Raw genomic sequence first — 115,343 nt, 5'->3', positions numbered from 1 at the left:
AACTGGCCCACGAACGCATCGCCGAAAGCGTGGCGTTCAGCCGCGTGATCATCGACACCGCACCTACTGGGTTATGCGTGGTGCGACGCAGCGATGGCAAGGTATTGATCGAAAACCAGCGCGCCCAGCAATGGCCGGGCACCTCACGCCTGGTGCAGGCCATGGCCGGTAAGCACGATGGCGCCGAGAGCGGTGAGACGCACTTGGAGATCGAGGGCCGGCACCTGCAGATCGGCTTTGTGTCGACCCGTTATCAGGCTCAAGACGTACGCCTGTATGCATTCAACGATATCACCCGGCACATCGAAGACGCCCAGGCCCTGGAAGAGGCACGTCATGCCGCCGATGCGGCCAGCGAGGCCAAGACGCTGTTCCTGGCAACCATGAGCCATGAGATCCGCACGCCGCTGTATGGCGTGCTCGGCACCCTCGAATTGCTCGGCCTGACCGACCTCGACCCGCACCAAAAAACCTACCTGCACACCATCCAGCGTTCGTCCGCCACACTGTTCCAACTGATCAGTGATGTGTTGGATGTCTCGAAGATCGAGTCCGGGCAAATGGCGATAGAAGCCGTGGATTTCTGTCCGCTGGACATGCTCGAAGATACCTTGCACACCTACGCCGCCTTCGCCCGGCGCAAGGGGTTGCAGCTTTACAGTTGCATCGACCCGCAGTTGCCGAACTGCCTGATGGGCGACCCGATGCGCATCCGCCAGGTCCTCAATAACCTGGTGAGCAACGCCATCAAGTTCACCGACTTTGGGTGCGTGGTGATTCGTGCCAGGGTGGTGGGCAGCGACGCCAATAATGTCGACCTGGAATGGCAAGTCACCGATTCCGGCGTGGGCATTGCCGAGGCGCAGCAGGCCAAGCTCTTCGATCTGTTCTACCAGGCACCGGACACCGCCAGCGAAGGCGGCACCGGGCTGGGCCTGCCGATCTGCCGATGGCTGGCGCAGATGATGGACGGCGAAATCCGCGTGGTCAGCGAGCCCGGACTGGGCAGCAGCTTTACCCTGAAAATGCGCTTGCCACTGTGTTGTGGCGCACTGACCAACCTGCCGCTGATCGAACCCAGCCCGACGCCGGTGTACGTGCAGGCACCGGTACGCGAACTGGCGCAGGCAATGAGTGACTGGCTCAACCGCTTGGGCATCACCGCCGCCCGGGCCGCGCCCCCCCAGGACAAAGACAGTCACCACGCGGTACTGGTAGATCTGTTACCTGGCGAGCCCCCCAAGCCATGGGCCGGCCAACGTGTGCTCTGCCTGCCCGGTGCGCACAGTCCGCCGCTGCACACGGCGCAAGGCTGGGTGGTGGATATGCACGACATACGCACCATCGCCGCCACCGTATCACTGGCGCAGCACGGCAGGCACGAGCAACCCACGGCGACCCGGCCACAAAGCGCCGGGCGGCTGGAGCTGCGCATCCTGGTGGCCGAGGACAACCCGGTCAACCAGGCGATCATCAAGGAGCAACTGGAGGCGCTCGGTTGCTCGGTGAGCCTGGCTGCCAACGGTGAACAGGCGTTGCAGTTATGGCAACCGGAGGCCTTCGACCTGGTGCTGACCGACGTGAATATGCCGTTGATGAATGGCTATGAACTGGCCAGGACCTTGCGTGAGCATGATCCACAGTTGCCGATTGTCGGCGTGACCGCCAATGCAATGCGCGAGGAAGGCGTACGTTGCCTGGCAGTGGGCATGAACGCCTGGATCGTCAAGCCCTTGAGCCTGCAGACCCTGCGCGACCAGTTGATCAAACTGTGCAAGATCAAGTCGCCGGTTGAGCCTGACGCCCAGGTATTCGACGACCGCGTGCAACTGTCGGACAAGATGCGCCCGCTGTTCATCAGCAGCGTGCAGCAGGATGTGCAGCGCATCGGCGTGGCACTGGTCCAGCGTGATGCCCGCGGCCTCGGCCAATTGCTGCACTCGATCGCTGGGGCCCTGGGCGCAGTGCAGGCGCTCAGCCTGGCCCAGGCCTGCATCGAACTGGAAAGCGCACTTAACCGGGGCAGCCTCGACACAACGCTTGAGCTCAAGGTGAAGACTGTGATGCAGCGTCTGTCGGCCGTTCTGGAGACTCTCCAGCCCGGGCACTCTTCACTCACTTGAACTGGCACTACGGACGGCCCTTTATGAAAAAATTCAACGTGGTAATCGCAGACGATCACCCGATCGTGTTGCTTGGCGTTCGCGAACTGGTAGAGCGTGACATACGTTTTCAAGTCGTCGGCGAGGCCGTGTGTTCGGCCGGCCTGATCGAGCTGTTGCAGCATCAAGGCGCTGACATCGTGATTACTGACTACAACATGCCAGGCGACTCGCCTTATGGCGATGGCCTGAAGCTGGTGGAGTACCTGAAACGACACTTCCCGCAGGTACAGATCCTGATCCTGACCATGATCTCCAACCACCTGATCCTCACCCGCCTGCAAGAGCTGGGCGTGGTCGGCATCATCCAGAAAAGCCAGTTGCATACCGAGATTCAACTGGCACTCAAGGCGATCGCCCAGGACAGCGACTATCGCAGCCTGGAGCCGCCAAAGACCTCGGTAATAGAGACCCTCACGGCAATTGACGAGCGCTTTACCAGTTTGTCGCCCAAAGAGTTCGAGATCCTGCGCCTGTTTATTTCCGGCATGAGCGTGAGTGACATTGCGCGCCGCCAGAACCGAAGTTCAAAGACCATCAGCGCACAAAAGATATCGGCCATGCGCAAACTTGAAGTCAGCAGCGACCAGGACCTACTTGCTTATTGCCTGGAACGTAACATCTTCAACTAACGCATAACTTGCAAGCCATTCCTGGACAATGGCTTTGCCCTTTATTTTCAAGCCTTTCACCGCTGCAACAGCACAAATAACCTGCCCACCCCAGCGCTTATAAGAATCGTCTTATTCGCTCCCGCCGCCTCGTCGCCTACTCTTTGCTCGCAGTTCAACAACAGCAAACTTTTCAACTAACACTTACGGACATCATCATGAAGAAGTTTTCCCTGGCTGTGATCGCCTCGGCCATTATCGCCGCTTCCGGCAGTGCATTTGCCGTGGATCCTGCTCCTACGCCAACCCTGGGCGGCAGCGGCAAAATCACCTTCACCGGCGTGATCAACAACGACGCGTGCTCGGTGGACGGCGCCAACTCCGACCGCACCATTTCGGTGGACATGGGCAACGTTTCGATCAAGGACATGGGCACCGCGGAAAACCCAACCGCAGGTCGTGTGACCGCCAAAGACTTCAACCTGAACGTCAACTGCAATCAGGGCACCAAGGTCGCCATGATCTTTGACGCCAACAACGGCGGTTCGGGCCTGGTCACCGGCAAAAAAGTACTGGCCCTGAACCCGGGTTCGGCCACTGCACAAAACGTCGGTATTGCCCTGCTCGACAGCAAGGGCGGTCTGATTGACCTCAGCTCGCCAAGCACCGCACGTATTGAAAGCACCATGCACGGTGCTGGCACTGAAGGCGGCGACGCCACCCTGAGCTTCGCGGCCGCCTACGTCACTACCGCAGCGGCGGGTTCGTCGACCGCCGGTCGCGGTGACGCCACCCTGCCGTTCATCCTGCAATACGAATAATTCGGCGCCCCGGGCACCGAACGCGCGAGGCCTTGCGGCCTCGCCATTGTCTTCTGATTACACCGGATAACCGTCATGCCGCCTCGTTCTATCGCCGCATGTCTGGGGCTGCTGGGCTTGCTCATGGCTACCCAGGCCGCCGCCAGCATTTCATTGAATGCCACCCGTATCGTGTTTGACGGTGACCACAAGGAAGCCAACATTACCGTGCGTAATGGTAACCAGGATGTATTGATTCAATCCTGGGTCGACATGAACGACGCCAGCGCCAGCCGCGCGCCGTTTGCCGTCACCCCGCCACTGGCACGGGTATTCGCCAAGGAACAACAACTGCTGCGCATTCTGTATGAAGGCACCGGCATGCCCACGGACCGCGAGTCGGTGGTGTGGCTCAATGTGCAGGAAATCCCCAAGGCCAGCGAGGCCGAGAACACCTTGCAGTTGGCCATCCGCCAACGCATCAAGATTTTCTACCGCCCTGCCGGTCTTACCGGCAGCGCGCTGCAAGCCCCTGCGCAGCTTGAATGGACGCTGGCCAAACACGGCAGCCAAACCCTGTTGCAGGTGAAAAACCCGACGTTGTACCACGTGTCCATGGCCGACATCAAAGTGCAGGCGGTCTTGGCCAGCGACTCCACCATGATTGCGCCCGGCGAGCAAAAACAGTTTGCGCTCAGTGCTCCAGTTGCCAGTGGGCCGGTGCAGTTGTCGTTTTCCAGCATCAATGACTACGGCGCGCAGAATCACTACAGCACGCCACTGACCAGCGGCACTGCGCTACCGGCGCATGCGACTGAATCGCGCCTCAACCCCTAAGCACTTTCGCTAACCCACAGGCTCACTTCGCGTGCGTGTTTGCGTGCCCGGCTGTCCGTCAATCAGGGATGTCATAGGTCTTCGCATGTCTTTTCTTTCCAGCAACAGGCCCGCACGTGGCGTACTGAAGTTGAAGACGCTGTCGCTGGCGATTACTGCCAGCTTGCCCAGCCTGGCCATGGCCGATGACGCTGCGCAAACCTTCAACACCACCTTCCTGCAAGGCTCGCAGTCGCCGGTGGACCTGCAGCAATTGCTCTCGGCCAACAGCGTGCTGCCGGGCAATTACCGCGTCGATTTGTACAGCAACGAAGTGCTGGTGGGCCGGCGTGATATCGACTTCAAGCGCAACCCTAAAAACGGCCGCGTCGAAGCCTGCCTGACCCTCGACCTGCTCAAGCAACTGGGTATCGACCTGCACCGATTGCAGGCCGAGGGCAAACTTGACCCGCAGCAGCCGCAGGACTGCTACGCCCTTGCCGACATGATCGAAGACGCCAGCGTGCGCTACGACAGCAGCCGTCTGCGCCTGCTCGCGAGTATTCCGCAGGTAGCGATGCAGCGCGGCCTGCGCGGGTATGTCGACCCACAGTTGTGGGACGACGGTGTGTCCGCCGCCTTCATCAACTACCAGCTCAACAGCAGCCGCACCGCCGGCGACTACAAGACCCGCATCGCCAATAACCTGGGCCTGCGCAACGGCATCAACCTGGGGGCCTGGCGCCTGCGCAACGAGTCGAACCTGAGCGGCGGCACCGATCGCTCGAACACCTTTACCAGCAACCGCACTTACTTGCAGCATGACGTCACCGCGATCAAGGGCCAGTTCAGCGCCGGTGAGATTTTCTCCGACACCGACCTGTTCGACAGCGTGCGCTATCGCGGGGTCAAGCTCGCCTCGGATGATGGCATGCGCGCCGACAGCGAGCGCGGCTATGCACCCGTAATCCGTGGAGTGGCGCAGACCAACGCGACGGTGGAAATCCGCCAGAACGACTACATCCTCTATACCGCCAACGTCGCGCCGGGGCCATTCGAGATCAACGATATCTACCCCAGCGGCTCCAACGGTGACCTGCAAATCACCGTGATCGAAGCCGACGGTACGCGGCGGGTGACGATGCAGGCTTTCTCCAGCCTGCCGATCATGGTGCGCGAAGGCCAGGTGAAATACAGCGTCTCGGCGGGCACGTTCAAAAGCAATGCCGATGGCCTGGCCTCCCCGCGCTTTCTCAGCGGTACGCTGGCCTATGGCTTGACCAGCAACCTCAGTGGGATTGTCGGTGTGCAAGCCAGTGAGGACTACAGCGCGCTGTCGATCGGCGCCGGCAGGAACACTGCCTTCGGTGCGTTCTCCCTGGATACCACCCACTCGTCCAGCAAGGCTCAGGGGCGTACGTCCCAGGGCAGCAGCGTGCGCGCCTTGTACGCCAAGACCTTTGCCGGCACCGATACCAACTTCACCCTGGCCGCCTACCGTTACTCTACCGAGGGCTATCGCACCCTCACCGACCATGTGGAAGACAGCAGCGAAGACCTGCGCGTACGCACCGGTCACTCGAAAACCCGCACCGACCTGACCATCAACCAGAGCCTCGGGCGCAACAGCGAATTTGGCAGCCTGTATGTGAACGCCAGCGACCAACGCTACTGGAATCGCGGCGGTTCCCAGAGCTTTTCCGCGGGCTACACCGGCAACTGGGGCGATCTGAGCTACAACCTTGGCGTGACGCGCACCAAGCAGATCGTCACCTGGGGCGAGCCGAGCAGCGACACGCAGGTGAACCTGTCGGTGTCTTTCCCGCTGGGCAGTCAGGCCCGCGCGCCACGGGCGTTTGTCACCACCAGCCACCAACGCGGTGACACCACCACCCAAGCGGGCATCAATGGCTACGTGGCCGACACCAGCGACACTTTCTATTCGGTGCAGGCCGGCCACAGTGACACCAGCGGCGACTCAGGCTCGGTGAACATCAACAGTCGCACCGCCGTGGCAGACGTCAGCCTCGGTTACAGCCAGGGCCAGGGCTACAACTCACAAAACTTCAACCTCGCAGGCTCCGTGGTGGCTCATGCGGGTGGCGTCAACCTGGGGCAGACGGTCAGCGAGACCTTCGCCCTGGCCGAAATACCAGGCGTCTCTGGGGCCAAGATCAGCAGCTACAGCGGGGTGGAAACCGGTTACAACGGCTATGCGGTGGTGCCCACTGCGCAACCCTACCGGGTCAACTGGATCAGCCTGGACACTCGCGATCTGGGTGGCGACGTGGAAATCACCAACGCCACCCAGCAACTGGTGCCGCGCCGCGGCGCCATCGTGGTGGCGCATTACAGTGGCACTACCGGACGGCGGGTGTTGTTTGAGTTGTTTGATGCACAGCATCAACCGCTGTCGTTTGGTGCCTCACTGGAAGACGCCAATGGCAAGCAGTTGGCGATTGCAGATCCCAATGGTAATGCCCTGGCGCTGGTGGAAGAGGATCAGGGCACGCTGATCATCAAGTGGGGTGAGCAGCATTGTCGTGCCGCCTATACATTGCCACCGCAGAACAAGGCGCTGAACTACGAGCGCCAGGCACTGGTGTGTACGCCTTGATTGTGCGGGTGATTGCGCTACTGTGCTGGCCACGCGCCTACCCTCTGCGAGATTTGCCCATGCGTAACCTATTCCTTGCCAGTGCCTGCCTGTTGACCACCGCCCTGGCAGGCTGCCAGCAAACACCCCCGGCCAACGACCAACTCGATGCAGTGCTCTGGACCCAGACGTCCATCGAACACGAGCTGATCTACCGCCAGCTCTTCGCCAACGCTACCCGCCAACTCGATATAGCGCTGGCCGACCCCAACTGGGACGCACTGCCTTTGCCTGCGCGCAAGCTGACCGGTCTGCCGCCGGGGGTGATCGTGGATATCGACGAGACCCTGTTGGACAACGTGCCGCTCAACGCTCGCGACATCATCAACAATCAGGTCTATTCCTACGATCGCTGGAATACCTGGGTCGAGCAGGCCAAGGCTCAGGCGCTGCCGGGTTCCGTGGCGTTCCTGCAAGCGGCCAGGCAAAAAGGGATCAAGGTGTATTACCTCACCAACCGTGAACACAGCCAGGTCGCGGCCACCGCTGAAAACCTGCGTTTGCGCGGCTTTCCGATTGAGAGCGACGCACAGATCCTGGCGGCCAGCACCCCCACCGGCCACTGCGAAAGCGCGGGCTACGGCAAGCAGTGCCGCCGCCAGTGGGTCGCCAGCCATGCCCGCGTGCTGTTGATGGCCGGAGACTCGCTGGGAGATTTCGTGCAAGCCGAACACAACACCCTGGATGCGCAGCGCAAGGCCGTCGAACCCTATGTGAACTGGCTAGGCCAGCGTTGGTTTCTGCTGCCCAACCCGAGCTACGGCAACTGGTATAGCGCGCCGTATGGTGACGATGAGAGCTTGCCGTTTGCGCACAAACGCAGGCTCAAGCAGGGGGCGTTGCTGTTGCAGGAATAGGGTGAAGCCCTGCCATGATGATCGTTCCCACGCAGAGCGTACTCACACCGCCCTGGCCGCAATCGCCTCCACCTCCACCAACGCCCCCGGCAACGGCAGCGCCACTACTTGCAACGCGGTGCGCGCCGGTTTGTTCGGCTGTTCGGGCGTGCCAAAGAACTGGGTATAACCGCGCTGCAACCCGGCAAAATCCAGTTTGCCATCGGTCTCTTCGGCGCCGACCAAAAACACCCGTAACTGCACGATGTCGCCCAGGTCCAGGTCTTGTTGACGCAGGATCTGACGCAGTTTGTTGAACACTGAAACGCTCTGCACTTCAGTGTCGCCATACACCCCAGGTACCTTCGGGTCGGCGGGGTCCGGTAGCGTGCCGCTGACAAACACCAGGCTGGCCGAGGCCGGCACGGTGACGGTTTGCGAGATGGGGAATTCGCCGACGCTGGTGCGTTGGATGCTGTCGCTCATGGTGAGGCTCCTCAGGATGCGGCCAACGCCGCGAGTTGGTGTTGTTGGGTGATGCGCTCGGCCAGTTGTGCGACCACATGGCGCGCCGAGTTGGCTGCCGATTCCTGCCAGATGCCTACGCCGCTTTGCACCAGGCCGTCGCCGGCGAAGTACACCCGGCCATGGGGCTGTTCAAGCAAGGCGTGGGCCTGGGCGGGGAAGTGTTCGCGTTGCAACCACGGGCCTTCGCTGTAGGGGATCTGCTCCCAGGAAACCGCCAGTGGATGGCGCAAATGCCTGGCATAACCTGGATGCAACAGCTCCACGGCTTGCCGGGAAGCAGCGTACTGCTGATCGAGGGGTTGGGCGCCAAACACGTCGGCACCTTCGCCGGTCACGTAACCGGCCACCAGCACGCCTTCGCGGGTGTTGAGGTCGTTGCTGGGGTACCACAGCAGGCGCGCCGGATGCTCGATCCACGACAAGCCGCCGTAGGTACGGTAGTCGGTCTCCCAAAAGCGCGGGGATTGCCAGGCCACCTTGGTCGCCTGGTCGCTGCGGGTGCTGAGCAAGGCCGCCTTGACCGGCGCGCTGAAGTCGGTATCGAGCTTGGCCAGCAGGGGCAGCGGCACGGTGGAGACCAAAAAGTCGCCACGCACCACCTGATCACGGCCACTGCGCTGGTCGTGGTAGGTCACCGCCACGCCGTCCTCCAACTGGCGGATCTGCCGCACCTGGGCGCCCAGTTGCACCTGCTCTTGCACGCGTCGGTAGAAGGCCTCGGTGATACGGTCCATGCCGCCCACCGGCTGGAACATGGTGGCCGAAAATTCCGGGAACTCGGTGTGCAGTAAAGCCCCCCACAGTTCCGGGTTCAGCAAGCGCTCCAACGTCAACGGGCTGCGGCGGGCGGGCAAGGCGCCAGGGTGAGCGGCGGATTCAAGGTGCCCCGAACGCAGGGTGCCCTCAAAGGCCAGCTCCTGGGACAGGTCACCATAGACCTGCAAAAAAGCCAGCAGGCGCGTGCGCTCTTCGCCACTCAGTACATCGTCAAGAGCATCGCGTTGCACCGCCTTGGCCAACAAGCCGGATAAATGCCCACGCGTATCGTTGAGCGCCTGGCCGACACTGAACGCCGCCTGGCTCAGGTCCGGTCGCACCTGGGCACCATGACTGCTGTTGACCAGCACTTCCAACGGCACGCCAAGCTCACTGCAATAGTCGAGGATCGTGCGGTGCTGGCTGGGAATGCGTGCCGGCCCGGCGTTGAAATACTGGCCTGGGTCAAACCCCACCGTCTGCGAGCGACCGTCCTTATAGTCCAGGCGGTCGCCGTTACGCAGGGTCCAGGTGCGGCCACCCACGCGCTCACGGGCCTCCAGCACCTGCACGCTGAAGCCCGCGCGCGTCAACTCCAGCGCAGTGACCAACCCGGCAATCCCGGCGCCCAGCACCAGTACACGGGTACCCTGCCCCAGGCCGTCCTTGAGTTTCAGCGGTTGCGGTCGGCGGTGTGACGATGGGCCCAGCCCCAACACCGCCAGTGCATCCTTGACCGCTTTCTCACCGCCCACCGCTGCGATACTCGACAGCGCTTCACGTCGTGTCAGTCCCATGTCTGTGCCTCCTTAATCCGGCAGCCCGGGCGGGTTGATCAGCGACTGGTCGACCCGTTCCACATCCAGGCCCCAACGTTGCAGCACCTGTGCGTATTGCCCCCCGGCAATCGCGCCTTGCAGGGCGGTGTGAATCGGTTTGACCAGGCCGTTGTCCTTGCGCGTGGTCACCGCGATATCCGCCTGCAGCGGCCAGCCACCGTTGACGGTGCCGACGCGTTTGATGCCCCCAGTGATCGCCGCCGAATAGGCATACACCGAGTTCGGCCCGAACAGTGCGTCACTGCGTCCCGATTGCACCGCCAGTTGCGCCGCAGCCTGGTCGTCGAAGTACTGCAACAGCGCAGGTTTGAGGCCGGCTTTCTCATTGGCCTCGTTCCAGGCCAGCAGGACTTTTTCCTGATTGGTGCCAGAGCCGACAATGATTTTCAGCCCGGCAATGTCCGCCGCCTGCTTGATCTCAGTGATCGTGCTGGTGCTCTTGACGTAAAACCCGAGCACATCCTGGCGGTAGGTGGCGAAGTCGAAACGCTTTTTGCGCGCCTCGGTCACGGTGACGTTGCTGATCACCGCGTCGTATTTGCCCGAGCTGACGCCCAGGGGCCAGTCTTCCCAGCTGGTCTGAACCACATTGAGTTGCAGGCCAAGGCTGTCGGCCACCAATTGGGCGGTGTCGGCCTCGCTGCCGATGGTGGTCTTGTCGTCACTGGCCAGCAGCGCCAGCGGTGGCCCGGCTACGCCTGACACGGCCACGGTGAACTTGCCCGGCTGGGCGAACTTGAAGCCCGGCGGGATCTGCGCGATGGCGGCTTCATTGCGTGGCGCATGGATGCGCGGGCGGTCGGGGCTGAGGTCCACCGGTTGCACGGCGAATGCGCTGTGGGCCGTGGCCCCGGCAATTGCCAACAGGGCGACACGGGCAGTAGTGATAAACATGGGCAGTCACTCCTTGAACTAAAGCACTTTGCCGAGAAAGGCCTGGGTGCGGGGATGTCGGGGTTGGCGAAAAACCTGTTCAGGCGGGCCTTCTTCGATCAGTTGACCGTCGCAGAGGAACACCACGTGGTCGGCCACTTCGCGGGCAAAGCCGATCTCATGGGTGACGATCACCAGGGTCACGCCCAGTTGGGTCAAGCCCTTGATCACGTCCAGCACCTCGCCCACCAGTTCCGGGTCGAGGGCTGAGGTGGGCTCGTCGAACAGCAGCACTTTGGGGTCGAGCGCCAAGGCCCGGGCGATGGCGACGCGTTGCTGTTGGCCACCGGAGAGCTGGCGCGGGTAGGCGTCGGCCTTATCCGCCAGGCCGACCTTGGCGAGTAATTCATCGGACTTGTCACGGGCCTCCGCCCGGCCCCAGCGCTTGTGCGCCAGGGGCGCTTCGGCGATGTTTTCCCAGGCGGTGAGGTGGGGAAACAGGTTGAAGTTCTGGAACACGAAGCCCACGTCGATGCGGCGCTTGAGGATCTCGCGTTCGGTGAGTTCAAACAGCAGGTCGCCTTTGCGCCGATAACCGACGTATTCACCGTCGATGGTGATATGCCCGCTGTCGATCTTCTCCAAGTGGTTGATGGTGCGCAGCAAGGTGGACTTGCCCGAGCCGGACGGCCCGAGGATCACCGTGACCTTGCCAGGGTCAATGCTCAGGTCGATGTGATCGAGTACCTGCTGGTTGCCAAAGCGCTTGCCCACGCCCTGGATTTGAATGCGCCCGGCGCGTGCTTCAGGCATGGGCCTTCTCCTTGAACCAGCGGCGCACGCGCTGCAGCGGCGTGGGTGGCAGCACCCGCGCGGTGCCCCGGGCGAAGTGGCGCTCGACGTAGTACTGGGCGCTGGTGAGCGCGGTGGTGATGATCAGGTACCAGACCGTGGCGACGATGAGCAACGGGATCACCGCCTGGGTGCGGTTGTAGATGACCTGCACGGTGTAGAACAGCTCGGGCAAGGCCAGCACGTAGACAATCGAGGTGCCCTTGACCAGGCCGATGATTTCGTTGAACCCCGACGGCAAGATCGAGCGCAGCGCCTGGGGCAAAATGATCCGGAAGATGCGTCGAGAGGCCGGCAACCCCAAGGCCGCCGCGGCTTCATGCTGGCCGGCATCCACGCCGATCAGCCCACCGCGAATGATCTCCGCCGCGTAGGCCGCCTGCATCAGGCTCAAGCCCAGGACGGCCACGGTAAATTGGCTGAGCACATCCACCGTCGACCACTCGACGAACACCAGGTCGGTGAACGGCACGCCTAGCACGATGTGGTCGTACAGGTAGGCAAAGTTGTAGAGGATGATCAGCACCAGCAGGGCCGGCATCGAGCGGAAGAACCAGATATAGCCCCAGGCCAACGCCGCCAGCAACGGCGAACCCGACAGCCGCGCCAGGGCCAGCGCGGTGCCCAGCAGGATGCTGAACACTGTGCTCAGCAGCGTCAGCAGCAACGTCTGGCCCAGCCCGCGCAGCACCGAGGGCGAAAAAAACCACTGGCCGAACACCCCCCATTCCCAGCGCGGGTTGGTGGCCAGGGAGTGCACAATGCCGAGTAATACCAGCGCGGCGAAAATCGACCCGGCCCAGCGCCAGGGGTGCCGGGCCGGCACCACGCGCAACGCCTTGATCGGCGTGGCGGCACGGCGCTTGCGCAGCGGTTGGGCGCTGACTTCATCCAGCAGGTCATAGGGTTTGGCAACAATGGGCATGTTCTTTTCCTCGCAGGCCTCAGAAGGCGTAAGTCAGCCGGGTGTAGTAATACCCGCCGGTAAAACCGTAGGGCGAATAGGTGCCGTAGCTGGCGACCATGGTGCTGCTCGGCACCCCTTGTTTCTTGGGATAGAGGTCGAACAGGTTCTTGGCGCCGATGGCGATGTTCAGGTCTTTGGTAAGGCTGTAACCAAGGTCGAGGTCGGTGATCCAGCGGGCGTTGTAGACCCGGTCCAGGTCACGATTGGCCGATGAGTTCACTTCCTTGTACGAGCCGTAGCGGGTCAGGGCCAGGTTGAGATTGAAGCGTTCGATGCGCCAGTCACCGCCCAGGATCAGCTTGGTGTTGGGTTGCACGCCGGTGATCAGGTTGCGTGCCTGGCGGTCCATCAGGTCGTAGGAGGTGCCGAGGATGTCGGTGGATGCCCTGTAGTTGAGGATTTTGGTCTGGTTCCAGTTGAACGCGGCGGTCCACTTCAGCGCGCCGAACGCGCCCAGGTCCTGGTTGTAGCTGCTGACCAGATCCAGGCCTTTGGTGCGAGTGTCGGCGCCGTTGATAAAGTACTGGCCCCCAGAGGTGGAGTTGATACCGTTGTTCTGCAAGACCTGGGTGACTTGCGGGCCCAGCAAGGTGCCGGTAAGGGTGATGCGGTCACGCAGGTTGATCACGTAGGCATCGGCGGTGAAGCTCAGGCGGTCGGTAGGTGTGAGCGTGAAACCGAGGCTGAAGTTGGTAGAGCGCTCGGGCTTGAGCTCCTGCGCGCCTAGTGCCTGGGCCGCCGCCGAACCCACCGGCAGCACGCCATAGTTGATCGACTGATACACCCCATCGACGACGCCATAGGTGGTGGAGCGCGCACTGAACAGACTGTTGGCCAGGGACGGCGCACGAAAGCCATTGCTCACCGTGGCGCGCACCGCGAACTGCGGGGTGAAGTCGTAGCGGGTGGTCAGCTTGCCGCTGCGGGTGGCACCCACGCCCTCGTTGTAATGCTCATAACGCACCGCTGTGCCGACGTACCAGTTAGGCAAGGGGTTGAACCCCACGTCCACATAACCGGCCAGGCTGTTGCGCGAGGCGCTGCTTTCTTCGTCCGGTGAAATACCATTGGTGACCTGCGCCCCGGACGATGCGCAGTTACCTGGCGCCACGCAGTAACCGCCATTGGCATAGGACGCGTAATCGCCGGCTTGCACCTCGTAGGTGTCGCGCCGATGTTCGAAGCCGTAGGACAGGTCCAAGGGTTTTTGCAGTCCGATGTCGAAGCCACGCTTGAAGTCCAGGTTGGTGGTCAGCTCGGTGGAAATCCAGGTGCCGGAGGTGAAGCTGTTCGGCGTGGCTTGGCCCAGGGAAGGGTTCTGGTTGTGGGTGGTGCCCTGCTCCGCTTCGTTGCGCCCGTAGGTGGTAGACAAGTCCCAGTCCCACTCACCCACAGTGCCCTTGCCACCGAACGCCGCCTGGAAGTCGTCCTCGTCGATGTACCAGATGGGGGTGTACCCGGCCGGGTAACCGTTGGGCCCGCTAGTGATGGTGTTGGTGATGGTCGGCAGGCGGAAGTTCTGCCCCTGCTCGGCCTTGCGTCGCGAGTAGGTGGTGAAGGAGTAGAGGCTGAGGCTGTCGTCGATCGGCAACTCGGCGTTGTAGCCCAGGGTCAGCAGGTTGGTCTTGGGTGTGCCGTAGCCGCCATAGGTGGACTTGCCCGCCAGGCCATAGGCTTGCTCATAGGTGTAGCCGTTGGCGCTGGCCTTGTTGTCATCGTTCTGGCTGCGCGCATCCAGGGCCAGTTGCACGATGCCGCCGTTGCCGATTTCGAAGCCCTTGTTGAGGCTTTGCTGCACGGTCTGTTTCTTGCCGTCGTAGCCAAGGCCGGCGTTGGTCACCGAGGTACCGCGGGTGTCGGCCTTGAGGATCACGTTGATCACCCCGGCGATGGCGTCGGACCCATATTGGGCAGCCGCGCCATCGCGCAGCACTTCGACATGGTCGATGGCGCTGATGGGTATCAGGTCCAGGTCAGCCGGCGCCGCGCCGGTGTTGATGCCGTTGATATTCAAGGTGGCACTGGTGTGGCGGCGCTTGCCGTTGACCAGCACCAACACTTCGGCGGCGCTCAAGCCCCGCAGGTTCGGTGCCCGGGCAATGCCGCTGGCGTCCCAACCGGTTTTTTCCGGCAGGGTCAGCGACGGGATCACCGCGCTCAACGCCTCCATCAACCCGGGCTTGCCGGTGTTTTGCAATTGCCGGGCGCTGACCACGTCAATCGGCACCGGGCTGCTGGTGACCGTGCGCTGCTCGGCGCCACGGTTGCCGGTCACAACGACCGTAGACAAAGTGCTGTCTTCCTGGGCCTGTGAAGCTGCGGCGAACAGCGACAGGGTCAGGGCAGCAGTAGGTTGCAGAATGTGCTTCATATCCATTCCCAGCTTTTTCCAAATCGCAAAGTCGAGCAGGCACGCGCCGGGCGCGGCGGAGCCGATGTTCAAAGGGGCGATACGGCGTGGGCTAGGTGTGGGGTAAGCGAGGGGTTTGAAGTGGCAACATACGTTGAGCTCCCGTCCAACGACTCTGCGGCGGCGGGAGGATTACCCGGTCAGGCGCGCAGAATCTGAATCACGCTGGGTACCATCCGAGGTCAGGGGTAGGCTGTTGGGATCAAACATAACGGAATGGATTTTAAAAATATAATGCTATTTGGGCATAAGCTAATATTCTCTACTTTCATTATTTTTAAAAATAATTATTCATAAAAATGATTTTTCATATGAGCGCGCAAAACGCTCAAAATGTAGGAGGGGGCGTACTACCGATGACAGTGGACCAGCCAAAATGCATTTACTGACACGCCCCCCCCCGCAACGGTAACTACGATGCGAAGCGAGCCGCTCTTGATCTGCTCTTGATCTTGATCTCAGGCGCCCCGTTAAACCACGCTGGCCGAACGCAGGCTTGAATTCGTGGCTAACCCGGCAGGACGCCGGGTTAGCCGCCCCGCGCCATGGATGGCGCGTGGCGGCGGCCCACGGATTCAAGACTGTGTTCGGGCACACCGAGCCTAAGCGAGGTGCCGAGTGGTGGGGCAAGAGCGTTTTGCTTACTTTTGCGCTTCTCAAAAGTGAGCCGCCGTCAGGGCGGAACCCCAAGTGGCCGTTACCGCAGCAATGGATTGTGGGGTGTCAGGTAGAGAAGTGTCGGCTGATAGGCCGCCATCGCAGGCAAGCCAGCTCCCACAATTGGATTGTGGGGGGTCAGGTAGGGAAGTGCCGGCTGGCACGCCGTCATCGCAGGCAAGCCAGCTCCCACAATTGGATTGTGGGGGGTCAGGTAGGGAAGTGCCGGCTGGCACGCCGTCATCGCAGGCAAGCCAGCTCCCACAGTTTGATTGCGGGGTGTCAGGTTGATAGGCGTCGGCTAGTAGGCCGCCATCGCAGGCAAGCCAGCTCCCACATTTTTGATTGCGGGGTATCAGGCCACCATCGGGAGCGAGACCCCTCCCACATTGGTACTCGGTACAGCCCGGATCACTGAGCCGGTCGCAACAGCTGCATCTGCTGGCGATAATCATCCGTCACCTGCCGCGCCTGACTGCTACTGGTAATCACCCTCGGCGTAATCAGCACAATCAGCTCCGTGCGGTCCTTGGACTTGCCGGTATTGCCAAACAACCAGCGCAACCCCGGAATCATCCCCAGGTACGGCACGGCGCTGACACTCTCAGTGTTGTCCTGCTTGATCAACCCACCGAGCAACACTGTCTGCCCACTCTGCACCGCCACCTGGGTCGACACCGAACGCGTGGAGATGCGTGGGTTCACCGGCGTCTCACTGCTCCCCGTCGGGTTCTGGGCATCACTGACCTGTTGCTGGATATCCATGTACACCAGCCCGCCCGGATTGATGCGCGGCACCACATCCAGAATCACCCCCGTCTGCACATATTCGACGCTGCTCAAGGTGGTGTCGGCGTCGCCGGTATTGACGGTGGTCTGGCTGATGGGAATGTTGTCCCCCACCTGGATCTGCGCCGGCTGGTTGTTCATCACCACCAGCGATGGCGCCGACAGCACCTGGGTGCGCCCGTTGGTTTCCAGGGCGTGCAGGGCCACTTGCAGGTTGGAACTGACGAAGGAATAGAACAAGGAGTCTGCCGCGCCCAGCCCTGCCCCGCCACCGCCCAGGGCGCCTTGGCTGCCGGAGGCGTTGGCCACCGTGGTGCTGGTGGAATTACCGGCCAGGCGGCCCAGGTACCACTGCACGCCCAGGTCCAGTTCGCCGGTGAGCTTGACCTCCAGGATGCGAGTTTCGATCTGCACTTGCAGCGGTGGGTTGTCGAGGCGTTTGATCGCCGCTTCGATCTCTTTCCATTGCGCCGGGCGGGTGCGCACCAGCAGTTGGTTGCTGCTCTTTTGCGCGGTGATGCGCGTGCCGGCTTCGAGGTCGCTCGTGGGCGATGCCGGGGTGTTTTCGGCAGGCTCGGCTTCAGGCTCTTCGGCTGCGGGCACGGGCGCGTTGGCCTGCAAACCGGCACTGGTGGACGAGGACAAGGTGGTGGTACGCAAGCCCGGCGCGACCTTCGCCGGGGCGTCATCCTTGATCGCGCCATTACCGTAGATCTGCCGCAGGTACTTGGCCAGATCAGCGGCCTTCATATTGCGCACGTCGTACACATACATCTGCGGCTCGTTGCCGCCGCCCTCGTCGATGGTGCGGATCCAGTCGCCCACTTCGCTGAGGTACTGGGGCTGGGAAGAAATCGCCACCACCGAGTTGGTGCGCTCCACCGGCAAGAACCGCAGCATGCCGGCCAGGGGTGTGCCACTGTCCGCGCCGAACATGGCTTGCAGCTCGGGCATCAGCTCGGCCACCGAGGCGCGTTGCAGGCCGAACACCGCCACCGACATGCCCTTGAGCCAGTCCACATCGAAGGTGTCGATGGTGTCCTGGTAGTTGGCCAGTTCTTCAGGCGTGCCGGCCAGGCTCAGGACATTGCGTGCCGGGTCCACCAACAAAAAAGCGTTTTCACGGGCGAAGGGTTTGAGCAGTTTCTGCATCTCGGTGGCCGAGATATAGCGCAGTGAAAACAGACGTGCCGAGAGGCCGCTGGCCGGTTGCTCCACGCGCATCTGCGGCACCAACTTGCCCGCCACTGCCTGGTTGGCCGGCAGGATCACATAGCGGTTGCCCTGTTTGATCATGGCGTTGTCGGTCCAGGACAGCAGGGTTTCGAGAATCGACAGCGCCTGCTGTTTGTCCACGGGTTTGGAAGTGGAGAAGCTGACAGTACCTTTCACGCCCTCGGCGATGCTGTAGTTCTCGTGCAGCAGGTCGCCCATCACGCTGTTGATCACGGCCTCGATGGGCTGGCCGGCGAAGTTGAACACGATGTCGCCGCCCTGCTCCGGCACGTTTACAGGCGCCTTGGGCTGCCGCACGAACGCTTGATTGCCGCGAATCAACTGGCGCTGCGGCGGGGCCTGGGTGGCAGGTGGGGGGCTTTCGACCACAGGCGACTGAAGCGGCGGGCGTTGTGCGCCGGTGCCCTGCAGGGCCTCGTGCAGCAGGTCGTCGTCCGGGTCGAGGGTGTCGGGCAAAGAGCCACAGCCGCCTAGGGAGACGGCGGTAGCCAGGCAAAACAGCGAAGTGCGCATATCGATCAAGGGAGAGACTCGCGGGGATGTGAGATCAGGGGTAGCCGCTTACCGTAGAGGCTCAGGGTTTGGGTGCGCCCGCCCAAGGCAAAACGGGCGTATTGCGGGGTCAGGTGTTCCAGGCGCCAGCCGTTGGGCAACGCCTGGCCCAAGCGCACCGTGAGCGTCGGGCCACCGGCTTGCTTGAGCATGGCCATTTGCAGGTTGCCGGTGATCATGATGCCGCTGAGGGTCAGGTTGGCCAGGCTTGCCACCTGGGTTTTACCCACCTCCCGGTCTGGGCGGCGATCCGGGCTGAACAGCGGCTCTTGCCAGATGCCGGCAAGGTCTTGCAACGCCGGCGTGGGAGCGGCCTGCAGCTGGAACGAGGGTGGCGCGTGCACCGGCGCATCGGGTAACCACCGCGGGGCATCGCCGATGCTGCTGAGGATCATCGCCATCAACAGCCCCAAGAGCCCGGCCACGCCGAGCCAGCCCCATTCAAGAGGACGCAAGGGGCCGATCATGGTGCCACCCGCGCCGGTTGCAGGTAGCCGCGCACCAGCAGTTGCACCGCCAGCTTGCCTGCCCCGCCATTGGCCGGCGCCTGTTTGTCGCGACGAATATGCAACTCATCGACGAACAAAAAAGGCGGCTGATATTCCAGCCCATGCAGGATTGCGGTCAGCGGTTCGATGGCGCAATTGAGCGTGAGGCTGACCTTGACCTGACGATAGGGCTCGCTGTCGTCCTGTTCGGGCGTGATCGGCTTGCGCTGGGTGAGGTTGCAGCCGCCGCCGAGGTTGCCGTGGCTGTTGATCAGGTCGGCAAGACGCTGCATCAGGTCGGCGGCGACCACGTCCGGGTCGTCCCCCGGCAACAGGCTGGCGCTGCTGGCCGGGTCTTGCTGTGCTTGCGCCAGCTGTTCGCGCAAGGCATCGCCCTGGCGTATGACGCTGGCATAGCGCTGCTGCTGTTCACGCAACTGTTCGGCCTGTTCGCCCATGGCCCGCAGTGGCCCGGCGAACCAGCTGTCGATCAACAGCCAATAGGCCGCGCCGAGCACCAAAGCCAGGGTCAACAAGGCGGCGCCGCGGCGTTCACGGGGTGTGAGGGGTCGGCGCATCGGCGGCCTCCTGGCGTAAGTGGGCACGCAAGGCAAACTGGTCTTTGCCGGTGCGTGCGTCGGGTTGGATCACCCCCTCGAACTGTGCGTTGTCCAAGCGCTGGCAGCCTTTGATGCGGCTGATCAGGCCACTGGCCTTGGCGCTCTGGCCGGAGAAACTCACCTCGCCGTCCTTGACGTCCAATTGGTCGAGCCAGGTATCGGCGGGCAGGCAACGGGTCAAGTCATTCAGCAGCGCGGCCAGGGGCGGTTGCGCCCGTTTACGCTGGGACAGGTACTGCGCCGCACCACGGGTGTTGAGCAGTTGCTGGCGCAGGGCGTGCACCTGGGCGACCTCGGCTTTTTGCTGTTGGACAGTGGCGTGCATGTTGTCGAGTACGCGCTGGCGGTCGTTGAGCCACAGCAGCATCGCCGCGATCAGCAACGCGCCACACAACCACGGCAGGCTGCGCTGCAATTGCTTGCCGGCAGAACGCGAGCGCGAGCGCAACGGCGCGGGCAGCAGATCAATGCCCAGGCCCGCTACATCCACGCGGTGCGGGTACAGGCCGAGGGCGGCGCAGTCGGTGAGGATTTGGTCCAGGCGCTCGCGCAGGATCGCCACCACCCTCACCTCAAGATGGCTAGGCGTGCGCCGCTCCTGACGGGCGACGAAGTAGAGCTGCTCGGCGTCAAACGGGGTGTAGCGGTCCAGTTCATAGCCAACCACCTCCATGAGGTTGCGTGCAGCGGCCAGAGGCAGTTGCACGCTTTGCTGCAACACGGCGTCGGTGGCAAGCATCAGCACCTGGCGCACATTGCCTGGCACCACCGGCGCCGTCAGCGGCCAGTGATGAATGTGCTCAGGCGGTTCCTGGAACGCCAGCCACTTCGGCACACAGCCGCGTAACTCCGTAAGCCACAGGCGCCAGCCTTGTTGCAGCAGGCTGCCGCGCCAATAGCGGGCAATCGGTTCGAGTTGAATCATTCTTGCCACCGCACTACCCGGTAGGGCTGTGCGCTGTCCTCCGCAGGGCTCAATAAAAGGGTCAGTCGCAGGCGTGCCTGATAGCCGCCGGGGCGCTCGGCGCGGCTGTCGATTTCCACCACCTGGCCGGGGTCGACGCCCTCGGCGTCCTGGCGTGGCAGGTTCAACGCCTTGCGCATCAGGGGACTTGCGAATGCCGGAGCAGGCCGGTCGAGGTCGCTCCACAAGGTGATTTCTGGCAGCAATTGGCTGTAGAGCGCCTGGGTCATACCGGGGAGTTGACGCACCTCCTCCAGCACCCGAAACGGCGCCAGGCCCTGATGGCGGCGAGTCTCAAGGGCCTTGGCCAACTGCTGGGCCTGGGCCGCTGTAGCGCCGCAGGCCAGGGCCAGGCGCGTGAGGTCTTGGAAAGCGGCGTTGACCAGGTACAGCTTGCCGCGCTCACTGCGCACACTGACCTGCAAGCGCGCATCGTCGAAGGTCAGCGCAATAGAACGCCCGTCCGCCACCCACTGCCCTTGCGCCATGACCTGAGCGATGCCGGCCTGGGCGGCCAACAGTGTCTGGGTGTGCTGGCGCAGCCACAGCGCCTGGCGACTTTGCAGTTGCACCCACCCGGCCAGGCCACCCAGCAATACGCTGAGCAAGGCCAGCACCCACAGCACCAGCAACAGGGCCGCGCCGCGTTGGCGCTTCATTCTTCGCTGCTCGCGCTGGACAGGTTCAGGCGCAGCGCAACCACCTGGGTAACCCACGGCACCGGCCCGTCGACGGTGGCATCGATACGCACCGCGGTGGGCAGGCGCCGGAGCCAGGGCCACGGGCTCAACCAGTCGGTGGGCTGGCCCAGTGGCGAGACACCGCGATAACTGAATTTCAGCGCCTCGACATTATGCAAAAGCACCTGCGGCTCATCGCGTTGCGCGTTGGCGTGGGAGGCCCTCTGTGAAAAAGCCACCTGCAGGTCCTGCCCGACCCGTTGCAGGGTAAAGCGCTGGATACCGCCGCCCAGCACACCGGGCAAGGTCGCCACAAACTGCAGCCGCTCCGGCGTGCCGATCAAGAAACCCTCGGCCTGGCTGTCGTCGTCAGTGAGCTTTAACGGCAGCGCCTCGCTGATCGAGGTGCGCAAAAACTGTTGGGCGGCGCGCATTTCATCCAGGCTGGCGGTGTAGGCCTGGGCCTTGGCCACCGCTCGATTGGCCCCCAGCAACGCTGCGCTCACCAGCAGCAACAACACCGACAGCAAGCTGAGCACCACGAGCACTTCCAGCAACGTGAAGCCCTGCTCACGGCGCTTCACAGGCGCGCCTTCAAGGTGCTGAAGTGCGCCTGATGCACGCCTTCACGCACGTTCAGGTCCACACGAAACAGGTGCGGCTGTTGGCGGGTGCTGGTCAGTTGCCAATGGATGCCGTCGAGTTGGCCTTGGCGGGTTCCTTCAATCAGCGGGCCGGCAGCTTCCTGGTCCAGCAGCGTAAGCGCGGCATGGGTGAGGCGGTCGCTGTGGGCCACCTGGGACAACGAACGCGCGCTCTGGCCGAAGGCAACCAGCAACACGCTGCTGCACACCGCCATCAACGTCAGGGCGGCGAGCATTTCCAGCAAGGTGAAACCGGCCTGGTGCTTCATGGCAGCGCCTTGGATTGCACACTGCCGGTGAGCCAGCCGATGTCGATGCGCCAACGCCGGCTACCGTTGGCCAGCAGCAGGTTACCGCCGGTGGAACTGCCGTCGGGATAGAACACCACGGCGGCCCCGGCCTGCTCGGCACTGTGCAAGGTCACCTGCACCTGCGCCGGCCACTGCTGTGACGCACGCCCTGGCGCCTGGAACGTGCGGCCCTGGAGGTCAAATTGAGTGTGCGCCGCCTGGCCGCTGACGATCGCGCTCGCGCGCGTAGCGCGCAGGGCCTCGACCATCTGCGCGACCACCCGCCGCTCCTTGGCCACCTGCAACCCTTGTCGTACACCCAGCCCCAACACCCCCGCCGCAATGCCGATCAATAGAATGACCACCAGCATCTCCAGCAGGGTAAAGCCTCGCTGGGCCATGGGCGGGTTATTCCCAGTTGCCCAGGTCGGCACTGTAGCCCTCGCCGCCGGGTTGGCCGTCCTGGCCGTAGAAGATCAGGTCGAAGGCGCCGTGCTCACCGGGGAAGCGATAGCCGAACCCATGGCCGAACGGGTCTTTCAACTCCGAAGGTTTGGCGTAGGGGCCGGCCCAGTTGGATGCACTGGCTGGCTTGTCGAGCAGCTGTTGCAGGTTGATGGGCGGCGCGCCCACGTCCAGGGCGTAGCTGTCGATCTTCATGCTCAAACTGGCCAGTTGCGCCTTGCCCGCGCCGTACTTGCCCTTGTCCACATTGCCACCGACCTGGCGCACCACAATGGTCGCGACAATGCCCAGCAGCACGATCACCGCCAGCATTTCCAAGAGGGTGAAGCCGCCTTGGCGGTGTCGGGTTTTCATCGGTTCTGCTCCTTGAAAGTTCATATATGGCTGGTGAGGCTCATCAGCGGCAGCATGATCGCGAGCATGATCACTGCCACCAGTACCGCCATGACCACGGTGAGGGTCGGCACCATTGCCGCGAGCAAGCGTTCGATGGCGCGCTTGGCCTCGACGTCGAAGATGTCGGCGACCTTGAGCAGCATGCTGTCCAGTTCACCGGCCTGTTCACCGACTTCGATCATGTGCAGTGCCAACTCAGGTAGCAGCGGCTGGCGACCGAACGCATCGGCCAGGGTGCCGCCGCCCTTGACCCGTTGCGCCGCCAGCGCCACTTGCGCCTGGAGCGCACGGTTGCTGCAAACCTGCCGGGCGATCACCAGCGCGGGCAGCAGCGCCACGCCATTGCTGAGCAACGTGCCGAGGGTGCGGGCCAGGCGGGCGGCTTGCACCCGTTGCAACAGCGGGCCGATCACGCGGATGCCCAGCAGGTGACGGTCGTAACGCTCACGACGCAGGGGGTCGCGCAGGCGCGCCGCCAGGACCCATCCACTGATCGACAACCCGGCCAGCACCACCAGGCCATAGGCGCCGAGGAACTCGCCGAGCGCCAGGATCACCTGGGTGATCAATGGAATCGGTACGCCCAGGTCCTGGAAAATCGGCACGAATTGCGGCACCACATAAGCCAGTAACAACGCCAGGGAACCCAGTACACCCACCACCAGGAACGCCGGGTAGATCAGCGCATTGATCACCTCGCCGCGCAGTAACTGGCTGCGCTCCAGGTAGTCGCTGAGCTGGCGCAGGGTGCCCTCCAACGCTCCGCCGGCTTCACCGGCGCGCACCATGCTCAGGTACAGCGGGGAAAACGTGCCGCCCTCCTCCTCCAGCGCCGCCGACAGCGGTTTGCCGGCCTTGACCAGATCGCGGATGCGCTCGATCAAGGCCCGCACCTGAGGATGGCGGGCTTGCTTGAGCAACAGGTTTAAAGCGCGTTCGAGGGGCTGGCCGGCGCCCAATAACGTGGCCAATTGCTGGGTGAAACTCACCAGCGCTGCGCCCTTCAACTGCCCGCGTGCCTGGCGCAACAAGGGGCTGCTGGCCGTTTCGATGTGCAGCAGCAACCAGCCACGCTGATGCAAGACGGCGACAGCGGCCGCCTGGTCAATGGCTTGCAGCGTGCCGCTCTGGGCCACGCCCTGGCTGTCCAACGCACGGAACTTGAATAGGCTCACACCTCATCTCCACGGGTGACGCGCAACACTTCTTCCAGGGACGTGACACCGGCCAGGGCCTGGCGCAAACCGTCTTCATACAAGGTGCGCAAACCGGCACGGCGGGCGGCGTGTTCGAGGCTGGCGGCGTCGGCGCGGCCCATCAGCAGGCCCCGCAACTCATCGTTCATTACCAACAATTCAGTGAGGGCGCTGCGACCGTGATAATCGCCGCGGTAAAGCAGGATCGGGCGCTGCTCGGTCAGGCGATCCAGGCCGTGCTCCTGGATCAATTCCGGCGGGGCCTGGAAGGCCACGCGCGTGGCAGGGTCCAGGCGCCGCACCAGGCGCTGGGCGAGGATACCGCTGACCGTGGAGGCAATCAGGTAGCTTTCCACGCCCATGTCCAGCAAGCGCGTGATGCTCGCTGCGGCGCTGTTGGTGTGCAGGGTCGAGAGCACCAAGTGACCCGTGAGGGAGGACTGCACGGCGATACGGCAGGTTTCCAGGTCGCGGATTTCGCCGATCATGATCACGTCCGGGTCCTGGCGCACGATGGCGCGCAGCGCTCCGGCAAAGTCCAGGCCGATGGCCGGCTTGACCTGGATCTGGTTGATGCCTTCAAGCTGGTATTCCACCGGGTCTTCCACGGTGATGATCTTGCGCTCGGCGGTGTTGAGCTGCGACAACGCGGTATAGAGCGTGGTGGTTTTGCCCGAGCCCGTAGGCCCGGTGACCAACAGGATGCCGTGGGGCCGCGCCAACAGGTCCAGAAAGGCCGCCAGGCGTGGGCCATCGAAGCCCAGGCTGGGGAAGTCGAACTGCACGGTTTGCCGGTCCAACAGGCGCATCACCACCGACTCGCCAAAGCTGGTGGGCACCGTGGACACCCGCAGATCCAGCGCCTTGCCCTGGATGCGCAGCATGATGCGCCCGTCCTGGGGCAGGCGCCGTTCGGCAATGTCCAGGCGCGCCATGATCTTCACCCGCGAGATCACCGCCGCCGACGAACTGGCAGGCGGCGCTTCAGCGTCGTGCAGCACGCCGTCGATGCGGTAGCGCACCTTGAGTTGGTTTTCGAAGGGTTCGATATGGATATCCGAAGCGCGCTGTTCCACCGCGCGCTGCAAGATCAGGTTGACCAGGCGAATCACTGGCGCTTCGGAGGCCATGTCCTTGAGGTGTTCGATGTCCTCCAGGGCGCCGCCCTGCTCATCAAGGTTTTCGATCAGGCTGCCCATGGCGGAACGGCCCTGGCCGTAATAGCGCTCGATGAGTGTGTCGACTTCAGTCCGCGAACCGATGGCCAGCCACACCGGCACCTCACAGGCATACGCCAGGGTCTGGAACGGGTATAACTGCGCGGGGTTGGCGGCCATTACGCGCAACCCGCCCTGATGCCACCCCATGGGCACAACCTGGTAGTGACGCATGAAGCGCTCGGTGAGCACGGGAAGCGGGTCAAGCAACGGCGGCGCGGCGTCGGCCAACAGCAAGGGGGCGTCCAGCAAATCGGCCCAGGCGCGAGCCAACTCGACTTCGGACACCAAGCCCAGGCGCGTGAGTAAACCGAGCAGGTCGCCAGGCTCAGTGGATAAACGCTGGGCGCGTTCCAGATCAGCGGTTTTGAGCCCGGCGTGCTGCATCAACCACGCGCACACTTGGTCGGTGTGCGGGATCTGCATTTTGCAAGCATCGATGGGCGCTGACGACATCATTGAGGAATATCTAACGTTGCGAAAAGTATGGCTATTTAGAACTACCGAACAATGCCATTAGTTCGCCATAGCCCAGGCAGGCGTTAGCCGGGTGTATCGACTGGAAGTTATAGCCCTAGTTCCGGATGAGGGGGTAATTAAATACAAAACATTGCCAAATGCACTGATTTAGAGCGTTAGCAGCCAATAGCCACTAGTTGCACTTAGCCATAACGAAGGGCTGTTCAGGTGCTCTCTCTTTCAATTAACTGACAGTGCAAAAGATTCAAGCGCTTAACTTCCTCATCGGTGGCTAATACGCCCAGACTTTGCAGGACGCGTGTGGCAGCGAGTACCCCGATCTTCAACGCGGGTGGCTGTAGAGTGCTGAGGCTGGGCAGCAACATGGGGGCAAACGGGTAGTCGCCAAATCCCAATATGGCGCAGTCCTGGGGGATGCTAAGCCCGGCGCGTTGAGCGGCCAGCAAACCGCCGGCGGCGAGGTTGTCATTGGCGAAGAAAATTGCGTCGGGCGAGACCGCCTGCCCCATCAGCGCTTCCATGGCCTGCTTGCCGGCGTCGAAGGGGGCGCGGTCGGCGTCCGGCACAAAGACCCAGGGCTGCACACCCAGCTCGGCGAGGGTCGCGGTAAACCCATCGCGGCGCTCCAACGCGCTGAAGTCGCCTACTGCGCTGTTCTGTACGAAGGCGATGCGCCGATAGCCCTTGCCGTGCAAGTAGCGCGCGGCGCTGACGCCCACTTCATAATGGGAAAAACCCACTTGCAACGGCGCGCGTTCCGGCACGTAGTCCCAGGTTTCGACGATCGGTATATCTGCCTCGGCGATCATCTTCTCGGTGCCAGGGCTGTGAAAGCGGCTGGTCAGCACCAGCGCTGCCGGCGACCAACCGAGAAAGGCACGCACCGCGCTTTCTTCCTGCTCGACGCTGAAATAGCTGGAGGCCAGCAACAGCTGGTAGCCGTGACGACTGAGAGTGTCGCTGAAGCCCTGCAGCGTATTGGCAAAAATCGGCCCCGAGATATTCGGAATCACCATCGCAACGATTTTGCCTCGCGCGGAGGCCAATCCACCGGCCACCAGATTCGGCACATACCCCAACTGCGCAACTACCTCGGCGATACGTTCACGGCGCTCGGGCGAAACCTGTTCAGGTTGGTTGAAGTAACGCGACACGGTAATGGCCGACACCCCGGCCTGGCGCGCCACGGTGTTGAGGGTGACGCGGCCGGCGCCCCGGCGCTTGCGCGGTTTGTGTTCGTCCACGGCACAATCCTCAAAAAGGAATATAAAACTAATTTTTTAGTATTTGACGCTCTAAACGGTCGCCTTCAATAATCCAGATGTTAGCGCTAACAAAGCGCACTGTCTGCTACTCGCTCGAGCGAATGCCCAAGACATTTTCATAGGCGCTGACGGTCGCAGAACCGCAGCGGACCAGGGTATTTTTTCGAGCGGGCACAGCATGCATAACTTTCCACGGCACACCCAATTGTTGCTTCTGGCTGGCCTCTGCGCCCTGCCCGTCTGCGGCGCTGTTGCGGCTGACCAACAGGAACCCACGCTTCAATCCGTGACAGTCACCGCCACCCGCCGCAAAGAATCGCTGCAAAAAGTCCCGGTGGCCGTCTCGGTGCTCGATGGCGAGCAACTGGAGCGTGACAATCGCAACGGGGTGGCGAGCATCGCGCAGCAGGTGCCATCGCTGAACTTTCGCACCGGCGCTTCGAACAAGGACACCTCATTGTTCGTGCGCGGCGTGGGCACCATTTCAACCTCGCCGGGCGTTGAGCCAACGGTGGCTACGGTGATCGATGGCGTGGTCTATGCACGCCCCGGCCAGGCCACACTCGACCTGTTGGATTTGGAGCGCATCGAAGTGCTGCGTGGCCCGCAAGGCACGCTGTTTGGCAAGAACGCGTCGGCCGGTGTGCTGAATATCACCAGTAAGGCGCCGACCGCCCAGACCCACGGCTTTATCGACCAGTCGTTCTACAGCGGTAATGAAAGCCGCACGCGCTTCGGCATCGGCGGCAGCCTGGTGCCGGAGGTGCTCAAGGGTTCGGTCAGCACCTTGTTCGGCAGCTACGACGGTAACGTCGACAACCGCCACAACGGTCAAGAGGTCAACGGCTACAACCACAAGGGCATTCGCGGCAAGCTGGAATTCACACCCAACGATGACGTGACACTGACCCTGATCGCCGACTACATGCAATCCCACGATGACGCGCCCAATGGCGTGGTCAGCAAATCCCTGAGCCCGGCGTTCAGCAATGCCTTGAGGCCGGTGCGCGCCTCAAGTGACAACCGCGATATCAACACCGATACCCGCAGCCATGTGGAAGATACCAACAAGGGTTTGTCGGCGCAGTTGGACTGGAACCTGGGCGACTATACGTTGACCTCGATCACCGCCTGGCGTGGCTGGGACAACACTCAATATCAGGATGGCGACCGCCTGGGCACGGTCACCGCGGCGTTCCCCGGTACCGCCGACAAAGGCGACCTGGCGTTCGACCAGTACTCCCAGGAGCTGCGCCTGGCATCGCCCAAAGGTGAGTTTCTGGAGTACGTCGGCGGCCTGTTCTACATGCATGGCAAGGATGAAGAAACCTATCAGCGCACCCTCACCACCACGACGCGGGTCGATCGAGGCATTGCCGACTACAGCACCACCAGCGACAGCTACGCGGCGTTCGGCGAGACCACGCTCAACTTCACCTCGCGCTTTCGCGGCATCGCCGGGTTGCGTTACACCCATGACGACTTGAAGTACGACCATCGCCGCGTGTCCAGCTCTGCCACTACCGTCAGCGGCATTCAACCGGCGACGTCGAGTTCTGGTTCGGTAGACGAGGATGGTTGGTCCGGTCGCCTGGGTGTGCAGTACGACATCAGCGACACCGTGACCAGCTACCTCACCTACTCGCGTGGCTACAAAGGCCCGGCCTATAACGTGTTCTTCAACATGCAGCCGCGCGACACCGACGCGCTCAAGCCAGAGACCTCCAATACCTGGGAAGCCGGAATCAAGGCCACGGCCTGGAACAACCGCCTGACCACCAACCTGGCGGTGTTCCACAGTGACTACGACAACTACCAGGCCAACTTTTTCGACACCGTCGCCGGCCAAGTCGTGACGCGCCTGATTAACGCCGGCACCGTCAGCACCGAAGGCGTCGAGCTCGATTACGCCCTGCAAGCCACCCAGCAACTCAAGCTTTCCGGTGCCCTGGCCTACACCCGGGCGCGCATCGATCAGTTCGCGTGCCCGCCGGGCGCGGCGGCGACCTGCAACGTCAATGGCAAGCCACTGCCCTTCAGCCCGGACTGGAAAAGCTACGTGCGCGCCGACTACAGCATCCCCTTGGATAACGGCCTGGATATCGAACTGGGCACTGACTACAGCTGGCAGAGCGAAGTGCAGTACGACATCAGCCAGAACCTGGACACCAAACAAGGCGCCTACGGCATCTGGAACGCCAGCGTGGCCCTGGCTGACTACACCAACGGCTGGCGCGTGGCGCTATTGGCGAAGAACCTCGCCGACAAATCCTACTCCCCCCTGCTGGCCAGCGGCGGCAATTACATCTACCGCGCCGTGCCTCGTGACGATGAGCGTTACTTCGGCGTGCAACTGCGCAAGGATTTCTAGCATGAGCCGTCAACTCAAACTCGGCGCCTTCCTAATGGCTACCGGGCACCACGTGGCCGCCTGGCGCCACCCCGACGTACCGGCGAACGCTGGCCTGGACTTCGCCCACTACAAGCATTTGGCACAGATGGCGGAAGCGGCGAAGTTCGACGCCCTGTTCGTGGCCGACAGCATTGCCGCCGCCACCGGCGAGGTCGCCAGCCACATGGCGCGCTCGGATCATTTCGAGCCGCTCACCCTGCTCTCGGCCCTCAGTGCCGTGACCGAGCATATCGGCCTGATCGCCACCGCCACCACCAGCTATAACGAGCCGTACCACGTGGCGCGCAAATTCGCCTCCCTGGATCACCTCTCCGGCGGCCGCGCAGGCTGGAACCTGGTGACCTCGGACAACGCGGCCGAGGCGCTGAATTTCGGTCGCGACGAACACCTGGGGCATGCCGAACGCTACAGCCGCGCACGGGAATTTCATCAGGTAGTGACGGGGCTGTGGGACAGCTGGGACGACGACGCCTTCGTACGCGACAAGGCCAGCGGGCGCTATTACGAGCCAAGTAAACGCCATGTACTGGACCATGTGGGCGAACACTTCCAGGTCAAAGGCCCCCTGAACGTGGCGCGCTCGCCCCAGGGCCAGCCGGTGATCGTGCAGGCCGGCTCCTCGGAAACCGGCCGTGAACTGGCCGCGCAGACCGCCGAAGTGGTGTTTACCGCGCAGACCTCATTGGCCGACGCGCAGGCCTTCTACAGTGACCTCAAAGCTCGCCTGGGCCAATACGGGCGCGAGGCCGACGCGCTGAAAATCATGCCGGGCGTGTTTGTGGTGGTGGGGCAAACCGAAGCCTTGGCCCAGGCCAAATTCGAAGCGTTCCAGGCGTTGGTCGAACCCGAGGTGGGTGTGGCGTTGCTGGGGCGCATGCTGGGTAATTTCGACCTGTCCGGCTACCCGCTGGACGGGCCGCTGCCCGAGCTGCCCTTGACCGACAGCGGACAGCGCAGCCGCCAGCAACTGCTGAGTGAACTGGCCCAACGCGAACAACTGACGCTGGCGCAACTGGGCAGACGCATTGCCGGTGGACGCGGTCATTACAGTGTGATCGGCACGCCGCTGCAGATCGCCGATGAGCTGCAGCGCTGGTTTGAAGAAGGTGCGGCGGATGGCTTCAATATATTGGTACCGCACCTGCCGGGAGGGCTGGAGGATTTTGCCCGCTGGGTGGTTCCCGAACTGCAGCGGCGCGGCCTGTTTCGCAACGAATACACCGGCACTACACTGCGTGAAAACCTCGGGTTGGCGCGCCCGGTCAGCCGTTACAAGACGGCTCAATTATGAAGAACATGGTCCGCGCGCCGAGCAAAGGTGGCCTGAGCGATTACTGTTTTGTCGCCAACACGAACCGGTGCACGAGCCCACCAAACACGCCACCGAGCAAAGGCACCACCCAGAACACCCACAACTGGGCCATCGCCCAATCGCCTTGAAACAGTGCCACGCCCGTACTGCGCGCCGGGTTAACCGATGTATTGCTCACCGGAATACTGATCAGGTGAATCAAGACCAGCGCAAACCCGATGGCCAGCGGCGCAAAACCGGCCGGCGCCTTTTTATCGGTAACACCCAGGATGATCAGCAGGAAAAACGCCGTGAGTACAAACTCGGTGACCACCACTGACAGAAACGAGAAGCCACCCGGAGAGTGCTCGCCATAACCATTGGTGGCAAAACCCGCCGACACATCAAACCCGGCCTTGCCGCTGGCGATCAGGTACAACACCCCGGCCGCTGCAATCGCACCCAGAACCTGAGTGAGGATGTAGGGCACCACGTCCTTGCCATCAATACGCCCCGCGGCGAGCAAACCCAGAGTGACCGCCGGATTGAAATGACCGCCGGAAATGTGGCCGACGGCGTAGGCGATGGTTAATACGGTTAAGCCAAATGCCAAGGCCACGCCTACAAAGCCGATGCCCAGCTCAGGGAAGGCGGCAGCCAGAACAGCACTGCCGCAACCACCCAGGACCAGCCAGAATGTGCCGAAGAACTCGGCGGCTAGACGTTTTGTCATGAGGGAACTCCTTGAAGTAAGGTCAAAGAGTCGGAGCGTAACAACGGGGTACCGACGTTGGATGTGGGAAATTTCCTTGGCGCATTTTACTCAGGAAATGTGTGATTCAGCTCGTTGGCGAGTCGGACCTGGTTCTGCGTGAGGGCATAGCTTCCTGCTGGAGAAGGCTAACGCTAAAAGCCTAGCGCCAGATGCACAAAGCCCGGCGTTCGGCCGGGCTTTTAAGGGTTACTCAAAACTTGGCGTCAGACGTTTGATTCCTGACAGAGTCACCACCGGAGAGTGAGCCTTTGATTTTTGCCGCGCGCGCAACCACCTCACGCTGGGAAGCGCTTGCCTTGTGAAGCACCTCCCGGAAAACCTCACGCTTGGTGTCATATGAGGCTTTATTGAAGAAATCCGCCAGTAGGCTGGAGTCTTCGATGTTGGTTTTACGCATGACGATCTGCCTCAGCCAGTAGCTCAATGAGCTGCTGGCAATCATATGCCAGTTTGCACCGGCCTCGATAGTTCAGCGATCAAGCTCTGTAAATGCGAGCATGCTCTGAACTTTAGGGGAACACTTGCCACCCCATAACAAAAAAGACCAGAATTAAGACCTATATAGGAGTCCTATCTATGCAAAATATTCTGGCTGACGTGGCGGTGAGCGTTTCCGAACTCAAGAAAAACCCATCATCCGTCTTGAGCGGCGCCAATGGCCAGCCCGTGGCGGTACTGAACCACAACCGCGTTATGGGCTACATGGTTCCGGCAAATGTCTACGAAGCGATGGTAGAGCGCTTGGACGAGCTGGAACTGATTCACTTGGTCAAGGCTCGGCTCGACGCCAACGAAACACCCGTTCGAGTATCTCTCGACGATCTGATTGGCGAGGCGGAGGCAGATATAGCCAATGGGCGCTGATTACGAGGTTGAATGGGATCCGAAGGCGCTCAAAGAACTGCGAAAACTCGACGGCACGCTACGTCTCCAGTTTCTGAAAAAGCTTCAGGAGCGGCAGGCCGGACCGCGAGTGCCAAGTGATGCGCTTCACGGTATGAAAGATTGTTACAAGATCAAATTGCGTGGCGCCGGCTATCGGCTTGTATACCGCGTTGAGGATGAGCGGATTGTCATCTTGGTTCTGGCCGTCGGAAAACGCGAACGCAGCTCAGTCTACGAGCAGGCAGCGAAACGGTAGATACATGCGAGGAGGACGGCTCGCTAGCGGGCTTTGTCTTCAAGCCAGGTTGCGCTGGAAACTTATTGGTAACCGATCTATCGCCTTTCGGTGCTCAAGGATCTTAATGACGGTGTACTCGGCCTTGAACTGCTCACCGGCCAAGGATTGAACCCTGCGCAGTTTCACCTTCAAAATTTTGCCTTTTTTGAGCTAGTAAAGAAGGTGTGAATGAGAGCGGCGGACAACCGAGGAGAACCGCAAGGCTTTTTTGGGCCACAAGAACGGCAGCATCACCAGCCACTATTCTACGCCGGAGCTGCAGCATCTGATTGAGGCTGCGAACAAAGTGTCAGCATCTGACTCTCGCGGGCCACCGCTGACCCTCTTGAGGAGGAAGTCGGGATGATTCCCCGCAAAAGTCCCTACGCATGAAAAAGCCGAACGGGTTAGAGTTCGGCTAAGTCATTGAAAAATATGGTCGGGACGGAGTGATTCGAACACTCGACCCCTAGCACCCCATGCAGGGGACACAAGTTTCGTAAAGCATTGATTTAAATAGAATATACACCATTTAAGACTCCGCAAAACACGCTCTTTTTTGTGCTTATGCAAACGGAAATACGTGGCTCGCAGCGGTGGTTTTGCGCACGTAAGATCGAGGCAGCGCTCCCCTCCATCACCTCCACCCATCACAAACCCCAAATTGCTCACGATTCGTAAAACACACCGTATTTATGGACTAGAACATCACTAATATTTTCATTGAAATAAAACTTTGGGTGTGACCGGAAGCAGCATTCTTTACGTCCTCGATCGAGGCATTCACAATACGTCGAGGAGTAACACCGTAGATCCCTTGTATGTCCCAGCGATGGTTGGCGACTTGGTTAGTTCGCCATCAATGCGTACACGTGGGTCGGTCCCGGTTACGTTGAGCACGTCCTTCCCGCTTGCTTGGAACTTCAGTTGGACCTCGCCCACTCCACCTACCTTCACCAACCCGCCGCTGGGGATTGTTAGCTTGAGAGAGGCCTCTGAATCGCAGTGGATGGACACGTCAGCTGAGTCCTTCAATTTTGTCCCTACCTGCCCCTGCATCCGTATTTCAGTGGTGGTACTTGTGCAAGATACGGGTAGAGGCACGCTTACGATATTAGAAGACGCGAACGAAAAGAGCACGCTCCCGTTAGTTTTGCATTTGGTCCCCCATACTCTCATTGGCAGCCCTAGAAGCGGGGTGAGGTCGATCGTTTTCCCTATGAACCCCCTCGCGGTAGCGGCGGCTTCGTACGCCGTAGAGCACGGTGGGTTTAGGGGGGCGCCGCACAGGGGGCGTGGGGAGTACCCGTCGGCCCAGCAAGTTGCCCATTGTTGCCCGGACCCCATGTCGATGGCGGAGTAGGCGGGTGACGATGAACCAAAGTCCGCTCTCCGGAATTCTTGTGGTGTTACGATCAGGTCCGTGATGATCGCGTAGCGAACCCCCCCTTCGGTCCGTTCGGACACGTACAGTGTCGCCCCCACCCCGGTCTGTATGGCGCCTACCGAGAGTACGAGTACTAGTGTGGCGGCGTAGGATCGTAGTTTTACATTCATGGTGAGTCCTTTTTTTTCATTTTTTTCCGGCGGTACGTATACACATCCCGATCGGTGCGGTTTGGGTCGTCATCCCTTCCTTTGAGGGCCGTATGGAACTTACGCCAACGCGGGCGGATAAATCATCCCAGCATCTGCATTGCCCAAATGTTCCACCGTGCCTCATACGCTTGCACCCGCACGGCGGTTTCTGTCGCTGACAGTCCCCTTCGTCGGGCTTGCTCGTAAAGCCGCAACCGTTGTGCACAATGGTTTTCTAACGCGCGAGGCGCAATGGAGGTCCCTGCGGGCGTGAACCATACGCCCAGCCAGTCGAAACCATGCTCAATCCTCCCCAGTTGAGTTTTGTCCGGATGCGCTTCAAAGCCACCCAGGTTAAAAAACTCATGCAGTTGTTTTACGCAGCGTCGCAGTTGCCAACGCGTGCGTGTGAGCAGCACAAAATCGTCCATGTAACGTGCATAAAAGATGCCCTCAAGAAGAGCAAAATGGCAATCCACGTGGTACAGCAGCGCGGCCCCCATCAACGGACTGAGCGCACAACCCCGACATATCCCATGAGTAGGCGTGAAGATATCCCCGCCGTCCTCGACGCAGTAATACACGTACTGCTCGACAAGGTCGTTGAGTACTGGGTCCTCAATGTGCTGTCGCGCAAGACTGAGCAATTGCTCTTTACGGATATGGCGGTAATAACCCCGAATATCCGTGCGATAGACGAACGGAAATCGCCTCGAAGCTAGTGCTCTCCAAACCTCACTCACCGACTGTTTTCCCCCACCCCGCCCTTTGATATGAGCGCAGCGCTCATGCATCGGCAACCGGTTTTCCACCTGCAGTGCAACCCATTTCAGCACCAGGGCGTCTTGAGCGCACCACTGTACCCAGCGACGATCGCTGCGTTGATGTACCTGCATCGGCTGCAGGCGATAGTTACCGCGACACACCTGTCGATACAAGGCCTCACCTTGCTGCAGCCAATGAAAGCGCAAGTGCCACACGTCCGCATTTGGAGGTGCATGTCGGCGTCGTTTGCCCAGCCAGATATACGCCGCCAACCAATCACTTTCAGCCTTACTCATATTCCAGACTAAAGGTTGCGATGGCGCTGAATGGCCCGCGTTCAATGGTCTTGTTGGCTATTGCCGCCGGTTCGCCCTGTACAAATGCCAGCATCGTCAGGGTGTTGCTTCCGTTAACCAACCGGACGCCTTCACCTGGCTTATTCAGTGGCAGTTTCTGGCCGCCCAGGGTTTCCATGCCTAGAGCAATACCCTTCGTCTGAGCGCCACCATCAATCGCCAGAAAACCGGTCAGACGCGGGTTTTCAATGCCGCTGAAGGTCACCTTGACCGTTTTACCCAGGCCCGCATCGCACTCCATCAGGCGAATATCAAACGGCTGGCCGCGGGTGCGCTGGTGCGTATACAGGTCTTTGTCTGTCAGCGTGCCAAAGTCCAGTGTCACGCTCTCGGCCCCTGGCGCAATCACGCAAGGTTCTGCGACTAGGGCACCGTGTAGCCGAACATTCTCAGCCTGTGCCGTCTCGTTCAGCATCAACGCCAGTAGCAGCGCAAACAGATACCTATTGCGCGAGCTCATTGGTACACCGCCCGCAGAGTAGCAGTCGCTTCAAACGGACCCTCCATAAGCGTTGCGCCCGCTCGTTTGACCGGCACAGCCGACAGAATAGGCGGGGTTGTGAGCCGGATGGGGATCGGCTTATTCAATTCAAAAGGTACGCCGTTTTGCTTGATCTGGATCGCCAAGTCAGCAACGTCACTGGTCACAGCAGCGGTGTCGTAATCCGCAGGGGTACCAATAATTTCCAGCGTCATGTCCCAGGTATTGGCAGTTGGGTCGCAGGTGATTTGATAATTCATCACTTGCTGATAGTTCACACCATCCACCTTTTTTACACCCACCCGGTTACCAAAATTCACATCCACCTGGCCGCCGTCGTTGATAGTACAAGGCGGTGGCTCAATCAGGGTGCCGCGGAGTATCAGGTTATTTGACTCCCAGCCCGAGGCGTTCTCGATGCCACTTACCAGTAACAGTACCAAGCTTGCATAAAGCTTCATCACTCTGTACTTGTTCATCGGTACTCCACCTTCATGATCCCCCCGGCGGTGAAGGCTCCGCCATTAAGTGTGGCGCCGGAACGTTTGACCGGCACTGCGTAAATCCGTGGCCAATTCGGATAGGTGAAATCCTTGGAGCTGTTGATCGGCAACCGGGCCCCATCAGCTAATAGAGCAATGCCGAAATTGCTGATACTGGTCGTCAATACATCGCTGTCAAACGACGCCCCCATGCCTTCTATCCGGATACTCATCGCACCGGGAGAACCTGCAGGGCACTGCACCGTGTAAGGCACCTGCATTTTTTTGTAGCTGCCGTCTACGAGTTTGGTCTGCACGTCGTTGCCGAAGTTAACTTCAATCATATTATTGTTATTTACCTTGCACGGCTCAGCAGTGAGGATCACCGTCACATTGATGGTACTCGATGAAGTCGCCGTAACCGGTTGAGTGGTAGCTCCCAGTACGACTAGAGCAACACACATGGCATGTCGCGCATATCGGCGTGACGTTCCGGTAGCCAAACTGTTCCCGGTACTCATAGTATTTTGGCTCCTATATAAGTCATGACACCATTGCAACGGTGGTCAGTTTGGCTTGACGGGCTTGGCCTTGCAGCTATCACCGCTGCACGTGAACTGCAGTTGCGGGCGGCCTCCGTAGTCATTGACATAGGTCAGCACGGGCGTCGGGCCCAAAACGGATATGTCTAGGTTCAGCGCTTCTTTACTCTTGGGCGCCACCATAATTGGCTCAAACCCCTCGGCGCCGGCGCTGCCGGGTTTACTGCCAGCGTCGACTATCGTCACGTAATACGGCGTCGGGTTATTCACTTGGTATTTGTCGCCCTGCTTGCTTAGCGTCAGTTGTTCCTCCCAAGGCACCATCCCTATCGTTGCGCCAAGCGCTTTGGGCCGATAAAACAGCTTGATGCGTGTCTGCAATGCCAACTGCAAGGTGTTGGGTTTATCGCTCTTTGGAGGGATTTCACGCATGTTGAAATAGAACAGCGTCTCGCGGTCCTGTACTAATAAATTGGCAGCCGGCAGGGCCTGTATCTTGATCTGACTTTTGGCCCCGGGTTCCAGACGCTGCAAGGGAGGGAGAACAGTCAGAGGGCTGGTAATCTTATTGCCCTTCTCATCTTCCACCCAGCCCTGCGCCAGGTAAGGCGAGGTTTTGTTTTCATTGCTGATACTGAGGCTGATGGACTTTTCGCCCCCGTTAAATACTGCCCGGGTACGGTCCAGCGCTACGGCCGCCTGCCCCTGTTGCAGGCCCAGTATGCTTAACAGCAGGCCGCAAGCGACGCGAAAAAAAGGATTACTCTGAGTGCTCATCTTTGTTACTCACTGTTTGTGATTCTGTAAAACTTCAAAGGCAGGCTGCTGAAGAGAACGTCACACTGGCCTGCTACATGGGGTACAGGTGTATTGCCACAAGAGGTCAACCCGAGGCTTTTTGTGGAGAGTCGTTGCTGGGCAACCGCTTGCATGGCAACACCATCTCTGCCATGTCGCCCTCGGATATCTGCGCTGGCATCTCCAGCGAACACTGCGCCCGACCATTCCAATGCACGCTCATTTCCCCGCCGGGGTTGATACCGCTGAGGTAGGCGCTGCCTTCGTCGCCGACAATGCCCACATCCTGACTCTTTGGGTTTTTCACCGTGGCACCAAAGGGTACGGCTGAACCATCGACTAGCCGGATCACCACCATTGCTTTCTCTCCGGCAACCACTTCAAACCGCCGATAGCCAATAGCCCCTTCGGTCAGCGTGGCCTGCGTCACCGAACGCCCTACATCGGCATTTTCCGGCAACTTGTTAACGTCAATGCTCAACCGGTTTCGGTGATAACTGTTCACGTCGGTGACCACTGCCTTGCCAAATCGGTTAGTGCGGATGGGTGTGCCATATCCCGAGATGGGGATGTCCGCGACCCCGTCCGTATCGATCAGCACTCGAGTGCCTCCGATCATGTTCGAGCGGTGTATCGCCCCTCCCTTCATGGTGGCGGTCGCCCCGCCCTGCAGCGACATACCGACCGAGGAATAACTTCCCTCCTGATAGCTGGTGTTTGCATTGACGCGGGCAAGGGTTCCGTCATGGGTGTAGAAAGCACTGGCAGTGGAACCGCCGCTGTTTTTGCCGCCGTTGAGCTGATAACTGTCGCCATTTTCGAGGCGATCGTAGTAGCCGACCTGGTGACTGTTTGCATCACGATCGTAGCTGCCGCTGTAGCTGACAGAACTGCTACCGCCACCCAGTGGCATTGAGAGCGAGACGTACATGCCGTCGTCATTGGAACCGTTGTACTTATTGCGGTACGCCGTAGCCGACAGGCTTACTGCCCTGAACTGACCGATATTGAAGCTCTTGGATAAGGTAAAGGTGTACCGGTCGCTGGCTTTGGTGTCCCAGTAAGTCTGGTGGTCGTAGTTGAGGTAGGTACTGAACCCGCTGTCACTGAAGTTCTGCCTGAAACTTACGTTGTATAACTCTTTGCTATTTTCGTTACGCGTGCCGAAGTTACGAGCATCCAGATAATCGCTCATCGACATGTAGTCCTTCTCCGAGAAGCGATACCCGGCAAAGGTCACCTGGCTGTCGTAAGCGTCAAAGTTTTTCGAATAGCGCAGTCGGTAAGAGTTACCGCTCAGCGTGTTTTTCTGCATTTGAGGCAGGCGGGCCCGCGACTGAGTAATGTCGAATGACAATGCCCCAAACGTCATCAGGTCACGCCCTACCCCAAGGGCAAGGGCTTTGTAATCACCGCCTTCAACAGCGCCGCCATAAAGCGACCAGCCGTTGCTCACCCCCCATGAAGCCTCACCGGTGACGAACATTGGCCCTTCGGTGCTATGGCTGAAGTCCGAAGGACGACCGCTGCTGACCTTGTAACGTACAGACCCAGGCCTGGTCAGGTAGGGAACGCTGGCGGTTTCGACAGTGAACGACTGCACGCCGCCATCTTGCTCCTCTACCCGCACATCCAATTGCCCGGAAACTGCATCATTGATGTCTTGAATGCGGAAAGGACCCGAGGCGACCTGGGTTTCATATAGCACCCTGCCCTGTTGGCTGATCACCACTTTGGCATTAGTGCGCGCTACACCTGCCACTTCCGGGGCATAACCCCGAAGGTTAGGCGGCAACATGCTGTCATCGGTGACGAGGCTGACGCCGGTAAAGCGAAAGCTGTCAAAGATGTCGGAATACAGGAAGTTCTCACCCAGCGAAAATTGCGCCCCAAGGCTAGGAATAGCCCTGTAGGCGTAGTAACGGCTCCAATCCCAGCTATTGCCTGCTCTCTGACCATTGCCCCGATGTTCCAGCCGCGTTTGCCAGTCAGCGCGCAGCCGCCAGGCGCCCATGTTGCCCCCCACTGTGCCGTTGCCGCTCAGGTTGTAAGAGGTTCCACCGCCATGCTCCTGACGTTGGCTTTGGCCGTTCATGTAATAGTCGACGAACACCCCGGGAATTCCTTCCTCCCAACGCGCCGGCGGATCCCACGTGTCTGAGGCATATTCCAGATAGGCCTGCGGCACGCTGACCATCAGGCTGGAAGTGCTGAGTTCCGCGCGCGCTTTTGCACCCGGCAGACCGTCCAGTAACAGGCATTGCCCCTGGTGCCACCACGTTAGTTTTTTTATGACATCCGGCTTTAAACCGAATTGATCAACCAGTGTCGGACTGAGACAGGCCACACTTTCTTTGGCATCCTGCTCTGAGGGGTAAAAAACCACTGACTGCTCAGGCAGCTCCTGCCTGTTAATTCGCACGAGCATCGTGTAATCGCCCGGCATGATGTATGCGCCACGGGAAAACTGGCCCAAATCAATGTTCTCGCGATCTTTAATATCTATAACATCAATGTTGAATTCTACTTCCTGCGCACTGGCTTGATACCCCGCGCCACTGAGTGCACAAGATATGGAAACGCCCAATACGCGTGGACGAAAAGGTACAAGTGCCCATTTCGGCACAGTCACGCTTGAGAAGTCCATATCACTTATATTCACACTGCAAAACATGCTAGCCACTAGCGTGATGCAACACTCACCCGCTCACCATCCATGCGACCGCACAGGGCTTAACTGAATGCCTCTGCTCGCACTTTCTGCTGACTACCGAGAAAACGCCGCCCTCTGCCAACCTCTATAGCTAGTCAAATTATTATTCATAAAAAATGCATGTGGGATGCACCCACATGCATGACAACCTCGGACTTACAGCCCGATCAGTTGTAGCTCAACATGAAGTTAGCCACGCTGGTAAATTCGCCCGGAACGATGGTGCTTACATTACCACCGTTACCCTTTAGGGAGGCATTGAAGGCTAGAGTAACTTCGGAATCGCCAGGATTGATAATCTTACCTGTCGTTGCAGTGCCCAACTGGATCGAATTACCGTCACCATCAGTTAGCGCAACACCCGCACCCTTGGCAGTGTCACCGGTAATAGCGAGCAATCCACCCACACCTGCCGCGCCATTAAAGGTCGTCTTTACAGTTTTTGCGGTGTCCAGACTGCATTTTTCGAGACGAATCTCAAAAGGCTTAGGAGCGGAGTTACCACCGTCAGCAAGCGCCACATTGGCGATGGTACCCAACTCAATTGTTTGATCACTAGAATCGTTACTAATAGCGCATGGCGCATCAACAATAGAGCCGGCGAACTTAACCACACCATTACCCTGATCTGCGGCCTGCACACCAGAGATAGTTGCGAGCATCACTGCGGCCGTCAAAGCGATTTTATTAAACTTCATGTGAACTCTTATCCTTAACTGCACTCAAATAAAAATTGCTACCATGCACCTATTTAAAAACACACAAACAGATGCTAACTCCCCGAGAGGGCCGATTATTGGTAAGCGGTCGAGCTCCGATATAGGTATATCGTTGAGCTGGAATGAGTATAGGGACGAAGAATAGAGAGGTATCCAGGACGCCTCTTGAAGACAGGCAAGAATTTTCTTGTTTGGTGCGAAGGGCACTATCATGCCCTGTTAGCCATTAACGCCCCGAAGCGAAACTAGAGCGCTCTATATTGACGGAGCTCAACTCTATTAACTCATGCAGCTCGCCTGGACGAAGTGGCGCCTGCAAGACGCCCCGCAACGGTACGCGATAAGCTCTCGCCCATAACATTATTTTCTTACGCTGCCGGGAGTTCACATCAGCAACTGCGATGATTGAATTTATCGCATTGTGCTTTATAAGCATTTGTAGACGGTCGGCATCTTTTCCGAGGTCGAACCCGTCGTAGACCAGATACTCGATACGCCCGCCTGCCCCCAGCAGGTCAGCCACCTCCTGGACGCAGACGCACAAGCTGACTGAGTAATACCCCAGTTCATTGAGCGTTCCCGCATAGCCAAATAGCGAACCGGAATTTTTGCTCAGCACCACCATGTGGCTTCTACCCTTACGCACGCCCTGCTCCCAGCAAAAAGCCAGGAAATTAGCGCTCATTGTTTAATCTTTATACGAGATCTTTCTCATTCTTCTGTGGATTGGTCTTGATTTTTACGAAAAGCCAGACACTCTCTTGAGAGAAAAACCTTGCTGGCATGCGAGAATATTCTCGCTTGCAGCCAGCATGGATCTTGGTTCCAGCAGGTCTGCCTCCTGCAATAATAACGGCTAAGACAGAGAGAGGCCCGGGACGGCCGCCCAGAAAAACCAAAACCTCAGCCCAGCCTTGTTCAGGCTGCGGCCTTAGGGCTGTGGCTATAACTGTCTTCCAGACCCATGCCTAAATGCGAGCCAAGACTAATGAGCAAAAAAGTACTGATCGTCGATGATCATCCGTTGATCTGCTCGGCCATCCGCAGCGCTCTCGACGGAATCGGTTACGAGACTGTAGGCGAGACTGCCGATGGTGTTGATGCCTTACAAATGATCAAGTCCCTCCAGCCAGACATTGTGATTCTGGATATAGGCCTTGAAAAAATGGACGGGCTTACGGTATTGCAGCGAATCTCCCGTGAAAAGCTCGATACCCGGGTGCTCGTATTCACGTCTCAGACGAAGGACACCTATGCCACACGTTGCTTTCACGCTGGGGCGAGTGGCTTTGTGAGTAAGCTCGAACCCATTACCCAACTGATCAAGGCGATCAAAGCCATCGCTGATGGGTACGTGTTATTTCCTAAGAGCGCCATGCCGATCTTCTCTGGCGCTGTTCAAGGTGGGGCAGTAGGTGACTTGCAGAATCTTACGGATCGCGAGATACAGGTTCTAAAGTTGCTGGCTGAAGGTTACTCCAACCGTGATATCGCAACTAAACTCAGCCTCAGCAGCAAAACGGTCAGTGGCCACAAGGTCAACCTTATGACCAAGCTCAGCGTGACTTCAGTGGTCGAACTGGCCGATATTGCCAAGCAGCGCAGCCTCATTTGAGATTGACTTGAAATCAACCATCTCCCGACTCAGCGTCCTTGCCTACCTCACGGTATTTTGTTGCCTGGTGGCTGGGGCCGAGATGAGCGATCTGCAGCCCATCGCGCGACAACAACTCGATAGCGTGAAGGTCCAGCCCAACGATGTCGAGCAGGCCTGGCTTGGGCAAAAACGAACGCTGATAGTCGGCGTGACAAGCGATTCCTTACCACCGTACCGAATCTTCAGTGAGCATGGGAGCTTTGAAGGACTCACAGCGGACTACTTGGCAGCTTTGCAGCAAGAACTTGCGATCGCGATTAAGGTGCGCCCGTTTGCTACGTCCGCCGCCGCCTTTGAGGCCCTGCGCCAACGGCAGATAGATCTGGTAGCCAACGCCACCCCACAAGAGGCCGGCGATTTCGGTATACAACTGACGCCACCTTACGGACAGTCGGAGCTTGCCCTCTTCGCTGACGCGGGAGATCTCCATGAATACAGCATCAATGATCCCCATTTGCGCATCGCCGTAGCCAGCAGGGCTGCTCTCTCGTTGTACAAGGCCAACGGCAGCCAAGGGACTTTCAGTATGTATGCGACGCCGCTTGCCGCGATGGCCTCGGTGTTAACTGGCGGTAATGACGCTTACCTGGGCGACACCCTCTCCACCTACTATCTATCCAGTCAGCTATTCAGTGTCCAGTTTGAAATCAACCAAAGTACACGCCTGCCAAGGGTCAACATTGCTTTTGCGATTGCCGCAAACAACCCTTTACTGGCCGGTCTTCTCGAGCGCGGATTGGGTAGCATCACGCCCCGCCAAATGACCGACGCCCAGTATTTTTGGGGTGATTTTGAGAGCGGTGACTATGGTGATTTTCGCGTCCACCTCACCAACGCCGAACGCACCTGGATAAACAACACCGGGGTAGTCAACCTCGCGATCAGTGAGGATCTTGCTCCTTACGCTTTTTTCAACAGCACTGGTCGCTTGAATGGTATTGCCTCAGATCTGCTGGGCATTATTCGGCGCAAGACGGACATCCACCTCAACATTATCCGCGTCCGATCGCTGAGCGAAGTCAGTGCGCTGCTGGACAACGGCAAAGCAGACATTGGTATCCTCACAGCCGCCAGTAACTCTTCAGTGCCTTATCTGCTTACCCGGTCTATGGCCGTCGCCCCCTACCTTTTCGTTATGCGGCAAAACAATCAGTTGCCCCTGGAGCCACATAGCACTGCCTCCGTCGCCGTTGCAAAAGGCTATATGCAGAGGGAGATGCTTGCCCGGCAATATCCCCATGTGCGGATCGAGAACACCGAAACCATGGGCGAGGCATTCAAACTTGTCCGTGAGGGTACAGCCGACTTTGTTCTAGCGCCGGCCAACGTGGCGCGCTACTACCTCTCCTACAAATACGAATCCAGCCTGAAAATTGGTGGCATCCTCAATGTTGAGGATGCGAAGATCGTGTTCGCCGCCCCTGGAAACCAATCGGAGCTGATATCGATCTTCAACAAGGCAATGATTGAAATCCCTCCGCGCAAGAATCTACAAATCATCGGTCGCTGGCGTGCCAACTCTGCAACCGATGACAAATACTGGGAGGGTATCGCCTCCTATATCTGGCGATCCTTCGAGGTTTTGGGCGCCCTGCTTCTGGTAACCAGCCTGCTGATAGTTGTTCAACGCCGCCGCATAGCGGCTAAACGCCGGGACCTAGAACAACGGCAATTACTGCTGGATGAACTGCAGATAGCCAAGGAGTCTGCCGATAAGGCCAGCCGCAGCAAATCTGTGTTCCTTGCCACCATGAGCCACGAAATCCGCACCCCTCTCAATGCCATCATCGGCATGCTGGAACTGGTGCTCATCCGCAAGGATAACGCCGAGCTCAACACTCAGTCCCTGCACATCGCTTACGAATCATCGACCCACTTGCTGGCGCTGATCGGCGAAATTCTGGACATATCGCGCATAGAGTCAGGAAAGCTGAACCTGTCTCCTGAGCCCACCCGTATCAAGGAGCTACTGGAGACGACAACCAATGTATTTTCCGGTTTGGCTCGGCAAAAGCGATTGCAACTGCATCTAGATATAGACCCATTGGCCACCGAACTGGTTTGGGTTGACGCGCTAAAGGTTAAACAAATCATCTCCAACTTAATGAGCAATGCGATCAAGTTCACTGAACAGGGCGGCATCAATATTCGTTGCGAGGTGAAGCCCGCGAACGGCACCTCTCTAAACGTTATCATCTGCGTCAGCGACACCGGCGTAGGGATTCCCTTGACTCAGATTGATCAGATATTTAAACCCTTCTTCATCACGACCGATGCGATCAGTGACCCCAACGCTGGCGCCGGCCTGGGCCTGGCGATTTGTAAGGAGCTGAGCAACTTTATGGGGGGGCATCTGGAAGCCGAGAGCGATATGAATTCCGGCACTCGGATGACATTCAGCATAACCCTTGATTGCGTCAAAGCTGAGAGCCACATAGCGCCCGATGTTTCTGGATCGACTACAGATAAGTGCGGAGATGCGGCGTTAACTGTGTTGATTGTCGAAGACCACCTACCGAGCCAATACCTTTTGTACCAGCAACTATCCTACCTGGGTCATAGCGTGCTTACCGCTAGCAATGGCCTGGAAGGCTTGGCGATGTGGCAAGAGAATGAAATCGACATTGTGCTCACCGACGCCAACATGCCGCAGATGACTGGTCTCGAAATGACCCAAAGCATCCGACGGTTGGAGCAATCCCGAGGCTGTCGCCCCTGCATCATCATTGGATTAACTGCCGATGCCCAACGCGAAGCGCTTGATCGCGGCCTGGCCTCCGGCATGGACTATGCGTTGACCAAGCCGATCACACTGCCCGACCTTAACCGCTGGATTCCCAAGCTTGAGGCAGATCAGCAGCAACTCAATGATTCTCCATCGTTAATGAGTTCTATCCACGCTTCCATGGTCGAACAAGTGATCGAAAGCAATGATAGCGAACGCATAATCTTGCAACAGTCACTGGTGAAAGAAGACCTCAATGAAATGGAGCGCGTAGCGCACAAGCTCAAAGGGACCGCATACCTGTTGAACCACTCAGGCTTGCTGGAGCAATGCGTCGAGGTAGAAGAATTGTGCGCAGAGGGAATTATGTCCGCCGATATAGGTGAAAGCGTCGCAGATCTGATTCAGTCACTGGAGATAATCAACGAGTCACTGCGCCCGAATTAATTACTCGAACGCCGAGCAAGGAATATCTGCACGCCACTCCAGACAAATCTCAGCCTAAACCCAGGCTAGCCTCTCAGGTCAGCAGGGTGAGTTCACGTAGGCTTTGGGGCATCTAAATTCAGGCCACTCCAATGCCCAAAAGCTCACCGCTCGCTCTCATATCGAGCGCCATATACCAACGACAGCAAGCTCAGCTAGGGCAGTCGAACAATTTAAGTGTATCGAAGACGCCAGCCAAACTACCCAATGCCGACGATGTGCAATTGGGACTACGGCGACGAGAGTTCGTTGCGTACGTGCAACCCAAATTCGATTTACGCACTGGCCAAGTCAACTCGACTGAGGTGTTAGCTCGCTGGCATCACCCGCTTTACGGTGTGCTGAGCCCAGCAACCTTCATCTCGGTGATGGCGCGTGAAAAATGGCTCGACAAGCTATTTTTCGAACTTTTGGAACAGAGTCTCACCTATCAGATCAAACTTCACGACCAAGGCAGACTCATAGGGATGGCATTCAATCTGTCCCTTAGTCAATTAATGAACGATACACTCATTGATCGATTGGAGACTCGCCTGCACCAGCACCCTCTGCCACTTTCGTCGCTCACCTTGGAAATCACCGAGGACGGTCCTGGCGTTGTCTGCGCCATCAGTGTGGAGCAGCTAAATCGTCTGCGCCTGTTGGGCATGTGCCTATCGATTGATGACTTCGGCACAGGCTATTCGTCACTCTTACGTCTATGCCAGGTGCCGTTTAGCGAAATCAAACTTGCCGCAGAGTTCACCCGTTTTATTGGCGGGCCCAGCCACTACCGTGTAGTCATTCGCAATACTCTGGCGCTGGCCACAGACCTAGGCATGCAACTGGTGGTCGAGGGTATTGAAACCGTAGCTCAGCACGATCACCTTTGTGAGATGGGCGCGCGCATTGGTCAGGGCTTTCTGTGTGCTAGGCCGATGGAGGTCGATGTGTTTGAAGGATGGATACAAAACCCATACCCATATTCTCAGGCATCTTCAGCCAGTTGAAGCACCCAACCGGTAAAACGCTCTTCGACTATCTGGTCTACCGGCGGGATAGTATGCCAGTGGTATTGGCCCCAGGCGCGCGTGACCACTTCGTGACCATGACCGCCGAGAGCGCCGGCGGTATGGTGGACATTCATGACCGGCGGCCCGTGGTGCTGACGCCGGAGCTGGCCCGGGAATGGTTGGACCCGGCCACGCCCAAGGAGCGTGCCGAGCAGATGGTGTTGCACCAGGGGGAACCGGCCGAGGCTTTCGAGTGGTTCAAGGTTGATGCAGCCGTGGGCAACGTGCGGAACAGAAGGCCGGAATTGATCAAGCCAGTACTAAAGTAAGGCAAAACGTGTTTCTCAATTTCCTTGTATGCTGGAGTTCCAATCACACGAGACAAGGAACAGTTATGAGTGGACAGCCAATTGAGTACTACCTAGAGGTATACGACGACTCGTTTATCAATGATCCAGTATGGAGCGTTCAATCCCAGTCCCCATTCCCAGCCTTGCATATTGGAGATCGTTTCAGTAGTCGCGGCCTAAGCGAAGTATCCTGGAATATGGCTCCGCGTGGTCACGATGTATTCAGAATAAAAGATATAGACCACATATTCTGGGACATCGGTGGAGTGATAGGGCACAAGCTAATGGTGCTGCTTGAAGTAACTAGGCCAGCCGACGACGATTAGACCTCAACGATTGATCGCGTGCGCATACGCTTGGCACGCCCGCAACGCGATCAATCCTTGGTCACCGTCATCGGTGATGGCGACAATTCGTTGAGCATGCGCTGGGTCAAGTTGGGCTCGGCGGGCTGCATGAACCACGCCGACGGCGCCGGAGGTGGCAGGCACGTTGCAGCCACTGGCTGAATCCGTGGCGTCGAGAAGGACTGACAGCCGCACATCAGCAGTAGCAAGGCGGTCGCGCAGCAGGACCTGGTCACGTTGAGCATCGGAAAGTTCTCGGGTGTGTTGTTGATCGGAGGCGGACAGCTTTTGCTCCAGGGTCAGGCGCTTACCCTGCTCGGCGCTCACCTGCTTGGCAGCCGCCGCGCTGACTTCGGCAAGTTGTCCCTGGTGCTGGCCGGCCTGCTCGGCCAGCCTCTTGCCCATCCGCCAATCCTGCACCTGCCAGGTGACGCCGGCGGCGCTGGTCATCAGCACCAGGATCAGCACCACCAGCCCAGCCAGCTTCTGTACGGGCGTCATCACGGCACATCCTTGAAAAAGACGTGATGCCCCAGGAGCAACGTCTGTTTGGCCTTCGCCGCCCAGGCCGGTGCCTTGGGCATCGTGGTGGCGTAGTAGTGCGTGGCCCCGCCGGTTGGATCCGGTACCGCGCCGGCCATCACCTGGTCAGCAGCGCGCTGGGCCTGGGCGAACTGCGCGGCCGGGATCGGCTTCGCACCGCTCAGGTAGGCGTAGTTCGGGTCGTTCTGGTTCCAGCAGCTGAACTGCCAGGGTTTCAGGCACACGCCGGCGTAGCCCTCGCCCCACCAGGACTTGGCCTTGCGGTCGAACACGCGGTTGCGGATGGTCCAGGCCACGGCGATCTGGCCGGCCAGCCCCTCGCCACGGGCTTCACCCCAGAGCGTGCGCGCCAGGATGTCCCGGTCTTTATCGGAAGTGGTCATGCTTTTCTCCAGGCAAAAATAAACCCGCACAGGGCGGGTGTCAGGCCGATCGGTATGTAGCTACTCGGCGGCTGGGACGATCTCAGGGACAGACTCAACCTTCACCGTTACCTTGGCGCTGTAGGTGTTCAGCAGCTGCGCTGTACGGACAACGGCCTGGGGCTGCGAGGCCAGGAGCTCGCGAGCCTTCGCATCCGCCTCATCCGCCGTGGCGAATTCCATAAGGTTGAGGGGATCAAAGGCGTTGCTGGAATTGATGACGATGTAAGGCACGGTGTGCTCCAGGTATTTTTGGCAAAAATAAACCCGCTCGATGGCGGGTGGGGATGGACGGCGGTGCGGTGTTACGGCGCGGCGGGCCAATCAATGGCGAGTGGGTACCCGTCCTGCTCAGGCACGCGGTTCAAGGCCACGCGGTATTTCTTCCAAGCCTTGAGGGTGACCAACTCTGCCTCGGTCGCTTCGTCGATATCGACTGCATCTTGAAGTGGCGCTATTGCGTAATCAGCCCCGGCTCGCAGGTGCGCGATCTGGTTCTGTACAGCCTCCACTGAATCAATTGCCGGCGGCGGCAGTTCTTCCTGCGGGGGAAGGTCGGGCACCAGGATGTGCAGAGTGATCATCACCGTCAAATCATAGGGCTCGCCCTCTTTCGTAACGGTGACCGTGAGCAGACCGTCCTCAAACGAGATGCTCACCTCGGCGGGATTGTCCGCCGGGTGAAGCCCGTAGCCCCAGCCCTGGTCGAACGGCGGGAATGGGACCAGGCCCTGGGTGCCGGTGACGCAGTAGACGCCCACGTCCTTGCGATAACAGGTCACATCCGCCCCACCGAGCGAGACGAAATCGAACTTTTCACCCGCGCCAGTAACGTTAATTGCTGCTCTTGCCATGATCAGATCGCCCTCAGTGTGTTGTCGGCCATGCGGGTGGTGTTGCCGGTGTGGTACATCCGCACCCACGGAAGGAACCCATTGAATGCCGAGCGAAAGAGGAATTGGTTGTCACCGTTGTAAATCATGATCTGAGCGCCAACGCGGCCAGAACGCCTCAAGGTGATACCTGTTGCGTTGATCGACTCCCCGGTGCCGCCGGGAAAGATCGCATTACCGGCGATAAGCGCGCCGCCAAGTTCATCGTAGGCGGCAGTCCAATCTGAAATCCCTACACAGTCGGCACCAAGGCCAAGGTCTCCATTTTTTAACACTCGCCCTGGTGTGGTATCGGCGTTGCCCACGGTCACGGCCGCTGTCGCCGCAGTGCCCAGCCCCAGGCCTGAGCGCCCCTCGGCCTGGCTTCTGCCACCAGTACCGCCCATGGCCACCGGCACGACATCCTGAGTAGACACATCACCCAGGCCCGCGAGCGTGGCGCCCCACTGCTGAACCATTTGGTTCACAGCATCGGCCAGGGCTTTGGGGTATCCGTTGACAGGCACAATCCCGTACCCGGCGCCGCCAATGGCCGGCCCACGGTACGGTGGCGAAATGGCAAGCGACGTATCGCTGGCTGGGTTGATCACTTGATAGATGCCCTGGTCAGGGCCGACAAACATATCCCCGGCACGGCAGTTCGAGAACTTGGTGCCGACGCCCGTTACTGTCGGGCTCCCGTTCTGCACGCTCACAGTCCCTTCTGAAAACCAAGAAGCCATAGGTTTCTCCAGTTGAGTGCCCACATCGGCACTTGAAATTAGTTGTAGTAACGCTCTATCGGAAACTTGCAGACAGGTACGCCCAGAAAAAAGCCATCTGAGCCCTGCCAATAAAACCGGTCGAGGTATTGTTTCTGGTTGAATATCTGCAACACCGGAACTCCACCATCCAAAATGGTGATACCTGCATACTGCGAGTTATTTGCAAACCACATGATGCCGCGATCCATACTTGAAACGCATATGAAGTCACTTGTATCAATCACTACATCGCTGTAGTAAGTATCTATGAAAGTACCTCTAGCGACAGTCCATTTTTTTGCGAACTTACCAAAGCGAACAACTCGATCACTTGAAACGTAGACTATTTGCTCCTGACCATCTCTTACCTCCATCCCAAACTCGGCATCACTTTGCTGATCAGAGTATTTGCATGACACAAATCCCGTTAAGTAATCCTGCAATACACTGCCGCCCCGAACTGCTGACGTGACATGAAACCCGGTCCAGTTTCCTGACGATCCTTCGATTGAGATATACAGACCGAGGTTGTCGTGTGACGCCGATATCGTCCGCAAAAAAATCTGGGGCGGCTCGACCGTTAGGATGGGTTTGGCAAAGTTAAACTGCCCTTTGCCGGGCTTATCCGTGAACCGTGATTGAATCCTGAACTGCCCCCTTTCCGAGAACACCAAAACTTTGTACACGCTGCTGATACTGACTGAGCCGTAATCGTTTTCGGCAACGAAGCCATAGTCGTCCATATCAATTCACCTTGACCACTTCCACAACACTCTCTACGACATTGCGCGTCCACATCTCCCGGTTTTTGCCACCGCCACCACCATCCGGCTCGCGGTAATTGATCTGGGTATAAATCGCAATTCTCGTCCCTCCCAAATCGGTATAGGTGGGTAGTCCATCCCAAGTATCAGGGCGGCCAATCTGGTCATATGGTGCATAAACTTTAGGGGTGATCGTGACAAAGCAGGTCGCGGGGTCATAGCCTGGAACATCCATAAGGATGTACTCATAGTTAGACCCCCTCCCCCCTCCAGTCGCGGCAGGAACTATCATCACCGCTAACTTTTGCAGAGTGAAATCTTCCATCCCCAGAGTTTGAACTTCGTTTTTATCGAAAACCCAGAAGCCATACTCCACGGTAATACCTCCCAAAGTAATTAGCTTGGCGGTGTGAGCCTGCCGTTCATTGTTCTGCGCTTGTAGTTGCCGTCATACACTGCAAGGCCATCGCTGTTGAGCAGGATAGATCCATCTTCATCCTCACTACGGAAGACGAGTTTCCCTGCCGGAACGTTGATCTCAAGTAGTGGCCGCCCTTGCGAGTCAACCGCTGGAGACCGAATGTTCATCCCTAGGATGATTTCCTGGATAAGCGCCTTGCTGATGATCGCGGTGTTGAACACAACCTGATTGTTCTGGACCACAAACATCGGGATAACTGTGCCGTCGATCTCGTTCACGACTGCAAAGCGCTGCGCGAAGATCAGAAACTCCGACTGCTCACCATCCGAACCAAACGCCAGCCCAGTCACAACCTTCCGACCATCCACAATGGTTTGAGCCTTCATGGTGGTCTGGGCAGAAACCTTGCCGTCGAGCTGGACCACGGTCTCGCTGACGGCCTGCACAGATGCACTGGTCTGGCCGATGCTCGACTGCAGGGTTTCTGTCCTCTTGGCCAGCACCTCAGTCGCAGTAGCCTGCACCTTCTTCTCGACCTCAAAGCTGGCTGTCGACTCCCAGGCCTTGATAGCGCCTGCAAGATCACCGGAACCATCATCGCCGCGCACCGAAGCCCGCAGCGCCTCATTGCTGGACGCTTGAGACGTGACCTTGCCGTCGAGGTTGGTGGATGTTGCTCACCTTCGGTTTCATCATCCACATCATCAAGACAGCGCGGCCTACAGCGGGCGGCGGGAGGTAGCTATGAGAAAGGAACTCATCAAGATCAGCGAATTTCAGCGCCGACGCTGGGGAGAAAACGGCACACCGCAGTGCCCACAAGCTATTCGAAACCACATCCGCAACGGCCGGGTGCCGGGCGAGCAAATCGGGAAACTCTGGTACGTTGACTGGGCGGCGTTCAACGCGTCCAGCGGCAACGACCTTGTCGCAATGGTAATGAAAGGAGCTGCATGATGTCCCCACGGCCGCGCAACACTGCGAATAAGAGCCTTCCGCAGAACCTGTACTACGACGCGCGGCGCGGGACATATCGCTACCGGCGCCCTACCGACGGGAAGTTTTTCCCGTTCGGCGCTGATCGCCTGAAAGCCATAGACGCTGCTAAGCAACTGAACCTGGAGTTCATGCGTGGTGCTGACCTGATTGGCGCAGTGATAGGGAACTCATCCGAGTCTTTCGCCGGCTTCCTAGATGCTTACGAGCGCGATGTCTTGCCGCCACGCGAGCTGGCCAAGGGGACCCTGGGGCTCTATGCAGTGCATTTTCGACGCTTCCGCAAGCAGTTCGAAGGGAAAGCTATCGATCAGATCACGATCCGCATGATCGCCGAGATGCTCGACGCACTAACCCCACGTACGGCAAACCAGTGTCGTACCTTGCTGGTCGACATCTTCAACCATGCCGCCGCTAAAGGGTTGTGCCCAGACAACCCGGCGGTCAGCACCATCAACCGGATCGAGAAGAAGCAGCGCAAGCGCCACACGATTGAAGGTTTGAAAGCCATCCGAGAGAAGTCGCCAGTGTGGCTGCAAAACGCAATCGACTTGGCCTTGATCACCGCCCAGCGCCGTACCGATGTCCTCAACATGCGGTTTGACGGTGTTCGGGAGGGGTACCTGTATGTGGTGCAGCAAAAGACAGCCAAGGCCAGCGATGCAGCATGGATCAGGTTCACGGTGACTGAAGAGCTGCAGGCGGTAATCAGCCGATGCCGGGATGATATCGCCTCGCCTTACCTGGTGCACCGTCGCCCAGATCGCCTGAAACAAAAGCAAGCGCAGACGAAGGATCACTGGACCCAGGTCGAAGAGAGATATTTGACGCGGGCTTTTAAGGAGGCCCGGGAGGCGGCAGGTTGTTACAAGGGATGGAAGGAGGAAGAGATGCCGGGCTTCCATGAGGTGCGAGCGCTATCGCTTCACCTGTACCAGAAAGCCGGAAAGGACGGGCAGAAGATCGCAGGCCATGCCAGCGAGAAGATGACCAAGAACTACCAGCGGGACCACGAGGAAATCATTTGGTCCGAGGCGATTCCTGATCTAGATATCAGCGAGATATCCGGGATGTGACTACTTCCTAGGAATATCCCGAAAGTCCTCACCTCTATGGTAGGTCACCCCAGCCTGAAGTATTAAGCTGAACGCCCCCAGTATGTACGTAAGGCACCCCGCAAACTCCAGCGAATTGGTATTTCCCTGCCCCCGTGACCGGACAGCTTCAATTATTGCGGCTTTGTGCCTATCTAATTTTGAAGCGTCCGGATCTAACGCGTGAGCCATCATGTTGCGAATACGGTTAAGTTTCTCGCACAACGACCACAGCTCAACCATACCCCCAAGCTTTATGTCATCCGGATATAAAGCTCTGGACAGGTCCAAAATCTGAGCGAACGTAAATCGAGAATCTTTCAAAAACTGGGGCTGAGGCACCATCTCCGAGCAAAAATCGCGAAGCATTTCTTCGAGCATTAGATGGCATTTCAAGATGAGGGTTATGTCATCCATCTGGGCGGTGAAGTGCTTTTCGAAACGCTGATCGTGCTTCTTGCTGAACTCTAGGTTGACCATGAATTCACCTTTGAGGAGCCAATTCTTCATTGTGTTTTGCGCCAGTTTTGCGCGGGTTTTGCGCAGGCACAAAAAAGCCGATCTAGCTGATCGGCTTAAGTGTCTGATTTTACTCAGGAAATATGGTCGGGACGGAGTGATTCGAACACTCGACCCCTAGCACCCCATCTCCTTTTTCATACTTCTTGAAAGACTCCGAAATTTCACTCTGGATTTTTCTAAGCTAGTATTTACTTGAGCTCCAGCGGTGTTCTGCTCTACGAGAGTCCAGTAACGTCCATCAAGAGCCGACGTTTTTGTGGGGGTAAAAGTAGGGGGAACCCATTTTATGGCTAAAATCACCATCAAAGAACTCGAGTCGCTGACCGCCAACGATGCAGGCCGAATCCTCCGGGAAGATGGCAATCTCGCGGGTCGAATTTCCCTGCGTAAGGACGGCGTGTCGGTCAGTTTTTTCTATCGCTATCGGTGGGGCGACCAGAACAAAGAATACGCCTGCGGGTCTTGGCCACGCAAATCCCTGACGGACATCCGCAAGGCCCGCAATCAGGCCCGGGCGCTCATTGATGAGCAAATCAATCCCAACGAGCACAAGAAAACCGCCAAGGCACAGGCATACGCCGCTGCTAACGTAAAGGCTGAACCAGTAAAAACGACAAAGGTGAAAACGCTGACCGTCCAGGATCTGGCCAAGGCGTGGCTGTTGGATGGCGTGGCGCGCAAAGATGGCAATGCTGAATTGCAACGACGCTTTAACAAGGACCTTTTTCCGGCACTCGGCAAGACCGCGGTGAACAATGTTTCCGAACACGATGTTCGGGCGCTGATCCGCACCGTGGTCAGCCGCGGTGCTCACCGGCAAGCCATCAGCTTCTTCGCCGACCTCACCCAGATGTTCAGCTGGGCTAGAAAGCGCCAACCTTGGCGGGCGTTACTGGTTGAGGGTGATCCGACTGAGCTGGTCGACATCTCCCCCCTGATCCCTGCCGACTACGAAGCGGAAAGAAGCCGGATCCTTTCCCCGGCTGAGCTGTTGGAACTGCACACCCGCTTCCAGCACATGACTGCCGATTACGACGCCCTCCCCGCGGGCCAAAAATACGACGGCATTCGACCGCTAAAGAAGGAAACACAGCTTGCGCTCTGGATCAGCCTGGGCACGCTATGCCGGATTGGCGAGTTGCTGCAGGCCGAATGGAAAAATGTCGATCTAGACCAGCAGACCTGGTTCCTCCCCAGCGAAAATGTCAAAGGCACCCGTGGCAAAAAACAAGACCACCATGTCTTCCTCTCCCCCTTCGCCCTGCATTTCTTTGAGGAACTTAAAATCCTGACGGGCGACTCGCAATGGTGCTTTCCGAACAAGCTGGATGATGGGCATGTGGATGTGAAAGTGGTGAGCAAACAGGTGGGCGATCGCCAGGCCCGGTTCAAAAACCGCAAGGCCCTCTCCAGACGGTGCCATGACGATACCCTGGTCCTGGCCGAAGGCCAAAATGGCGACTGGACGCCGCATGACCTGCGCCGTACGGGGGCGACCATGATGCAAGCCTTAGGCGTTAGCCTGGACGTCATTGATCGCTGCCAAAATCATGTACTGGTCGGCTCTCGGGTGAGGCGCCATTACCTGCATCACGACTATGCCGACGAGAAGAAAAACGCCTGGAATCTGTTGGGCGATCGACTCAGTGCGGTGCTGTCTTCGACCTACGAGCACACGCCAAACGAGTCGATGTTGTCTTTTCCAGCGTACACGGCGACAGAGACGCTGGCACCCTCATAGGGCTGTTGCACCCTGCGTTCACCGGAGTTTAACGTCCGCGTGTTGTGACCCAAAATTCGCGGTGAGCAAAAGTGACAGACTGCATGTACATATTCGTGAGCTTCACCGTTGCGGAACTGTTCGACAAAGTATGGCAAACGCCCATGGTCAAATTGGCCCACGACATTGGTGTTTCCGACGTCGCCGCCACCAAAGCTTGCCGCAAAGCCGGCATCGCTCTCCCTCGCCGTGGCCACTGGTTAAGATCGAAAAAGCAGCGACAACCCAAACCCGAGCCTACTCACGTTCCAGGTTCTCGACCGTTACACCCCGCCCGGCAAGACTGGCACTGATTCGAACTCACCAATAACCCGGCGTACGATTGCCCCCCTTTCAATTGAGCCCGACGCGCCGAAACCACACCAATCTGATAATGACAATCTAGCTCGCTAGGTACGCCACCAGTGGTCGCTCAATGGCGTGACGCAATATGCTGCGAAGCGAGCACACGGGATCTGAAAAGACGTTCTCCGCTCTGCATCCCTTGACCTGCTATGGCGACGGAAAAGTTAGTTGACGGTCGCAGAGGCATATTGATCGAGGAGCCTTTCTAACCTTTTCGACTAAAAAAATAACGGTATGACTCAATCAGATGGCGTTTAGCCAGTTTGGGTTGATAAGATTGCGCTCTGAATACATTTAACCTGTATATCAATACAGTATCGTGGATTTTCCTGGCCAGGATGGCGAAGTTAGCTACTCACTGGCCAATCTTGTTTTCCAAGATTGGAGTTGCTGTGAACGCGAAGCTCGATTTTGACGCATCAAAGCTCTACGAAGCCCTGAAGTACCAAATCCACGTAGCGATCGACTACTGCCATACCCTTGATAAGGACGATGTCCTTTGGATCGAGGTGTTTGGCGATGTCACCGTCGAAGGCCGTGATCAGGTTGAGGTTAAGGAGTACAGCGACAGCCTGACCGACAGCCATGAAAACCTCTGGAACACCCTCAATAACTGGCTAAAGCCTGATTTCAATCATCAGCAATACGCCAACCTGATCCTGCTGACGACTCAGGCCTATGGTGAGCGAGCAGCTATCAAAGATTGGTATCAGTGGAATACTGATCAGCGTCTGGCTGCGCTGGAAAGTATCCTCCAGGATGCGGAGGCTCGCTTCGAAAAGGCCAAGCAGGAGAAAGAGGCAACTGCTGACCAAAGCGAGGAAGGTGGTACAGGAGGAAAAACTCCAGGGCCTTCTAAGGCGCTGACCCTGCAGCGCAAGGTGATGGCAAAAGCCATGCGTGAGTCGCTGATGGAGGCTCTGCCCAAGGTCAAGATCATCACCGAGCAACCTGACCTGCTTGGCTTGATCGCCAGGTACAAGAGGGCTCATCTTAAAAGCATCCATGAGCATCGCATGGACGACTTCTTGAATGACCTCTTTGGCTTCATGACCAGCGCCGTTAAGGTCACAGAAGGATGGCGGTTCACCACCGCGGAATTCGACAGCAAATTCACAGAGCTCACCGCCCGCTACCTGATTGGCTCGGTGAAGTTTCCCCGTGTCAACACTGAGGAGATCGAGCGGGAAGCTGCTGAGATGAATGTGCGTGACCGCATTTACGCCCAAAAGCTAGATGAGATCGGCGGCGAGGAGGAGCTTATTCTTGAGGCAACTGCCGATCTGCTTCATGCCCACGAATACATTGCCGAGCTGATCAAGGACTGCACCACGTCACAGAGCGACGTGGAAAGCTACAGCAAGAACCATATGCGCACTCATAGTGCCAGCAGGGCAAAACTGATGATCGGTTGCGACGAAACCTGGTCGATTTCGAAACTGAAGCAGGAATCCCTCAAGTTCTACTACGCGCGCTGTGAATTGGATGTCGTGGGCTTTCGAAACTACGAAGACACGCCCGTTGAGTTCCGCAATGGCATCTACCACATGCTCGCAGATTCAGTGCTCGCAAGCTCAGCGAAGGAGTTTCACTGGAGGCTCTGGAAATGAGTGCAAAACCCATTGAACACCTTTTCACGCTTCAGCGTTCCCCCATCGCACTGGCACCGGTGATCCACAACTTCTTCGCCCATTCCGAACCTAGGGAACGAGACCTGCTGTTGAGCTATCTGGTGCTGCCCATGGTGCTGTACCCGGCCATGCAAACGTACCTGCTGGCCGTGAGGAAGACCAGCAACCTGCGCACGCTCTGCAAAGAGCAGTCGCGGCTGGTAGGGCTCACCCACAACACCCAGCAGTTCAAATCCCTCACCAACGCCGCTCTACTTGTCCTTCAAGCAGAGCAAAGCATCGAGATCACCGACGACCTAACTGTGACGTCGGTCGGGGACGTCAGGGCCTCCAATGCCAACCCCAAACAACTCGAAGCCGCCCGCCGTCTTTCCATGGTCTGCGCAGAGGCAGATGTCGTTTCCATCTACAGGACGTTAGGATTCAAGTCTCTATGAAATGCTTTCTGCGGTACATCGGCGTAGTCGACACTCAAGAAAAAATTCACAAAGTGCGACTGGAGCCTGGGCTCAACGTCATCACTGGCAAGTCATCCACTGGAAAAAGTGCGATCCTGGAAATATTCGACTATTGCCTCGGCAGCACCGAAGACACAATTCCGGTGGGCACGATCACTGAGCGCGCCGAGACCTTTTTCATTGCGTTGCAATTTCCCAGCTACTTCATCGTGGCCGCACGCAAGAAAAAATCCGACCGCTGCTTTTTGCTTGAGGTACAAGGCTCCGACCCAGATCAATTGCTCCAACTAATCGAGCAACCCAAGGCCTTCTTCGATCCCAAGCACTACATGCCACTGGCAGACTTCAAGAAAAGCCTTGGGCGCTATTTTGCGATCACGCTGGAAAACATCGACGAAGACCCGTACCTGAAAGCGGCCGGCCGCAACAAATCAGCCACTCCATCGGTACGCAGTTTTTCCTCCTTCATGCTCCAGCATCAAAACCTAGTGGCCAACAAGCACGCGATTTTCTACCGCTTCGATGAGAAGGAAAAACGTGACCAGGCGATCAATCACTTCAAGATTCTGATGGGTCTTGTGGACGAAGCTTATTTCGATCTGTACCGGGATCATGAGGTTGCCAAGCACGAACTCAAAAAAATCCAGGCGCAGATTCCCAAGCAAGCTCAGCGCAAAGAAGCTGCGATCGCTCGTTACAACCGTTACCTAATCGAGTTCAAGTCCTTGGCAGGTCTTCCTCTAGTCGATGCCACGGCTGAGGACATCTACAGCAAACCCGCGACGATGCTGAAGATGATTTCCGGGCGTTCCGTCAAAATCGACGTGCTCTCAGATCAGGTTGAAATGCGTCGGGCTGAACTTCACTCTCAACGAATCGCTGCGCTCATCGAAAAGCGCAAGCTGCAGGGACAGATGAGGCTGGTCAATGAGTCTCTGACTTCTGCAACACAATTCAGCTTGAGCATGACCGCTGAGACATTGCCCGATTCCATTGAGCTGTCCGAAGCTCATTGCCCGCTTTGCGAGGCTCACACCAGCACCCCCGCTATGGAAGCCAACAAGCTCGTAGGTGCTATCGAGTGGTTGAATGACGAGCTCAAGCTGTCCGCCTATGCCCGGGAGAGTTTCGCTGCAGAGCGCCGAAACATTCAGGACGCGCTCGATAAGGCTAACGCAGAGCTGCGTCGTATCCAGACCGACATCCAGCCACTCGATGAAGAAATTGCCAAGCTCAAGACATCCAAATCGATCGATGAGCAGGCCACCAAGGCCAAGCTTCGGCTTGAAATCGCCATTCAAGATCAGTTGGACAAACCTGAGTCGGAGCTGGCGACTGAAGAAAAAAATCTGCGCACTGAGGTTGATCGCCTGGCCGGTCTACTTGAGAAATACGACATCAAGGACAGGTTGAAAACGTTAAGCAATGAGATCGACGCCAAGATGTGTGAGCTTGGCAACCACTTCGATTTCGAGGAAACGTACAAGCCTTCGAAGCTGCGCTTTGACGTTGAAACGTTCGACCTTTGGTATCAGCAGAATCAGAACACTCGGGTTTACCTACGCTCGATGGGCAGCGGTGCGAACTGGTTGTACTCTCACCTCGCCTTGTTCATGTCCCTGCACTACCAGTTCGCGGCGCTGTCGAACAAAGGGTGCAAGATCCCACCAATCCTTTTCCTTGATCAGCCCACCCAGGTGTACTTCCCTGCCTCACTGGATGACGCAGAGGATTTCGATGCTCAAGAGCTTTCAAAACAGGCCAAGCGTGAAGACGCAGTCGACGCAGACATGAGTGCTGTGACCAACATGTTCACTCAGTTGGCCAAGTTCTGTGATGAAACTGGCAAGAAGACAGGCGTAACTCCGCAAATCATCGTCTCGGATCATGCAGATAGACTGACCCTAGGCGAAGGTTACAAGTTTCCGGACTATGTCCGGGCTACATGGAGAACGCGGGGCTTCATCGCCGACTAGGAGTCTTCATCCTGAAGGGGGGATTACTCCCCCGTTTCTTGATCAGGCCATAGTGGTTGGTGCATCAATCATTACGCCTGAGACCTGTGGGGACGAAGTCCTTAACAACCACGTCTGTTCTGGTGTGGTGTGGTGTGGCGTAGATACGCTATACACTTATGAATGTATGGACATCACAACGCCATGAAAGCCAGGGAAGCTAGACTATGAGCATCGACATAACTGCACCAGCGCCGAGGGTTTTCTCAGAAAGCGACACGCGCACGATTGAGATGTCACCCTCCGGTTACCTAGAGCAGATACTTGATCGAGAGCTCAAGCTCACGCTCCACGGCATCGAGCTGGGGTCCGAGCGAGATGACTCCATGCGTCAACTCACTGACACCGCAGCAACGCTTTACGATGGCCGCATTCTGCGCGAGCTTATACAGAATGCGTACGACGGCGCTGGTGAAGATGTCGATGCCCATATCCTGGTGAAGCTGGATCTTGCCTCTGCCCCGCACGCGATGCTGGACGTCTGTAACACTGGCAATGGATTCTCCCGGGCCGATGTCGACTCAATCGTGAATCCGGCAAGAAGTAGAAAGCAGCCCGGAAACTCCATTGGCCACAAAGGACTTGGATTTCGCAGTGTTACGTTGATCAGCCATGATCCTCAGATCTACTCATCTCAAGCTGAAAATAAGGCAGCGCAATTCGACGGGTTCTGCTTTCGATTTGCTGATGAGCAGGCCCAACGCGAGCGACTTCTGCATCTAGCTGAACCCGACCTTGCGGAAAGGGCGGTCGGCAAGACTCACAGCTTGCAACTGCCGCTCGTGATAAATAGCTTCCCCGATGACATACAGGACTATGTGCGAAATTGCACCTCACTTGACCACCTGTTTGCATCGCTGTTGACCACCTATTTGCATTCCATTTGACCAGGCGTTTGCATTCCATGTGACCACCCATTTGCATTCGATGTGACCAGCGCATTCAGCCGTGTGCATCGGCAGATAACAGCCAGAAGTGGCCCTCCACTGGGCAAGTACGAACAAGGTTTTACCGCAGCACACATGCTGCTCGGTGCAGCAGCCGGATGTCCTCAAGGCTGAGCTGGCCAAGCGTATGGTCACAGTATGCTTCGCAGTGTCGATCGCTCTAATCGTACCCTCGGCTTTTAATACCGGAGCCGGCTTCGTATCCTGCTTCATCTGCATTCCTTCCATCCCGTCCAATTTTCATTCCCGGCATGTCCTCTGCGTGAACGGAGAACGGCGCGACTAACTGGGCGCAATACCCAGTTGGGTAGTCGCGCTCTTGCAGCCCTACCTGCGCATCGCCGAGCTTGTCTGCCCCGTGATAGAAGGTTCCGAATAGATGATCCCACAGGAGCAAGAACTCGCCGAAGTTAACCTGGGCATCTTCGAACTCTCGCTTGTGGTGCCAACGGTGTGTCTCCGCGACTCCAATCACGCTGCGTAGCCAACCCAGCGAGTAGTCCAGGTTCGAGTGCTGAAAGGCCAAGTGGACGGTCAGGATACTGAACCAAGTTGCAATTACAGCGGACGGCGCCCCTGATGCGAGTAGAACTACTAACCCTGGTCCGGCCATCAGCGCGGCATGCAGAGGGTGTCTACGCTCCCCGTTCATCCAATAGAGTCGCTCTGCGCTGTGATGAATCATGTGAAAACGCCACAACCAATGCACCCGGTGGCTGATGCGGTGCATGGCATACAGGCTCAGATCGAGCACGAAGGCGACCAGAACCAGTTGCAGCCACAGAGGACTCTCGATCGGAAAGAGGCGAACCGAAGCCGGCACAGCATCGCCAAGCTTGGCCAGAATTTCAGCAGTGAACTGAATGACGGAAAGGTTGATCAGCATGTGCAACAGGTCTGTGGTGGTGTCGTGATGATCTTCGAGCCAAGCTTCGCGAAAAGGCTGGAGTCTCTCTAAACCAGCGATGACTAACAGCCCCACCGCGGCGACCAGGGGCATGATGGGCCACGACGGTACGCCGGTATATAGGGCCCAAATCATGAAGGCGGTACTGCTACCAAATACCAGCGGATAGCTCATCCAGCGTATGGCACATCGAAGGGAAAGAGGCATCGCTCAACTCCTGTATAGGGAGCCATGACAATACATAGAGAGGCTAACGTTCGAATTGAACGAAAGAGCTACGATCTTGAAAATGCTTTAGTGGAAAGTGGGGTCAGGGCTTTGCAACAGTCGGAAAGCCCGGGAATAGAATCCGACAAAACTCGCTGCATGAACCGCAGTGGTCAGGCCATGTACCTTCGACCACATGCTGCAAGGTGCGAGAGACGCAACGCTTTGCATAAGCTAAACATCGCTGTTAGCGCTGAATGTTGGCCAAGCACGTGATCTATCCTCACGCCAGCCAATAACTCTATGCTTGACCTTATAGCTGCTAGAAGGTTTGTAATCGATAAGACTATGTCCAATTGGAGAATCGCCCCATGAGCTCCTGTGATAAATCCTGTGGCTGTGGCCCCGCTTCGGCGGGCCCGAAAGTAGCTGCTACACCTTCAGCTGAAGGCACCTGGGTCAGCAATTTTTCGGTGCCGAAAATGGACTGCCCTTCCGAAGAACGAATGATCCGGCTCGCGCTGAATGGCTTACCCGAAATTGACTCATTGTCCTTTGATCTATCGAGCAGACAGGTAAGCGTATTTCACGAAGGAGCGGTAGATCAGATTGCTATCAAACTGGAGTCACTTGGCCTTGGAGCAACGCTGCTAGGCACACAACCAGCCAGCCGGGAGTCCGCGTCGGCCAACAGCGCTAACGAAGAGCTGAATGCTTCAAAAGAAGCCGGCACGCTGAAAATCTTGCTCGGCATCAATGCCGCAATGTTTGTCATAGAGATGGGTGCTGGTTTAATCGCTCAGTCGACTGGTTTGATTGCTGACTCGTTGGACATGTTTGCTGATGCTGCCGTCTACGGGCTAGCTCTCTATGCGGTCGGCCGCAGCGCGCGGATGCAAGTACGTGCAGCCCATTTGGCGGGTCTGTTCCAGATCGTATTGGCTTTGGGTGTGCTTTTTGAAGTGGCTCGACGCTTTCTCTACGGCAGTGAACCTGAATCGATGCTGATGATGGGGATTGGCACCGTCGCGCTGGTGGCAAACGTCAGTTGTCTGTGGCTGATCTATGGACACCGCGAAGGTGGCGCGCACATGAAAGCGAGTTGGATTTTCTCAGCCAACGATGTGATCGCGAACATTGGCGTAATCGCTGCGGGGGCATTGGTCGCATGGACAGGATCTCCCTACCCAGACTTGGTGATTGGTACTGTCGTGGGCCTCATCGTCCTGAACGGTGCGCGCCGAATTCTGGCGTTGAAGGCCTAACCAATCGGATCGGCAGATGGCCTTAATACCCTAGGGTCGCACAGCTCGCGAGGCACTTGCTTCGTGCAGGTAAACCTCGGCGAGCGCCGATGAGGGATCGATACCCAGTAGCGATCGAAAGGTTCTGGAGAAATGAGCAGAGTCGGAGAAGCCTGACTCGTGCGCAGCAATCGTCATAGGTCGTCCGCAGGCCAAGTATCGAACAGCCTGGGTCAGGCGTAGCCACTTGGCGTAGCTGCGCAGTGGCAAACCAGTTTGTTCCACGAACCAATGCGAGAACCGAGTTGGGGACAGATGGATCAGTGCTGCCAACTCTTCGCGTCGTACCTTGCCCTCATGAATCGCTGTGCTGACTATCGCCACGCGCGGATCTGGGGCTGGTAGGACGTCGAGTACCTGTAGAGCCTTTCGCACCGCAGACCGAGGGTCTCCCGCGCCTTCGTTCAGGGAGTCAGCGATTCTTTGGGCGTCAGATGGTGCGATCTTAATTGGCGTCGGCGTAATGCTCTGTGGCAAAACCTGGGCCTCTTCTGCCAGCACATCCAAGTAAATCGAAACGATGAGGGCTCCGCTGATTCGATGGCGGACTCCCGCCGGAATGAACACCGAAAACCCGGTGTGCTGACTTTGCAGGCATTCCACGGTCACAGGCACATCAAGGCCGATGGCTATTTGATGAGCCTGATGGTGATGCCAATCCTGATGGCCGGCACGGCCAGCAAAGACCGCCAGCCCAGGCGCTAGCCAAGCGCAACCGGACCACCTGAGCGGGCCGACAGTAAGGTCGCGCTTCATCGCCAGTGTTTTCCTAACATCGCAGGGCTTACCAGGCTACCCACTAACAAGAGCAGAACACCGCCAACAATTGCGATATCAGCGAGGTTGAACGCCGGCCAGTGCCAGCCTTGGTAGTGGAAGTCCAGATAGTCCACAACAAAACCCCGGACAACCCGGTCGATGAGATTACCCACCGCCCCACCCAGAACGAGGCTGTAACCCAGGGCTTCGCTCCAGCGACGTTCTCGGCGAAGGATCAGGATGAGCGTCAATGCAACGGCCAGAGCAATGACAACGAAGAGGTAACGCTGCCAGCCGCCGACGTCAGCAAGGAAGCTAAACGCCGCGCCGGTATTACGGGCATGCACCACGTTGAAGAAGGGGCTTACGGCAAATGACGAGCCCAGCTCATACAGGTGCTCGATGGCGAACTTGAGGCCTTGGTCGAACAATGTCAGGGCGGCCGCGATGCCCCACCACAACCCAGGCATTGGGGCGTGTGTAGCCTCTTGGTAAGTGTTCATTGACTGTCCCGTAGTAGCTGTTTCAGCTCATCTGATACTGGCATCGGTTGAAAGGCGCTGACTCTTGCTCGTCCGGTACTGCCCAGAGGCACCCATATCTTGGAGAACAGCAAAGCAGCCGGAATGCGCGCCGCCTGGCCAAGCATCTCTCGGTAGTCCCGCTCCTCCCAGCCAGCCAGAAACATCAGCCAATGGCTGTAAGCATGGAGCAGAGGCATTCGTTGGGTAAGGATGTGGGCCCTTTCCAACCAGGGATAGGCCCGCTGAGGGGATTTCGCCCCTAGGGCCTGCCTGGCGTTCAGGAAGGATTCGTCAATAGCTGCGCGCAAGTCGTTGTGCATGTCAGCCTCACTTACGCAGCAAGCGCAGACCATTCAAGACGACCAACAGGCTCACCCCCATATCGGCGAACACCGCCATCCACATCGTGGCATGGCCGGTTAGCGTGACGACCAGGAAGATGACTTTAATGCCCAGAGCGAGCGCGATATTCTGCGTAAGCACTGCTCCGGTCTGGCGGGATAGACGAATGAAGGCCGGAATTTTGCGCAGATCATCATCCATGATGGCAACATCGGCGGTCTCAATCGCAGTATCGGTGCCGGCAGCACCCATCGCGAAGCCCACGTTGGCCCGAGCAAGCGCCGGAGCGTCGTTGATGCCATCACCCACCATACCCACGGTGCCTTGGTTATTGATCAGGGCTTCGATGGCATTGAGCTTGTCGATCGGCAGCAGGCTGCCCTTGGCCTCGTCGATGCCCACCTGGGCGGCGATCGCCTGCGCGGTGTGCGGGTTATCGCCCGTCAACATCAAGGTCTTCACACCTAGTGCATGGAGTTCCTCGATTGCGACCCGGCTGGTGTCCTTTACCGTATCGGCTACTGCAAACAATGCCAGCGCCTGGGTTTCATCGGACAGAATGACCACAGTTTTGCCCTGCCGCTCAAGGTGGTCCAGCGCCACTTCGATGTCCGGCGAGCAGAAACCCAGCTCTTTCAGCAAACGGTGGTTGCCCAATTGGTAGCGCTTCCCCTCGATCGTGCCACGGACGCCGCGACCAAGTAGAGCTTCAAAGTTCTCCACATCCAGCATACGCAGCGATTGCTCGGCCGCTTGTTTGGCGATGGCCTGCGAAACCGGATGATCCGAACGGTGGGCAAGGCTCGCGGCGGCAGTGCGATAATCTCCAGGTATTCCGTCAGCCAGGGGCAGGAAATCGGTTTGTACGGGCTTGCCGTGGGTAATGGTCCCAGTTTTGTCCAAGGCCAGATGAGTGATCTTGCGACCGCTTTCCAAGTACACACCACCCTTGATCAGGATGCCTTTTCGGGCCGCCGCAGCGAGACCGCTTACGATGGTGACCGGGGTCGAGATCACCAGAGCGCAAGGACAGGCCACTACCAGGAGCACCAGCGCCCGATAGATCCAGTCAGTCCATAATCCGCCCATAAGCAGTGGCGGCAATACCGCAATAGCGACGGCGAAGAAGAATACTGCCGGCGTATAAACCTTGGCGAACTTATCGACGACCCGTTGGATCGGCGCCCGCGAACTTTGGGCTTCTTCAACCGCATGAATGATTCGAGCCAGCGTCGTATTACTGGCCTCAGCCGTCACGCGGTACTCGAAGGATCCGAACTCATTGATGGAGCCGGCGTACACAGGATCATCGACAGTTTTCTCGATGGGCAGGCTCTCCCCCGTGATAGGTGCCTGGTTGACGGTAGAGCTGCCGGAAGCGACATCGCCATCCAGGCCGATACGTTCGCCGGGGCGTACTCGAACCAAGGAACCGATCTCGACGGTTTTCACATCGACTTCCAGCCAGCTGCCGTCTGACTGGCGCACGGTTGCTCGCTCCGGGGTCAAGTCCATCAGCCCCTTGATCGCATTGCGCGCACGATCCAGCGACTTGGCCTCGACCATTTCGGCAACGGTAAACAAAAACATGACCATCGCCGCTTCTGGCCACTGTCCGATCAGCACTGCTCCCGTCACCGCAATGCTCATCAAGGCATTGATGTTCAGGTTAAGGTTTTTAAGCGAGATCCAGCCTTTCTTGTAAGTCGTGGGCCCACAGAGTGTGATGGCGAATAAGGCGACGGCAGCAATCACCCATTCCGGGGCTGACTGGGTGAAGTGCAAGACTTCCGCGCCTATCGCTGCAACACCAGACAGCGCTAGTGGCCACCAACTGCTTTTACGCGGTGATGCAGCTTCAGACTGGGCTTGCGGCGTATCGGCGTTAGCTGCCTTGCCGTCAGCAGTCAACGGTTCAGCGTGCATGCCAAGCGATGACACCGCCGCTTCAATACCCAAGGTGTCCGGCAGTTCGTGCCAGACGCCCAGAGTACGGTTCATCATGTTGAACTCGAGCTTTTGAATCCCACTCATTCGAGCGAGCTTGCCCTCGATCATCGTCTGCTCGGTAGGACAGCACATTTGTCCGATCCGAAAACTACTGAAGCGAGTCGTGTCGCCGGCATCGGCTGCTGACACTTTTGCTGCACAAGCGCTTGAGGCATCCGCGCCAGAGGGCGGACAGCACGTGTCGGCAAAGAGATCGTTATCAACCGAGGCGATAGGTTTGCTCGGTTCGGCAAGGGCATACAAGGTGGATGTCGGTGTTATGGCAGCGCAGCTTGATTTGCCGCCGTCCACAGCAGAAGGGCAACAACCGGCACCTTCTGCCTTGGATAGCGCCGGACTTACGTCTGGTTTTTTTGGTGAACAGTAACTGCTCTTCTGGTTTTGAACGGTGTTCATATCGCAAGATGTTGCGGCAGGTGCACAGCAACTCGTATGCGCTGTCGGATCAAAAACCTCAACGTCGGCCTGACTTTCAGGTGTTTGCTTATCACCGCAACAGCTTTTCATAAGGACACTCTCCACAAGTTATGGTGAAGAGTGAACACCTTATAGCCACTATAAGGTCAAGCGGATTATCGAGACCGCCGAGCATTTCAGCGCGACCTTTAGTGCTTACCGCGACTGGTTGATTTCGCTCCAAATCAGATCGTAGAGCTGCTGGGCACCGAAGTTGGTCAGCGGCTTACCGTTGACGAAAAATGTCGGTGTTCCGCTTACGCCTACGGTTTTCGCATCGGCGGCATCTCTTTCTATCGTGGCGGTGATATCCGGCGACATCATGTCCTCACGAGCCTTGGTCACGTCCAAACCTGCCTGAGCCGCTGCGTCCCATGCTGCTGTAGCTTGTGCATCATCATGCCACTGCGGTTGGGCAGCCAGGACAGCTTCAAGCACCGGAGCAAATACGCCCTGTTTGCGCGCGGCCTCAAGAAGCCGGATGGATTCTTCAGACCCTGGGTGAAGCTTCACATAGCGCAGCACTAGACGAGTATCGGCTGGGTGCTGGGACATCATCTTTTTGACGATGGGGTAAAAGGCACGGCAGCTTTCACACGACGGGTCAAAGAACTCGACAATGGTCACCGGGGCGTTGGCTGGGCCGAAACTTGGTGAATTAAAGCGCACCAGCGAGCTGGTTTGCGGCACGGGTGCTGTGGCTTGGGGAACCGTGGCGGCGCGATTATAAAAAAAGGCGGCGACGGCGAAGCCGACGATGGCAAGGGCGCTGATGGCGAGGACGACGGTGCGTCTGCTCATACGGTATATCTCCGACGAATGAGAACAAGAAGAATGATCAGGAGGCTGAATACGCCCAGCGATAACAATGGCAGCGGAATACCACTGAGGATTGTCATTTCAGCGCCAGAGCAGGACGGGCCGGCACCACAGGGCTTGATACTTTCGGGGATCAGTCCGAAATAAAGCAGGTTGTGATACAGCGCGATCAACCAGCCCATAACGGCTAAAGGCAACGCATAACGCCAGACACCCGCGTCCGACATGCAGCAAGCTACACCCAGCACCAGGACGAGCGGAAACATGAATGCGCGTTGAAACCAGCAAAGTACGCAGGGCACTTGCCCCATGACTTCGCCAACAAACAACACCGCAAGTGTTGATATAAGGGCAAGCAGCCAGGCGCAGAGCAGAAGCGGCCATACTCCGGATTGACGTGGTTGGTGTGTGGTTTCCATCAGATCAAAGCCCTTTATGTAGGGTGGCAAGGGCGCGCACGGATTTGCTTGTCGCCTGAAGTGAGTAGAATGAAGGTTCTAGCGACTATAAGGTCAAGCGAAATGACTACGAGCACTTACACGGTCGGCGCCTTGGCGAAGGCGACCGATACCAAAGCGGTAACCATCCGCTATTACGAGCAGTCAGGGCTGCTGCCCTCTGCCGGAAGATCACCATCGGGCTATCGCTTCTACACGGATGAGGAGCGCAATCGGCTATTGTTCATTCGCCGCAGCCGCGCACTGGGTTTCAGCCTGGATGACATTCGTGAATTGCTGGGCCTTGCTGATCGACGCGACGCCTCTTGCTCTGGTGTAGATGCGAAAGTCAAAGAGCAGTTAGAGCAGGTGCGTATGCGTATTCGAGATCTGGAAGGTCTGAAGGTAGAGTTGGAGCGTCTGACTGTTTGCTGTCAGGGAGGCGTGATTGAGCAATGTCGCATCATTGAGTCGCTGTCGAGTCGCAGTTAATTGAGCAACTCTTCGTCAGTCGGGCCAATACACCTTGCTGATCCCAAAAGCTTAGGGGGATGGTGGGTGTTCCATCAATTATCGGTGATGGTCTTAGCACGACGTTAGAAATACGCGATCACTCGACGGACGAGCTGCGGTTGCTTAGGCTGACCGCCTTTTTGATACCTGCGGGGAGCACTATGGATAGGGATATACTTGAACAGAACCAGATACCGATCTATTTCGTCGCGGTCATAGCCGCTGCAATGGGTGGGTTGATGGTTCCTTTAGCAGCGCATGGCCTGAATGCGTTGGTGACCCCGACTATCGTCGTACTGATGTACGCGATGTTCCTGCAAATCCCCTTTCTTGATCTGCGCGAGGGCCTGAGCAACAAACGCTTCATGTCGGCTCTGCTCATCGCCAACTCCGTACTGATTCCGCTGTTGGTGTGGGGGCTTACCAGAGGTCTTACGGATCATCCGGCGATCCTCGTCGGCGCCCTCCTGGTTTTACTGACGCCCTGCATCGACTACGTGGTGGTCTTTACACACATTGGCAAAGGCGACTCTCGCGGAATCCTTGCGGCGACCCCGATTCTGCTGCTGCTTCAGCTTGTACTGCTGCCTCTGTATCTGGCGTTCATGCTGGGTGGACGGTCTGAAGTCGTGATCTCCATCGGCCCGTTCGTTGAAGCCTTCCTCGTATTGATCGTCGCGCCATTGTTGTTGGCGGTGGTTACATCAGCTCTGTCCAAGCGGTGGAGCATTGTCGGTGGTTGGAATGCCGCTTGGGCTTGGCTGCCTGTCCCCGCAATGGCAGCGGTACTGATCACTGTCGTCGGATCTCAAATCTCCTCGGTGGTTCGCGACATCGACCAGCTAGCACCGGTCATCCCCGTGTACATTGGCTTCATTCTGCTGGCACCTCTGATAGGTGCTTTGGCTTCGAAAGTGTTCAAGTTGCCGTCGACAACAGCCAGAGCGGTCACCTTCAGCTCATCGACACGTAACTCTTTGGTGGTTCTACCGCTGGCTCTGGCTTTACCTGAAGAAATTCGAGGGCTTGCTGCCGCTGCGGTGATCACCCAGACGTTGGTCGAGTTAGTTGGTGAGCTGATTTACATCCGCGCAATACCGGCTCTTGTTTGGCGCAAAAAGTCGCAGATTGCATCGATGGCCCCCTAGGCAGTTGAGTGCTTACCACTGATTTTTCTTCCTCTTCCCAAGTGGCACAACGGTAGGGCTCGGAAGCGTCCGCTCCAATTCGCCTATGCGATCAAGCAATTCAAGAATGTAGGCGTCACCAAACGGTTATCGAGAAGTATGCGTCCGGCCAACACACCTTCCTGACCCCGACGCCAAAGGCGATGGTGTCCACCTAATTTAAGTGGACACCATTTCTAGCCTTTTAAGCGGGTCTTTCCATGCAGCCACAACGCCGTTCCTACTCCAAATCCTTCAAGGCCCAGCTCATTCAAGAGTGTGCCCAGCCCGGCGCTTCGATTGCCAGCGTCGCACTCAGCCACAGCCTTAACGCGAACCTCGTCCACAAATGGATTCGAGTGCAAACGCAGAAAGCCATGGCGCTGCAACCTGCTTTCGTTCCGCTACCCTTGCAGCTAGCCGGAGGAAATTCGCAAGCTGCATCATCGAACATCTGCGTTGAAATCCAGCACCCGCGTGGCACCGTCAAAGTGAACTGGCCGACCGAAAGTGCTGCCGCCTGCGCCACCTTTCTGCGAGACCTGTTGCGATGATCCGCATCGACACCATCTGGCTCGCCACCGAGCCCATGGACATGCGCGCCGGCACCGACACTGCGATGGCTCGGGTGGTAGCAGTGTTCGGTGCGGCGCAGCCGCACTGTGCTTATCTGTTTGCCAACCGCCGTGCCAATCGCATGAAAGTGCTGGTGCACGACGGGCTGGGCATCTGGCTGGCGGCGCGCAGGCTGCATCAGGGCAAGTTCTTCTGGCCGGGTTCCCGGCACGGTTCGCAGATAGAATTGGGCTCCGAGCAACTGCATGCTCTGGTGCTAGGTTTGCCTTGGCAAAGGGTCGGGCCAGGCAACGCGATTTCCATCGTATAACTTCTGCCATGCCCCATCTGGCTGTGCAATTGTCCGATCAGCCTATCGTTGGTTTTGACCTGTTCTGGCAAAATCGGCGGCATGACTTCGCTCCCTGATCTCAATCACCTGACCCCTGAACAACTGCGCGCTCTGGCAGCGCAGTTGATGCAGCGTGTCGAGACGCTGGACCAACAAGTCGAAACAATGGGCAAGACCGTCGAGACCATGGGTAAGAGGATCCATCATGGTCAAACGGTGATCGAAAAGTTGAGCCACGAGATCGCGCAGCTCAAGCGCTTCAAATTTGCCAAGCGTAGCGAGCAGTTGAGTCCGGAGCAGGCCAGCTTGCTCGATGACTTGATCGATACCGATATCGCGGCGATTGAGGCTGAGCTTCAGGCCTTGCAAACAGCTCCAACTCCAACCGAGGCAAAGCAAAAGCCCAAGCGCGCTGCGTTGCCGCCGGAGTTTCCACGCACCCTGATCCATCACGAACCGGACAACACTCACTGCCCATGCGGCTGCGCCCTCAAGCGTATCGGTGAAGACGTCAGCGAGAAACTGGACTACACGCCCGGCGTGTTTACCGTGGAGCGTCACATTCGCGGCAAGTGGGTTTGTGATGACTGCGAAACGCTGATCCAGGCGCCGGTTCCGGCGCAGGTCATCGACAAGGGCATCCCCACCGCCGGGCTGCTAGCCCATGTGATGATCGCCAAGTTCGCCGACCATTTGCCGCTCTATCGCCAGGAGTCGATTTTTGGTCGAGCCGGTTTGGCCATCCCACGCTCAACCTTGGCCCAATGGGTTGGCGTTACTGGCGTGCAGTTACAGCCTCTGGTGGATGCGCTGCGCGATGTAGTGCTCGGGCAGCAGGTCATTCACGCCGATGAAACACCCGTGCAGATGCTAATGCCGGGCTCGAAAAAAACTCATCGTTCCTATGTCTGGGCCTACGCCACCAGCCAACTCTGCGAAACAGCGGCTGTCGTCTACGACTTCAGCCCCAGCCGCGCCGGTGAGCATGCTCGTAACTTTCTGCAAGACTGGAAGGGCAAGCTGGTCTGTGATGATTTCGGTGGCTACAAGGCCAGCTTTGAACTCGGCGTAACCGAAATCGGTTGCATGGCCCATGCAAGACGCAAGTTCTTCGAGCTACACGCCACCAACAAGAGCCAGCTCGCCGAGCAGGCCTTGCGCTACATCCAGTTACTTTACGAAATCGAAAGTGAGATCCGCGACCTTGAACCGGATTTTCGCCACCGAATACGGCAGGAAAAAGCTGTGCCGGTGATGGGTGCACTGCATGCCTGGATGATCGCCCAGCGCCTACTTGTGCACGATGGCTCGGCTATCAGCAAAGCACTGGATTACAGCCTGAAACGCTGGACGGCGCTGTCGCGCTATCTCGATGACGGGGCCGTACCCATCGACAATAACTGGTGCGAGAACCAGATCCGGCCATGGGCGTTGGGTCGCAAGAACTGGCTCTTTGCAGGTTCACTGCGCAGCGGCAAACGGGCTGCGGCGATCATGAGCTTGATCCAGTCGGCGCGGCTCAATGGGCATGATCCGTATGCTTATTTGAAGGACGTCCTCACGCGCCTGCCGACGCAGCGGGCGAGTGAGATTGCGGAGCTGCTGCCGCATAGATGGCAACCGGTTTAGTTGCGCAAGGCGGGATGCCCGGACGCATACATCGAGAAATTGACCCACGAGATCGCGCAGCTCAAGCGCTTGAAGTTTGCCAAGCGTGGCGAACAGTTAAGTCCGGCGCAGGCCAGCTTGCTGGACGATCTGATCGATACCGATATCGCTGCGATTGAAGCCGAGCTTCAGGCATTGCAACCGGCTCCAAATCCGACCGAGACAAAGCAAAAGCCTAAACGCACTGCCTTGCCGCCGGAGTTTCCACGTACGCTGATCCATCACGAACCGGACAACACTCACTACCCATGCGGCTGGCTATGGCGTTTCCATATGGTTCACCACAGTGCCGAGCGCTTGTACTGGATGAACGGGGAGCGCGGTCATCCCCTGCATGCCGCACTGATGGGGGGCCGGGCCTGGTGGTACTGCTTGCCTCGGGCGCTCCTTCGGCCATCGTCGCCACTGGGTTCGGCATCCTGACTGTCCACTTGGCCTTTCAGCATTCGAACCTGGATTATCGCGTAGGCTGGTTGCGGCATTTCCTAGGAGTCGCGGAGATTCATCGCTGGCACCACAAGCGCGACTTTGAAGATGCTCAAGTCAACTTCGGTGAGTTCCTGATGGTTTGGGATCGGTTGTTCGGCACTTTCTACGATAGTTCCGGAGAATTGGGCGAGGCCGAGGTTGGGTTGCACGAGAGAGACTACCCGAAAATTGCCTGGCACAGCTTAGGCATCCAATGCGTTCCAAGACGTAAGGCCGAGCTAGCCGATAAAAAACAGCCGGAGTTGCTGTCTAAAGAGATTTTCGAGGTCGAGCGGCAACCGTTCATTCACTCATGAGCAGCCTAGCGATTCTGCTCGAACGCCCGCTTCCGGCGACTCTGTTGAACACTGAAAAAGTAGCAAGTTCTGTTCGGCGCTTCAGCTAAATGAGCTCATTGCTATTGAGCTGGGGATGAGCAAAAACGACGCTTGACCTTACCCCTGCGGCAAGGTCCAGAATTATAAAAGGGACGGCCAGGGGTTAATAGTAACCAAAGTACGCCCCTCTACAGCTGTCGCCGGTCCTTACCTTCTGGCAAATCAGCAGTCTCTTGCCGGGGCCTGCCAGAAACCAAGGTCGTAGATGAGGAGAGCCGTCATGCGTAACGCCATTACCTACACCGCCCTTGCTACCTTCATAGCCCTTGGAACTGTTGCCACGGGTTTTGCCGAACAGGCCAAAAACCCCGCCCAAGGCAGTTCCGAGACAAAAAAGGGTGAGGACATGCACATGATGGACGGCAACCATATGCCGATGATGGACATGCAGGAGATGTCCAAGATGATGAAAAACTGCAATGCCATGATGGAGAACATGAACCAACACATGGGCATGGAGTCCCCGAAGGGTGATAGCAAGGCACAATAGCGGTCTGGCCCACGTCGGCCGTCTCTGTCCCTCGCCTCGGGCGACATGAGCTATTGCTCCCTGGGTGGCGGCGCTGTTTGTAAGGTCGCCACCACGATTCCCAGCCTTTAAGCGTGATATGCCGTTTCACTGCGGCAGTCAAAGGAGGCGTCCGGCCATGAGTGGCTTCACCATGCACTATGGGCACTGGGGGTGGGTACTGATCATGGTGCTCATTGCATCCTGGGTCCTCTACCATTTCGTCGCTCCACGCAGTTGGCGTGACTGGATGGGCGCAGGTTTAGTGCAAGCGTTCATCATCGCGTTATATGCCGAGATGTACGGCTTTCCACTGACTATCTACCTGCTGACGGGTTTCCTGGGAATCGATCTCCCGCTGACCGGATTCTCGGGCCATCTCTGGGCAACAATGCTGGGCTACGGTGCTACCGGGGCCATGCTGGAAATGATGTTGGGCGGCGTGTTTATCGTGGTTGGCCTGGCTCTGTTGATCCGGGGCTGGGTTCAGGTTTACCGCACAAGTCTGGAGGGGCAGCTGGCGACACAGGGTGTCTACGGTGTGGTCCGCCACCCGCAATACACCGGGATCATGCTAGCGGTCTTTGGACAGGTGATTCACTGGCCGACGGTGATCACGTTATTGTTGTTTCCCCTGATCGTCTGGGCTTATGTCCGTCTAGCGAAGCGGGAGGAGTCGGCCTTGACCGAACGTTTTGGCGAGGAGTATCAGACCTATCGGCAGCGGGTGCCCATGTTGTTCCCACGCTTGCGGAATTGGCGGGAGTTCATCCATTCACTGCTCTTTGCTTATCAGCAATAGCCTAGTGTCCTCTGAGCCTGCGTGACGAACACGTCATTGCAAACGGGTCACACTGACTACTTGTTGACCGAAAAAAAGGCGCCTAACTCAGGCGCCTGAAACCATCCTCCAAACCAAAGGAGCCAAACAGGAGGATGGTGGAGCAATCAACTCTTCATTGCCCCGTAGGGCTGCCAGTCTTTCACTGACCTGTGCGCCTATGAATGGCGGATAGCTGGTCCGGTATCAGCTGGTGACGGTCGAACCAGCCATCCATGCCATTGTTACTTCAGGGGCTTGATCGACACGATGGTGGCCACCATTCCCTCGGCACGAAACTCAAACGCTACTCGATCCCCAGCCTTCAGATCTGCCAGTTGTTTGGCGGTGGCGTTGAATGCCATGGTCATGGCTGGCCACTGCACGGCCGGCACAGCGCCATGAGCAATAGTCACCGTATGTTTCGTGGTATCGACGGCCTTGATCGTGCCCTCGGCTTTGGCCACTGGAGCCTGCTTGGTCTCCTGCTTCATCTGCATGCCTTCCATGGGCGTAGCGTCCATCTTCATACCCGGCATGTCCTCTGCCTGGGCGGAAAGAGACAGTGCGATAACGGTGCTTGTGACGGCGATCAGGGGCAGTTTCATACAACTTTTCCTTGAGGGTTGGTGGGTGCAACAGGGAGGTGCCGGCGGCGCATCAAGCGGTAGGCCGCCGGAATAACGAACAGGGATAACAAGGGGGCAGTGACCATGCCACCGACCATTGGCGCGGCGATGCGACTCATGACTTCGCTGCCGGTGCCGCTGCCCCAGAGGATCGGCAACAGGCCGGCGATGATCACGGCCACGGTCATGGCCTTGGGTCGAACCCGCTGCACTGCACCTTCGCGAATCGCGGCGACCAGCCCACGCTCGGTGTTGTCACCGAGGTCTTCTCGTTCGGTCCAGGCGTTCTTCAGGTAGAGCAGCATGATCACGCCAAATTCAGCCGATACACCGGCCAGGGCGATAAAGCCGACACCGGTGGCCACCGACAAGTTGAACCCCAACAGATAGAGGAACCATGCCCCGCCGGTGAGAGCGAACGGCAGGGTGGCCATGATCAACAAGGCCTCGTCGAAGCGGGCGAACGTCAGGTAGAGCAGTACGAAAATGATCAGTAGCGTGGCCGGCACTACCAGCTTGAGCCGTGCGTTGGCTCGCTCGAGAAATTCGAACTGCCCCGAGTAGCTCAAACTCATGCCTGGTTGCAACTTGACCTGCTCACTGACGACCCGACGCAGGTCGGCGACCACCGAGGCAATGTCCCGGCCCCGCACGTCGATGTACACCCAGCCGGAAGGCCGTGCGTTCTCGCTCTTGAGCATCGGCGGACCGTCGCTGACCTTGACCTTTGCCACCGTGCCGAGAGTGATCTGGCTCCCCAGTGGGGTGTAGATCGGTAGTTGCTCCAGGGCGCCGAGCGAATCACGCCACTCACGCGGATATCGCACATTGATCGGGAAGCGGGCGAGCCCTTCAATGGTCTCCCCGATGTTTTCACCGCCGATGGCACCGGCCACGATCGACTGCACATCAGCGATGTTCAGTCCGTAGCGGGCGGCAGCTTTGCGGTCGATATCCACGTCGATATAGCGACCGCCAGTCAGGCGTTCGGCCAGGGCCGAACTGACCCCAGGTACGTCCTTGGCCACACGCTCGACCGCTTGAGTGGCCGCATCGATGTCCGTCAGGTTAGTGCCGGCAATTTTCACCCCGATCGGGCTCTTGATCCCGGTGGCGAGCATGTCGATGCGGTTGCGAATTGGCGGTATCCAAATATTGGTCAACCCAGGGACCCGTACCACTCGATCCAGTTCGTCCACCAATTTCTCCTGGGTCAATCCGGCTCGCCATTGCTCGCGTGGTTTGAACTGGATGGTGGTTTCGAACATCTCCAGCGGGGCCGGATCGGTAGCGGTTTCGGCGCGACCCGCCTTACCGAAGACGTGTTCGACCTCGGGCACTGTCTTGATCAGGCGGTCAGTCTGTTGCAGCAGCTGCGCCGCTTTCTGCGCCGACAGCCCCGGCAGAGCGGATGGCATGTAGAGCAGGTCGCCCTCGTCCAGCGGCGGCAGGAACTCGCCCCCCAACCGGGACACCGGCCATAGCGTGCTGAGGAACACCAGCAGTGCGACCAGCAGGGTGACTTTGGGTCGACGCAGCACCGCGTCCAGGGCTGGCTGGTAGAGCCTGATCAACCAGCGGTTCAGCGGGTTCTGTTCCTCATTGGGAATCCGCCCACGAATCCAGTAACCCATCAACACCGGCACCAGGGTCACCGACAGTCCGGCCGCGGCCGCCATGGCGTAGGTCTTGGTGAACGCCAGCGGGCCGAACAGACGTCCTTCCTGAGCTTCCAGCGTGAACACCGGGATGAACGACAAGGTGATGATCAACAGGCAGAAGAACAACGCCGGCCCGACCTCGGCCGCCGCTTCGGTCATCACGTGCCAGTGATGTTCGCCCTTGAGCTCTTCCCCTGGATGGGCTGCGTGCCAGGCCTCGATCTTCTTGTGAGCGTTCTCGATCATGACCACCGCGGCGTCGACCATGGCACCGATGGCAATGGCGATCCCGCCCAGGGACATGATATTGGCGTTGATTCCCTGGTAGCGCATGACGATAAAGGCCATCAGCACCCCGACCGGCAGCGAGATAATGGCCACCAGGGATGAGCGCAGGTGCCAGAGGAAGATCCCGCAGACCAGCGCGACGACGATGAACTCTTCGAGCAGTTTGTGGCTGAGGTTTTCCACGGCGCGGTCGATCAGCTTGCTGCGATCATAGGTGGTGACGATTTCCACCCCGGCCGGCAGGCTTTTCTTTAACTCGTCGAGCTTGGTCTTGACTGCTGCGATGGTCTCGCGGGCGTTCTTGCCGCTGCGCAGGATCACCACCCCGCCGACGGTCTCGCCCTCGCCATCGAGCTCGGTGATGCCGCGACGCATTTCCGGCCCCAGCTGGATCGTGGCCACATCGCCAAGGGTGACCGGTACACCACCGGCACCGAGCTTCAGCGGTATAGCGCGAAAGTCATTCAGGGTCTTCAGGTAACCGGAGGCGCGGACCATGAACTCGGTCTCGGCCATCTCCAGCACCGCACCACCGGTTTCCTGGTTGGCCTTGCCAATCGCCTCGGTCACCTGCGCCTGGGTGATTCCCTGACTGGCGAGTTTGAGCGGATCAAGCTGGACCTGGTACTGCTTGACCATACCGCCCACGGTGGCCACTTCCGCCACATTGGGCAGGGTCTTCAGTTCGAACTTGAGAAACCAGTCCTGCAGCGCCCGTAGTTGCGCCAGATCATGTCCACCGGTGCGATCCACCAGGGCGTACTGATAGATCCAGCCCACCCCGGTGGCATCTGGCCCCAACGCCGGTTTGGCACTGGCGGGCAGGCGACTTTGTATCTGGCTCAGATACTCCAGCACCCGCGAGCGAGCCCAATACATATCGGTACCGTCTTCGAACAGCACGTACACGAAGCTGTCGCCGAAAAAGGAATAACCGCGCACGGTTTTGGCGCCCGGCACCGAGAGCATGGTGGTCGCCAACGGATAGGTCACCTGGTTCTCGACGATCTGCGGTGCCTGGCCCGGATAAGGAGTGCGAATGATCACCTGCACATCGGAGAGGTCCGGCAGCGCATCGATGGGGGTGCTCTGCACCGACCAAACGCCCCAGGCCGTGACGAACAGCGTGGCCAATAGCACCAGGAAGCGGTTAGCGACTGACCAGCGGATAAGGGCCGCGATCATGGCTGGCCCCCTAGTTTTTCCAGGCGCTCAACACGCAAACCATCATCGGTTTGACTGACTGATACACGAACCTTGTCGCCCGATTTGAGCCCCTGCATGAGCGCAGGGTCGGCTAACGGAAAGGTCATGGTCATGCCGGGCATACCCAATGTCTTGAAGGGACCGTGGGCAAGCGTCACGTCTTGGCTATTGATCTGCAGGACTTGTCCCTCCGACTCATGAAGGGCCGGGGCTGCGGTGGGAGGTGCTGGCATTTCCAGCGTGCTGGCGACGATGCCCTTGAGGCTGGCCTCGGAGTCGAGCAGGAACTGGCCGGAGCTGACCACTTGCTGCCCTTCTTGCAAGCCTTTCAATACCGCCGTCTTGCCGTCGTTTTCCTGCCCGAGTTGCACCTCTACCGGACGGTAGCGACCCGCGTCTTCAGCGAGCATCACCAGCGTGCGCCGACCGGTGCGGATGACCGCCTCACTCGGCACCCACAACGTACTTTGGTCGGTTGTATGGTTCAGGCGCACCTGCGCCGTCAATCCAGGTCTGAGACGCCCGTCAGGGTTGGGTAACTCGACGCGTACGCGAACGGTGCGGCTGTCCATATTGGTTTCGGGCAGAATCGCGCTGACCGTGCCGTTGAGCACTGTCCCTGGGAAGGCCGGCAGGCGTGCTTCTACCGTTTGCCCGACGACGATCGATCCAGTCTCCGACTCTGGAACGGCCACCGCTAGCCAGACGCTGCTCAAGCCATTGACGCGTGCCAGCGTCTCGCCGGCGGCCACGGTCATGCCCGTACGGACATCCAGCTCTTGCAGCACACCACCAATAGGGCTGGTGAGGGTCAGGTTCGGCTGAATCTTGCCGCTGCGTTCTACCTGGGTAATCAGCGCTGCCGGCATCCCGGTCAGGCGCAGCCGTTGGCGGGCCGCTGCCAGCAAGTCGGTATCGCCATTACGTTTCAGTGCGAGGAATTCTTCCTGGGCAGCGGCCCACTCCGGTACCAGGATATCGGCCAATGGCGCATTGACCTTGAGTACATCGCCGGGCGCACGGGCATACACCCGCTCGACAAAACCGGCGGTGCGCGCCTGGATCACGGCGACGTCCCGCTCGTTGAACGCCAGCACGCCGACCACGTCCAGACTGGAAGCGAGGACGCCACGGGTAACGGTGGCCAGGCGCAGTCCCAGATTCTGAGTCAGGCCCGGGTCGATGCTGATGGCGGCACCGGTGGTTGCGCCATCCGCGTATTGCGGTACCAACTGCATATCCATAAAGGGCGATTTGCCCGGTTTATCGAACTTCTGCTGCGGGACCATCGGGTCGTACCAATACAGCACCTTGCGTTCGTCTTGCGTCTTGGGACTCTGCTCGGCGAGCGCATCAGGCATTGTGTTTAGGCGTTGCTGAGCGAACCAGTAACCGCCGACAACCCCTAGGGCGACCGACAAACCGGTCAACACAGCCGTTTTCAAGATTCGAGTGCTCATTGGCTGGTTTCCCCATAGTTGAAATACAAGCGCGCGTTGGTCAGCGCTCGCTGCTCTTCGACGTCAACTTGCTTGAGGCGGGCCTCGATGAGTTCTCGACGCGCCGCGACGACAGCCGCGAGGTCGCCTTTCCCTGCGCGGTAGCTGGCCATGGTCAGTCCGACCTTTTCCTTGGCCAGCGGCAGCAGGCTTTCCTGACTGCGGTGTACGGCACGGTTCAGACGCTCGTAGTCGGCCAGATCCGCCTCCAGTTGCTCGGTATGCTCGCGTGTAAGGGCTTCGCGCTCGGCTTCCAGTTGATTCAGCTCGGCGTGTTTGGCGGCGATCTTCGGGTTTTGTCGCGAGGCGGGAAACAGCGGCAGGTCAAAGGTGAATTGCACGCTGACCATGTCGCCGAACTCCCGCCCGCGGCGCTGGTAATCGAGTTCCCAGCTCCAGTCGGACTGCTTTTCCGCCTCGGCTTCACGCACCTTGGCTTCGGCTTCGCGGGTCATCGGCGTGAAAGCCGACAGCGCGGGATGATGTTGCAACTTATGGGCATACCCTGACGTATCGACGGGCCATTGCGGCAAGCCGCCGGTTGGCTCGTCGTTGGCGGCCGGGCCAATCCAGCGTTTGAGCGAGGCTCGGGTCTGCGCCCGCAGGCGGATCAGGTCGTCCTGTTGCTCCGCCAACTGAGCTGCCTCCTGTTTCGGTGTGACCGCATCGGCAGGCTGGGCACGACCACCGGCGATCTGTGCGCGCACGGTATCGGTCAACAGACGATTTTCTTTGTAAAAGTCCTGGAACAGCGCCTCTTTACGCTCGACCGAATAGCTGCTGATCCAGGCTAGTGCGGTGGCCTGACGGACATTCAGACGCTCGACTCGACTTTCAGCCGCGGCTCGATCAACGGCCGCTTCGGCGACCTCGATACGCGCCCGGCGCTTGTCGCGGTTGGGCACTTCCTGCATGACCCCAACCATCTGCATGGTCATGAAGTCCTGGTCAATGCTCCAGCGATCCGGGCCACCAACGGGATAGTTCTGCACCCCCAGCAGTAACTTCGGATCGGGTAGCTCGCCAGCGGGAATGGCGGAGCTGCTGGCGGCTTGCAGTTTGGCCGCTTGGGCAATCAGTGATGGGGCGTTGTTTTCGGCCAGCCGCAAGGCTTCATCGAGGGTCAGCGGGGCGGCGACGCTCGGCAATGCCAGTACGCTTGCCGCCAAGGCAGCCACGACGGGCCAGCCTGCGCAATAACGTAGGAAGTTCATGCTCACGATTCCTGTGATGTTCCACTGCGCGCCTTTTAGACATGCACGCAGAAATGCCATCCCGCCAAGGCAGGATGAGACTCAGTGTGGTACAGGAATCAGGCGCGGGGCGGTCGCCATACCCCGGACGGGGTCTGTGCTGGCAGGAAATCGCTGGAGAGGGAAAGCACTACGGGGCTGGATAAGGTAACAGGAGGCTTGATGATCGAGACTTGCAGCATGCCGCCGGTCTTGCATTCCTGGCCTGGCTTGCAGGGTTTGCCGTGTTCGGAGGGGCTTTTCATATCGTTGCAGCAGTCCTGGCCCATATCTCCCATCATCGCCATGCCCATGGTTTTCATGGGGCATGGTTCAGTCGGCGCCTGAATCCCCGCCATCCCGCTGAGGGGAAGCGCCAGGCTAATCAGGAAAATGAGGCAAAACCGCAGATAGCGTTTCATGGGCCGGAGTGTAGCCGGTGAAAATGGCTCTTACAATCCACCTTTTAAGCTCCTTCTAAGCTCCTTCGGTGGAGGACTAGCAAGCGCGTGACGGAGACAGATAGGCCACCCATTAAATTGAGACGATTGTTCCGAGTAGTGTCAATGATTTGAATCGGAATGATATGTATTTACTTACAAAAGATAATCGTTATCATCTGCGCGATAATTCATACAAAAGGTGTCCATGGTGGCTCTATCGCGCATTTACCCAGCCTCTCTGTCGTTGCTGGGCGTTCTGGTTGTACCTGATTTACAGGCAGAAACGGAGTCTGCTCTAACCCTACCGACAACCGCTGTGAACAGTGAGTACAACGAGCAGAGCTACAGGCCGACCGAGAACAGGAGTGCGCTGAAGATCGATGCCCCGCTACGTGACATTCCGCAAACGGTGAACGTGATCCCCCAGAGCGTGATCAAGGATCGGGGCGCACAGTCGATGGAAGACGTGCTGAAGAACGTCCCGGGGATCGGTCTTTCCAATGGCGATGGCCAGCGCGACCAGGTCACCATTCGCGGCTTCAGTGCCATCGGCGACATGTACGTTGACGGCGTCCGTGACGACGCGCTGTACTTCCGCGATCTGTCCAATGTCGAGCGCGTGGAAGTGATCAAGGGGCCCGCAGCGGTGCTCTATGGCCGCGGCTCATCCGGTGGCCTGATCAACAGTATCAGCAAAAAGCCCAACTTCGCCCCCAAACAGGAAGTGGGTGTCAGCTTCGACAGCGAGGGTAAAAAGCGCACGCAGTTCGACGCTGGCTGGGCCGATCAGCAGCAGAACGACAAGGCATTCCGGGTGACCGGTGCGCTGGAAAACAGCGATACCTTCCGCGATGACGGCTATATCGACCGCAAGGCCATTGCACCTTCGGCCTACTTCAAGCTTTCCGACGATCTGGAATTGAACCTGGGTGCTACCTATCTGTATGACAAGCGCTTGATCGACTTCGGCATCCCGGCGCGAGGCGATCGTCCGGTCGATGTGGACCGCGACAAACGCTTCGGTTCTGCCGACCCGGATGACGACTACACCCGCAGCGAGGTGTTTTCGTTCACGGCCGGTGTCGACTACCGGATCAACGACGACTTCACCTTGAGCAACACCAGCCGTTACTACCACTACGACCTGGATCGCAACAATACACTCGCCGATTCCAGCCCGACACGCTTCGTCACCGCCGCCAACGGCGAACTGTTGGTGAAGCTCAACCGCGGCAATGTGCAGCGCAAGGAGGATGGCTGGTTCAACCAGACCGAGCTGAAGCAACAGGCTACGCTCGCCGGGATGAACCACAACCTGCTCTATGGAGTGGAACTTGGGCGCCAAGTCAAGGATCAGTCCGTGTTCAGCCAGACCAACGTAGCACGGGTACCAGTGTACCGCGATGGCTTGGTCGACGTGCCGTTCCAGGCCAACCGGCAAACCGCCAAGGGCACCAATACCCAGGACACGGCCGGTTTCTACGTCCAGGATCTTATCGAGTTGGCGCCACAGTGGAAGGCGCTGCTGGGCGTGCGTTATGACGTGTTCGACCAGGAATATTCCGACGACTTGACGCACAGCACCCTGTCCCGAACCGATACCACCTGGAGCCCGCGAGTCGGCCTGGTTTATCAGCCTGATCAGGTTCAGTCCTATTACGTCTCGGTGAGTCGTTCCTACCAACCTTCTGCTGAAATGTTCGCCCTGAGTACGACGAACCAGGACCTGGAACCAGAAGAGACCACCAACTTCGAGATCGGCGGCAAGTGGGACCTGCTCGACAATCGCCTGGCGTTGACGGCGGCGCTGTTCCGCCTGGAACGCACCAATATGAAAACCACCGATCCGGCGAACCCGAGCAAACTGGTACTTGCGGGTGAGCAGCGTACTGATGGTCTCGAACTGACCGCCAGCGGACAGTTGAGCGACAAATGGCAGGTCTATGCCGGTTACGCCTATCTGGATGCCGAGATCACCAAATCCAACAGCCGTACCAACGGTGTCGCCAACGAAGGTCAGACTCCGACCCTGACCCCGCGCCACAGTGCCAATTTGTGGTTGGTACGTTCTTTGACACAGGAGTGGCGTGTAGGCATGGGGGCGAACTATGTCGATGACCGTTACACCGCCCTGGATAACCAAGTGGTCATGCCGGCCTACACCACGGTGGACGCAGCCTTACTCTATAACCTGCCGAAATGGGACATGGCCCTGCGTTTGCGTAACGTCTTCGACAAGGACTATTACGCCTCGGCGCATGGCTCCGTGGATCTGATCACACCCGGCGCACCACGGACTCTGGAATTGAGCACTAACTACCGATTCTGAATGCGGACCTGAGACCAAAGCCCGGTATTGCGACACTGCCGGGCTTTTTTAACGGAGGCTCCATTCAAACAAGAAAAGGCTAGTGTTGGAAACGCCTTGAGATGTCCTGGTAGGTTTCATCGTCGGTGGCGGCGAGGAGCTTTTGCCCACCCTTGAGTGTGACCATGAATGTCACCTCGGTGTCGTTACCAGCTAGCAGGAATCCAGCGACCGCACCCACGGGTCCCAGCAGCAGAGCGCCGGCGATGCCCAGCCCGATGGCGCTTTTCATGTTTTTGCTGGAGTTGACGTTCTCGACGGTCAAGTCTTTGAACTCAGAGACGAGGAAGTTTTTCCCGAACCGTGGTTTAAGGGGCGTCTTGAGCGTGATAGTGCCAAGGTGATATTCCCCGTTACCCTGAGGAAAGTCTCCGGCAAGAACGATGATCTTTGCCATCTAGAATGCCCCAGGCAATCATTCTGGTGCGGTAATTGCGTGCCTGGAGCATCCGGGCGTCAACACTCTGATGATCAATGGTAGTGTCTTTAGTCAGTGACATGGACGGTGAAAGCGTTAGCCCCCTCCCCAAAGGAAAGATAAGGCTCAGCAGACTTGCTCTCCCGCGTCAGCTATTGGCTAGCGTTTGAGGGTCAAGAGGCACCTCCTCGGGTAACAAGGACGCGCTGAACAACCAAGCCCAACTCGCTGAGCATGGGAAGTGCTTACCGCTTACGGCCTATCGTCTGGATCACGCTTGGTCGGCTTGACCTCCTGTGTGTCATCGTTAGTTGGCGCATCCTTGTGCATGTTGCGCATACAAAACACCATCGCGAGCGGACACAGCAGCACCAGAAAGATCAGCGCGTTCGCCACGATCCAGGCTTGAAAAGTGGGAAACAAGAGATAGGCAGTCGCCAGGATAATGGCAGCACCGACACCCAACTGGACCATTGAGGGTTTATTACGAGTCATGATGCTCTCCTTTCGGGCAAGTCCTGGAGGAGAACATCCAGAACCGGCCCAGGTGGTTGCTCAGCGTCATCGCAATGCTCGGCCAGATACGACAGGGCCTCGCGCATGACCTGAAGCGTGGTGATACGCGCATTCAGCGCGTTGATGTTGCTCAGGGCAATGGCCTGAACCTCGTCGTCAGGACGATTGCGGTCCCGCCATAGCGCCAACAAGGCACGAACCCGCTCGATCGGTAATCCCAGATCTCGTGCATGGTGGATGAAACGTAAAATGTGTACATCGCGTTCGCAGTAAACACGATAACCAGACAATGTGCGCTGTGACTGCGGGATCAGGTCAATGCGCTCGTAGTAGCGAATCATTCGAGTGGACAAGCCGCTTACACTTGCCACCTCACCAATGTTCATTGGATCCTCCCGTTCGCTGAACCGCCGAATCAGCTTCCTTATCGTTGTGCCGGCTGCCAACGCTTCAGCAGCAAGGCGTAAGTCACCACGGAGACACTGGACAACGCCATTGCTGCGCCAGCCACCACCGGACTCAACAGACCCATCGCCGCCAGTGGAATACCGATCAGGTTGTAGATGAAGGCCCAGAACAGACTCTTCAAAATCCGCCCATAGGTGTGACGGGACAGCATCAAGGCATCCGCCACCAGCGCCGGGTCGCCGCGCATCAGGGTGATACCCGCGGTGTGCATCGCCACGTCGGTACCGGTCGACATAGCGATACCGACATCGGCCGCTGCCAGTGCCGGCGCGTCGTTGATGCCGTCGCCAACCATCGCCACAACTGCGCCGTCGACTTTCAATGCCAGCACCGCCGCCGCTTTATCGCCAGGTAGCACCTCGGCGCGCACCTCGTCGAGGCCGAGCAGCCTGGCCACGCCGGTGGCGGCTCCCAGGTTGTCGCCGCTAATCATCACGGTACGGATACCCAGCACTTTCAACCGGGCCACGGCTAACCGTGCGGAGGGCTTTAGCACATCACCAAAGGCAATCAGGCCCAACAACTGTGGCTGCCCGGATAGCTCGGCAAGCCAGGACACGGTGTTGCCGGCCTCGGCCAACGCCGCTGCGCGAACTGCGAGCGGTGACAGGTCCACACCAATCTCCCGCATCAGCTGTGAGCTACCCAGACGCAGATCGCGGCCCGCCACTGAAGCCGTCAAACCTCGTCCTGGCAAGGCCGTGACCCCGGATGCCGGTAATAACGTCAAGCCTTCTTGCTGGGCTCTGTCCAGTAGTGCTTGGGCCAGTGGGTGCTCACTGCCGGTCTGAGCTGACGCCGCTAGTTGCAGCAAGTACACACCGTTGCCATCCTTCGCTTCCAGCGCCGTTACCTGGGGTTTGCCCAGTGTCAGAGTGCCGGTCTTGTCAAAGACCACCACGCTCACCCGATGCGCAATTTCCAAGGCTTGCGCATCTTTGATCAGAATGCCGTGGCGCGCGCCGACCCCGGTACCGGCCATGATCACGGTCGGTGTGGCGAGGCCCAACGCACAGGGGCATGCGATAACCAATACCGCCACCGCGTTAATCAGCGGGCCGGCCACCTCGCCGGTCAGCCACCAGCCGATCAGCAAGGTCATCGCCGCGACCACCAACACCACCGGTACGAAGACGGCGCTGATCCGATCGACCAGGCGCTGAATCGGCGCCTTGGTCGCCTGGGCGTTTTCGACCAGTCGAATGATCCGGGACAGGGTGCTTTCCGCGCCGACCGCCGAGGTCGTGATCAGTAGCAGACCCTCGCCATTGATTGCGCCACCGGTCACCGGGTCGCCTTCACCTTTCGCCACTGGCAGACTCTCGCCAGTCAGCAGCGATTCGTCGAGATGGCTTTGCCCTTCATGCACCACGCCGTCCGCCGGTACCTGCTCGCCCGGCCGCACTACCACCAGGTCTCCGACGATCAGTGAGCTGGCTGGAACCTCATACTCCATCCCGTCACGTCGCACGCGGGCGATGTCCGGTCGTAGCGCCTGTAGCGCACGGATAGCGTCCGCAGTGTGATGCTTGGCGCGCGCTTCCAGCCACTTGCCGAGCAAGACCAGGGTAATTACTACTGCGGAAGCCTCGAAATAGAGGTGCGGGACGCCAACGCCGGAATGCATCGCCAGAAGATAGACCGACAATCCGTAGCTCGCACTGGTGCCGAGCGCCACCAACAAGTCCATATTGCCGCTGCCTACGCGCAATGCTCTCCAGCCCGCCCGATAGAAACGCGCACCCAGCCAGAACTGAACAGGCGTGACCAATAGCAGCTGCACCCAGCCTGGCAGGCTCCACCGTGCGCCCAGCAAGGCGGCGAGCATCTGTATCACCAACGGTAAGGACAGCACGGCGGCCACAGCCACCGGCCACCCGTCACGGCGACGCGGCGTACCCGTGGACACCTTGGCAGCCGGAATGCTGGCCTCGTAGCCGGCAGCTGCTGCCGCTTGCATCAACACCGACAGCGACACTACGCCGGACACGGTCCGAACCCGGGCGACCTCACTGGCCAGATTCACCGCGGCCGAGCGTACGCCCGGCACTTTCAGCAGGGCTTTTTCGACGCGCCCGACGCACGAGGCACAAGTCATGCCGTCGATGGCCAGGACCAGTTCGTCTTCTTTCACGCGGTAGCCCGCGTCTGCTACGGCCTGGAGCAGCGGCGTCAACGCTGTATTGACATCAACTTCGACGGTTGCCGTTTCGCTGACCAAGTTGACACTGGCGGCAGAAACGCCCGGCACTCGGGTCAATGCTTTTTCGACACGTGCTACACAAGAAGCACAGGTCATTCCCACTACGCCGAGCGTCCATTGCTGGACAGTATTGGATGTGGCGGTAGTGGTATGGGGGAATAGGCTGGCCATCACCCACCTCCTGAGGGACCTCTCTGCTATGAGGTTGGACCTTGCCACTGCGGCAAGGTCAAGCAGTAACGTGATTACTGGATGGGGCCGCGAAAAGAGGATTGAGGCTGGTCTCAATGGGACCATTTTTGTGTCATGGGTCGCTCTACCCATCAGTAGCGCATGACTAGACTGAGCCGGACACACAGCCTAAGGAGATGATCGGTAAATGCGGTGACCAACCGTTTTTTCAAGCTGGTTCGGGCTACAAGAACAACTCCACCGGTGGGAAATGCTCGGATCTTCCTTCAAGAATACAATCCCATCCCCAGATCCTGAGAGCCGAAGCACGATTGAAATCTTTGACAAGTTCGGCCGGTATATCGTCAAGATCAGATCTCAACTCAAACTGAGGCGTCATTGCATACTCAACGTCCATACCCATGTGCCCGTGAATCAGTCTTTGCATTACTTTGACCCGCTGGGACCATTCCAAACATTTTCCTCTTCTCTTCTCATTCTGATAGACCATTAAATTTAAATAGGCTGACGCATGAACATAGTCGCTACCAGTCATCCAAACTCTCAAATGTGGCATGACGCCAAGTGATAAAATGTGCTCAATGACCCAGTCCAAGAGCGGAAGTGCAACTTTGCGAGCCTGAAGTTCAATCCCAACCATCAAAAGTACGTTGTGTAGGGTGTGCGCTACTTTAACCGCTGTAAGGTTACGTTTCTGTTCGGTCACTTCAAGTACCAAACAAATCAGGCAGGCCAGACAATCGAGGCTCGCGCGTCGTTCAAGCTTGTCCAGCAACCGTTGTGTAATAGCTTCCCGATTTGAATAAGCAGATAATCCCGAAAACCCTGAGGAAAATATCACCGCCTGTACATCGACGCTAAGTTTCCTCATATAGCGGTCGGTATCGATATGTTTCTGATCAGTATGCAGCATAATTTCCCAGAGCGGATGTTCGAGTTCACGTGTTGAACCCGGTGCAAGCAACTCGACCCGTTTTAGGGTTTTCGACTTGGGAGTGTTTATATTTTTATGGTACCCAGACCACTTGCTTCGATAATGACGGATCGTACCGTTGCTGTTTTTCTGAAATGACTCTGCCTCGAAGTGACGCTCCAGTGCGTACGCAGAAATGAGTTTTGTACGTTGCCTTAGTCCTTCATACCAATAGCGCACGCGAAGCATTTTAATCAAGTCGCGTCCGGAGACGTTTTTTTCGCAAAAATCGTTCCGCATTTCATGTGAAAAAGCCGAGTAAATATTAAAGATCCTATCAAAATTAGACATTTACGACGGCCCCCACATAAGTCCGTACCGTAAAAAATGTAGAAGTCTTACGGCTGGAACGCAAGGCGCCCATTTATTACCATGAAGTGTGACTACACAGGACAAGCCGCGTCATGCATGAACACATCGAGCTAGAGTCTCTCGCCTCCGAATTGGAGGACGACCTTGTAGATCGCTATGGGCTGATGCTTGGAAGCACTGCACTGTGGCGGGAACTGGGTTACACGTCGCATGAGGCTTTTCGCAAGGCGAAGCAGCGCGGGCGGATTGAAGTCCCTCTTTTCGACGTGCCAAACCGGCGCGGGTCCTTTGCGTTATCCAAAGAGGTTGCAACTTGGATTGCCAGGCAGCGCTGCGCTGCACTTTTACAGCTGCCTGAAGGCATGCAAAAAGAAGCACGATGACATGCTCGATACCGTCAGCACTGAGAAAGAGAGGTAGCGATATGAGACGTGACTGAACCGAAATTCGGTGGTTCAGGAGCACAAAAAAGCCCGGGGTTGGCGCCCCAGGCTTTTTTCGGTTATGTCAGGTTTCGAATCCAAGACATCGCCATTCTGTGTTCCCCCGCGTTCGGCGTCAAGCCGGCCAAACCCCGTTCATCTACAAATTTCACACGGCGCGATTTGTGAGGCGTTCTCACGCCTGTCGCGGGGGAGAGAAGATGAGGCTATCCATAGAAACACAACGCGAGGTCTTACGTCTCGCGGCCGATGCCAAGCTGTCCAACCGAGCCATTGGCCGGTTAGCGAAGGTATCTCACAACACGGTTCGCACCATTCGCGATCAGTTGAGCCAGAGCGGTGAAACCTGGGAAGACCTCAGGTCCCTCGACAACAAGACGTTTGCCGCCCGCCTAAACAGCGACCCACGCGGGCCGATCAACAGGAAGGTGTGCCCGCAGTGGCTGGAGGTCCACGAGCAGCTACGATTGCCCGACATGACGCTGGAGCTTTTGTGGCAGGAGTTCAGGGGAAAAGAACCTGGCGGGGTCTCATACGCTCAATTCACGCGTCTTTACCGCGGCTGGCTCAACACGCAAAAAGTCAGCATGAGGCAGGTGCACCTGCCGGGTGACAAAATGTTCGTCGACTTCTGTGGGCGGACGATGCCAGTAACAGACTCCGCTACGGGTGCCGTCACCGACTCCCAGATCTTTGTAGCCACTTTAGGGGCCTCGGGGTATTTGTTCGCGACAGCGGTAGCAAGTCAAACAACTCAAGACTGGCTGCGGTGTCACGTGCGTGCCTTGGAGTTTTTCGAGGGGGTGCCACGGTTTGTAGTTCCAGACAATTTAAAGGCTGCGGTGCTCAAGACCACACGGGACCAAATTGTTCTGAACCGCGCCTATTCCGAGCTTTCGGAGCATTACGGGCTCACCATTACCCCAGCAAGACCTCGAAAGCCAAAAGATAAATCCCTGGGGGAGATAGGTGTTCAGATCGTGCAACGGTTTGTTCTTGCAAGACTGAGAGCACGTACGTTTTTCTCCCTTGAAGAACTCAATGATCAGATATCTCATTGGATTAGCGTTCTGAATGACAGGGTCACGCGGACCTATCCTAAAAGCAGACGGTTCCGTTTTCTTGAAATTGATGCGCCTGCGCTGCAACCACTTCCAGAGCGGAGCTACAACTATAGCCAATGGATTTACCAAGTCCGAGTTGGCGGCGATTATCATGTTGGATTCAATGGGCGCAGCTATTCCGTTCCGTATCACTATGCCAACCAAATGGTAGATCTGCGCGTAAACGATGAGTGGCTTGAGGTCAGCTATCAGCGACAGATAATCAGCACTCATAGAGTCGATACAAATCGAGGTGTCAGTACACTGCGCGAACATCTGGCTCCCCATCACGGCCAGTTTCAGGACTCACAGCCGGAGATGTTGTTGTCTTGGGCTGAAGGTATTGGTCTGGCAACTTTGTTTTACGTCAGAAGGAATCTTGAAGAACGACGGGATTTCGCCACCGGACTTCGGGCTGTTGTTGCATTGAGACGCGATGTACGTAAAGGACAGATTTCGCCCTCTCGATTGGAGTCAGCTTGTACTTACGCCAACTCACTCAACATTTTGAGTTCGGAGCGGCTACGTTCCATTTTGCGGAATGATTCTGACCTCCGCCCCCCTCTAAAGATATCTACGCCGCTCATTGAGCATTCAAATATCCGCGGTGCTCAGTATTACGCCACGCAAGGAGAGGAGCCGGTATGAAACCCGTTTTGAACACTGCCCAGGGGCTGCTGACGCTTGGATTGACCGGAATGGCTACAGCGTATGAGCGCCAACTCGAGGAGCCTACTCTTCTCAAGCAGCCTTTCGATATGAGACTCGGTTTGATGATGGAAGCAGAGACATGTCAACGCGAGACCAGAAAGGTCGAACGACTGCTTAAGGCGGCCAAGTTTCGCGAGTCGGAAGCCACCCTGGAGAATATCGAGTTCAAAGCCACGCGTGGCCTTGATCGCAGTACGGTCATGACGTTAGGTGAATGCGAGTGGTTGAGACGGCGACAGAACATCATCATCACCGGTGCGACCGGTACCGGGAAGACCTGGCTTGCATGTGCCTTTGGAAACCAGGCCTGCCGGCTCGGATCACACACGGTTTATCGCACGGCAACGAAGCTGTTCGAGGAGATATCCTTGTCGTACGCGGACCACACGCTCCCGAAACTGCGCCGGCAGCTGATCCGAGCTGAACTTTTGATCATTGATGACCTTGGAATCGGCGGGATCGATGCACAGCTCGGCCCCTTTCTCCTCGATGTCATTGATCAGCAGTCACAAAACGGCTCCTTGCTCATTACCAGCCAGTATCCAAAGGAGAAGTGGTACGACTTGTTCGCTGACCCAACGATAGCGGACGCGATTCTTGACCGTATCGTCCACAAATCTCACGTCATTCAACTTAAGGGCGAGTCGATGCGAAAGGTCAAAAGTCGTAAGCGGTGATATTCCTGATACCGGTGACGGCTAGATAGGAGGCATGACCGCGAGTGGCTGGGTGGTCAAAGGCAATGCAACTGGTCAAGTCGAGTGCAAACGCCTGGTCAGATACTATGCAACCGGTTGTTTTACCGAGATTAATTGCGATTATTGAGGCAACCCGCCAGAATTGACACCCTGAGTTTGGGCCTTATAGTGCGTTACCGCCCTCCTGGAGACCGTCCGGAAGCGACATCTACCAGCACCGAGTATCGCTATGCCTAACTGTAACGGCTCGCGTTTGAAATCGGCCGCGCTCGCAATCAATGCGATTCCTGGCTCAGATTAACTGCAACTGACGGAGCAGCCGGGCTCACATTAACTGCGAGTGAGCTTGCATTCAGCTGCGTCGGCTTGCATTCCATCATCGTGGGCTCACGCTTTCTGCAATTAAACAGAGCCACTTTCCAGAGGCAAAGCGAATTAGTCGTCGTGACGGGTACTGACCTTTTGTGTGCAGGGGCTATCAGGCTCGAATGCCGCCCTCTTATCCGCGCGAGACATAAAGCGTTGATAGCACTCCAGGCCACAGAAGTGCACGACCTACTTGGTACCTTCCGGCGAAAGCGCGGCGTCAAGGGAAATTTCCTTGCAACATTCGCAGCAGCTGATGGTGGGGGTGTCGTTTGCGTTCATGATGGGGTTCCTCCATCGTCCAAGAAAACCTAGTACCCCTTCCGCACCTGTGATCGAACCTGTGCGCAGATCGACCTGCGGCTGGTGGTGCAGCAAAAAATGCCAACGCTCCCAAGCCTGCCGCAACTCGGCAGCGGAGACCGCGCAGTGTCTGAGATGGTCACTGCCGCACTCGAAAGGCGCATAGTGCCGCTCTCAGGAAGAGGATGAAGAGAACCGCCAGCACGAGCGCTGCGAGTTTCCAATGTTCGCTGACGAAGGCCCCGGCCGCAGTCCCCGATAGCAGCAATGCAAGCACCGGCAAATGGCAGGGGCAAGTGAGCGCGGCGAGCACACCCCACGTGTAGGCGCGCCAGCGGGGCACCTTGATTGATTCGGATTGGTTGGTGTTACGCATGGGTGTGACCTTCGATGGCGTGATGGGTCAGCCCAGCCAACTCCGTTTTCACTGCGGCTAAAGCCGCCTGCCGTGTCGCGATTTGCCGGAGCAAACGCTCGATACACCCGATCACATCGGTACTATCGTCCGCATCGAGCGCTCGACAGAGCCGCGCCAATTCGTCGAGCCCGATACCGGACTCGAAGGCGGCACGCACGAAGCACAGCCGCGCCAGGGACCCCTCATCGAAAATGCCGTAACCGCTTTCCGTGCGCCGCACAGGGTGCAGCAAGCCGCGCAGCACATAATCTCGGGCTATATGGACACTGACGCCCGCGTCCTCGGCCAATCTGGATATGGAGTAGGCATTCATCGCCGACATTCCCGATCTTCACCGCAAACTGGGGCGCTCAGATATTTCCTTCCGGCTAGGCGCTCAGGTAGCCAGATGAGCAACGGTGCAGCACCCAGAGCCAGTAGCAGCCACAGCCTGGAGAGATGCTCGCCGTTTTGGTCAAACACATAAACCAGCAGCGCACCAACCGCGAGCAACAGGAAGTAAGGCCCCGTGATGTAGCAGTGAAGTCGGCGACAGCGCGCGGCGTTGACCAGGCAGGCGCCGCCCATCACAGCCAGCGCGGCGCTCGCTGCCAGGAACAACGCGGGGCGTCGATCCGCCAGAACAATCGCTATCGTCGCCACGACGGCAGGCAGCCCCCAGAAGCTGACCACCTGCCATGTCTTGCGTAGGCTGTCGCACCTACCGAGTTCGCCTGCCGTGTTGCTCATGCTTCAACCTCGCTCTCTCATTACCCTGCGCAGCAGGACAATTGTTTGACGTCCTTGTTAAAGGTCTGTGCGGCGAGTTTCAGCCCCTCGACCATCGTCAGGTAGGGGAACAACTGCTCAGCCAGTTCCTGCACGGTCATACGGTTGCGGATGGCGAGCACCGCGGTCTGGATCAGTTCACCCGCTTCGGCAGTCACCGCCTGCACGCCGAGCAATCGGCCGGAACCCGCTTCGGCGACCAGTTTGATGAAACCCCGCGTGTCGAAGTTGGCCAACGCGCGCGGCACGTTGTCCAGGGTCAAGGTGCGGCTGTCGGTCTCGATGCCGGCGTGGTGCGCCTCCGCTTCGCTGTAGCCCACGGTAGCGACCTGCGGATCGGTGAACACCACGGCCGGCATGACGTCGAGATTGAGCGTTGCCTCGCCGCCGGTCATGTTGATTGCCGCGCGGGTGCCAGCAGCCGCCGCCACATAGACGAACTGCGGCTGGTCGGTGCAGTCGCCGGCCGCATAGATATCCGCTGCGCTGGTGCGCATGCCCTGGTCGATCTGGATGCCACCGCGCTCGTCCAGCTTCACGCCGGCGCCGTCCAGATTCATGCCCTGGGTGTTCGGCAAGCGCCCGGTGGCAATCAGCAGTTGGTCGGCACGTAACTCACCATGGTTGGTGGTGAGTACGAACTCGCCGTTGGCGTGGGACACCTGGCTAGCCTGCGTTTGCTCCAGCACTTCGATGCCCTCCATACGGAAGGCCTCCGTCACCGCCGCACCGATGGCCGGGTCTTCGCGCAAGAACATCGCACTGCGTGCCAGGATCGTGACCTCGCTACCCAGCCGGGCGAAGGCCTGCGCCAGTTCCACCGCCACTACGGAGGCGCCGATCACGGCGAGCCGCTTAGGGATTGTGTCGCTCGCCAGCGCCTCGTCTGAGGTCCAGTACGGCGTGTCTTTCAGCCCTGGAATCGGCGGAACGGCCGCGCTTGCGCCGGTGGCAATCAGGCAGCGGTCGAAGGCTACGATGCGCTCGCCACCCTCGGCCAGTTCCACGCTGAGCGTGTGGCCGTCCTGGAAACGGGCGGTGCCGCGCAGCACGCTGATGGCCGGCATGCTCTCTAGGATGCTTTCGTATTTGGCGTGGCGCAGTTCCTCGACACGACCCTGTTGCTGGGCGAGCAACCGCTCGCGCAGGACGGTCAGGGTCGTGGTGGACAGTCCGGCGTCGAACGGGCTCTCGCGGCGCAGATGTGCCACATGCGCGGCGCGAATCATGATCTTGGAGGGCACGCAGCCAACGTTGACGCAGGTGCCGCCGATGATGCCGCGCTCGATTAGGGTGACGCGGGCACCGCCTTCCACCGCTTTGAGCGCCGCTGCCATGGCGGCGCCACCGCTGCCGATGACCGCTACGTGGAGCTTGTCTCCCTCTTTCCCGGCGCCAATGCTACCGCTCAACCAGCCCCGCGCCTTGTCGAGCAGGCCAGGACGGGGTTGTATCGTGGAGTCGTCGAACGCCGCTCGATACCCCAGAGCCTCGACGGCGGCCTGCATTTTTTCACGGCTTACACCCTCGTCGACCTTCAATTCGGCCTTCCCGGTGGCGTAGGAAACATCCGCCTGGTGCACGCCGGGGATCTTCTCCAAGGCCTCTTTCACATGCACGACACAGGATGCGCAGGTCATGCCAACGATTTGCAATTCGGTCATAGCGTTACTCCTTCAAATGGATCACTTTTCGGTATCACTGTTTCTGCGGAGTCGGACAGGAATCAGGCCCGCAACGGCGCTGAGCGGGCGACACCAGATCCCATATCGACACCCCAAACATGAGGGCCAGGCCGATATAGAGCAGCCAGCCGCTCCGCCAGCCGTAAGCCCGCATAAAAAATACCGCTGCCAGCACCAGGGTAGGACCGATCAGGCCGAGCGCAGTCCGTCGCCACTGCCGATGATTGAGCCAGCCAAGGGCATTAACGAGCAGAGCCAGTCCAGCAAACAGGGGCAGCAGCGTGGTGATGAATAGGCCTTCCCACTGGCTCAAAAAGCCCAGACCGATCGCGGCCCCCAGGCTAGCGAGGGCGGGAAAGCACATGGCGCAGCCTATTGCAGAAATCAGCACGCCGACGGACCCGGCTTTGTCAGCGATCCGTGTGAATAGATTGAAAGGATTTGCCATTGGAATGCCCGCCTACTGCTTGACGCTGGACGGGTAGCCGGCGTCCTCGGTCGCCTTGGTCAGCGCCGGGACATTGGTCTTGGCGTCGTCGAAGGTGACGATGGCCTCGCGGTCTTCATAACTCACTTCGGCCTTGGTCACGCCCTCGACCTTGGTTAGTGCCTTCTTCACCGTGATCGGGCAAGCGGCGCAGGTCATGCCCGGCACCGCCAGAGTGACAGTCTGCATGGCTGCCCAGACGGGCGTAGCGACGAGGGTGGCAAGGGCGATGGATGCGAGCAGTTTTTTCATGGCGAACTCCTGATCAGTAGAACAAGGGAAGGATGTAGGGGAAGCCGAGCGCGACCAGTACCAAGGCCGCTACCAGCCAGAACAGCAGCTTGTAGGTGGTGCGTACCTGAGGGATGGCGCAGGCCTCGCCCGGCTTACAAACTTGTTGCGGTCGAAAAATGCGCCGGTAGGCAAAAAACAGCGCGATCAACGCCCCCCCGATAAAGATCGGGCGGTAAGGTTCCAGCACGGTCAGATTGCCGATCCAGGCCCCGCTAAATCCCAGTGCGATCAATACCAACGGCCCAAGACAGCAAGTCGAGGCGAGAATCGCTGCAAGCACCCCAGCGACAAGAGGGGCGCGCCCGTTTGATGGCTCAGACATGCATTTCTCCTTTCGAGCATTTGATCGATGATTTAAGGTTAATCCCGTAGTCATGTACGGAATCAAGCGGTATGAAAAACAATTTGAAAAGCCTGACCATCGGCGCTTTCGCCAAGGCAGCCGGGGTCAACGTGGAAACCATCCGGTTCTATCAACGCAAGGAGCTGTTGCCCGAACCGGACAAGCCCTACGGCAGCATTCGCCGCTACGGCGAGGCGGATGTCTCGCGGGTGAAATTTGTAAAATCCGCGCAAAGGTTGGGCTTTAGCCTCGAAGAAGTGGCCGGGTTATTGAGGCTGGATGACGGCGCTCACTGTGATGAAGCGCGTGTGCTCGCCGAGCAGAAGCTCGAGGACGTGCGCGGCAAACTCGCAGATCTGCGACGTATCGAGTCAGTTTTGGAGCAACTGGTTCACGACTGTTGTGCGAGCCACGGGACTGTTTCCTGTCCGCTGATCGTTTCGCTGCATAGGAACAAAGAGCCGCGCTGACCTACGATCAGCAGTTCCGTAAGGCGCCCCTGTTTGTCGGCTGTAGCTTAAAAAAAAGCGGCGCTCAATGAGTGCCGCTGAATGGCCAAAGGAGCACTTGCAGAGGCCACAGATGGGTAATCTGACATTTACGCTCTCGCCTTATCAGGACAGACTCACGCTGAGTCTGGTCGCGCGGAGCGTGTAGCGGTCGCTCATGTCCTACCTTACAGGTGGACAGGCGGGCTGCTCTTCGACACGGCCAGCCGCCGTGGCCCCCAGTTGCTCAATTTTCTTGGCGGTTTCCGCCACCAAGGCCGCCTCAGCCTTGTCGTGCATAGCGGCGATTCGCTCGATTGAACGGTCGCTCCCGTTCTCGGCCCATAGGGTGGATGACAGCAGAGTCGAACCCACTATCAGTAGCAGTCTTAGGTATTTCATAACAGCCTCCTCTCGGGTTTTCTATCCACGAGTCGACTCTATCTCCGTAGTTAAGTACGGAATCAAGCAGAGGATAGAGTTGGAGTACCTGTACTATTGCGCTGAGAGGAGATGGCAGGGCTTAAGTGCACTTTCTGTTCCGTTGCTCCTCAGCCCCCAGACCCAGATCGGCAACCCCGCAGCCAGCATCTTGTCCCGCAGCTCAGCGGCGCGCGCCGGATCGAGCGCGTTGCTAAACAGCGCCTTGATCTCATTGGGTCTGGCGTCGAACTGATCTACCAGATCCTTGATGCGGTAACCGTGGCGCGTCAGGGTCGGTTCCAGATCATCCAGTTGACGCGACAGCACTGATTCCACCAGCTCCGCCGAGACGGGTTTCCGAGCTGCTCGCTCAAGTTACTGATCTCGTTGGGCGCGGAGGACTTCTACTCTCGGCAAAGTGGAGTCGTCCGGGTGGGCCGCGTGGTCACGGGGACAAAGCAGGCATTGATATCGAAATCGAACGCATTTTGCGGCACGAACTACTCAGTCTGCTCGCCTGCGATTTCTGGGGTGAAGAGACGGGGTATACCCTCACAGGACATGCATGGTGCTGGGTTGTAGACCCTAACGATGGCACAAGTGATTTCCTGAAGGGCCTGAAGGGATCAGCCATCTCGGTTGGACTTCTGCATAACACCGTCCCTGTGCTGGGGGTCGTCTATGCACCCGTGACTCCCGAGGGCAATCCTGATTCCGTTGGTTGGGCAGAGGGCATGCCCTATCTGATTCGCAATGGTCGTTCTGCGTACGCGTATCTCGCAGATGAAGAGCTATCGAGCGAGAGCACTGTAATGGTCAGCACCGCAGCTGTGGACAAGCCGGAACTCAATCGAGAGCTGTGTGCTCCAGGACGCTTCCATGCAATGCCCTCCATCGCCTACCGGTTGGCAAAAGTTGCTGCGGGAGACGGAATTTTCGGCATTTCTCTTTACGCGGTTTCGGCTCATGACGTTGTGGCCGGACATGCTCTATTGAGAGGGGCAGGAGGTGTTTTATTAGATGAAAATGGAGACGCCATACGCTACGTGACAGAAGCGAAAATGGGGACTGTCGGCTGTTTCGCAACGCTGCTTCGGTGGATCACCTTCAGCGTGCCGAGAATTGCTGACCCATGACTGGGATCGAATCTTCACCGATCTCTAGTACTTCAGTTCGCAAACCCGAGAGGGAACTATCAGAATGGATCAGGCCCCGGCTCCACACCTGTAAACGTAATCTCGAATGGTTCACCATCGCGTTGCCATGCAAGTTGGTAGATCAGCCATTGGTATGGCTCCCTCGCGGCGATCCGCCACAAGCAACAGGGTCCATCCTGCCCTCAGCAATCGATTGGCGTTTTCCTCGCTACGGGTGCTGATCAATCTTTTCGTCTGGTCGATGCCCACGATAAATTATCCTTCATCGGCCATGGTCAGGAAGATCGATTTGAAGGTCTCTGCGTTGGCTTTTTCAGTTGATGCCAGCCTGCGTTCTTCAGCCAACGTAATGGCGCCCAATACAACCCCAGCTTACTCTAGCGGCTTTCATGAACTCCCCCACCGAACGAGTTCGATTCCCCATCGGTCATTGCGCGATCCTCAGATATGCCCACTGATCTCAGATTACGCCGAGACAAATTCCTGTGCCAGTCCGCTCATCCACGGTTGGCAGATCCGTTCAGCTACTCGTGGTCAGGTCGGATGCAAACGCCTGGTCAAATGGAATGCAAATAGGTGGTCAACAGCGATGCAAACAGGTGGTCAAGTGAATGCAATTACACACTATGCATCGTATGGGTTTGCGACAGTGATAAGACTGCCGTTGACCGACCGTATGGCCGCCTCTCGCATGGAAAAGGAATGGCAGTCACTTTTTGATGAGCGTGCCCCGCTTAATCTCTTTCTACCTAAGCTCACCAAGCTCGTATTTGAAAAAATTGATGCGGACGGCACTACTTCGCGTCGTGTGTTAACGCGTCGTCGGTACCCTCTGAATCGCCCTCTGAAAATTGACAATCTTGAGATAGAAGAAATCGTTGTCGACGATCGCTCGTACTTGTTCATCAGCCGCGTCGTTGATCCGCCGCGGTTTTTGAGAGCAGTGGACGCTGCTGTCGAACAACGTCATAAGGTAGAGAGGTGGCGAAATTGGGCAGGCGCGCCCACGGTCAGCATCGCGATCCCCCTAGGGTTCGAGGTTCCGGAAGGTCGCTACTATGCTTTTTTGCCAATGGAAACCCCCTGTCCTTTTAACGGTCATTTGGATGCTCCGTTTTTCCCAGATCCAGATCGCAAGGGCTTAAGTCTGGACAACGCCCTTAATCAAGAATTGGTCAAGGTTGCAGCAGAGATGTGCATTGACCTTATATATGGTGTAGCTGCTGCCAATATCAATCTAGTCTCATACGTGCACGCCGCTGTGGATGCCATCACATGGGGCCCCGCAGACCATGTCTTGGCTGCATTTCGGGCTAAAGGGCTGGCGTACAAAACTCTCCCACTTCCAACGATGAGTCCACCTGGCAGTGATGCAAGATGGGCAACCCTTGACCATGTTTTTGACTGGCAAGACGACCAATACAAATCACTGCGTGCGACTTGGATTGCGAAGGTTACAGGCGCATTTCTGCTGCGACGCAAGCTGGGAGCCAGGCGAGTTATCGCCTTACGCAGCCTTGCTGATGATGTGGGGCTTCCGCTGGAGCCGGAGAACGACCGCCTCGCAAAGTGGGTACCGTTGCTCGCTGCCGACCTTGAACGCCAACGCAAAGCTACAGCCGCGAATTGGGAGGATTTCTATACCGACCTGAGCGTACGCAAGGACATCCTTGAGCAGCTTCGAGGCAAACTCATTTTTAGAAACGAAGCTCGCAAACTCGTGCGAGCCGAAGGCGCTAAATCCGTAGCGGGCGAACCGGTTCAGTTTTTCATCAATGCCGACCCTGGGCGTGTCACCAAGAAGAAAAAACGCCTGGATGACGCCGGTGTTTTTCCTCCAAGCTGCATAACCAAGGGGCTCGAGTTCGCCGACCCGACGCTTGCCTGGTCTGCGGATGTGGTCACGGCGTTTGTTAACGCAGGACTTGCTTCCGAGTTTCGCCTCATCAACTTGGTTTCAAGATTGGGAACACTCCTCGGAACTCGCCCTCGCACACGCGACGCTTTGTCAGTCCTTACCTGGGCCTTCAGAACATGGAAGCAAAATCGCACCCCGGACTTCGACGAGGCCCTTCAGACCGCGGGACTCTGGGTTCCCTTGGCCAGCGGCGGAATTGGCAAAGCGAGCCTTGCTTATTTCTCAGCGGGATGGCGCGACACGCTCGGTAATTTGCTCACTGACCTCTGTAAAGAGGCGAGCCACGACAAGCAGATTGCCGGAATCGCGAAGATGATGCTTCCTGATTGGAACGAATGGAAAACCGGTCCGGGGGAAAGCGCTCAAGACTGGCGGGACTTTCTGAAAATTGCCGGCGTACGGGACGGCCTTCCTTGGAACCGAGGCGCCGTTGTACGCATGTACTCACCAGACTGGCGAAGCTTGAGATATGGGTATTTACCAACACAGAATTTCGAGCTGGAGCTGGGAATTTGCTGGCGCAAAGCCGTTGGTTTTTCACGCGACCTCGGCTATCAAAGCGGTATCTACGTTCTAAATGGCGTTCCCTACCTATACGGCCAAGCGAGCTACGACACAATGAACGGCGCGGCCCGCTTAGCTTACGGGCGGCTAGTTATCCACGCGCTCACAAAGATTTCCGCCGAAGCTATGGTGACAACACTCTCCCGCAGCGGTGCCCGTTACGACCACATTCACTGGCCTAGCGCCATCGCCGCATTTCTGAAGTCGACTGCTTGGATTCCTGCGTCGGCGGGCGACGATTTCGAAGGGTTAACTTTAGATCAATGCTGGTTAGGCGGCAGGAGTGACATACCTCGTTTCGTACCGCGGCCGGAGCGCATGGTACGAGAGCTGATAGAAAGCAACCGCTACCTTCAAGAGATGTTGTCCGGCAAATTGAATGTACCCGCTTGGTCGGACCCAAAAAGTGCACCCCGACGCATTGCCGCACTTGGCGAGCTACTGGAGCGCGGTATATCAGAGGCCTTTCTTGATGACTTTCGAAAAGCCTATCGCGAAGCATGGACAGAGTACGCTCAGCTCGACTTGCGCCCGGCTCTGCCACCGACACTCGTAATCCCTAAAGACACTATTGATGGTTTGACGGCCGTGACGCTTCACAAAAGCGCTCCACTCGTTGAAACGATCTACATTGACGATGGTTCGCGGCCCACTTTTCAACAAATTCTGGCTTCTTTTGGTCGCATCACCATTGATGTGGGCGGTACAGCGACTGCAAGCTGTATCAGAGCGCTAGCAACGTATCTGGGTTGTAAGGCCCAGCCAATTCATGAGGACTCGATATCCGTCACCACAGACGGCGTTCCTTTCTTTCCGAGTGCAGCGGATGAGCTGCTCGTAAGCAAAGATTGTGAATGGATCGCCGACCTCGCTGTACTGGTGCTGGAAGTGAGCTCAAATCTAAGCAACCAGAACACCCTTCGAGCTCGGCAGGCGCTGGGAGGGGCTATCCGTCGAGTACGGCTGCGTTTTGTCCGAGAAATCACGGTCTCGATAGATGGAAGCTCAAGCACTCTGCCAGAGGAGCTTGACGGCATACTTCCGGTTGCCAATGAAGAATATCCAACAGTCCTATGTGAGGGGCAGTTTTTGAATTGGTCTACCCTGTCCATGATCGCGTCGGCCGTGCCCGCGGCGATAGGCAGACCGGGATTAACGGACGCTTTTCGCCTGACATTTTCTGCGTTTGGAAACGAGATGTCGCGGGACGGTCACGAGCTGAAAGCACCCTCGGATTTGCAACTCGCTCGAGCACTTGGACGACCCGTCTCTCGGATCACCGAGCTGAGGCGATCGCTTCGTGCGACCACGCCGCGTTTATTGGAGTATTTGATCCCGTCCGTCCACGCCATGGGGCATACCGACCTGGCTGCAATATTGATCGAGCGGACCGACGAATTCAGAGATGATTCCGACGTGATGGCCGTTATTTCTGGTTACGGTATACCCTCCGACCAAGCCGAAAGAATCGTCAGCGCCTGCCGAGACGCCGACACACTTAGCGGCCTACGGCATGAGCTAGGGCTTGAGTTCAACGTACTGAACGCGAGCCTAGTTGCGCTGGGTCGGTCTCCGCTGGAGTTCAAGAAAAGGTTAACGGAGCGTTTCTCCTCCCGCGTTGAGCATCGGCGTGCTGAAGTTGAGCGAGCCGTACGGGATGCGTACACCCAAACCATTGAAGCAGACGGAGCCCTTCAGGCCTATCGCGAAGCAGTCGCTTTGAAATGGCTCCACCTGCCAGATGATTGGGTGGAACGATTCGATGATATTGATACACAGCAGGTAGATGAGGAAATCGATAGGCAGGTAACACTCCGCCTTGGTGCAGGCCCTTTTCCCAATGGCAGTCCCATCGACGGCGTCCGCCAGCACAACCGCCAACTACTCACGCGGATTGCGGAACATTTGCAACGTTTGGTAAGAGCTTGGGCGAAGTGCAATTCGACGCCACTTGATGAACTCTGGTTGCAAGGACCTGAACGCCTGATTCGAGCTGCACTGTCATCCGGTACGCTTGACTTCGAGTCCCTCAACGAGAGATACGTCCCCTCCGCACTTCACCGAGCGAGCCTCTGGCCAAATCAAATGCCGGAAAGCCTGGACACTGTTGCGCTTGGTCTTTCCGATAGTGATCTGGCATTCGAAGCATCAGAGGAGCGTGAACGCGAAACGCGCAGACAGAAAGAACGTCGTAGTCTGCAGTTTGGGGAATTAGAAATCGATGGTGGTGCTCAGGGTTGGCATGATGCAGTTGCGCAAGCCATGCAACAGACGCTTGCGAGTGGAGGATTCAAAACGCGGTCCGGTCCTGCGGCATTGCAAGTCTTTGGCCCTCGAACTGCCCCTAGACCGACTAAGCGCGGCACAAGCAATCGAGGTGATGATCCACAGTATTTGAGTCAAGAACAACGCGACCTCATCGGTTTCGCCGGGGAGCTCGCCGCCTACCAATATTTACGCAATAAACATCGAAATATGCGGCCCGAATACTGGGTATCTTCGATGGGCCGCAGGTATCTAGGGCTTCCGCCAGAAAGTGATCAAGGATTCGACTTCAAAGTATCGGACGCGAAAGGCTTCATTCATTACGAGGTTAAGGCGCATGTCGCAGATCCAGGACACATCGACTTAGAGCGCTCTCAGGTAACTGCGGCGGTAACGATGCGCCATGACGGAACCAACCGCTGGCGTATTCTCTATGTCGCGAACGTACGAGGTCCTAACGTCGCAGTTTATGAGCTGCCTAATCCATACTCCCTAGGTGCAAGTCGGCTATTCCGGGAAAGTCATCAGCAGGGTGTCCGTTTCACTGTCATGCGTGAATAGCAATTGCCCGTCAGCAGCAGGAATTTCTCTTCCAGGGCCCTCTGGATCGAAACCAGCGTCAACGCGGTGTAAGGTGGCATTGAATGCCCCGGTGCAGTCTCCCAATAGCTCACATAACGGACGTCCTCCACCTCGCTGCCGCTCAACCCCAGACCGCCATACCATCGGGCCTCAATAGCCCGGCGTCGACAAGATAGCGTTTGAGTATGAGCAACGACGGCATGCACTCGGGCTGTGCGAGAAACTCATTGCCCAGCGCGGACGTGTACAGGCGCAGCCAATTGCGGGCAGGCACCCTTGGCAAGAATGCGGCCAAACCAGCGAAATTATCGCTGGAAAACACCAGACGCAGCGTACGCAGGATCGGCTGGTAATCCGGCGCGGAAAGCAGCGCAGCGAGGGTGTCGTCGAGCAGGTGGGTAATCACGACTTTATTCAGCCGCTCCTCGACCTTGGCGTCCGCGAGCGCCACCCGTGGGTCAATTGCCACCGGGTAAATCGACTGAAACGACTTCGCGCCACTGAGCATGGACTCGTAGAGCACCTTGTCCGCCGTCGAACCGGTTACCAATACATCGTCGCCAAAGATCACATGCACCCCACTCCAGCGGTAGAAGTTCTCTGCGGGGATGACATGGTCCTGGACCAGGTTGACGCGTTCACGTTCTTCGGTGCTCAAGCTGGCGTAGTTCTCACAAGGCGGCGCGATCCGTGGAAGCTTGACGTTGATGATCGTGGGCAAATGCATATGAGCCAGTTTGACATTGATCTCGCTGACCACGATCTCATAGAGCACGTTCGCCGTGGACGGCACGTTGCGCCAGCCGGTGGTCATCAACACCACGTTGTCACCACTGGCCTTGGCGCTGAGAAACAGCCGGGCCCAATGGGAGTAGGGGTCGGCCAATTGCGTGCACCAGTAGTCAATGACCAACCAGGCCAGGTGGCGAATATCCTCAATGCTTCCATACTTGGCGCGGCTGTAGATCGCCACCAGCGCCGAGGCATCCGCCCCGGTCGTCATGTCGCGGAACGAGCCCGCGCCATCCTGCGTCAGGCAGTGCAAAGCATGACCGCCAAGTACCGAGACATAGCGGGGCATGCTGATCAGCCCGCGGGCCAGCAGGTCGGCAGCGAAAGCGCGAAAACCTCGTTTCGCATCCTCGAAGCGGGTCGATGCCAGCGCCTGTTCAAACTGATCCAACTGGGTTTCTACGGGAGCGCTGGCGATCTCACGCCAGCAGGTCGGGAGCGGTGCTTCGGTCATCATGTTCACGGTTGAATCAATCCATCGGAAATAGCCACGGTCGCAGTCAAGGTTCCCAGGGGGACATCGACTCGGCGGCGGCTCTCGTAGTAGCAAATGCTCTGTAAGCCAAGCGGTTGCAGGCTCTGGAGTAGTTCACGGATGCCAGCACCGGCATCTCGCGGGTCATGGGTATCAGAGCCGACGGTGAACGCCGCCTGGTGCTCGATCAGGTGAGGCAACAGGGCGCGCGACGGATAGGACCAGCGCCCATGCACCTCACGCCCCGATGCGTTGTCCAGGCTCGATTTGCGGATGCCCGAAGCGTTTAGCTCATACGCCACGCCGTTGCGCGCAAACAGCGGCAGTAAAGGCTCGAAATGGCGCAGTACGACCTCTTCGTCGACACCGCGCAACAGGGTGTCCGCATGCCCCACGGCATCAAACAGGCCGCTCCTCAGCAGTGCTTCCAGGTCCGCGAAATAACGATCCAGGAAGTTTTGGGCAGCCAGGCGCGGCAGCTCCCACACCTTTACCATTGGTTCGCCGGGCACTTCGACGTAGTGAATGGAGCCAATCACAAAGTCCAGTTCGTGGCGCGCCAGCAAGGCCCGGTTATAGATATCGGAGCCCGGCATATAGTCGAACTCAAGGCCACGCAAGATCTTGATTTCACCCCGGTACGCCGCCTGCGCCCGCTGGATATCGGCAAAGTAACTGTCGAGTTCGGACTCCAGCAGACGGTTATCGGAGTCCACCGGAAAAGGTGCGTGGTCGGTGATGGTCAATACCCTCACACCGGCTTTGATTGAAGCCCGGACAAGTTCGTCGACCGTGCCAATGGCATGTTTGGAATAGAAGGTATGGCTGTGGGAGTCGATCATGGGCACACCATCTGTTCAAGCAGGCCATCATGGTTCGCCAACTCCTTGACCAGCCAGTAAGGGTTGTTCGCTTTCGCCATAATCGCCTGCACCAACTCGCGGTCATCAAACCGTGCCAGCAGGTCGGTCAGCGGCTGGGTATACAGCGCCCGGGCCAAAGGGGTTTCACTGATATGGCTGGCCAGGTGCTCCCAGCGTACGTGATCAAAATGGATGTTGCCCAGACGCTGATTCTCGATACCGTAGAGATATAAATCACCGTTGGGCTTTACCGTCAGGTCCATGCCATTGGCAAGCGGCGGTTTGTTAAGGCTGCCAAAGGTAAAGCGCTTTTTGACCTTGATCTCGATGGCCTGGATGTAGTCGAGCAGATCCAGATAGCCTTCGGGTGTGCCTGGCGCGGGATGGACGAGGTTTTTGTAGTCGATGCCGAATAATTCGCCGTCCACCTTCAACACATCCTCCAGCGCATTGCAGGGTTCAATGGTTGCGTGAATACCCCAGCGCGCCAATTCGGCGACCAGAAAGTCACGGGTGAATACCCGGTCCGTGTCGATGGAGCGAAACGAAAAGCTCAAGCCCCCCGGACGCCGCGTGCGCAGGTAATCCAGACTCAGCCCATGGGCGCGCCATTTGACTTTCTCGATGTGGTGACTGTCGGCGCTCAAGCGGATGTTGCAGGTGTCGCCGTGGCTCAACACGATCTGGTCGGTGGTGTCATAAAAATCGAGCATTTTGTCATGGGGAAAGAACCCGCTGGTGATGAACTCGAACGCCTTCCCACCATTAGAAAGGTGCAGGATTTCGTGGAATACCTTGATGTTATTGAGCGGCTCGCCTTCCCCGCTGATAGAGATGCGCTTGACCTGCGGGGCATTGATTAGGGCCGCTAGGTTCTCCCGGGCGAGCGTCGAAAGCTCCATGCCGATGCCGGTCTTGTGCTTGTCGGCATACATGCAGAATGCACAGCCGATTCCGCATATCTGGGTGATGTCGATGTAAAGGAGATGACCTTGCAGATCCATGCCTGAATTGCCTTATACGTACGAAGAGCAAAATGAAGTCAAGGGCGCCGTGGCCCCTGGATGTGTGTCGCCCGGCGCCCGACCTTGCGGAAATCTATCTCTGCGTTGAGTTTCTGCTCATACACCCACTGGCTTGCCTGGTGGCGCAGGTAGCGCTCGGTTGCACAGTCGCCACAGTTGGCCTTGAAGCCGGCCGGCTGCTGGAATACCAGCCGCACGGACGACCCGCAGACCGGGCAGGCCTGCAGCGCCACGAGTTCCTGCTGACGCAGCCCCAGGGCCTCGGCCTGCTGACCGGCGTTCGCAGCGGTCAGTGCCTGTTGCAACTGGGCCAGGTGTTTTTCCGACAAGACCTCGCGAAGCACCATCTGGGCCGATCCCATCTCCAGGCTGATGGCGCTCATCGCCCCCCCCGCCCCGCGCATCACGGTGCCCGGCACCTTGGTAATCGGCGTGCCATAGGCCTGCAGCAGCGGCTGCCAGAGAATCGCATCAACCAGATGGCCAAAGCGCTCCACGCCGTAGAGATCAAAGGGCGAAAGCGCTATCCAACCCGCCTCCAGCGCCGCCTCGTTGTTCACCTGCCCCAATGCGGGCCAGGCAATGACCCTCTGGGGCAGGCCAGGAGTATGGTCCGGGCGCTCGGTAAAGCTGAACCAGGGCACCACCGTCAGCAACACCTTGGCGTCCGTACCCAGGATGGAACTCACCAGTTCCCACTCCAGGCCTGAACTGCGAAGGCTCAGGGTTCGTCCCGCCCATTGCGCCTCATCCTTGCCATCCAGGTAAGGGGCCAGGGCGTGGCGCAACATTAGCCCCGCATAGCGTGAGTAAGCACTCGCCAACTGGCGATTTTGCTGAAGGCGCTCCTGGGGGGGCTTGCCTGCACGCCCCTGTACCTTGCGTAGTTCCTCCCACAAGACCGCCACATGACGATAGTGCGCGTCGTGACTGAGGATATTGGTCAAGTGCAGGCCACCGCTGGCTTGCGCCGACCGAGGCACCAGCGGATACAACCCAGTCTGTTTCAACCCGGCTATCGCCTTGGAGGCCGCCTTCAATTGCCGCAGGGTTTCACCCAGTAAATGTGAAGCTTCGCTGGTCATTTCCTGGTTACTGAAGGTTTGCCCCCAGAGTGCGCAAATGGCAATGGCCAGGCGATGATCAAGGCCATCGGCCCCATAGAATTCCAGCGCCTTGCTCAGGGTGCCCTGGATCTGCTCCAAGGTCGCGATGCGTCGCCACAGATGCCGCTCGATACGGTCCAGCAGGCGCGCATAAACACGGTTTTCGTAAGTGTTGTAGTCGTCCTCGCTGAAACGCGCCAACACTTTCCTTGGGATGACACCGCTCAAGGTCTGCCGCTGCCAGCACTCCGAGTGAGACGCCAGGTGCACCAGCGCGCCTTTGGCCATGCGCTTGGCTCGGGCTACATCCGTGACCTCATCTTCGTAGTGAAGATCCAGGCGCGGGCGCAGTGATACCTGGTGCAAGTGGCCCTTGCTGATCACGTCCAGCAGCGACACCTCGAACGGCAACAGATGGCTTTGCTCATTGATCACCTCGGCCGGCATCAACGGCGACCTCAAGGTTGCCTGCCGCGAAAACTCTGCATCTAGGGACTCAAGCGCACTGGCAAACAGCTCGGCCTGAGGAGACAGCAGGGCGTTCGACGGCACGAACCCATGCAGCGCTTCGTCCAGCAGGCAGCGGTCGCTGCCATCGGGCACCAGGATGTCTTGCCGCAGTAGGGTGTGGCCGTTGATCGTCACGCCGGATTTGCCGGCCCAGCAGAAGCGCCCGGGCTCGACCAGCCCGGGCAGCGTGGCCACGGGCTCGCCCAGCAGTCGGTCAAACCAGTTCAACGATGCCCTTCCCGGCGTTTGATGTCCGCCGTCAGCAGGTCCAGGGATTTGACCGGGTCGCCCTTGAGGTTCGCCTTGATCCAGAAGCTTTCAAGCGCGCTCATCAACTCCGTTACATCTGTGGTGCCAACGTCATAGCGCCCAGTCACCTTGCCCTTGCGCATCACACGGGTGGACAGCAGATGGTCGAGGGCCTGCCCCTCACTCGCTCCGGTCTCCAGCATGACCGGAATAAACCGCAGTGCCTGTTTCTCAAAGCGGTTGCCCCAACCTAGGTCAAAATGGCTGGCCAGTTGCTGGGTAAATTCATCGCGGGTCAGCCTACCGAGCAGGTCCTTTACAGGCATCTCATGGAGCAAGCACGCCCGATTGAAGGCTTTTTGCAACGAAAAGAATGAGTACCGCTTCTTCTCGTAAGGCTGGATGACAAACCCCGCATCCTGCTTGGGCAGGGTCATCACGTGGGCACGGTCGTAGGTCTTGTCGGCCAACTCGCTGGTGGATTCATCATGGTTGGCGGTACCGATAAACCAGACGTTATTCGGCACCAGTATTTCCCGGCCGTTCTTGAGGTTGAGCGGCGCACCCGACAGCGCGACTTCCGACAGACTGATCAGGCGCTCCCTTGGATCATTCTTCTCCAGCGCCGAAAGGAACTCGGAGAAATACTGCTCGGGCCTGGACAGGTTCATCTCGTCCAACAGCACCACGTTGCAGGCGTCGTCCCAGCGAGGGGTCTGCGCCTTGTACAAGGCTTGCAGACAATCCTTCTCATAGAAACGCCGCTCAAAGGCGTTGTAATGGCCCAGCAGGTCATCCCGGTCACGCCAACCCGCTTGTACGGCGATATCCGTGCAGAAGCCGCCCATGGCCTTGGCGAACGCCTTGGCCAAGCTAGTCTTGCCTGTGCCGCTAATGCCCTGGAACACATGAAGCTGGCTCATGGCCAAGCCGCCCAACAACACCCGGATGTCTTCAATGGGATAGAACAGTTTGACCGAGGCTTCTGCAGTGGCGATGCGGTGCTGCAATTCAACCGCGAACGGCCCGAGGTCCTGCACCCCCTCCAACTCAGCGCCAGCACGGTAGTCCTTGTGGGTGTCCATCAAGGACATGGCCGGGAATGGCGTCTGGGTTTTCTGTGCGTTGGTCAGTTGCTCAACGGTGGTGGCCAGGTCATTTATCCTGGCGTCCAGGACGGTTGCATGAGTCTCCAGCACGCGTCTTTTTCGCTCGCTCCATTCAAGGTCAGTGGCCGCGACACGCGTCATGCCAACTTCGCGATTGGCCTTCTCGTATTTGGGCATGATGTCGGCAATCTGCATGCCCAGGTCCGCCACATGCTGGCGAAGTTTATCGTTTTCGCCCTGCAGCTCTGCGGCATCGGATTGTTCCAGCCGGGTAAGCAGCGCCCTGTTGTCTTCACGCAGTGCACTCAGTTCGTCAAGCAGGACCGTCGCCGACTGATCCCCCAACTGAGCTTTCAACAACTGCAACTCGGACAGCTCGTTTGCACTCTTATCCACCATTGCCCAGGCCTTGCGCTCGCGCGTTTCCACGCGTTCCACATCGCGCGCGAAGCCGTTGCGCTCCTGCTCCATCTCGCGCGCAACCTGATCCTGCTGGGTCGCCTTGGCCTCCTTGACGGCGGCCCACTCCCGGTCCAGGCGGCGCGTGCGGTCCTCCACCTGCTGCTCGCGTTGTGCAAGCGCATCTTCACGGGTATCCAACACATCGGCACGGGCAGCCTCGGCTTCAGTGCAACGGAATTTCACATCGGCGAGCTGCCTGGCGAGCTGGCGCAATTCCTGGTTCAGGGCCTGTTTTTCTTCCTGAAGCAGCCCAATTTCGCTGTCATGCTGTTCGCCCAACATGCGCTGGCGCTCTTCGAGGACCACCAGCGCCAGGCGGTTCTGCTCGGCAAACCCGGCCTCGGCGTTGACCTCACGCAACTTGACCTCACGCTCGCGCTGCGCCAATTCGCCATCGGCTTGCGCCTGTCGCTGCCGCACGCGTTCAAACTCGGCCTGGCGAAGAGCCTGGGCCTCATGCTGTACATCAAGGACGGCCTGGCGTTCATCCAGCTGTTGCATCCGCGCATCACATTCCCGGCCAGCCTGGTTGGTCAGTTCCCAGCGCTCCTCATACTCTTCGAGCAGTGTATCTGCGCGCTTGCCCAGGTCCTTACAGAACTGGGCGAAGCGCTCGATCCAGGTCGAAAACGCCTTGCTGTCGTCATCGCTGATGTGGGCGACCAGCTTGCTCAAGAAGGCTTCATCCACCGAAAAATCAGGGGCCAGGGACACACCGGAATACAGCTTGGAGGCATTCCCGAAGGAGGCGCTCCACATTGGCACCTGCTTCTCCAATTGCACGCGATTGGCAGTCTTGGCAGGTGCGGATGCGCCACCTATCGGGGCGCTGTAAGGGGCGTTACGATTATTTTTGGCCATTACATCCATTCCTTGAAACGTTCGGTAAAGCCCAGGGCGTATTGAATATGTTGTTGCGCCATCGGCACGGTCACGGGGGTGACTTTCTTGCCGGTAAATTTGCTGTGGGCGTGGCTGCCCTGGTTACGCAGGGTGGCCAGCGCCAGGAGCTGTTCGAGTTGCAGCTGCTCTTCGGTCAGCGTCTTGAAGGGATGCCCGGCATGGCTGCTGGCGCCCCAACCGGCGGCAAAGAGCAGTGCCTTTAGGGAGCTGCTGGGGCTGGAGCACGCCGAGATGACCTGATCCAATTTTTGCCGGGCCAATTGCCCAACGACCTCGGCGTTGAACGCGGGCAACCGAAACGACGTCAGGATTTGGCGAGTGACGCGATAGTCAGCACGCTGCTCTCCCCTGGGCATCAGGGCAGGATCGACCGGGAACGTGCCGATCAGCCATTGCATCACCACCTCCAACAGTTTCTGGCACTCGGTCATGGCTGCTTCAAGCTCATTCTCGGCGGTATCGCCCTGGGCCAGTTTTTCCTGGCGGGACAGCAGCGCTGCCAGGTAACGCTTGATATCCGTCTGGCGCTCGACCCAGGGAAACTCGGTTAACACCCGAAGATCCGCCTGCTTTTGCAGATCGGCCAGCCACTGTTCGACGCTCTGCTCGTCGCCGCGAGGTGCCTCCACCAGGCTGGACAGGTACTTGAGCAGCCCCTGGTTTGCCTTCACCAACGGTAACAAGCGGCTGTCCATCCACCAGGCCTGGTCACGCAGGTCGAACGGGTCCCTGATTGCCCACAACTGCCCACCATCCGGGTCTGGCGTAATCCACACCAGTACATGAGCGAGTCGGGCCTGGGCGTCCTGGCGCTCCACCCCTTGCAGCTTGATCTGCTCGGGCAGGTCGGCCTTGCCATACAGCTGCAGCGTTGCCCGGTAGTCCTCGCGATAATCCCGATAGGCTTTCATCAACGCTGGCGTGCTGCAGGCCGGCTGCACACGCTGGTTGGGCAGAAGCAGAAAAGGTGCAGTCGTTTGACCGGTTTTCCTGTTCAGGGCAAAGACCGGGAACTGTCCACGTGTTTCGGTCGGGACGATGTCCTTGAGCTGTGCCTCGAAGCGCGGCCACAGTTCACCTCCGAGCGCGTCCTGGAAGAGGTACCCGGATTTGAGATTGGCACTGGCCTCCTCCTCGTCCAGCAGCATGCGCAAGCCCTTAGGGGTAACGGCATCCGCACGGGTCACCAGCCAGCCATTGCTGACGGCTTGGGCGAGGATCAGCTTGACCAGGTCTTCATGCAGGTTGGTCAGCTCGGCAATCGCCTCTGCCCGCACCACTTGGGCCCTGATCAGGCCCAATACGGCACGTTGGAACAGGTTCAACCGTGCACGCGTGACTTCGGGGTACAGCACCCGATGCACCCATACCGGCCACAACACGGCACGAGCGCTGCCGTGGGGCCTTTCGCCGAACTTGAGGTAGGTTCCGGATTCACCGAAGGCTGCCATGCGCACCTCCACAGAGTTGGTGCAGCGCCACCAGGGCAGGCACGGCCTCCTCTGCATCGACATGGGTCGCCAGTGCCGCATCACCGACGCAGATCAGCATCTGGCGCTGGCGACTCATGGCCACGTTCATCCGGTTGGGTAACCGCAGGAAGCCGTATTGCTCATTGAGCAGGGTCTCCCGGGACTTCTCCGGGCTATCTTCGGCACGCCCGGCCGGCCCGCGCCGACCTTGCGGGCCGGTGCGTACACAGGACAACAGCACCACATCAAACTCCTTGCCCTGGAAGGCATCCACCGAACCAACCCGCAGCCGCTCTTCTGAGTACTCAGACCCATCACTGCGGACTTTTTTCGCCCACTTGAATTGCTCATGGGGCTCGATGCCGGTGCTCTTGCGTTCCATCAAGGGCACACCATCGATCTGCACCTGGGTCAGTTTTTCCATGATCAGGTCACGCTGTGCGGCATAAAACGTGATCACCCCCACGGAGAGGGCTTCACCGCCCGCGATCATCAAACGCTTAACCTCTTCCACGACCCGCTCGGCTTCGGTCTCGCGCATGGGGCTAGTCCCTCCCAGACGTTGCGCAAGGCCCGCGCTGGCCGGCACATCGATCCACTGGCAGACCTTGTTTTCGTAATGCCCACCGTCGTTGCCCAAGGCCCGGATAAAGTCCGGCGCAAACGCAAAATCATCATCCTTGCGCGTGGTCTTGACCGCCTCTAACCCGACTTTTTCATAAAACTGTGCACTGACAAAATCCCCCAGCACGCGGTGCATGCGAAACTGTGTGTCGAGCATCACCACGCGGCGAATGCCGTCTTTTTTCTCCAGGTCCTGCAACATCAGGCGCATCCTCTGGAAAAGACTCGAGCGCAAGGCCTCCAGCTGCAACGCTGTGAGTGCATGCTCCTCCTGCAACTGGCTCTCGACTTCTGGCTCCAGCATGTGCGGCAACTGGCGGTCATCGCCGACCAGCACGATGCGCCGCTTGGCCATGGCCATGGGCACGAACAGGTCCAGCGGGTTGGCACGCGCGGCCTCATCAACGATGACGGTGTCGAACTCGATGTCCATGCTGTCCAGGTCTGACACGGCCTTGAGGCTGGCCATCTGGCGTCCGGCCGCCTGCTGGCAGGTGGCGCCCACCACCATGGAGTATTCCTGGGCCGCCGCCACGGCGGCGGCACGGTCCATTTCCAAACTGCCAGCCAGTTGCTCCAGTACCCAGGCCACCCCCAGCTTGCGCTGGGAAATCTTGTCTTGCAGATGCTGTTCCAATTGGTCGATCAAGCTGACGCCCAGGGCATCGAGTTGGTGCTTGAGTTGCGCAGGTCGGTAATCCGGCAGGAAGCGATCCAACAAGCGGTTCTTGCCCTCGGCCAGGCGCTGCAATAAATCCTGCGAGGCCTGCCGGCAATCGGCGGCTTGCTCCAGCAGCTCGCGCATTCCCTCACCGAGCGCTACATCGTGGCGCTTCAACCAACTGAGCAAGTCCCACGCACGGTC

Annotated in this window: 104 protein-coding genes and 6 pseudogenes (2 of these 110 only partly in view); 39 read left to right on the top strand and 71 right to left on the bottom strand. The window is 58.2% G+C overall.

Going from position 1 to position 115,343, the window contains the following annotated elements; translation table 11 throughout:
- The 6 genes from PSH76_RS09830 to PSH76_RS09805 all read left to right on the top strand — a co-directional run.
- Positions 1–2,123, top strand: the 3' portion of a protein-coding gene (locus PSH76_RS09830) for a hybrid sensor histidine kinase/response regulator (protein ID WP_305493987.1). Its footprint begins 1,051 nt before the window's first position; only the last 2,123 of its 3,174 coding nucleotides appear in the window; its start codon lies beyond the left edge, outside the window; its stop codon occupies positions 2,121–2,123.
- Between the two features lie 23 nt (positions 2,124–2,146).
- Positions 2,147–2,794: a response regulator gene (locus PSH76_RS09825; protein ID WP_003192445.1), complete on the top strand. Its 648-nt coding sequence runs from the start codon at positions 2,147–2,149 to the stop codon at positions 2,792–2,794.
- Between the two features lie 197 nt (positions 2,795–2,991).
- Complete coding sequence (locus PSH76_RS09820) at positions 2,992–3,594, top strand: fimbrial protein (RefSeq protein ID WP_003192447.1); 603 nt, start codon at positions 2,992–2,994, stop codon at positions 3,592–3,594.
- A gap of 75 nt (positions 3,595–3,669) precedes the next feature.
- A complete protein-coding gene (locus PSH76_RS09815; protein WP_305493986.1) occupies positions 3,670–4,410 on the top strand; it encodes a molecular chaperone in 741 nt (246 codons plus the stop codon).
- Positions 4,411–4,495: 85 nt separating this feature from the next.
- Positions 4,496–7,006: a fimbria/pilus outer membrane usher protein gene (locus tag PSH76_RS09810; RefSeq protein WP_003192449.1), complete on the top strand. Its 2,511-nt coding sequence runs from the start codon at positions 4,496–4,498 to the stop codon at positions 7,004–7,006.
- Between the two features lie 59 nt (positions 7,007–7,065).
- Complete coding sequence (locus tag PSH76_RS09805; protein ID WP_305493985.1) at positions 7,066–7,902, top strand: 5'-nucleotidase, lipoprotein e(P4) family; 837 nt, start codon at positions 7,066–7,068, stop codon at positions 7,900–7,902.
- A gap of 42 nt (positions 7,903–7,944) precedes the next feature.
- Here the strand turns inward: PSH76_RS09805 and PSH76_RS09800 are convergent, their stop codons facing one another.
- From PSH76_RS09800 to PSH76_RS09715, 18 genes are all read right to left on the bottom strand, one after another.
- Complete coding sequence (locus PSH76_RS09800) at positions 7,945–8,367, bottom strand: RidA family protein (RefSeq protein WP_305493984.1); 423 nt, start codon at positions 8,365–8,367, stop codon at positions 7,945–7,947.
- An 11-nt stretch (positions 8,368–8,378) separates the two neighbouring features.
- Positions 8,379–9,962: an FAD-dependent oxidoreductase gene (locus PSH76_RS09795; RefSeq protein ID WP_305493983.1), complete on the bottom strand. Its 1,584-nt coding sequence runs from the start codon at positions 9,960–9,962 to the stop codon at positions 8,379–8,381.
- Positions 9,963–9,974: 12 nt separating this feature from the next.
- Positions 9,975–10,898 (bottom strand): ABC transporter substrate-binding protein, encoded by a 924-nt coding sequence (locus PSH76_RS09790; protein WP_305493982.1) that lies wholly within the window; start codon positions 10,896–10,898, stop codon positions 9,975–9,977.
- Positions 10,899–10,916: 18 nt separating this feature from the next.
- A complete protein-coding gene (locus PSH76_RS09785; protein WP_305493981.1) occupies positions 10,917–11,690 on the bottom strand; it encodes an amino acid ABC transporter ATP-binding protein in 774 nt (257 codons plus the stop codon).
- A complete protein-coding gene (locus PSH76_RS09780; protein WP_305493980.1) occupies positions 11,683–12,654 on the bottom strand; it encodes an amino acid ABC transporter permease in 972 nt (323 codons plus the stop codon). Before PSH76_RS09780 ends, PSH76_RS09785 begins: the two co-directional genes overlap by 8 nt.
- 19 nt (positions 12,655–12,673) lie before the next feature.
- A complete protein-coding gene (locus PSH76_RS09775) occupies positions 12,674–15,067 on the bottom strand; it encodes a TonB-dependent siderophore receptor (RefSeq protein WP_305493979.1) in 2,394 nt (797 codons plus the stop codon).
- A 1,107-nt stretch (positions 15,068–16,174) separates the two neighbouring features.
- On the bottom strand, positions 16,175–18,301 hold the full coding sequence (gspD, locus tag PSH76_RS09770) for a type II secretion system secretin GspD (RefSeq protein WP_305494448.1): 2,127 nt from the start codon (positions 18,299–18,301) through the stop codon (positions 16,175–16,177).
- A 5-nt stretch (positions 18,302–18,306) separates the two neighbouring features.
- Complete coding sequence (locus PSH76_RS09765) at positions 18,307–18,807, bottom strand: hypothetical protein (RefSeq protein WP_305493978.1); 501 nt, start codon at positions 18,805–18,807, stop codon at positions 18,307–18,309.
- Complete coding sequence (gene gspM / locus PSH76_RS09760) at positions 18,804–19,406, bottom strand: type II secretion system protein GspM (protein WP_278914866.1); 603 nt, start codon at positions 19,404–19,406, stop codon at positions 18,804–18,806. The genes PSH76_RS09765 and gspM overlap by 4 nt, the downstream gene beginning before the upstream one ends.
- Positions 19,381–20,373 (bottom strand): PilN domain-containing protein, encoded by a 993-nt coding sequence (locus PSH76_RS09755; protein WP_278914867.1) that lies wholly within the window; start codon positions 20,371–20,373, stop codon positions 19,381–19,383. The genes gspM and PSH76_RS09755 overlap by 26 nt, the downstream gene beginning before the upstream one ends.
- Positions 20,370–21,071 carry a general secretion pathway protein GspK gene (locus PSH76_RS09750; protein WP_278914868.1) on the bottom strand — a complete coding sequence of 234 codons (702 nt, stop codon included), beginning with the start codon at positions 21,069–21,071 and terminating at the stop codon, positions 20,370–20,372. Before PSH76_RS09750 ends, PSH76_RS09755 begins: the two co-directional genes overlap by 4 nt.
- A complete protein-coding gene (locus PSH76_RS09745) occupies positions 21,068–21,676 on the bottom strand; it encodes a prepilin-type N-terminal cleavage/methylation domain-containing protein (protein ID WP_032896321.1) in 609 nt (202 codons plus the stop codon). The genes PSH76_RS09750 and PSH76_RS09745 overlap by 4 nt, the downstream gene beginning before the upstream one ends.
- Positions 21,673–22,005 (bottom strand): type II secretion system protein, encoded by a 333-nt coding sequence (locus PSH76_RS09740; protein ID WP_278914870.1) that lies wholly within the window; start codon positions 22,003–22,005, stop codon positions 21,673–21,675. Before PSH76_RS09740 ends, PSH76_RS09745 begins: the two co-directional genes overlap by 4 nt.
- Positions 22,002–22,427, bottom strand: a complete 426-nt coding sequence (locus PSH76_RS09735; protein WP_305493977.1) for a type II secretion system protein — start codon at positions 22,425–22,427, stop codon at positions 22,002–22,004. The genes PSH76_RS09740 and PSH76_RS09735 overlap by 4 nt, the downstream gene beginning before the upstream one ends.
- Positions 22,428–22,434: 7 nt before the next feature.
- Complete coding sequence (gene gspG, locus PSH76_RS09730; protein WP_032896314.1) at positions 22,435–22,845, bottom strand: type II secretion system major pseudopilin GspG; 411 nt, start codon at positions 22,843–22,845, stop codon at positions 22,435–22,437.
- Positions 22,846–22,865: 20 nt separating this feature from the next.
- Positions 22,866–24,062 carry a type II secretion system inner membrane protein GspF gene (gspF, locus tag PSH76_RS09725; protein WP_305493976.1) on the bottom strand — a complete coding sequence of 399 codons (1,197 nt, stop codon included), beginning with the start codon at positions 24,060–24,062 and terminating at the stop codon, positions 22,866–22,868.
- Positions 24,059–25,726: a type II secretion system ATPase GspE gene (gene gspE / locus PSH76_RS09720; RefSeq protein ID WP_238344592.1), complete on the bottom strand. Its 1,668-nt coding sequence runs from the start codon at positions 25,724–25,726 to the stop codon at positions 24,059–24,061. The genes gspF and gspE overlap by 4 nt, the downstream gene beginning before the upstream one ends.
- 257 nt (positions 25,727–25,983) lie before the next feature.
- Positions 25,984–27,024, bottom strand: a complete 1,041-nt coding sequence (locus tag PSH76_RS09715) for a LacI family DNA-binding transcriptional regulator (RefSeq protein WP_305493975.1) — start codon at positions 27,022–27,024, stop codon at positions 25,984–25,986.
- A gap of 199 nt (positions 27,025–27,223) precedes the next feature.
- On the opposite strand from PSH76_RS09715, the gene PSH76_RS09710 reads away from it, so the two are divergent.
- Together PSH76_RS09710 and PSH76_RS09705 are read left to right on the top strand one after the other, a co-directional pair.
- Positions 27,224–29,416 (top strand): TonB-dependent receptor, encoded by a 2,193-nt coding sequence (locus PSH76_RS09710; RefSeq protein ID WP_305493974.1) that lies wholly within the window; start codon positions 27,224–27,226, stop codon positions 29,414–29,416.
- Position 29,417: 1 nt separating this feature from the next.
- Entirely contained in the window at positions 29,418–30,749 is a 1,332-nt protein-coding gene (locus tag PSH76_RS09705; RefSeq protein ID WP_305493973.1) for an LLM class flavin-dependent oxidoreductase, read from the top strand.
- 40 nt (positions 30,750–30,789) lie between these two features.
- Here the strand turns inward: PSH76_RS09705 and aqpZ are convergent, their stop codons facing one another.
- Positions 30,790–31,482, bottom strand: a complete 693-nt coding sequence (aqpZ, locus tag PSH76_RS09700; protein WP_305493972.1) for an aquaporin Z — start codon at positions 31,480–31,482, stop codon at positions 30,790–30,792.
- A gap of 232 nt (positions 31,483–31,714) precedes the next feature.
- Entirely contained in the window at positions 31,715–31,966 is a 252-nt protein-coding gene (locus PSH76_RS09695) for a hypothetical protein (protein WP_305493971.1), read from the bottom strand.
- A gap of 134 nt (positions 31,967–32,100) precedes the next feature.
- Here PSH76_RS09695 and PSH76_RS09690 point away from each other — a divergent pair, with 134 nt between their 5' ends.
- The 3 genes and pseudogenes from PSH76_RS09690 to PSH76_RS09680 form a co-directional block, all read left to right on the top strand.
- Positions 32,101–32,388, top strand: a complete 288-nt coding sequence (locus tag PSH76_RS09690; RefSeq protein ID WP_192001713.1) for a type II toxin-antitoxin system Phd/YefM family antitoxin — start codon at positions 32,101–32,103, stop codon at positions 32,386–32,388.
- Positions 32,378–32,665: a type II toxin-antitoxin system RelE/ParE family toxin gene (locus PSH76_RS09685; protein ID WP_192001712.1), complete on the top strand. Its 288-nt coding sequence runs from the start codon at positions 32,378–32,380 to the stop codon at positions 32,663–32,665. The genes PSH76_RS09690 and PSH76_RS09685 overlap by 11 nt, the downstream gene beginning before the upstream one ends.
- A 226-nt stretch (positions 32,666–32,891) precedes the next feature.
- Positions 32,892–33,053, top strand: a pseudogene (locus PSH76_RS09680) (site-specific integrase); the annotation flags it as partial.
- 1,312 nt (positions 33,054–34,365) lie between these two features.
- Here the strand turns inward: PSH76_RS09680 and PSH76_RS09675 are convergent.
- The 8 genes from PSH76_RS09675 to PSH76_RS09640 form a co-directional block, all read right to left on the bottom strand.
- Positions 34,366–35,325, bottom strand: a complete 960-nt coding sequence (locus PSH76_RS09675; protein WP_305493970.1) for a reverse transcriptase domain-containing protein — start codon at positions 35,323–35,325, stop codon at positions 34,366–34,368.
- Positions 35,318–35,845, bottom strand: coding sequence for a fimbrial protein (locus PSH76_RS09670; protein WP_305493969.1), 528 nt, complete (start codon positions 35,843–35,845; stop codon positions 35,318–35,320). The genes PSH76_RS09675 and PSH76_RS09670 overlap by 8 nt, the downstream gene beginning before the upstream one ends.
- Positions 35,842–36,345 carry a fimbrial protein gene (locus PSH76_RS09665; RefSeq protein ID WP_305493968.1) on the bottom strand — a complete coding sequence of 168 codons (504 nt, stop codon included), beginning with the start codon at positions 36,343–36,345 and terminating at the stop codon, positions 35,842–35,844. The genes PSH76_RS09670 and PSH76_RS09665 overlap by 4 nt, the downstream gene beginning before the upstream one ends.
- Positions 36,342–36,812 carry a fimbrial protein gene (locus PSH76_RS09660; protein ID WP_370874660.1) on the bottom strand — a complete coding sequence of 157 codons (471 nt, stop codon included), beginning with the start codon at positions 36,810–36,812 and terminating at the stop codon, positions 36,342–36,344. Before PSH76_RS09660 ends, PSH76_RS09665 begins: the two co-directional genes overlap by 4 nt.
- Positions 36,813–36,914: 102 nt before the next feature.
- Positions 36,915–37,667 carry a fimbria/pilus periplasmic chaperone gene (locus tag PSH76_RS09655; RefSeq protein ID WP_305493966.1) on the bottom strand — a complete coding sequence of 251 codons (753 nt, stop codon included), beginning with the start codon at positions 37,665–37,667 and terminating at the stop codon, positions 36,915–36,917.
- Positions 37,668–37,773: 106 nt separating this feature from the next.
- Positions 37,774–40,320: an outer membrane usher protein gene (locus PSH76_RS09650; protein WP_305493965.1), complete on the bottom strand. Its 2,547-nt coding sequence runs from the start codon at positions 40,318–40,320 to the stop codon at positions 37,774–37,776.
- Between the two features lie 248 nt (positions 40,321–40,568).
- Positions 40,569–41,099, bottom strand: coding sequence for a fimbrial protein (locus PSH76_RS09645; protein ID WP_305493964.1), 531 nt, complete (start codon positions 41,097–41,099; stop codon positions 40,569–40,571).
- A gap of 247 nt (positions 41,100–41,346) precedes the next feature.
- Positions 41,347–41,805 carry a hypothetical protein gene (locus PSH76_RS09640; protein ID WP_305493963.1) on the bottom strand — a complete coding sequence of 153 codons (459 nt, stop codon included), beginning with the start codon at positions 41,803–41,805 and terminating at the stop codon, positions 41,347–41,349.
- Between the two features lie 303 nt (positions 41,806–42,108).
- Between PSH76_RS09640 and PSH76_RS09635 the strand changes: the two genes are divergently transcribed.
- The 4 genes and pseudogenes from PSH76_RS09635 to PSH76_RS09620 all read left to right on the top strand — a co-directional run.
- Positions 42,109–42,735, top strand: a complete 627-nt coding sequence (locus tag PSH76_RS09635) for a response regulator transcription factor (RefSeq protein WP_236446556.1) — start codon at positions 42,109–42,111, stop codon at positions 42,733–42,735.
- A 7-nt stretch (positions 42,736–42,742) separates the two neighbouring features.
- Positions 42,743–45,949: a transporter substrate-binding domain-containing protein gene (locus PSH76_RS09630; protein WP_305493962.1), complete on the top strand. Its 3,207-nt coding sequence runs from the start codon at positions 42,743–42,745 to the stop codon at positions 45,947–45,949.
- A gap of 296 nt (positions 45,950–46,245) precedes the next feature.
- A complete protein-coding gene (locus tag PSH76_RS09625; protein WP_305493961.1) occupies positions 46,246–46,977 on the top strand; it encodes an EAL domain-containing protein in 732 nt (243 codons plus the stop codon).
- Between the two features lie 29 nt (positions 46,978–47,006).
- A pseudogene (locus tag PSH76_RS09620) lies at positions 47,007–47,309 on the top strand (SOS response-associated peptidase family protein); the annotation flags it as partial.
- Positions 47,310–47,659: 350 nt separating this feature from the next.
- Here PSH76_RS09620 and PSH76_RS09615 read toward each other — a convergent pair.
- From PSH76_RS09615 to PSH76_RS09580, 8 genes are all read right to left on the bottom strand, one after another.
- Positions 47,660–48,178, bottom strand: a complete 519-nt coding sequence (locus PSH76_RS09615) for a lysis system i-spanin subunit Rz (protein WP_305493960.1) — start codon at positions 48,176–48,178, stop codon at positions 47,660–47,662.
- Positions 48,178–48,603, bottom strand: a complete 426-nt coding sequence (locus tag PSH76_RS09610) for a cell wall hydrolase (protein ID WP_305493959.1) — start codon at positions 48,601–48,603, stop codon at positions 48,178–48,180. The genes PSH76_RS09615 and PSH76_RS09610 overlap by 1 nt, the downstream gene beginning before the upstream one ends.
- A gap of 60 nt (positions 48,604–48,663) precedes the next feature.
- Complete coding sequence (locus tag PSH76_RS09605) at positions 48,664–48,876, bottom strand: hypothetical protein (RefSeq protein WP_305493958.1); 213 nt, start codon at positions 48,874–48,876, stop codon at positions 48,664–48,666.
- A gap of 71 nt (positions 48,877–48,947) precedes the next feature.
- The gene (locus PSH76_RS09600; protein WP_305493957.1) at positions 48,948–49,496 is read right to left on the bottom strand and encodes a tail fiber assembly protein; all 549 of its coding nucleotides are present in this window, start codon (positions 49,494–49,496) and stop codon (positions 48,948–48,950) included.
- A gap of 2 nt (positions 49,497–49,498) precedes the next feature.
- Positions 49,499–50,257 carry a hypothetical protein gene (locus PSH76_RS09595; protein ID WP_305493956.1) on the bottom strand — a complete coding sequence of 253 codons (759 nt, stop codon included), beginning with the start codon at positions 50,255–50,257 and terminating at the stop codon, positions 49,499–49,501.
- 38 nt (positions 50,258–50,295) lie between these two features.
- On the bottom strand, positions 50,296–51,021 hold the full coding sequence (locus tag PSH76_RS09590; RefSeq protein ID WP_305493955.1) for a hypothetical protein: 726 nt from the start codon (positions 51,019–51,021) through the stop codon (positions 50,296–50,298).
- 1 nt (position 51,022) lies between these two features.
- Positions 51,023–51,418, bottom strand: a complete 396-nt coding sequence (locus PSH76_RS09585) for a hypothetical protein (RefSeq protein WP_305493954.1) — start codon at positions 51,416–51,418, stop codon at positions 51,023–51,025.
- A 20-nt stretch (positions 51,419–51,438) separates the two neighbouring features.
- On the bottom strand, positions 51,439–52,071 hold the full coding sequence (locus PSH76_RS09580) for a DUF1983 domain-containing protein (protein WP_305493953.1): 633 nt from the start codon (positions 52,069–52,071) through the stop codon (positions 51,439–51,441).
- A gap of 136 nt (positions 52,072–52,207) precedes the next feature.
- On the opposite strand from PSH76_RS09580, the gene PSH76_RS09575 reads away from it, so the two are divergent.
- Together PSH76_RS09575 and PSH76_RS09570 are read left to right on the top strand one after the other, a co-directional pair.
- Entirely contained in the window at positions 52,208–52,420 is a 213-nt protein-coding gene (locus tag PSH76_RS09575) for a hypothetical protein (protein ID WP_065943845.1), read from the top strand.
- The gene (locus PSH76_RS09570) at positions 52,420–53,535 is read left to right on the top strand and encodes a tyrosine-type recombinase/integrase (RefSeq protein WP_305493952.1); all 1,116 of its coding nucleotides are present in this window, start codon (positions 52,420–52,422) and stop codon (positions 53,533–53,535) included. Before PSH76_RS09575 ends, PSH76_RS09570 begins: the two co-directional genes overlap by 1 nt.
- Here the strand turns inward: PSH76_RS09570 and PSH76_RS09565 are convergent, their stop codons facing one another.
- Positions 53,536–54,063 (bottom strand): hypothetical protein, encoded by a 528-nt coding sequence (locus PSH76_RS09565; protein WP_305493951.1) that lies wholly within the window; start codon positions 54,061–54,063, stop codon positions 53,536–53,538.
- 298 nt (positions 54,064–54,361) lie between these two features.
- On the opposite strand from PSH76_RS09565, the gene PSH76_RS09560 reads away from it, so the two are divergent.
- The 5 genes from PSH76_RS09560 (at position 54,362) to PSH76_RS09540 (ending at position 61,191) form a co-directional block, all read left to right on the top strand.
- Entirely contained in the window at positions 54,362–55,816 is a 1,455-nt protein-coding gene (locus PSH76_RS09560; RefSeq protein WP_305493950.1) for a site-specific integrase, read from the top strand.
- Positions 55,817–56,592: 776 nt separating this feature from the next.
- Positions 56,593–57,810 carry a hypothetical protein gene (locus PSH76_RS09555; protein ID WP_305493949.1) on the top strand — a complete coding sequence of 406 codons (1,218 nt, stop codon included), beginning with the start codon at positions 56,593–56,595 and terminating at the stop codon, positions 57,808–57,810.
- Positions 57,807–58,268 (top strand): three component ABC system middle component, encoded by a 462-nt coding sequence (locus tag PSH76_RS09550; protein ID WP_305493948.1) that lies wholly within the window; start codon positions 57,807–57,809, stop codon positions 58,266–58,268. Before PSH76_RS09555 ends, PSH76_RS09550 begins: the two co-directional genes overlap by 4 nt.
- Complete coding sequence (locus PSH76_RS09545; protein WP_108574137.1) at positions 58,265–60,265, top strand: DUF3732 domain-containing protein; 2,001 nt, start codon at positions 58,265–58,267, stop codon at positions 60,263–60,265. The genes PSH76_RS09550 and PSH76_RS09545 overlap by 4 nt, the downstream gene beginning before the upstream one ends.
- Before the next feature lie 206 nt (positions 60,266–60,471).
- Complete coding sequence (locus tag PSH76_RS09540) at positions 60,472–61,191, top strand: ATP-binding protein (RefSeq protein WP_305493947.1); 720 nt, start codon at positions 60,472–60,474, stop codon at positions 61,189–61,191.
- Positions 61,192–61,411: 220 nt separating this feature from the next.
- On the opposite strand, the gene PSH76_RS30730 is transcribed toward PSH76_RS09540, so the two are convergent.
- On the bottom strand, positions 61,412–62,365 hold the full coding sequence (locus PSH76_RS30730) for a sterol desaturase family protein (protein ID WP_199918315.1): 954 nt from the start codon (positions 62,363–62,365) through the stop codon (positions 61,412–61,414).
- Positions 62,366–62,736: 371 nt separating this feature from the next.
- Between PSH76_RS30730 and PSH76_RS09525 the strand changes: the two genes are divergently transcribed.
- Positions 62,737–63,630: a cation diffusion facilitator family transporter gene (locus PSH76_RS09525; RefSeq protein WP_199918316.1), complete on the top strand. Its 894-nt coding sequence runs from the start codon at positions 62,737–62,739 to the stop codon at positions 63,628–63,630.
- Positions 63,631–63,660: 30 nt separating this feature from the next.
- On the opposite strand, the gene PSH76_RS09520 is transcribed toward PSH76_RS09525, so the two are convergent.
- The 6 genes from PSH76_RS09520 to PSH76_RS09495 form a co-directional block, all read right to left on the bottom strand.
- Entirely contained in the window at positions 63,661–64,425 is a 765-nt protein-coding gene (locus tag PSH76_RS09520) for a helix-turn-helix domain-containing protein (protein WP_199918317.1), read from the bottom strand.
- Entirely contained in the window at positions 64,422–64,931 is a 510-nt protein-coding gene (gene lspA, locus PSH76_RS09515; RefSeq protein WP_199918318.1) for a signal peptidase II, read from the bottom strand. The genes PSH76_RS09520 and lspA overlap by 4 nt, the downstream gene beginning before the upstream one ends.
- Entirely contained in the window at positions 64,928–65,272 is a 345-nt protein-coding gene (locus PSH76_RS09510) for a DUF3703 domain-containing protein (protein ID WP_199918319.1), read from the bottom strand. The genes lspA and PSH76_RS09510 overlap by 4 nt, the downstream gene beginning before the upstream one ends.
- A gap of 7 nt (positions 65,273–65,279) precedes the next feature.
- Positions 65,280–67,376, bottom strand: a complete 2,097-nt coding sequence (locus tag PSH76_RS09505; protein ID WP_199918513.1) for a heavy metal translocating P-type ATPase — start codon at positions 67,374–67,376, stop codon at positions 65,280–65,282.
- A 540-nt stretch (positions 67,377–67,916) separates the two neighbouring features.
- Positions 67,917–68,561, bottom strand: a complete 645-nt coding sequence (locus PSH76_RS09500) for a thioredoxin domain-containing protein (protein WP_199918320.1) — start codon at positions 68,559–68,561, stop codon at positions 67,917–67,919.
- Positions 68,558–68,998 (bottom strand): disulfide bond formation protein B, encoded by a 441-nt coding sequence (locus tag PSH76_RS09495; protein ID WP_199918321.1) that lies wholly within the window; start codon positions 68,996–68,998, stop codon positions 68,558–68,560. The genes PSH76_RS09500 and PSH76_RS09495 overlap by 4 nt, the downstream gene beginning before the upstream one ends.
- A gap of 102 nt (positions 68,999–69,100) precedes the next feature.
- Between PSH76_RS09495 and PSH76_RS09490 the strand changes: the two genes are divergently transcribed.
- The 9 genes and pseudogenes from PSH76_RS09490 (at position 69,101) to PSH76_RS09450 (ending at position 75,446) form a co-directional block, all read left to right on the top strand.
- Positions 69,101–69,508, top strand: coding sequence for a helix-turn-helix domain-containing protein (locus tag PSH76_RS09490; protein ID WP_199918322.1), 408 nt, complete (start codon positions 69,101–69,103; stop codon positions 69,506–69,508).
- A 182-nt stretch (positions 69,509–69,690) separates the two neighbouring features.
- Positions 69,691–70,677, top strand: a complete 987-nt coding sequence (locus tag PSH76_RS09485) for an arsenic resistance protein (protein WP_199918323.1) — start codon at positions 69,691–69,693, stop codon at positions 70,675–70,677.
- Positions 70,678–70,916: 239 nt separating this feature from the next.
- Complete coding sequence (locus PSH76_RS09480) at positions 70,917–71,249, top strand: transposase (RefSeq protein WP_038441717.1); 333 nt, start codon at positions 70,917–70,919, stop codon at positions 71,247–71,249.
- Entirely contained in the window at positions 71,246–71,581 is a 336-nt protein-coding gene (tnpB, locus tag PSH76_RS09475; RefSeq protein WP_038441718.1) for an IS66 family insertion sequence element accessory protein TnpB, read from the top strand. The genes PSH76_RS09480 and tnpB overlap by 4 nt, the downstream gene beginning before the upstream one ends.
- A gap of 81 nt (positions 71,582–71,662) precedes the next feature.
- A complete protein-coding gene (locus PSH76_RS09470) occupies positions 71,663–73,231 on the top strand; it encodes an IS66 family transposase (protein ID WP_038441719.1) in 1,569 nt (522 codons plus the stop codon).
- A 33-nt stretch (positions 73,232–73,264) separates the two neighbouring features.
- Positions 73,265–73,525: pseudogene (locus tag PSH76_RS09465) on the top strand (transposase); the annotation flags it as partial.
- Between the two features lie 107 nt (positions 73,526–73,632).
- A complete protein-coding gene (locus PSH76_RS09460; RefSeq protein WP_305493946.1) occupies positions 73,633–74,055 on the top strand; it encodes a sterol desaturase family protein in 423 nt (140 codons plus the stop codon).
- Between the two features lie 301 nt (positions 74,056–74,356).
- Positions 74,357–74,626 carry a hypothetical protein gene (locus tag PSH76_RS09455; RefSeq protein ID WP_199918324.1) on the top strand — a complete coding sequence of 90 codons (270 nt, stop codon included), beginning with the start codon at positions 74,357–74,359 and terminating at the stop codon, positions 74,624–74,626.
- A 157-nt stretch (positions 74,627–74,783) separates the two neighbouring features.
- Positions 74,784–75,446: an isoprenylcysteine carboxylmethyltransferase family protein gene (locus PSH76_RS09450; RefSeq protein WP_199918325.1), complete on the top strand. Its 663-nt coding sequence runs from the start codon at positions 74,784–74,786 to the stop codon at positions 75,444–75,446.
- Between the two features lie 263 nt (positions 75,447–75,709).
- On the opposite strand, the gene PSH76_RS09445 is transcribed toward PSH76_RS09450, so the two are convergent.
- The 5 genes from PSH76_RS09445 to PSH76_RS09425 all read right to left on the bottom strand — a co-directional run bounded on the left by PSH76_RS09445 (position 75,710) and on the right by PSH76_RS09425 (position 82,401).
- The gene (locus PSH76_RS09445; protein ID WP_199918326.1) at positions 75,710–76,072 is read right to left on the bottom strand and encodes a copper-binding protein; all 363 of its coding nucleotides are present in this window, start codon (positions 76,070–76,072) and stop codon (positions 75,710–75,712) included.
- Positions 76,069–79,227 carry an efflux RND transporter permease subunit gene (locus PSH76_RS09440; protein WP_199918327.1) on the bottom strand — a complete coding sequence of 1,053 codons (3,159 nt, stop codon included), beginning with the start codon at positions 79,225–79,227 and terminating at the stop codon, positions 76,069–76,071. The genes PSH76_RS09445 and PSH76_RS09440 overlap by 4 nt, the downstream gene beginning before the upstream one ends.
- Positions 79,224–80,708: an efflux RND transporter periplasmic adaptor subunit gene (locus tag PSH76_RS09435; RefSeq protein WP_199918328.1), complete on the bottom strand. Its 1,485-nt coding sequence runs from the start codon at positions 80,706–80,708 to the stop codon at positions 79,224–79,226. Before PSH76_RS09435 ends, PSH76_RS09440 begins: the two co-directional genes overlap by 4 nt.
- A complete protein-coding gene (locus tag PSH76_RS09430) occupies positions 80,705–81,961 on the bottom strand; it encodes a TolC family protein (protein ID WP_199918329.1) in 1,257 nt (418 codons plus the stop codon). Before PSH76_RS09430 ends, PSH76_RS09435 begins: the two co-directional genes overlap by 4 nt.
- Positions 81,962–82,059: 98 nt before the next feature.
- Positions 82,060–82,401 (bottom strand): hypothetical protein, encoded by a 342-nt coding sequence (locus PSH76_RS09425; RefSeq protein WP_199918330.1) that lies wholly within the window; start codon positions 82,399–82,401, stop codon positions 82,060–82,062.
- A gap of 226 nt (positions 82,402–82,627) precedes the next feature.
- Here PSH76_RS09425 and PSH76_RS09420 point away from each other — a divergent pair, with 226 nt between their 5' ends.
- Entirely contained in the window at positions 82,628–84,751 is a 2,124-nt protein-coding gene (locus tag PSH76_RS09420) for a TonB-dependent siderophore receptor (protein ID WP_199918331.1), read from the top strand.
- A gap of 79 nt (positions 84,752–84,830) precedes the next feature.
- Here the strand turns inward: PSH76_RS09420 and PSH76_RS09415 are convergent, their stop codons facing one another.
- The 5 genes from PSH76_RS09415 to PSH76_RS09395 all read right to left on the bottom strand — a co-directional run bounded on the left by PSH76_RS09415 (position 84,831) and on the right by PSH76_RS09395 (position 89,851).
- Positions 84,831–85,187: a hypothetical protein gene (locus PSH76_RS09415; RefSeq protein ID WP_199918332.1), complete on the bottom strand. Its 357-nt coding sequence runs from the start codon at positions 85,185–85,187 to the stop codon at positions 84,831–84,833.
- Between the two features lie 273 nt (positions 85,188–85,460).
- A complete protein-coding gene (locus PSH76_RS09410) occupies positions 85,461–85,703 on the bottom strand; it encodes a DUF2933 domain-containing protein (protein ID WP_199918333.1) in 243 nt (80 codons plus the stop codon).
- Entirely contained in the window at positions 85,700–86,110 is a 411-nt protein-coding gene (locus tag PSH76_RS09405; protein ID WP_234427179.1) for a MerR family DNA-binding protein, read from the bottom strand. The genes PSH76_RS09410 and PSH76_RS09405 overlap by 4 nt, the downstream gene beginning before the upstream one ends.
- Before the next feature lie 38 nt (positions 86,111–86,148).
- Entirely contained in the window at positions 86,149–88,566 is a 2,418-nt protein-coding gene (locus PSH76_RS09400; protein WP_199918334.1) for a heavy metal translocating P-type ATPase, read from the bottom strand.
- A gap of 244 nt (positions 88,567–88,810) precedes the next feature.
- Positions 88,811–89,851 (bottom strand): hypothetical protein, encoded by a 1,041-nt coding sequence (locus PSH76_RS09395; RefSeq protein ID WP_199918335.1) that lies wholly within the window; start codon positions 89,849–89,851, stop codon positions 88,811–88,813.
- Between the two features lie 113 nt (positions 89,852–89,964).
- Here PSH76_RS09395 and PSH76_RS09390 point away from each other — a divergent pair, with 113 nt between their 5' ends.
- From PSH76_RS09390 to istB, 3 genes are all read left to right on the top strand, one after another.
- Entirely contained in the window at positions 89,965–90,255 is a 291-nt protein-coding gene (locus PSH76_RS09390; protein WP_199918336.1) for a hypothetical protein, read from the top strand.
- 260 nt (positions 90,256–90,515) lie between these two features.
- Positions 90,516–92,066: an IS21 family transposase gene (istA, locus tag PSH76_RS09385; protein ID WP_199918337.1), complete on the top strand. Its 1,551-nt coding sequence runs from the start codon at positions 90,516–90,518 to the stop codon at positions 92,064–92,066.
- The gene (gene istB / locus PSH76_RS09380) at positions 92,063–92,806 is read left to right on the top strand and encodes an IS21-like element helper ATPase IstB (RefSeq protein ID WP_199918338.1); all 744 of its coding nucleotides are present in this window, start codon (positions 92,063–92,065) and stop codon (positions 92,804–92,806) included. Before istA ends, istB begins: the two co-directional genes overlap by 4 nt.
- A 456-nt stretch (positions 92,807–93,262) precedes the next feature.
- Here istB and PSH76_RS09375 read toward each other — a convergent pair.
- The 8 genes and pseudogenes from PSH76_RS09375 to merT form a co-directional block, all read right to left on the bottom strand.
- Positions 93,263–93,475 (bottom strand): annotated as a pseudogene (locus PSH76_RS09375) (DUF3330 domain-containing protein).
- Positions 93,476–93,635: 160 nt separating this feature from the next.
- A complete protein-coding gene (merE, locus tag PSH76_RS09370; protein ID WP_199918341.1) occupies positions 93,636–93,872 on the bottom strand; it encodes a broad-spectrum mercury transporter MerE in 237 nt (78 codons plus the stop codon).
- Positions 93,865–94,227 (bottom strand): mercuric resistance transcriptional repressor MerD, encoded by a 363-nt coding sequence (gene merD, locus PSH76_RS09365; RefSeq protein WP_199918342.1) that lies wholly within the window; start codon positions 94,225–94,227, stop codon positions 93,865–93,867. The genes merE and merD overlap by 8 nt, the downstream gene beginning before the upstream one ends.
- The gene (locus tag PSH76_RS09360) at positions 94,224–94,643 is read right to left on the bottom strand and encodes a hypothetical protein (RefSeq protein WP_199918343.1); all 420 of its coding nucleotides are present in this window, start codon (positions 94,641–94,643) and stop codon (positions 94,224–94,226) included. Before PSH76_RS09360 ends, merD begins: the two co-directional genes overlap by 4 nt.
- A gap of 20 nt (positions 94,644–94,663) precedes the next feature.
- A complete protein-coding gene (gene merA, locus PSH76_RS09355; RefSeq protein ID WP_199918344.1) occupies positions 94,664–96,346 on the bottom strand; it encodes a mercury(II) reductase in 1,683 nt (560 codons plus the stop codon).
- Between the two features lie 34 nt (positions 96,347–96,380).
- Complete coding sequence (merC, locus tag PSH76_RS09350; RefSeq protein WP_199918345.1) at positions 96,381–96,815, bottom strand: organomercurial transporter MerC; 435 nt, start codon at positions 96,813–96,815, stop codon at positions 96,381–96,383.
- A 12-nt stretch (positions 96,816–96,827) separates the two neighbouring features.
- Entirely contained in the window at positions 96,828–97,106 is a 279-nt protein-coding gene (merP, locus tag PSH76_RS09345) for a mercury resistance system periplasmic binding protein MerP (RefSeq protein WP_199918346.1), read from the bottom strand.
- Positions 97,107–97,119: 13 nt separating this feature from the next.
- Entirely contained in the window at positions 97,120–97,470 is a 351-nt protein-coding gene (gene merT, locus PSH76_RS09340) for a mercuric ion transporter MerT (RefSeq protein WP_199918347.1), read from the bottom strand.
- Positions 97,471–97,541: 71 nt separating this feature from the next.
- Between merT and merR the strand changes: the two genes are divergently transcribed.
- Positions 97,542–97,961, top strand: coding sequence for an Hg(II)-responsive transcriptional regulator (gene merR, locus PSH76_RS09335; protein WP_199918348.1), 420 nt, complete (start codon positions 97,542–97,544; stop codon positions 97,959–97,961).
- Positions 97,962–98,162: 201 nt separating this feature from the next.
- Here the strand turns inward: merR and PSH76_RS09330 are convergent, their stop codons facing one another.
- Together PSH76_RS09330 and PSH76_RS09325 are read right to left on the bottom strand one after the other, a co-directional pair.
- Positions 98,163–98,381, bottom strand: coding sequence for a co-regulatory protein PtrA N-terminal domain-containing protein (locus tag PSH76_RS09330; RefSeq protein ID WP_305493945.1), 219 nt, complete (start codon positions 98,379–98,381; stop codon positions 98,163–98,165).
- A gap of 165 nt (positions 98,382–98,546) precedes the next feature.
- Positions 98,547–98,759, bottom strand: a pseudogene (locus PSH76_RS09325) (phosphoribulokinase); the annotation flags it as partial.
- A gap of 5 nt (positions 98,760–98,764) precedes the next feature.
- Between PSH76_RS09325 and PSH76_RS09320 the strand changes: the two are divergent.
- Positions 98,765–99,566: pseudogene (locus PSH76_RS09320) on the top strand (inositol monophosphatase).
- Positions 99,567–99,644: 78 nt separating this feature from the next.
- Positions 99,645–104,867: a hypothetical protein gene (locus tag PSH76_RS09315; RefSeq protein ID WP_305493944.1), complete on the top strand. Its 5,223-nt coding sequence runs from the start codon at positions 99,645–99,647 to the stop codon at positions 104,865–104,867.
- Positions 104,868–105,009: 142 nt separating this feature from the next.
- Here the strand turns inward: PSH76_RS09315 and PSH76_RS09310 are convergent, their stop codons facing one another.
- The 7 genes in view from PSH76_RS09310 to PSH76_RS09280 are tightly spaced (at most 38 nt apart) and all read right to left on the bottom strand, a layout consistent with a single transcriptional unit that may run on beyond the window.
- The gene (locus tag PSH76_RS09310; RefSeq protein ID WP_305494447.1) at positions 105,010–106,134 is read right to left on the bottom strand and encodes a hypothetical protein; all 1,125 of its coding nucleotides are present in this window, start codon (positions 106,132–106,134) and stop codon (positions 105,010–105,012) included.
- 5 nt (positions 106,135–106,139) lie between these two features.
- Positions 106,140–106,997: a histidinol-phosphatase gene (locus tag PSH76_RS09305; RefSeq protein WP_016978910.1), complete on the bottom strand. Its 858-nt coding sequence runs from the start codon at positions 106,995–106,997 to the stop codon at positions 106,140–106,142.
- The gene (locus PSH76_RS09300) at positions 106,994–108,022 is read right to left on the bottom strand and encodes a radical SAM protein (protein WP_305493943.1); all 1,029 of its coding nucleotides are present in this window, start codon (positions 108,020–108,022) and stop codon (positions 106,994–106,996) included. The genes PSH76_RS09305 and PSH76_RS09300 overlap by 4 nt, the downstream gene beginning before the upstream one ends.
- Positions 108,023–108,060: 38 nt before the next feature.
- Positions 108,061–109,887 carry a hypothetical protein gene (locus PSH76_RS09295; protein ID WP_305493942.1) on the bottom strand — a complete coding sequence of 609 codons (1,827 nt, stop codon included), beginning with the start codon at positions 109,885–109,887 and terminating at the stop codon, positions 108,061–108,063.
- Positions 109,884–112,340, bottom strand: coding sequence for an AAA family ATPase (locus tag PSH76_RS09290; RefSeq protein ID WP_305493941.1), 2,457 nt, complete (start codon positions 112,338–112,340; stop codon positions 109,884–109,886). The genes PSH76_RS09295 and PSH76_RS09290 overlap by 4 nt, the downstream gene beginning before the upstream one ends.
- A complete protein-coding gene (locus tag PSH76_RS09285) occupies positions 112,340–113,833 on the bottom strand; it encodes a hypothetical protein (RefSeq protein WP_016978914.1) in 1,494 nt (497 codons plus the stop codon). Before PSH76_RS09285 ends, PSH76_RS09290 begins: the two co-directional genes overlap by 1 nt.
- Positions 113,817–115,343 carry the end of a DEAD/DEAH box helicase gene (locus PSH76_RS09280; RefSeq protein WP_305493940.1) on the bottom strand. Its footprint extends 1,881 nt past the window's final position, so only the last 1,527 of its 3,408 coding nucleotides appear in the window; its start codon lies beyond the right edge, outside the window; the stop codon is at positions 113,817–113,819. The genes PSH76_RS09285 and PSH76_RS09280 overlap by 17 nt, the downstream gene beginning before the upstream one ends.

Source organism: Pseudomonas sp. FP215, assembly GCF_030687795.1.
GTDB lineage: Bacteria > Pseudomonadota > Gammaproteobacteria > Pseudomonadales > Pseudomonadaceae > Aquipseudomonas > Aquipseudomonas salmasensis.
The sequence above is the reverse complement of the archived record's forward strand: the minus strand, read 5'-3'. Positions and strand labels throughout refer to the sequence as shown.

Bases quoted from the DNA above. Each gene is read 5' to 3' on its own strand.
- PSH76_RS09825 (WP_003192445.1), top strand. From the start codon at position 2,147: ATGAAAAAATTCAACGTGGTAATCGCAGACGATCACCCGATCGTGTTG.
- PSH76_RS09820 (WP_003192447.1), top strand. From the start codon at position 2,992: ATGAAGAAGTTTTCCCTGGCTGTGATCGCCTCGGCCATTATCGCCGCT.
- PSH76_RS09815 (WP_305493986.1), top strand. From the start codon at position 3,670: ATGCCGCCTCGTTCTATCGCCGCATGTCTGGGGCTGCTGGGCTTGCTC.
- PSH76_RS09810 (WP_003192449.1), top strand. From the start codon at position 4,496: ATGTCTTTTCTTTCCAGCAACAGGCCCGCACGTGGCGTACTGAAGTTG.
- PSH76_RS09805 (WP_305493985.1), top strand. From the start codon at position 7,066: ATGCGTAACCTATTCCTTGCCAGTGCCTGCCTGTTGACCACCGCCCTG.
- PSH76_RS09800 (WP_305493984.1), bottom strand. From the start codon at position 8,367: ATGAGCGACAGCATCCAACGCACCAGCGTCGGCGAATTCCCCATCTCG.
- PSH76_RS09795 (WP_305493983.1), bottom strand. From the start codon at position 9,962: ATGGGACTGACACGACGTGAAGCGCTGTCGAGTATCGCAGCGGTGGGC.
- PSH76_RS09790 (WP_305493982.1), bottom strand. From the start codon at position 10,898: ATGTTTATCACTACTGCCCGTGTCGCCCTGTTGGCAATTGCCGGGGCC.
- PSH76_RS09785 (WP_305493981.1), bottom strand. From the start codon at position 11,690: ATGCCTGAAGCACGCGCCGGGCGCATTCAAATCCAGGGCGTGGGCAAG.
- PSH76_RS09780 (WP_305493980.1), bottom strand. From the start codon at position 12,654: ATGCCCATTGTTGCCAAACCCTATGACCTGCTGGATGAAGTCAGCGCC.
- PSH76_RS09775 (WP_305493979.1), bottom strand. From the start codon at position 15,067: ATGAAGCACATTCTGCAACCTACTGCTGCCCTGACCCTGTCGCTGTTC.
- gspD (WP_305494448.1), bottom strand. From the start codon at position 18,301: ATGCGCACTTCGCTGTTTTGCCTGGCTACCGCCGTCTCCCTAGGCGGC.
- PSH76_RS09765 (WP_305493978.1), bottom strand. From the start codon at position 18,807: ATGATCGGCCCCTTGCGTCCTCTTGAATGGGGCTGGCTCGGCGTGGCC.
- gspM (WP_278914866.1), bottom strand. From the start codon at position 19,406: ATGCGCCGACCCCTCACACCCCGTGAACGCCGCGGCGCCGCCTTGTTG.
- PSH76_RS09755 (WP_278914867.1), bottom strand. From the start codon at position 20,373: ATGATTCAACTCGAACCGATTGCCCGCTATTGGCGCGGCAGCCTGCTG.
- PSH76_RS09750 (WP_278914868.1), bottom strand. From the start codon at position 21,071: ATGAAGCGCCAACGCGGCGCGGCCCTGTTGCTGGTGCTGTGGGTGCTG.
- PSH76_RS09740 (WP_278914870.1), bottom strand. From the start codon at position 22,005: ATGAAGCACCAGGCCGGTTTCACCTTGCTGGAAATGCTCGCCGCCCTG.
- PSH76_RS09735 (WP_305493977.1), bottom strand. From the start codon at position 22,427: ATGGCCCAGCGAGGCTTTACCCTGCTGGAGATGCTGGTGGTCATTCTA.
- gspG (WP_032896314.1), bottom strand. From the start codon at position 22,845: ATGAAAACCCGACACCGCCAAGGCGGCTTCACCCTCTTGGAAATGCTG.
- gspE (WP_238344592.1), bottom strand. From the start codon at position 25,726: ATGCAGATCCCGCACACCGACCAAGTGTGCGCGTGGTTGATGCAGCAC.
- PSH76_RS09710 (WP_305493974.1), top strand. From the start codon at position 27,224: ATGCATAACTTTCCACGGCACACCCAATTGTTGCTTCTGGCTGGCCTC.
- PSH76_RS09705 (WP_305493973.1), top strand. From the start codon at position 29,418: ATGAGCCGTCAACTCAAACTCGGCGCCTTCCTAATGGCTACCGGGCAC.
- aqpZ (WP_305493972.1), bottom strand. From the start codon at position 31,482: ATGACAAAACGTCTAGCCGCCGAGTTCTTCGGCACATTCTGGCTGGTC.
- PSH76_RS09695 (WP_305493971.1), bottom strand. From the start codon at position 31,966: ATGATTGCCAGCAGCTCATTGAGCTACTGGCTGAGGCAGATCGTCATG.
- PSH76_RS09690 (WP_192001713.1), top strand. From the start codon at position 32,101: ATGCAAAATATTCTGGCTGACGTGGCGGTGAGCGTTTCCGAACTCAAG.
- PSH76_RS09685 (WP_192001712.1), top strand. From the start codon at position 32,378: ATGGGCGCTGATTACGAGGTTGAATGGGATCCGAAGGCGCTCAAAGAA.
- PSH76_RS09675 (WP_305493970.1), bottom strand. From the start codon at position 35,325: ATGAGTAAGGCTGAAAGTGATTGGTTGGCGGCGTATATCTGGCTGGGC.
- PSH76_RS09670 (WP_305493969.1), bottom strand. From the start codon at position 35,845: ATGAGCTCGCGCAATAGGTATCTGTTTGCGCTGCTACTGGCGTTGATG.
- PSH76_RS09665 (WP_305493968.1), bottom strand. From the start codon at position 36,345: ATGAACAAGTACAGAGTGATGAAGCTTTATGCAAGCTTGGTACTGTTA.
- PSH76_RS09660 (WP_370874660.1), bottom strand. From the start codon at position 36,812: ATGTGTGTTGCTCTAGTCGTACTGGGAGCTACCACTCAACCGGTTACG.
- PSH76_RS09655 (WP_305493966.1), bottom strand. From the start codon at position 37,667: ATGAGCACTCAGAGTAATCCTTTTTTTCGCGTCGCTTGCGGCCTGCTG.
- PSH76_RS09645 (WP_305493964.1), bottom strand. From the start codon at position 41,099: ATGAAGTTTAATAAAATCGCTTTGACGGCCGCAGTGATGCTCGCAACT.
- PSH76_RS09640 (WP_305493963.1), bottom strand. From the start codon at position 41,805: ATGAGCGCTAATTTCCTGGCTTTTTGCTGGGAGCAGGGCGTGCGTAAG.
- PSH76_RS09635 (WP_236446556.1), top strand. From the start codon at position 42,109: ATGAGCAAAAAAGTACTGATCGTCGATGATCATCCGTTGATCTGCTCG.
- PSH76_RS09615 (WP_305493960.1), bottom strand. From the start codon at position 48,178: ATGACGCCCGTACAGAAGCTGGCTGGGCTGGTGGTGCTGATCCTGGTG.
- PSH76_RS09610 (WP_305493959.1), bottom strand. From the start codon at position 48,603: ATGACCACTTCCGATAAAGACCGGGACATCCTGGCGCGCACGCTCTGG.
- PSH76_RS09600 (WP_305493957.1), bottom strand. From the start codon at position 49,496: ATGGCAAGAGCAGCAATTAACGTTACTGGCGCGGGTGAAAAGTTCGAT.
- PSH76_RS09595 (WP_305493956.1), bottom strand. From the start codon at position 50,257: ATGGCTTCTTGGTTTTCAGAAGGGACTGTGAGCGTGCAGAACGGGAGC.
- PSH76_RS09590 (WP_305493955.1), bottom strand. From the start codon at position 51,021: ATGGACGACTATGGCTTCGTTGCCGAAAACGATTACGGCTCAGTCAGT.
- PSH76_RS09575 (WP_065943845.1), top strand. From the start codon at position 52,208: ATGAGAAAGGAACTCATCAAGATCAGCGAATTTCAGCGCCGACGCTGG.
- PSH76_RS09570 (WP_305493952.1), top strand. From the start codon at position 52,420: ATGTCCCCACGGCCGCGCAACACTGCGAATAAGAGCCTTCCGCAGAAC.
- PSH76_RS09565 (WP_305493951.1), bottom strand. From the start codon at position 54,063: ATGAAGAATTGGCTCCTCAAAGGTGAATTCATGGTCAACCTAGAGTTC.
- PSH76_RS09560 (WP_305493950.1), top strand. From the start codon at position 54,362: ATGGCTAAAATCACCATCAAAGAACTCGAGTCGCTGACCGCCAACGAT.
- PSH76_RS09550 (WP_305493948.1), top strand. From the start codon at position 57,807: ATGAGTGCAAAACCCATTGAACACCTTTTCACGCTTCAGCGTTCCCCC.
- PSH76_RS09545 (WP_108574137.1), top strand. From the start codon at position 58,265: ATGAAATGCTTTCTGCGGTACATCGGCGTAGTCGACACTCAAGAAAAA.
- PSH76_RS09540 (WP_305493947.1), top strand. From the start codon at position 60,472: ATGAGCATCGACATAACTGCACCAGCGCCGAGGGTTTTCTCAGAAAGC.
- PSH76_RS30730 (WP_199918315.1), bottom strand. From the start codon at position 62,365: ATGCCTCTTTCCCTTCGATGTGCCATACGCTGGATGAGCTATCCGCTG.
- PSH76_RS09525 (WP_199918316.1), top strand. From the start codon at position 62,737: ATGAGCTCCTGTGATAAATCCTGTGGCTGTGGCCCCGCTTCGGCGGGC.
- PSH76_RS09520 (WP_199918317.1), bottom strand. From the start codon at position 64,425: ATGAAGCGCGACCTTACTGTCGGCCCGCTCAGGTGGTCCGGTTGCGCT.
- lspA (WP_199918318.1), bottom strand. From the start codon at position 64,931: ATGAACACTTACCAAGAGGCTACACACGCCCCAATGCCTGGGTTGTGG.
- PSH76_RS09510 (WP_199918319.1), bottom strand. From the start codon at position 65,272: ATGCACAACGACTTGCGCGCAGCTATTGACGAATCCTTCCTGAACGCC.
- PSH76_RS09505 (WP_199918513.1), bottom strand. From the start codon at position 67,376: ATGTGCTGTCCTACCGAGCAGACGATGATCGAGGGCAAGCTCGCTCGA.
- PSH76_RS09500 (WP_199918320.1), bottom strand. From the start codon at position 68,561: ATGAGCAGACGCACCGTCGTCCTCGCCATCAGCGCCCTTGCCATCGTC.
- PSH76_RS09495 (WP_199918321.1), bottom strand. From the start codon at position 68,998: ATGGAAACCACACACCAACCACGTCAATCCGGAGTATGGCCGCTTCTG.
- PSH76_RS09490 (WP_199918322.1), top strand. From the start codon at position 69,101: ATGACTACGAGCACTTACACGGTCGGCGCCTTGGCGAAGGCGACCGAT.
- PSH76_RS09485 (WP_199918323.1), top strand. From the start codon at position 69,691: ATGGATAGGGATATACTTGAACAGAACCAGATACCGATCTATTTCGTC.
- PSH76_RS09480 (WP_038441717.1), top strand. From the start codon at position 70,917: ATGCAGCCACAACGCCGTTCCTACTCCAAATCCTTCAAGGCCCAGCTC.
- tnpB (WP_038441718.1), top strand. From the start codon at position 71,246: ATGATCCGCATCGACACCATCTGGCTCGCCACCGAGCCCATGGACATG.
- PSH76_RS09470 (WP_038441719.1), top strand. From the start codon at position 71,663: ATGACTTCGCTCCCTGATCTCAATCACCTGACCCCTGAACAACTGCGC.
- PSH76_RS09455 (WP_199918324.1), top strand. From the start codon at position 74,357: ATGCGTAACGCCATTACCTACACCGCCCTTGCTACCTTCATAGCCCTT.
- PSH76_RS09450 (WP_199918325.1), top strand. From the start codon at position 74,784: ATGAGTGGCTTCACCATGCACTATGGGCACTGGGGGTGGGTACTGATC.
- PSH76_RS09445 (WP_199918326.1), bottom strand. From the start codon at position 76,072: ATGAAACTGCCCCTGATCGCCGTCACAAGCACCGTTATCGCACTGTCT.
- PSH76_RS09440 (WP_199918327.1), bottom strand. From the start codon at position 79,227: ATGATCGCGGCCCTTATCCGCTGGTCAGTCGCTAACCGCTTCCTGGTG.
- PSH76_RS09435 (WP_199918328.1), bottom strand. From the start codon at position 80,708: ATGAGCACTCGAATCTTGAAAACGGCTGTGTTGACCGGTTTGTCGGTC.
- PSH76_RS09430 (WP_199918329.1), bottom strand. From the start codon at position 81,961: ATGAACTTCCTACGTTATTGCGCAGGCTGGCCCGTCGTGGCTGCCTTG.
- PSH76_RS09425 (WP_199918330.1), bottom strand. From the start codon at position 82,401: ATGAAACGCTATCTGCGGTTTTGCCTCATTTTCCTGATTAGCCTGGCG.
- PSH76_RS09420 (WP_199918331.1), top strand. From the start codon at position 82,628: ATGGTGGCTCTATCGCGCATTTACCCAGCCTCTCTGTCGTTGCTGGGC.
- PSH76_RS09415 (WP_199918332.1), bottom strand. From the start codon at position 85,187: ATGGCAAAGATCATCGTTCTTGCCGGAGACTTTCCTCAGGGTAACGGG.
- PSH76_RS09410 (WP_199918333.1), bottom strand. From the start codon at position 85,703: ATGACTCGTAATAAACCCTCAATGGTCCAGTTGGGTGTCGGTGCTGCC.
- PSH76_RS09405 (WP_234427179.1), bottom strand. From the start codon at position 86,110: ATGAACATTGGTGAGGTGGCAAGTGTAAGCGGCTTGTCCACTCGAATG.
- PSH76_RS09400 (WP_199918334.1), bottom strand. From the start codon at position 88,566: ATGGCCAGCCTATTCCCCCATACCACTACCGCCACATCCAATACTGTC.
- PSH76_RS09395 (WP_199918335.1), bottom strand. From the start codon at position 89,851: ATGTCTAATTTTGATAGGATCTTTAATATTTACTCGGCTTTTTCACAT.
- PSH76_RS09390 (WP_199918336.1), top strand. From the start codon at position 89,965: ATGCATGAACACATCGAGCTAGAGTCTCTCGCCTCCGAATTGGAGGAC.
- istA (WP_199918337.1), top strand. From the start codon at position 90,516: ATGAGGCTATCCATAGAAACACAACGCGAGGTCTTACGTCTCGCGGCC.
- istB (WP_199918338.1), top strand. From the start codon at position 92,063: ATGAAACCCGTTTTGAACACTGCCCAGGGGCTGCTGACGCTTGGATTG.
- merE (WP_199918341.1), bottom strand. From the start codon at position 93,872: ATGCGTAACACCAACCAATCCGAATCAATCAAGGTGCCCCGCTGGCGC.
- merD (WP_199918342.1), bottom strand. From the start codon at position 94,227: ATGAATGCCTACTCCATATCCAGATTGGCCGAGGACGCGGGCGTCAGT.
- PSH76_RS09360 (WP_199918343.1), bottom strand. From the start codon at position 94,643: ATGAGCAACACGGCAGGCGAACTCGGTAGGTGCGACAGCCTACGCAAG.
- merA (WP_199918344.1), bottom strand. From the start codon at position 96,346: ATGACCGAATTGCAAATCGTTGGCATGACCTGCGCATCCTGTGTCGTG.
- merC (WP_199918345.1), bottom strand. From the start codon at position 96,815: ATGGCAAATCCTTTCAATCTATTCACACGGATCGCTGACAAAGCCGGG.
- merP (WP_199918346.1), bottom strand. From the start codon at position 97,106: ATGAAAAAACTGCTCGCATCCATCGCCCTTGCCACCCTCGTCGCTACG.
- merT (WP_199918347.1), bottom strand. From the start codon at position 97,470: ATGTCTGAGCCATCAAACGGGCGCGCCCCTCTTGTCGCTGGGGTGCTT.
- merR (WP_199918348.1), top strand. From the start codon at position 97,542: ATGAAAAACAATTTGAAAAGCCTGACCATCGGCGCTTTCGCCAAGGCA.
- PSH76_RS09330 (WP_305493945.1), bottom strand. From the start codon at position 98,381: ATGAAATACCTAAGACTGCTACTGATAGTGGGTTCGACTCTGCTGTCA.
- PSH76_RS09315 (WP_305493944.1), top strand. From the start codon at position 99,645: ATGGTTCACCATCGCGTTGCCATGCAAGTTGGTAGATCAGCCATTGGT.
- PSH76_RS09310 (WP_305494447.1), bottom strand. From the start codon at position 106,134: ATGACCGAAGCACCGCTCCCGACCTGCTGGCGTGAGATCGCCAGCGCT.
- PSH76_RS09305 (WP_016978910.1), bottom strand. From the start codon at position 106,997: ATGATCGACTCCCACAGCCATACCTTCTATTCCAAACATGCCATTGGC.
- PSH76_RS09300 (WP_305493943.1), bottom strand. From the start codon at position 108,022: ATGGATCTGCAAGGTCATCTCCTTTACATCGACATCACCCAGATATGC.
- PSH76_RS09290 (WP_305493941.1), bottom strand. From the start codon at position 112,340: ATGGCCAAAAATAATCGTAACGCCCCTTACAGCGCCCCGATAGGTGGC.
- PSH76_RS09285 (WP_016978914.1), bottom strand. From the start codon at position 113,833: ATGGCAGCCTTCGGTGAATCCGGAACCTACCTCAAGTTCGGCGAAAGG.